The 115,343-nt window shown below is 69.3% G+C and carries 100 protein-coding genes (1 of these 100 running past the window's edge); 66 read left to right on the top strand and 34 right to left on the bottom strand.

Annotated features, from left to right (window positions below):
* Both ACSEEN_RS07035 and ACSEEN_RS07030 read left to right on the top strand, forming a co-directional pair.
* Nucleotides 1-83 carry the 3' portion of a TetR/AcrR family transcriptional regulator gene (locus ACSEEN_RS07035; RefSeq protein ID WP_298444965.1) on the top strand. It extends 493 nt beyond the left edge of the window, so the window shows 83 of its 576 coding nt (coding positions 494-576); the start codon falls outside the window, past its left edge; it ends in the stop codon at nucleotides 81-83.
* A complete protein-coding gene (locus tag ACSEEN_RS07030; RefSeq protein WP_440712753.1) occupies nucleotides 80-1,054 on the top strand; it encodes a DMT family transporter in 975 nt (324 codons plus the stop codon). Before ACSEEN_RS07035 ends, ACSEEN_RS07030 begins: the two co-directional genes overlap by 4 nt.
* Here ACSEEN_RS07030 and ACSEEN_RS07025 read toward each other — a convergent pair.
* The gene (locus ACSEEN_RS07025) at nucleotides 1,015-1,743 is read right to left on the bottom strand and encodes a hypothetical protein (protein WP_247866119.1); all 729 of its coding nucleotides are present in this window, start codon (nucleotides 1,741-1,743) and stop codon (nucleotides 1,015-1,017) included. The two genes, ACSEEN_RS07030 and ACSEEN_RS07025, sit on opposite strands and share 40 nt — an antisense overlap.
* Before the next feature lie 112 nt (nucleotides 1,744-1,855).
* Here ACSEEN_RS07025 and ACSEEN_RS07020 point away from each other — a divergent pair, with 112 nt between their 5' ends.
* The 5 genes from ACSEEN_RS07020 (at nucleotide 1,856) to ACSEEN_RS07000 (ending at nucleotide 8,320) form a co-directional block, all read left to right on the top strand.
* Nucleotides 1,856-2,425 carry a peroxidase-related enzyme gene (locus ACSEEN_RS07020; protein ID WP_247866117.1) on the top strand — a complete coding sequence of 190 codons (570 nt, stop codon included), beginning with the start codon at nucleotides 1,856-1,858 and terminating at the stop codon, nucleotides 2,423-2,425.
* Nucleotides 2,426-2,451: 26 nt separating this feature from the next.
* Nucleotides 2,452-4,323, top strand: a complete 1,872-nt coding sequence (locus ACSEEN_RS07015) for a putative nucleotidyltransferase substrate binding domain-containing protein (RefSeq protein ID WP_371308534.1) — start codon at nucleotides 2,452-2,454, stop codon at nucleotides 4,321-4,323.
* Nucleotides 4,324-4,490: 167 nt separating this feature from the next.
* Complete coding sequence (locus tag ACSEEN_RS07010; protein WP_298444240.1) at nucleotides 4,491-6,362, top strand: APC family permease; 1,872 nt, start codon at nucleotides 4,491-4,493, stop codon at nucleotides 6,360-6,362.
* Between the two features lie 87 nt (nucleotides 6,363-6,449).
* Nucleotides 6,450-7,127 (top strand): FadR/GntR family transcriptional regulator, encoded by a 678-nt coding sequence (locus ACSEEN_RS07005; RefSeq protein WP_298444242.1) that lies wholly within the window; start codon nucleotides 6,450-6,452, stop codon nucleotides 7,125-7,127.
* Complete coding sequence (locus tag ACSEEN_RS07000; RefSeq protein ID WP_440712752.1) at nucleotides 7,124-8,320, top strand: CynX/NimT family MFS transporter; 1,197 nt, start codon at nucleotides 7,124-7,126, stop codon at nucleotides 8,318-8,320. Before ACSEEN_RS07005 ends, ACSEEN_RS07000 begins: the two co-directional genes overlap by 4 nt.
* A gap of 5 nt (nucleotides 8,321-8,325) precedes the next feature.
* Here ACSEEN_RS07000 and ACSEEN_RS06995 read toward each other — a convergent pair whose 3' ends face one another.
* The 8 genes from ACSEEN_RS06995 to ACSEEN_RS06960 form a co-directional block, all read right to left on the bottom strand.
* Entirely contained in the window at nucleotides 8,326-9,060 is a 735-nt protein-coding gene (locus ACSEEN_RS06995; protein WP_440712751.1) for an SDR family NAD(P)-dependent oxidoreductase, read from the bottom strand.
* A complete protein-coding gene (locus ACSEEN_RS06990; protein WP_298444247.1) occupies nucleotides 9,060-9,818 on the bottom strand; it encodes an SDR family NAD(P)-dependent oxidoreductase in 759 nt (252 codons plus the stop codon). The genes ACSEEN_RS06995 and ACSEEN_RS06990 overlap by 1 nt, the downstream gene beginning before the upstream one ends.
* Nucleotides 9,819-9,841: 23 nt before the next feature.
* Nucleotides 9,842-11,218: an NAD-dependent succinate-semialdehyde dehydrogenase gene (locus ACSEEN_RS06985; protein ID WP_440712750.1), complete on the bottom strand. Its 1,377-nt coding sequence runs from the start codon at nucleotides 11,216-11,218 to the stop codon at nucleotides 9,842-9,844.
* Between the two features lie 44 nt (nucleotides 11,219-11,262).
* On the bottom strand, nucleotides 11,263-12,327 hold the full coding sequence (locus ACSEEN_RS06980; protein WP_371308529.1) for a proline racemase family protein: 1,065 nt from the start codon (nucleotides 12,325-12,327) through the stop codon (nucleotides 11,263-11,265).
* 13 nt (nucleotides 12,328-12,340) lie between these two features.
* A complete protein-coding gene (locus ACSEEN_RS06975) occupies nucleotides 12,341-13,237 on the bottom strand; it encodes a dihydrodipicolinate synthase family protein (protein ID WP_440712749.1) in 897 nt (298 codons plus the stop codon).
* A gap of 80 nt (nucleotides 13,238-13,317) precedes the next feature.
* Nucleotides 13,318-14,598: an FAD-dependent oxidoreductase gene (locus ACSEEN_RS06970; protein ID WP_440712748.1), complete on the bottom strand. Its 1,281-nt coding sequence runs from the start codon at nucleotides 14,596-14,598 to the stop codon at nucleotides 13,318-13,320.
* Nucleotides 14,599-14,716: 118 nt separating this feature from the next.
* Nucleotides 14,717-15,418: a GntR family transcriptional regulator gene (locus ACSEEN_RS06965; protein ID WP_440712747.1), complete on the bottom strand. Its 702-nt coding sequence runs from the start codon at nucleotides 15,416-15,418 to the stop codon at nucleotides 14,717-14,719.
* 41 nt (nucleotides 15,419-15,459) lie between these two features.
* Nucleotides 15,460-17,067, bottom strand: a complete 1,608-nt coding sequence (locus ACSEEN_RS06960; protein ID WP_440712746.1) for a PucR family transcriptional regulator — start codon at nucleotides 17,065-17,067, stop codon at nucleotides 15,460-15,462.
* A 118-nt stretch (nucleotides 17,068-17,185) separates the two neighbouring features.
* On the opposite strand from ACSEEN_RS06960, the gene ACSEEN_RS06955 reads away from it, so the two are divergent.
* The 3 genes from ACSEEN_RS06955 to ACSEEN_RS06945 are packed head-to-tail and all read left to right on the top strand — an operon-like array spanning nucleotide 17,186 to nucleotide 20,679.
* Nucleotides 17,186-18,682, top strand: a complete 1,497-nt coding sequence (locus ACSEEN_RS06955; protein WP_440712745.1) for a CoA-acylating methylmalonate-semialdehyde dehydrogenase — start codon at nucleotides 17,186-17,188, stop codon at nucleotides 18,680-18,682.
* Between the two features lie 33 nt (nucleotides 18,683-18,715).
* Nucleotides 18,716-20,074, top strand: a complete 1,359-nt coding sequence (locus ACSEEN_RS06950; protein ID WP_440712744.1) for an aspartate aminotransferase family protein — start codon at nucleotides 18,716-18,718, stop codon at nucleotides 20,072-20,074.
* Nucleotides 20,075-20,079: 5 nt separating this feature from the next.
* Entirely contained in the window at nucleotides 20,080-20,679 is a 600-nt protein-coding gene (locus ACSEEN_RS06945) for a short chain dehydrogenase (RefSeq protein ID WP_298441861.1), read from the top strand.
* Nucleotides 20,680-20,692: 13 nt separating this feature from the next.
* On the opposite strand, the gene eno is transcribed toward ACSEEN_RS06945, so the two are convergent.
* From eno to ACSEEN_RS06925, 4 genes are all read right to left on the bottom strand, one after another.
* Nucleotides 20,693-21,961 (bottom strand): phosphopyruvate hydratase, encoded by a 1,269-nt coding sequence (gene eno, locus ACSEEN_RS06940; protein ID WP_440712743.1) that lies wholly within the window; start codon nucleotides 21,959-21,961, stop codon nucleotides 20,693-20,695.
* Nucleotides 21,952-23,454: a MutS-related protein gene (locus tag ACSEEN_RS06935; protein WP_440712742.1), complete on the bottom strand. Its 1,503-nt coding sequence runs from the start codon at nucleotides 23,452-23,454 to the stop codon at nucleotides 21,952-21,954. Before ACSEEN_RS06935 ends, eno begins: the two co-directional genes overlap by 10 nt.
* On the bottom strand, nucleotides 23,448-25,016 hold the full coding sequence (locus ACSEEN_RS06930; protein WP_440712741.1) for a MutS-related protein: 1,569 nt from the start codon (nucleotides 25,014-25,016) through the stop codon (nucleotides 23,448-23,450). The genes ACSEEN_RS06935 and ACSEEN_RS06930 overlap by 7 nt, the downstream gene beginning before the upstream one ends.
* Nucleotides 25,017-25,147: 131 nt before the next feature.
* Complete coding sequence (locus ACSEEN_RS06925) at nucleotides 25,148-25,960, bottom strand: metallophosphoesterase (RefSeq protein WP_298441849.1); 813 nt, start codon at nucleotides 25,958-25,960, stop codon at nucleotides 25,148-25,150.
* An 87-nt stretch (nucleotides 25,961-26,047) separates the two neighbouring features.
* Here ACSEEN_RS06925 and ACSEEN_RS06920 point away from each other — a divergent pair, with 87 nt between their 5' ends.
* A complete protein-coding gene (locus tag ACSEEN_RS06920; protein WP_440712740.1) occupies nucleotides 26,048-26,905 on the top strand; it encodes an LLM class flavin-dependent oxidoreductase in 858 nt (285 codons plus the stop codon).
* Between the two features lie 86 nt (nucleotides 26,906-26,991).
* Nucleotides 26,992-29,031 carry a hypothetical protein gene (locus ACSEEN_RS06915; RefSeq protein ID WP_440712739.1) on the top strand — a complete coding sequence of 680 codons (2,040 nt, stop codon included), beginning with the start codon at nucleotides 26,992-26,994 and terminating at the stop codon, nucleotides 29,029-29,031.
* A gap of 477 nt (nucleotides 29,032-29,508) precedes the next feature.
* On the opposite strand, the gene ACSEEN_RS06910 is transcribed toward ACSEEN_RS06915, so the two are convergent.
* Complete coding sequence (locus tag ACSEEN_RS06910) at nucleotides 29,509-30,957, bottom strand: purine-cytosine permease family protein (protein ID WP_440712738.1); 1,449 nt, start codon at nucleotides 30,955-30,957, stop codon at nucleotides 29,509-29,511.
* A 177-nt stretch (nucleotides 30,958-31,134) separates the two neighbouring features.
* Between ACSEEN_RS06910 and ACSEEN_RS06905 the strand changes: the two genes are divergently transcribed.
* The 3 genes from ACSEEN_RS06905 (at nucleotide 31,135) to ACSEEN_RS06895 (ending at nucleotide 33,361) form a co-directional block, all read left to right on the top strand.
* The gene (locus ACSEEN_RS06905; protein WP_298441843.1) at nucleotides 31,135-31,569 is read left to right on the top strand and encodes a hypothetical protein; all 435 of its coding nucleotides are present in this window, start codon (nucleotides 31,135-31,137) and stop codon (nucleotides 31,567-31,569) included.
* A 40-nt stretch (nucleotides 31,570-31,609) separates the two neighbouring features.
* Entirely contained in the window at nucleotides 31,610-32,473 is an 864-nt protein-coding gene (locus ACSEEN_RS06900; protein ID WP_440712737.1) for an alpha/beta fold hydrolase, read from the top strand.
* Nucleotides 32,474-32,695: 222 nt separating this feature from the next.
* Entirely contained in the window at nucleotides 32,696-33,361 is a 666-nt protein-coding gene (locus ACSEEN_RS06895; RefSeq protein WP_440712736.1) for an NAD(P)H-binding protein, read from the top strand.
* Between the two features lie 220 nt (nucleotides 33,362-33,581).
* Here ACSEEN_RS06895 and ACSEEN_RS06890 read toward each other — a convergent pair whose 3' ends face one another.
* The gene (locus ACSEEN_RS06890) at nucleotides 33,582-33,920 is read right to left on the bottom strand and encodes an SHOCT domain-containing protein (protein WP_247866095.1); all 339 of its coding nucleotides are present in this window, start codon (nucleotides 33,918-33,920) and stop codon (nucleotides 33,582-33,584) included.
* A gap of 50 nt (nucleotides 33,921-33,970) precedes the next feature.
* The gene (locus tag ACSEEN_RS06885) at nucleotides 33,971-34,396 is read right to left on the bottom strand and encodes a DUF6325 family protein (protein WP_247866093.1); all 426 of its coding nucleotides are present in this window, start codon (nucleotides 34,394-34,396) and stop codon (nucleotides 33,971-33,973) included.
* A gap of 172 nt (nucleotides 34,397-34,568) precedes the next feature.
* Between ACSEEN_RS06885 and ACSEEN_RS06880 the strand changes: the two genes are divergently transcribed.
* Genes ACSEEN_RS06880 through glgX form a run of 4 tightly spaced genes read left to right on the top strand, consistent with a single transcriptional unit; the run spans nucleotide 34,569 to nucleotide 42,740 of the window.
* Nucleotides 34,569-37,007 carry a glycogen/starch/alpha-glucan phosphorylase gene (locus tag ACSEEN_RS06880; protein WP_440712735.1) on the top strand — a complete coding sequence of 813 codons (2,439 nt, stop codon included), beginning with the start codon at nucleotides 34,569-34,571 and terminating at the stop codon, nucleotides 37,005-37,007.
* Nucleotides 36,983-39,202: a 1,4-alpha-glucan branching protein GlgB gene (gene glgB / locus ACSEEN_RS06875; protein ID WP_440712734.1), complete on the top strand. Its 2,220-nt coding sequence runs from the start codon at nucleotides 36,983-36,985 to the stop codon at nucleotides 39,200-39,202. Before ACSEEN_RS06880 ends, glgB begins: the two co-directional genes overlap by 25 nt.
* Entirely contained in the window at nucleotides 39,202-40,644 is a 1,443-nt protein-coding gene (gene glgA / locus ACSEEN_RS06870) for a glycogen synthase GlgA (RefSeq protein WP_440712733.1), read from the top strand. The genes glgB and glgA overlap by 1 nt, the downstream gene beginning before the upstream one ends.
* On the top strand, nucleotides 40,641-42,740 hold the full coding sequence (gene glgX, locus ACSEEN_RS06865) for a glycogen debranching protein GlgX (RefSeq protein ID WP_440712732.1): 2,100 nt from the start codon (nucleotides 40,641-40,643) through the stop codon (nucleotides 42,738-42,740). Before glgA ends, glgX begins: the two co-directional genes overlap by 4 nt.
* Before the next feature lie 703 nt (nucleotides 42,741-43,443).
* On the opposite strand, the gene ACSEEN_RS06860 is transcribed toward glgX, so the two are convergent.
* Nucleotides 43,444-44,658: an oxygenase MpaB family protein gene (locus ACSEEN_RS06860; RefSeq protein ID WP_440712731.1), complete on the bottom strand. Its 1,215-nt coding sequence runs from the start codon at nucleotides 44,656-44,658 to the stop codon at nucleotides 43,444-43,446.
* A 134-nt stretch (nucleotides 44,659-44,792) separates the two neighbouring features.
* Here ACSEEN_RS06860 and ACSEEN_RS06855 point away from each other — a divergent pair, with 134 nt between their 5' ends.
* The 3 genes from ACSEEN_RS06855 to ACSEEN_RS06845 all read left to right on the top strand — a co-directional run bounded on the left by ACSEEN_RS06855 (nucleotide 44,793) and on the right by ACSEEN_RS06845 (nucleotide 46,395).
* Entirely contained in the window at nucleotides 44,793-45,716 is a 924-nt protein-coding gene (locus ACSEEN_RS06855; protein ID WP_440712730.1) for a TIGR03564 family F420-dependent LLM class oxidoreductase, read from the top strand.
* 161 nt (nucleotides 45,717-45,877) lie between these two features.
* Nucleotides 45,878-46,000 carry a type B 50S ribosomal protein L36 gene (ykgO, locus tag ACSEEN_RS06850; protein ID WP_247866080.1) on the top strand — a complete coding sequence of 41 codons (123 nt, stop codon included), beginning with the start codon at nucleotides 45,878-45,880 and terminating at the stop codon, nucleotides 45,998-46,000.
* Between the two features lie 104 nt (nucleotides 46,001-46,104).
* Nucleotides 46,105-46,395 (top strand): hypothetical protein, encoded by a 291-nt coding sequence (locus ACSEEN_RS06845; protein WP_440712729.1) that lies wholly within the window; start codon nucleotides 46,105-46,107, stop codon nucleotides 46,393-46,395.
* 147 nt (nucleotides 46,396-46,542) lie between these two features.
* On the opposite strand, the gene ACSEEN_RS06840 is transcribed toward ACSEEN_RS06845, so the two are convergent.
* Nucleotides 46,543-47,364 carry a sulfurtransferase gene (locus ACSEEN_RS06840; RefSeq protein WP_440712728.1) on the bottom strand — a complete coding sequence of 274 codons (822 nt, stop codon included), beginning with the start codon at nucleotides 47,362-47,364 and terminating at the stop codon, nucleotides 46,543-46,545.
* Between the two features lie 241 nt (nucleotides 47,365-47,605).
* On the opposite strand from ACSEEN_RS06840, the gene ACSEEN_RS06835 reads away from it, so the two are divergent.
* From ACSEEN_RS06835 to ACSEEN_RS06820, 4 genes are read left to right on the top strand one after another with little or no spacing between them, the layout of a single operon-like run.
* The gene (locus tag ACSEEN_RS06835) at nucleotides 47,606-48,592 is read left to right on the top strand and encodes an ABC transporter substrate-binding protein (RefSeq protein WP_440712727.1); all 987 of its coding nucleotides are present in this window, start codon (nucleotides 47,606-47,608) and stop codon (nucleotides 48,590-48,592) included.
* The gene (locus ACSEEN_RS06830) at nucleotides 48,589-49,431 is read left to right on the top strand and encodes an ABC transporter permease (protein WP_440712726.1); all 843 of its coding nucleotides are present in this window, start codon (nucleotides 48,589-48,591) and stop codon (nucleotides 49,429-49,431) included. The genes ACSEEN_RS06835 and ACSEEN_RS06830 overlap by 4 nt, the downstream gene beginning before the upstream one ends.
* Nucleotides 49,428-50,204, top strand: a complete 777-nt coding sequence (locus ACSEEN_RS06825; RefSeq protein WP_440712725.1) for an ABC transporter ATP-binding protein — start codon at nucleotides 49,428-49,430, stop codon at nucleotides 50,202-50,204. Before ACSEEN_RS06830 ends, ACSEEN_RS06825 begins: the two co-directional genes overlap by 4 nt.
* Entirely contained in the window at nucleotides 50,201-51,310 is a 1,110-nt protein-coding gene (locus ACSEEN_RS06820; protein WP_440712724.1) for an LLM class flavin-dependent oxidoreductase, read from the top strand. The genes ACSEEN_RS06825 and ACSEEN_RS06820 overlap by 4 nt, the downstream gene beginning before the upstream one ends.
* Before the next feature lie 141 nt (nucleotides 51,311-51,451).
* On the opposite strand, the gene ACSEEN_RS06815 is transcribed toward ACSEEN_RS06820, so the two are convergent.
* Nucleotides 51,452-52,312: an oxygenase MpaB family protein gene (locus ACSEEN_RS06815; RefSeq protein WP_440712723.1), complete on the bottom strand. Its 861-nt coding sequence runs from the start codon at nucleotides 52,310-52,312 to the stop codon at nucleotides 51,452-51,454.
* An 89-nt stretch (nucleotides 52,313-52,401) separates the two neighbouring features.
* Here ACSEEN_RS06815 and ACSEEN_RS06810 point away from each other — a divergent pair, with 89 nt between their 5' ends.
* Complete coding sequence (locus tag ACSEEN_RS06810; RefSeq protein WP_440712722.1) at nucleotides 52,402-53,001, top strand: TetR/AcrR family transcriptional regulator; 600 nt, start codon at nucleotides 52,402-52,404, stop codon at nucleotides 52,999-53,001.
* Here ACSEEN_RS06810 and ACSEEN_RS06805 read toward each other — a convergent pair.
* Together ACSEEN_RS06805 and ACSEEN_RS06800 are read right to left on the bottom strand one after the other, a co-directional pair.
* A complete protein-coding gene (locus ACSEEN_RS06805) occupies nucleotides 52,990-53,862 on the bottom strand; it encodes an SDR family oxidoreductase (protein ID WP_440712721.1) in 873 nt (290 codons plus the stop codon). The two genes, ACSEEN_RS06810 and ACSEEN_RS06805, sit on opposite strands and share 12 nt — an antisense overlap.
* 164 nt (nucleotides 53,863-54,026) lie before the next feature.
* Nucleotides 54,027-55,154: an amidohydrolase family protein gene (locus ACSEEN_RS06800; protein WP_440712720.1), complete on the bottom strand. Its 1,128-nt coding sequence runs from the start codon at nucleotides 55,152-55,154 to the stop codon at nucleotides 54,027-54,029.
* Between the two features lie 117 nt (nucleotides 55,155-55,271).
* Between ACSEEN_RS06800 and ACSEEN_RS06795 the strand changes: the two genes are divergently transcribed.
* A complete protein-coding gene (locus ACSEEN_RS06795) occupies nucleotides 55,272-56,429 on the top strand; it encodes an FAD-binding oxidoreductase (protein WP_440712719.1) in 1,158 nt (385 codons plus the stop codon).
* A gap of 245 nt (nucleotides 56,430-56,674) precedes the next feature.
* Here ACSEEN_RS06795 and ACSEEN_RS06790 read toward each other — a convergent pair whose 3' ends face one another.
* The 4 genes from ACSEEN_RS06790 to dnaK form a co-directional block, all read right to left on the bottom strand.
* Complete coding sequence (locus ACSEEN_RS06790; protein WP_247866058.1) at nucleotides 56,675-57,073, bottom strand: heat shock protein transcriptional repressor HspR; 399 nt, start codon at nucleotides 57,071-57,073, stop codon at nucleotides 56,675-56,677.
* Nucleotides 57,074-57,079: 6 nt separating this feature from the next.
* A complete protein-coding gene (gene dnaJ, locus ACSEEN_RS06785) occupies nucleotides 57,080-58,294 on the bottom strand; it encodes a molecular chaperone DnaJ (protein ID WP_247866056.1) in 1,215 nt (404 codons plus the stop codon).
* A 153-nt stretch (nucleotides 58,295-58,447) separates the two neighbouring features.
* The gene (gene grpE, locus ACSEEN_RS06780; protein ID WP_440712718.1) at nucleotides 58,448-59,020 is read right to left on the bottom strand and encodes a nucleotide exchange factor GrpE; all 573 of its coding nucleotides are present in this window, start codon (nucleotides 59,018-59,020) and stop codon (nucleotides 58,448-58,450) included.
* Entirely contained in the window at nucleotides 59,017-60,864 is a 1,848-nt protein-coding gene (gene dnaK / locus ACSEEN_RS06775; RefSeq protein ID WP_247866055.1) for a molecular chaperone DnaK, read from the bottom strand. The genes grpE and dnaK overlap by 4 nt, the downstream gene beginning before the upstream one ends.
* A gap of 306 nt (nucleotides 60,865-61,170) precedes the next feature.
* Between dnaK and ACSEEN_RS06770 the strand changes: the two genes are divergently transcribed.
* From ACSEEN_RS06770 to ACSEEN_RS06705, 14 genes are all read left to right on the top strand, one after another.
* Nucleotides 61,171-62,022 (top strand): fumarylacetoacetate hydrolase family protein, encoded by an 852-nt coding sequence (locus ACSEEN_RS06770; protein WP_440712717.1) that lies wholly within the window; start codon nucleotides 61,171-61,173, stop codon nucleotides 62,020-62,022.
* A gap of 10 nt (nucleotides 62,023-62,032) precedes the next feature.
* On the top strand, nucleotides 62,033-63,253 hold the full coding sequence (gene macS / locus ACSEEN_RS06765; protein WP_298445085.1) for a MacS family sensor histidine kinase: 1,221 nt from the start codon (nucleotides 62,033-62,035) through the stop codon (nucleotides 63,251-63,253).
* Nucleotides 63,250-63,897 carry a response regulator gene (locus ACSEEN_RS06760; RefSeq protein ID WP_371308496.1) on the top strand — a complete coding sequence of 216 codons (648 nt, stop codon included), beginning with the start codon at nucleotides 63,250-63,252 and terminating at the stop codon, nucleotides 63,895-63,897. Before macS ends, ACSEEN_RS06760 begins: the two co-directional genes overlap by 4 nt.
* A gap of 112 nt (nucleotides 63,898-64,009) precedes the next feature.
* Nucleotides 64,010-66,034 carry a DUF2339 domain-containing protein gene (locus ACSEEN_RS06755; protein ID WP_440712716.1) on the top strand — a complete coding sequence of 675 codons (2,025 nt, stop codon included), beginning with the start codon at nucleotides 64,010-64,012 and terminating at the stop codon, nucleotides 66,032-66,034.
* A 194-nt stretch (nucleotides 66,035-66,228) separates the two neighbouring features.
* Nucleotides 66,229-66,840, top strand: a complete 612-nt coding sequence (locus ACSEEN_RS06750; protein WP_440712715.1) for an HD domain-containing protein — start codon at nucleotides 66,229-66,231, stop codon at nucleotides 66,838-66,840.
* Between the two features lie 5 nt (nucleotides 66,841-66,845).
* A complete protein-coding gene (locus tag ACSEEN_RS06745) occupies nucleotides 66,846-67,628 on the top strand; it encodes an IclR family transcriptional regulator (protein ID WP_440712714.1) in 783 nt (260 codons plus the stop codon).
* Between the two features lie 124 nt (nucleotides 67,629-67,752).
* A complete protein-coding gene (locus tag ACSEEN_RS06740; RefSeq protein ID WP_440712713.1) occupies nucleotides 67,753-69,006 on the top strand; it encodes a cytochrome P450 in 1,254 nt (417 codons plus the stop codon).
* 5 nt (nucleotides 69,007-69,011) lie between these two features.
* Nucleotides 69,012-70,112, top strand: coding sequence for a PEP/pyruvate-binding domain-containing protein (locus ACSEEN_RS06735; protein WP_440712712.1), 1,101 nt, complete (start codon nucleotides 69,012-69,014; stop codon nucleotides 70,110-70,112).
* Nucleotides 70,109-71,944: a PEP-utilizing enzyme gene (locus tag ACSEEN_RS06730; protein WP_440712711.1), complete on the top strand. Its 1,836-nt coding sequence runs from the start codon at nucleotides 70,109-70,111 to the stop codon at nucleotides 71,942-71,944. Before ACSEEN_RS06735 ends, ACSEEN_RS06730 begins: the two co-directional genes overlap by 4 nt.
* A 1-nt stretch (nucleotide 71,945) precedes the next feature.
* Nucleotides 71,946-72,701 carry an SDR family NAD(P)-dependent oxidoreductase gene (locus ACSEEN_RS06725; protein WP_440712710.1) on the top strand — a complete coding sequence of 252 codons (756 nt, stop codon included), beginning with the start codon at nucleotides 71,946-71,948 and terminating at the stop codon, nucleotides 72,699-72,701.
* Nucleotides 72,702-72,723: 22 nt separating this feature from the next.
* Nucleotides 72,724-73,044, top strand: coding sequence for a 2Fe-2S iron-sulfur cluster-binding protein (locus ACSEEN_RS06720; RefSeq protein WP_440712709.1), 321 nt, complete (start codon nucleotides 72,724-72,726; stop codon nucleotides 73,042-73,044).
* A gap of 2 nt (nucleotides 73,045-73,046) precedes the next feature.
* Nucleotides 73,047-74,327 (top strand): NAD(P)/FAD-dependent oxidoreductase, encoded by a 1,281-nt coding sequence (locus ACSEEN_RS06715; protein ID WP_440712708.1) that lies wholly within the window; start codon nucleotides 73,047-73,049, stop codon nucleotides 74,325-74,327.
* Nucleotides 74,324-74,992, top strand: a complete 669-nt coding sequence (locus ACSEEN_RS06710) for an HD domain-containing protein (RefSeq protein WP_440712707.1) — start codon at nucleotides 74,324-74,326, stop codon at nucleotides 74,990-74,992. Before ACSEEN_RS06715 ends, ACSEEN_RS06710 begins: the two co-directional genes overlap by 4 nt.
* Complete coding sequence (locus ACSEEN_RS06705) at nucleotides 74,989-76,461, top strand: aldehyde dehydrogenase family protein (protein WP_440712706.1); 1,473 nt, start codon at nucleotides 74,989-74,991, stop codon at nucleotides 76,459-76,461. The genes ACSEEN_RS06710 and ACSEEN_RS06705 overlap by 4 nt, the downstream gene beginning before the upstream one ends.
* Nucleotides 76,462-76,478: 17 nt before the next feature.
* Here the strand turns inward: ACSEEN_RS06705 and ACSEEN_RS06700 are convergent, their stop codons facing one another.
* Nucleotides 76,479-77,246, bottom strand: coding sequence for an IclR family transcriptional regulator (locus ACSEEN_RS06700; protein ID WP_440712705.1), 768 nt, complete (start codon nucleotides 77,244-77,246; stop codon nucleotides 76,479-76,481).
* Nucleotides 77,247-77,411: 165 nt separating this feature from the next.
* Between ACSEEN_RS06700 and ACSEEN_RS06695 the strand changes: the two genes are divergently transcribed.
* From ACSEEN_RS06695 to ACSEEN_RS06660, 8 genes are all read left to right on the top strand, one after another.
* Entirely contained in the window at nucleotides 77,412-78,599 is a 1,188-nt protein-coding gene (locus tag ACSEEN_RS06695; RefSeq protein WP_440712704.1) for a lyase family protein, read from the top strand.
* Entirely contained in the window at nucleotides 78,599-79,381 is a 783-nt protein-coding gene (locus ACSEEN_RS06690) for an alpha/beta fold hydrolase (protein WP_440712703.1), read from the top strand. Before ACSEEN_RS06695 ends, ACSEEN_RS06690 begins: the two co-directional genes overlap by 1 nt.
* Nucleotides 79,378-79,773 carry a 4-carboxymuconolactone decarboxylase gene (gene pcaC / locus ACSEEN_RS06685; RefSeq protein WP_440712702.1) on the top strand — a complete coding sequence of 132 codons (396 nt, stop codon included), beginning with the start codon at nucleotides 79,378-79,380 and terminating at the stop codon, nucleotides 79,771-79,773. Before ACSEEN_RS06690 ends, pcaC begins: the two co-directional genes overlap by 4 nt.
* Nucleotides 79,770-80,255, top strand: coding sequence for a CoA-transferase (locus ACSEEN_RS06680; RefSeq protein ID WP_440712701.1), 486 nt, complete (start codon nucleotides 79,770-79,772; stop codon nucleotides 80,253-80,255). Before pcaC ends, ACSEEN_RS06680 begins: the two co-directional genes overlap by 4 nt.
* A gap of 22 nt (nucleotides 80,256-80,277) precedes the next feature.
* Nucleotides 80,278-81,492, top strand: coding sequence for a 4-hydroxybenzoate 3-monooxygenase (locus ACSEEN_RS06675; RefSeq protein WP_440712700.1), 1,215 nt, complete (start codon nucleotides 80,278-80,280; stop codon nucleotides 81,490-81,492).
* A 28-nt stretch (nucleotides 81,493-81,520) separates the two neighbouring features.
* Nucleotides 81,521-82,279 (top strand): protocatechuate 3,4-dioxygenase subunit beta, encoded by a 759-nt coding sequence (pcaH, locus tag ACSEEN_RS06670; RefSeq protein WP_440712699.1) that lies wholly within the window; start codon nucleotides 81,521-81,523, stop codon nucleotides 82,277-82,279.
* A gap of 1 nt (nucleotide 82,280) precedes the next feature.
* Complete coding sequence (gene pcaG / locus ACSEEN_RS06665) at nucleotides 82,281-82,961, top strand: protocatechuate 3,4-dioxygenase subunit alpha (RefSeq protein WP_440712698.1); 681 nt, start codon at nucleotides 82,281-82,283, stop codon at nucleotides 82,959-82,961.
* Between the two features lie 95 nt (nucleotides 82,962-83,056).
* Complete coding sequence (locus ACSEEN_RS06660; protein ID WP_440712697.1) at nucleotides 83,057-83,251, top strand: hypothetical protein; 195 nt, start codon at nucleotides 83,057-83,059, stop codon at nucleotides 83,249-83,251.
* An 81-nt stretch (nucleotides 83,252-83,332) separates the two neighbouring features.
* On the opposite strand, the gene ACSEEN_RS06655 is transcribed toward ACSEEN_RS06660, so the two are convergent.
* A complete protein-coding gene (locus tag ACSEEN_RS06655; RefSeq protein ID WP_440712696.1) occupies nucleotides 83,333-84,220 on the bottom strand; it encodes a LysR family transcriptional regulator in 888 nt (295 codons plus the stop codon).
* Nucleotides 84,221-84,297: 77 nt separating this feature from the next.
* On the opposite strand from ACSEEN_RS06655, the gene ACSEEN_RS06650 reads away from it, so the two are divergent.
* The 3 genes from ACSEEN_RS06650 to ACSEEN_RS06640 are packed head-to-tail and all read left to right on the top strand — an operon-like array spanning nucleotide 84,298 to nucleotide 86,955.
* Nucleotides 84,298-85,521 carry an acetyl-CoA C-acetyltransferase gene (locus tag ACSEEN_RS06650; protein ID WP_440712695.1) on the top strand — a complete coding sequence of 408 codons (1,224 nt, stop codon included), beginning with the start codon at nucleotides 84,298-84,300 and terminating at the stop codon, nucleotides 85,519-85,521.
* A gap of 40 nt (nucleotides 85,522-85,561) precedes the next feature.
* Nucleotides 85,562-86,332, top strand: a complete 771-nt coding sequence (locus ACSEEN_RS06645) for a CoA transferase subunit A (RefSeq protein ID WP_440712694.1) — start codon at nucleotides 85,562-85,564, stop codon at nucleotides 86,330-86,332.
* Nucleotides 86,329-86,955, top strand: coding sequence for a 3-oxoacid CoA-transferase subunit B (locus ACSEEN_RS06640; RefSeq protein WP_440712693.1), 627 nt, complete (start codon nucleotides 86,329-86,331; stop codon nucleotides 86,953-86,955). The genes ACSEEN_RS06645 and ACSEEN_RS06640 overlap by 4 nt, the downstream gene beginning before the upstream one ends.
* A 31-nt stretch (nucleotides 86,956-86,986) precedes the next feature.
* On the opposite strand, the gene ACSEEN_RS06635 is transcribed toward ACSEEN_RS06640, so the two are convergent.
* Both ACSEEN_RS06635 and ACSEEN_RS06630 read right to left on the bottom strand, forming a co-directional pair.
* Nucleotides 86,987-88,114 (bottom strand): NDMA-dependent alcohol dehydrogenase, encoded by a 1,128-nt coding sequence (locus ACSEEN_RS06635; protein WP_298441179.1) that lies wholly within the window; start codon nucleotides 88,112-88,114, stop codon nucleotides 86,987-86,989.
* 176 nt (nucleotides 88,115-88,290) lie between these two features.
* Entirely contained in the window at nucleotides 88,291-88,893 is a 603-nt protein-coding gene (locus ACSEEN_RS06630; RefSeq protein ID WP_440712692.1) for a SanA/YdcF family protein, read from the bottom strand.
* A 186-nt stretch (nucleotides 88,894-89,079) separates the two neighbouring features.
* Between ACSEEN_RS06630 and ACSEEN_RS06625 the strand changes: the two genes are divergently transcribed.
* Entirely contained in the window at nucleotides 89,080-90,480 is a 1,401-nt protein-coding gene (locus tag ACSEEN_RS06625) for a hypothetical protein (protein WP_440712691.1), read from the top strand.
* 17 nt (nucleotides 90,481-90,497) lie between these two features.
* Here ACSEEN_RS06625 and ACSEEN_RS06620 read toward each other — a convergent pair whose 3' ends face one another.
* Nucleotides 90,498-91,856 carry a hypothetical protein gene (locus ACSEEN_RS06620; protein WP_440712690.1) on the bottom strand — a complete coding sequence of 453 codons (1,359 nt, stop codon included), beginning with the start codon at nucleotides 91,854-91,856 and terminating at the stop codon, nucleotides 90,498-90,500.
* 182 nt (nucleotides 91,857-92,038) lie between these two features.
* Nucleotides 92,039-93,757: a hypothetical protein gene (locus tag ACSEEN_RS06615; RefSeq protein ID WP_440712689.1), complete on the bottom strand. Its 1,719-nt coding sequence runs from the start codon at nucleotides 93,755-93,757 to the stop codon at nucleotides 92,039-92,041.
* A 263-nt stretch (nucleotides 93,758-94,020) separates the two neighbouring features.
* On the opposite strand from ACSEEN_RS06615, the gene ACSEEN_RS06610 reads away from it, so the two are divergent.
* The 4 genes from ACSEEN_RS06610 (at nucleotide 94,021) to ACSEEN_RS06595 (ending at nucleotide 101,629) form a co-directional block, all read left to right on the top strand.
* A complete protein-coding gene (locus ACSEEN_RS06610; RefSeq protein ID WP_440712688.1) occupies nucleotides 94,021-95,418 on the top strand; it encodes a WS/DGAT/MGAT family O-acyltransferase in 1,398 nt (465 codons plus the stop codon).
* 100 nt (nucleotides 95,419-95,518) lie between these two features.
* Nucleotides 95,519-96,907, top strand: coding sequence for a WS/DGAT/MGAT family O-acyltransferase (locus ACSEEN_RS06605; protein WP_440712687.1), 1,389 nt, complete (start codon nucleotides 95,519-95,521; stop codon nucleotides 96,905-96,907).
* A 261-nt stretch (nucleotides 96,908-97,168) separates the two neighbouring features.
* Nucleotides 97,169-100,627, top strand: coding sequence for a (Fe-S)-binding protein (locus tag ACSEEN_RS06600; RefSeq protein ID WP_440712686.1), 3,459 nt, complete (start codon nucleotides 97,169-97,171; stop codon nucleotides 100,625-100,627).
* Between the two features lie 342 nt (nucleotides 100,628-100,969).
* Nucleotides 100,970-101,629 carry a DUF1361 domain-containing protein gene (locus tag ACSEEN_RS06595; protein ID WP_440712790.1) on the top strand — a complete coding sequence of 220 codons (660 nt, stop codon included), beginning with the start codon at nucleotides 100,970-100,972 and terminating at the stop codon, nucleotides 101,627-101,629.
* Between the two features lie 66 nt (nucleotides 101,630-101,695).
* On the opposite strand, the gene ACSEEN_RS06590 is transcribed toward ACSEEN_RS06595, so the two are convergent.
* Complete coding sequence (locus tag ACSEEN_RS06590; protein ID WP_298440946.1) at nucleotides 101,696-102,589, bottom strand: exodeoxyribonuclease III; 894 nt, start codon at nucleotides 102,587-102,589, stop codon at nucleotides 101,696-101,698.
* A gap of 64 nt (nucleotides 102,590-102,653) precedes the next feature.
* Here ACSEEN_RS06590 and ACSEEN_RS06585 point away from each other — a divergent pair, with 64 nt between their 5' ends.
* The 7 genes from ACSEEN_RS06585 (at nucleotide 102,654) to ACSEEN_RS06555 (ending at nucleotide 110,925) form a co-directional block, all read left to right on the top strand.
* On the top strand, nucleotides 102,654-103,907 hold the full coding sequence (locus tag ACSEEN_RS06585) for a pyridoxal phosphate-dependent aminotransferase (RefSeq protein ID WP_440712685.1): 1,254 nt from the start codon (nucleotides 102,654-102,656) through the stop codon (nucleotides 103,905-103,907).
* Between the two features lie 104 nt (nucleotides 103,908-104,011).
* Complete coding sequence (locus ACSEEN_RS06580) at nucleotides 104,012-105,784, top strand: SDR family oxidoreductase (RefSeq protein ID WP_440712684.1); 1,773 nt, start codon at nucleotides 104,012-104,014, stop codon at nucleotides 105,782-105,784.
* 35 nt (nucleotides 105,785-105,819) lie between these two features.
* Nucleotides 105,820-106,716, top strand: a complete 897-nt coding sequence (locus tag ACSEEN_RS06575) for a metal-dependent hydrolase (protein WP_298440952.1) — start codon at nucleotides 105,820-105,822, stop codon at nucleotides 106,714-106,716.
* Nucleotides 106,716-107,852, top strand: coding sequence for a PDR/VanB family oxidoreductase (locus ACSEEN_RS06570; protein WP_440712683.1), 1,137 nt, complete (start codon nucleotides 106,716-106,718; stop codon nucleotides 107,850-107,852). Before ACSEEN_RS06575 ends, ACSEEN_RS06570 begins: the two co-directional genes overlap by 1 nt.
* Before the next feature lie 105 nt (nucleotides 107,853-107,957).
* On the top strand, nucleotides 107,958-108,722 hold the full coding sequence (locus tag ACSEEN_RS06565; protein WP_298440955.1) for a MerR family transcriptional regulator: 765 nt from the start codon (nucleotides 107,958-107,960) through the stop codon (nucleotides 108,720-108,722).
* Nucleotides 108,723-108,847: 125 nt separating this feature from the next.
* A complete protein-coding gene (locus ACSEEN_RS06560; RefSeq protein WP_298440957.1) occupies nucleotides 108,848-109,390 on the top strand; it encodes a TetR/AcrR family transcriptional regulator in 543 nt (180 codons plus the stop codon).
* Complete coding sequence (locus ACSEEN_RS06555; protein ID WP_440712682.1) at nucleotides 109,387-110,925, top strand: MFS transporter; 1,539 nt, start codon at nucleotides 109,387-109,389, stop codon at nucleotides 110,923-110,925. The genes ACSEEN_RS06560 and ACSEEN_RS06555 overlap by 4 nt, the downstream gene beginning before the upstream one ends.
* A gap of 12 nt (nucleotides 110,926-110,937) precedes the next feature.
* Here the strand turns inward: ACSEEN_RS06555 and ACSEEN_RS06550 are convergent, their stop codons facing one another.
* Entirely contained in the window at nucleotides 110,938-112,008 is a 1,071-nt protein-coding gene (locus ACSEEN_RS06550; protein WP_298440961.1) for a metallophosphoesterase, read from the bottom strand.
* A 98-nt stretch (nucleotides 112,009-112,106) separates the two neighbouring features.
* The gene (locus ACSEEN_RS06545) at nucleotides 112,107-113,024 is read right to left on the bottom strand and encodes an SMP-30/gluconolactonase/LRE family protein (RefSeq protein ID WP_440712681.1); all 918 of its coding nucleotides are present in this window, start codon (nucleotides 113,022-113,024) and stop codon (nucleotides 112,107-112,109) included.
* Nucleotides 113,025-113,240: 216 nt separating this feature from the next.
* Between ACSEEN_RS06545 and ACSEEN_RS06540 the strand changes: the two genes are divergently transcribed.
* Nucleotides 113,241-114,674, top strand: a complete 1,434-nt coding sequence (locus ACSEEN_RS06540; RefSeq protein ID WP_440712680.1) for a lipase family protein — start codon at nucleotides 113,241-113,243, stop codon at nucleotides 114,672-114,674.
* Nucleotides 114,675-115,343 lie beyond the last annotated feature (669 nt).

The raw sequence follows: 115,343 nt of genomic DNA, 5'->3' as shown, positions 1-115,343 counted from the left end.
TGTCGCGGGCCGGCCTCGAGGGCGATCCGCGGCTGCTGCACCGGGCCCGGGCGATCGCCGAGTCCCTGCTCGACGCCCGGTGAACGGTTCTCGGGCCGCGGCGCTGGCGACCGTCGCCGCGGCGGTCCTCTGGGGCACCACCGGCACCGCCGCGGCGTTCGCCCCCGCACTCGGCCCGCTCCTGATCGGCGCGGTCGCGATGGGCGTCGGCGGCATCCTGCAGGCCGTCGTGAACGCCGGCGCGCTGCGCCGGGAGCGCCGCGCCCTGCACGACCGGCTCTCCGTCACGGCCCTCGGCGCCCTGTGCGTCGTGATCTATCCGCTCGCCTTCTACACGTCGATGCACGTCGGCGGCGTGGCGCTGGGCACCGTGGTCTCGCTCGCCTCGGCCCCGCTGGCGTCGGCGGTGATCGAGCGCGTCGCCGACGCCCGGCCGATCAGCCGCCGATGGGCGGCCTCCTGCGCGCTCGGCGTCGCGGGCTGCGCTCTGCTGTGTGTGTCACGAAGCGCGGGCACCGGCGGGAATGTGGTCGCGGGCGTGCTCCTCGGTCTCGCGGCGGGCGCCGCGTACGCGGGCTATTCGTGGGCGATGCGCCGCCTGATGGCGCACGACATCTCGCGTGGCGCGGCCGCCGGAGCCGTCCTCGGCGGGGGCGGCGTCGTGCTCGCGGCGGGCGCCGTCGCCGGCGGCGCGTCGCTCGCCGCGGCCCCGCCGTCGTCGTGGGCCGTCCTCGCCTACCTGGCCGTGGTCCCGATGTTCGGTGGGTACGTCCTGTTCAGCCGCGGCCTGGCCGGGATCGACGCGACGACGGCCACCACCCTCACGCTCCTCGAACCGGCGGTGGCGACGGTGCTGGCGGTCGGGGTGCTCGGCGAGACCCTCGCCGCATCGGGGTGGACCGGGATGGCCCTGCTCCTGGTCGCGCAGGTGGTCCTGGTCAGCCCGCGCGGCCGTCCCCGGCCGACGCGGCACGACAGACCGACCCGTAACGACAGACCATTACGCCCCGCAACTCAGAACGACAGCAGCCTGCCGTATCCGATCGACCACTGATCGACGCGCAGCGCCACGGTGACCGCGTCCCGGTCGACCGCCAGATCCACGATCCGCACCGCGTCGCCCAGCGCGGTCGGAATCGGGATCGCCGGGACCGCGCGCAGCCGGCGGCGCAGGCCGCTCTCGCCCCAGCCGGCATGGGCCGGATGCAGCTCCACCCGCCCGTTCACCACCTGAAGATCGACGTCCAGCCAACCGTGCCGGGAACGATGACCGGTCGGCCGCAGCCGTGCCCGCTGCCCGCCGAGCGGCTCCACGTCGACCCGCCCGAGGTGCCGCCGCAGCAGCGCCTGCACCTGGTTCCAGTCGGCCTCGATGAGGACGTCGAGCGGCGCGGCGACCAGCGTGGGCGAGAACCCGGGGCGCGTGTGCACGTTGCGCGGCCGCACCTCGACGCGGCGGGCCCGCAGCCCGTCGAACTCGATGTCGTCGCTGGTGATCAGGACATCGTCGATCTGCCCGAACGCCGTGCTGACCGGGTCGAAGGACGCTTCCAGGTCGCTGACCACCACCGCGAGCGGGCTTCCGCCGAGCGTCGTCTCGATCCGCCGCCCGATCAGCGTCGCGCGCAACGCCCCGAACAGCGGCTCGATCGGCAGGCGGATGGCCGTGTCGTATCCGGGGAGATTCGATCCGAGTCCGGCGAGCCACCCCAATGGACTGGTGTACCAGGGTTGACTCGTCACCGCTCTCCGTCGTCCGTCCGTACCGCCGCTTTCACGCTACGCCCCCGGCCGCGCCGCCCCGCACGGCCCGAACGATTGACGCACCGCCCGCCCGGGGGCTAGACCGGTGAACATGACCGACGCACCGATCAGCCGCTTCCCCGTCCCCACGCTCGACGAGCTGCCCGACGACATCCGCACGCGCATCCTCGACGTCCAGGAGAAGTCCGGTTTCATCCCGAACGTCTTCCTGGCCCTCGCGCATCGCCCCGACGAGTTCCGCGCGTTCTTCGCCTACCACGACGCGATCATGGACAAGCCCGGCAACGTCACCAAGGCCGAGCGGGAGATGATCGTCGTCGCCACCTCGGCACCGAACCAGTGCCAGTACTGCGTGGTGGCGCACGGTGCGATCCTGCGGATCCGCGCGAAGAACCCGCTGCTGGCCGACCAGGTCGCCACCAACTACCGCAAGGCCGATCTCACCGACCGCCAGAAGGCGATGCTCGACTTCGCCCTCAAGGTCTCGCAGCAGGCCTACGCGGTGAACGACGACGACTTCGCGATCCTCGCCCGCCACGGACTCGACGAGGAGGACGCCTGGGACATCGCCGCGATCTCGTCGTTCTTCGGCCTCTCCAACCGGATGGCGAACGTGACCTCGATGCGGCCGAACACGGAGTTCTACGGCATGGGCCGCTGACCCCGGCGATCGGCTATACAGAGGGAGTGACCACCGCCCCCGACGACGCCGCCCTCGCCGCCGACCTGGCCACCTTCCCGCCGCTCGACGCGCTCAGCGCCGAACAGCTCGCGCGCGCCGTCGATGCGGCGAGTATCGAGACCTTCGCGGCCGGGGAGGTGGTGCTCGACGCCTTCGCGCAGACGACGTCGGACCTGCTGGCCGTCCTCGACGGCGAGGTCGCGATCTGGAACGACCCCGAGAAGCTGCTGCAGGGGCCCACCGAGCGGGGCTCGCGCGGACGACTCTTCGGATTCTCCGCCTACCTCGCCGGGCAGCCGGTCGGCCCGCGGATCGTCGCGAACACGCCGACCACGCTGGCCCGGATCCCCGCGCCCCTCGTCGAACCCGCCTTCGCCTCCCCGGCCGGGGCACGCTTCCTCGCGCTCGACGGCACCCGGGCGTACCGGATCACCGCCAGCACACCGATGTACCTGCGCGTGGACGACCTCATCGAGTCGCCGCCGCTGCTGGTCGACGCCGCGACGCCGGCGCACGAGGTGGCCCGCGCGATGACCGGCCGGAGCCTGTCGTGCGCGGTGATCAGCGCCGACGACGGCACCTACGGCCTGCTCACCGACACCCTGCTGCGGGCACGTCTGCTCGCCGAGGGCCGCTCGCCCGACACCCCGGCGCACCTCCTGATGGTGCATCCGGCGCCCGCCGTGCGGCCCGACGAGTCGGCCGCCGAGGCACTGCTGGCGATGCTCGACGGCGGGCACGACCACCTGATCGTCACCGATCCCGGCGGCATCCTCCGGGGCGTGGTCGGCACCAGCGATTTCGTCGTCTCGCCGACCACCGCGGGGGTCAGCCTGCACGAGCAGATCCGCCGGGCGCCGACCGCGCAGCAGCTGGTCGACCGCGCCCGGCAGGCACCGGAGATGCTCGCCGACCTCGCCGACCGCGGCATGGACGCCGAGCGGGTGATCGCGGTCTACTCCACCGTGGTCGACGCCGTTGTGCGGCGCGCGATCGCGCTCGTCTTCGCCGGCCGCCCCGACCTGGACACCGACGCCTTCACCTGGCTGTCCCTGGGCAGCAACGGCCGCCGCGAGGCCGTCCCGAGTTCCGACATCGACGCGGCCGTCGCCTTCCGCAACGACATCGACGACGAAGCGGCCGACGTCTACCGCGAGGCCTTCACGGATGTGGAGAAGCTGCTGGTCCGGGCCGGGATCAGGGTCGACGGCCACGGCGCGGTGCCGCATCGCCCGCCGTTCTCGCGCACCAACGCGCAGTGGCGGGCCGCCGCGCGGCGGTGGCTGACCGCGCCGGAGGAGGAGAAGGCCACCATCATGGCCTCGATCCTGGTCGACGGCCGGCCGATCTGGGGCGACCTCGCACTGCCCGAGGTCACCCGGGTCTTCGGCGGCTTCCGCCGCCATCCCCGGACCATGGAACTGCTGCTGGCCGAGTCCCTCTCGCATCGGGCGCGCGGCCGCTCCATCCGCGACGCGCTGGTCGGGAAGGGCGACACCTTCGACATCAAGAAACGCACGCTGCTCCCGATCGTGAACATCGCCCGCTGGGCCGCGCTCGGCGTCGAGTCGACCGAGCTGCGGACCACCCGCCGGCTGGCCGCCGCGGCCGGCTCGGAGATCCTCCGCCGGCACGACTCCACGCGGCTCATCGAGATCTTCGAGAGCCTCGAGCGGATCCGGCTGCGTCATCAGCTCGGGCAGATCGTGCGCGGCGAGACGCCGACCGACGTGATCGACCGGCGCACCCTCAGTCCGATCGAGCGCAGCGTGATCGGCGAGTCGGTCCGGGAGATCACCGCGGTGCAGCGGCGCATGGACCGGGTGTCGTCGTACCTGCCGGTCGAGTCGTGGGCGACCCGTCCCGCGGAGCGCTGACCGACCCCGACCGAGATCCACACATTCGGCGCAATTCGGGCTTACTCCCAGGTTTGTCTGACAATCTTCACGAGGTGGTCTACATTACAGACACGCATCGCCGGGGAGACCCCGATGCGCCGTGACGAGGTGAATGGCGCCTCGTCTTTCCTGTGAAGGAGTGGGAGATGGCGATCGACGTCGAGGTCGAATACGAAGCGGCCGACAAACATCTCAAGCGCACCATCGGACTGTTCAGCCTGATCGGCCTCGCCGTCAGCATCCAGGTCGGCTCCGGCTGGCTACTGGCGACGCTCGCGGCCGTGTCACGCGCCGGGCCCGCGGCCATCGTGGCGTGGGTGCTCGGTGCGGTGTTCTTCGCCGTCATCGGCATCTCGTGGATGGAGCTGGGCACCATGCTCCCGCGCTCCGGCGGCGGCGTCCGGTATCCGCGCATGACGCACGGCGGGTTCCTGTCGTGGATCAACGGCTGGGGCTACCTGATCGCCGTCATCGCGCTGCCGGTGATCGAGACGCAGGCCGTGCTGACCTACGTCGGCGGCCACTGGAAGCATCTCGGTCTGATCAAGCAGTCCGGCGACGGCCCGGTCATGCTGGCCTGGCCGACCGGCATCATCACCGGCTGGGTCGTCCTGCTGATCTTCTTCGCGCTGAACATCTTCGGCGCCAAGCTGCTCACCGAGTCGAACAAGGTGGTCACCATCTGGAAGCTGGTGATCCCGGCGCTGACGGTGATCCTGATGTTCACCGCCTTCGACAGCTCCAACTTCAGCGAGCACGGCGGCTTCGCCCCGATGGGCTGGGGCGCGGTGTTCGGCGCGGTCTCCGGCGGCGGCATCGTGTTCGCCTACGTCGGCATCCGCCAGATCGTCGACTTCGGCGGCGAGGTGATCAACCCGAAGCGGAACATCCCGCTGGCCATGCTGATCGGCGGCCTGCTGATCCCGCTGGTCCTGTACACGCTGCTGCAGACCGCGTTCATCGGGGCCATCGACTGGAGCAAGGCCGAAGTCGCCCGCGGCGACTGGGCCGGGCTGTTCACCTCACCGTGGGCCTCGGAGCCGCTGCTCGCGGCGGTGACCGCGGCCGGCTTCTCCTGGTTCGCCCTGGTTCTGCTGTCCGACGCGGTGCTGTCCCCGGCGGCCTGCGGCTGGGTCTGGGTCGGCCTGGGCGGCCGCACGCTGTACTCGATGTCGGTCAACAACGAGATGCCGCAGAACGTGCAGAAGATGAACCGGTTCGGCGTGCCGTGGCTGGCCCTGACCATCACCACCGCGGTGGGCTTCCTGATGTTCCTGCCGGTGCCGTCCTGGTACACGTTCGTCGGCATGGTCTCGACGGCCCTGGTGCTCAACTATCTGATAGCCGGGCCGTGCATGGCGGTCTTCGCCCGGTGCGCGCCCGAACTGCCGAGGCCGATCAAGGTCCCGGCGAGCACCTTCTGGGGTTGCGCGGGCTACGTCTGCTCGCTGCTGCTGTGCTTCTGGGCCGGCTGGATGACCATGGTGAACGTGATGACCGTGGTGATCATCGGGCTGCCGATCTACGCGTCGTACTCGTCGGTGAAGTCCGGCTTCACCCCGCGCGCGGCGTCCGGCGCCCTGTCGCTGGTCTTCACCGTCGTCTGGGTGGTCGTGGCCGTCCAGTCGGGCTGGCTGTTCGCCGCGAGCTACGACGTCAAGCACTGGAGCGCCGCGGTGTATCTGCCGGTGTTCCTGCTCCTCGTGGTGGCGTTCCTCGCCGCACTGTGGGCCATCAGCAACGCCGAGGGCCGCAAGCTCATCGGCGCCGGCCTCTGGGTGCTCGTCGCCCTGATCGGCGCGCTGTTCCTGTCGTACTTCGGCGACACCGGGCCGCAGCCGATCTTCCGCTACGGCACCGACATCGTGGTGGTCGTGATACTCGGCGTCCTGACCTATCTCTGGGCGGTCCGCGTCGGACACCGCACGTGGGAGATGGATCAGGTGGTCCAGCGGACCCTGCTCGATGCCGAGCTGGAGGAGGCCGCGGCCGCGAGCCAGGCGCAGGCCGTCTCCTGAAATCTTCTCCTCCGCCGTATGCCGTCCTCGGTATGCGGCGGAGGAGAAATTTCTCTGCGCACAAACATGGGATGTTAGGATCTTTAAATGGAGCCGATCACCGTTCCGCCCCGGACCAGCACGCTCGTCGTCGATCGCATGCACCAGTGGATCCGGGAGGGCACGTGGCCGGTGGGTTCGCGGATCCCGGCGGAACCCGAACTGGTCGAGCAACTGGGCGTCGGCCGCAACACGGTGCGCGAGGCGGTGCGGGCGCTGGAGCACGCCGGTCTGCTGGTCCCCCGCCGCGGCGACGGCACCTATGTGCGCAGCCGGAACGTCCTCACCGAGGCGATCGCCCGCTCGGCGGCCGAGTCCGAACTGATGGACCTGCTCTCCACCCGGCGCGCCATCGAATCGGAGGCGGCGGCGCTCGCCGCCCTGCGGGTCGACGACGCCGCCCTGACCGAGCTTCGGGAACTGCGCGGCGGAGCCGTCGCCGCGCTGGCCCGCGACGACCTCGACCGGCACGTCGAGGCCGACATCGCCTTCCACCGCCGGCTGGTGGACCTGTCCGGCAACCGCCTGCTCACCGACCTGTACGACGGGATCATCGAGGTGATCCGGCGCAATCACCCGGCACTGGCCCGCGCCACCGACGGCCACCGCGCCCAGCCGGACGGGCACGACCTGGTGCTGGATGCGCTCGCCGCCGGCGATGCGGCGGCGGCGCGTCTCGCCGTCCACGACTACCTCGACGACGCGGCCTCCGGGATCTCGCGGTGACCGCCCAGCTCACGGTCGACGACCGCCGCGCCGCCCGCCGCGGCACGGCCGCCCTCATCGTCGCGGCCGTGGGTGTACTCCTGGTGGCGGCGAATCTGCGTCCCGCGGTGGTCGCGGTGGCGCCCCTCATCGGCGACATCCAGCACGACACCGGGTTCTCCGGTGCCGTCGCCGGGCTGCTGACCACCCTGCCGCTCATGATCTTCGGACTGGTCGCGCCGGGCGCGCCGTGGCTGGCCGCGCGATTCGGCATCGAACGCACGGTCTTCGCCGCCCTGCTCGTCCTGATCGGCGGCATCCTCCTGCGGTGGGTGCCCGCCGCGGCGCCGCTCTTCGCCGGTACCGTCCTCGCCGCCGCGGCCATCGGCGTCTGCAATGTGGTGCTGCCGGGCCTGGTCAGGCGCGACTTCGCCGGGCACGCCGGGCTGATGACCGGCCTCTACTCGATGACCGTGTCCGGGGGCGCGGCCGCCGCCGCGGCGTTCACGGTGCCGATCGACGACGCCGTCGGCGGTGATTGGCGGCTGACGCTCGCCGTGTGGGCCGTGCCGGTACTGATCGCCGCCGTGGTCTGGACTCCCCAGCTCAGCCGCCTCAGTACCGGGCGATACGTCCGGCCGAAACCCCTGTGGCGCAACAAGATCGCCTGGGCCATCACCCTGCTGATGGGCTCACAGTCGTTCGTCTTCTACACCTTCGCGGCCTGGCTCCCGGCGTACCTGGCCGACCTCGGCTACTCGCGGACCCAGGCCGGCGCGATTCTGGCGGCCGGCCAGTTGGTCGCCGTATTCGGTTCGCTGATCACCCCGATCATCGCCGGGCGCTTCTCCGATCAGCGGGCGATCGGTCTCCTCATCACCTCGCTCAGCGTCGCCGGACTGGCCGGGCTGCTGCTGACCGGCGGCGGCACCGTCTTCTGGTGCATCCTGTTCCTCTCCGGCCCGGCGTCCACCCTCGGTCTGTGTCTGCTGCTGATGGTCCGCCGCAGCAATTCGACGGAGCAGACCAATCAGGTGTCCGGGATGTCGCAGACCGTCGGCTACCTGCTCGCCGCGGCCGGCCCGTTCCTGCTCGGCGCGGTCTACGACCTCACCGGTTCGTGGCATCTGGCCTTCCTGGTGATCGCCCTCGCGCTGGCCAGTCAGGCGTGGGGTGCGGCGGTCGCCGGACGCGACGTCGCGATGACCGACTGACGCGGTCAGCGCACGTAGTCGGCGCCGGTGATGTCGATGGTCGCGCCGGTGGCGTGCCGGGCCCGGCCGGACGCGAGGAAGACGATGGTCTCGGCGACCTCGGCCGGCGGGACCGGCTCGCCCATCGGCAGGGCGGCGGCCGCCTCCTCGTCGAGGCCGTCGGCGGCGAGTTCTGTCGCGACCCAGCTCGGGGCGACGGCGTAGGCGAGGATGTTCTCGCCGGCGAAGCCCCGGGCGATGCCGCGCGAGAGAGCGAGCAGGCCGCCCTTGGCCGCGCCGTAGGCGAGGTGATCGGCGTCGTCGCCGCGGTGCGACGAGCGGCTGGCCAGGTTGACGATGATGCCGCCGCCGCGCGTGCGGAAGTGCTGGATCGCCCGGCGCGAGAGGTCCGCCGCGGCGGTGAGGTTGAGCGCGAGAGCGGTCGCCCACCCGGAGTGCCAGGCGCCGTCGTCGTCGAGCGGCGAGGCGATCCACGCGCCGGCGTTGTTCACCAGCACGTCGATGCCGCCGGCCAGTTCCACCGCCTCGGCCCAGATCCGTTCGGTCTCGGCGGGGTCGGTCAGGTCGCCGCCGACCACCAGTGCGCGCTCGCCGAGTTCATCCGCGAGCCGCCGCGCGGCCGCGGCCTGGGAGCCGTAGTGGATGACGACGGTCGCGCCCTCACGGTGCGCGGCCCGCGCGGTCGCCGCGCCGATCCCCCGCGAGCCGCCGGTGATCAGCAGCGTCGTGCCGGCCAGCATCACGACACGGCCTGCGCACCGGTGATCTCGACGACGGCGCCGCAGATGTACGGCGCCTCGTCGGAAGCGAGGAAGGCCACCAGGGCGGCCACCTCGTCGGGCCTGCCGACCCGTCCGAACGGGACCAGCGCGTCGAGGTCGGCGACGGTGCGGCCGGTCCGGGCCAGTCCCGCCTCGACCATCGGGGTCAGGATCTCGCCCGGGCACACCGCGTTCACCCGCACCTTGTCCGGTGCGTAGTCGCGCGCCAGGTTCTTGGTCAGCGCCACCACGGCCGCCTTGGAGACGTTGTACGCGACATGCGCGGGCGCCGGGTGCAGACCCCACTGGGAGGCGGTGTTGACGATCGCGCCGCCGCCCGCGGCGATCATGTGCGGCAGCGCGGCCCGGCACAAGTGCACCATCGCGTCGACGTTGACCGCGAAACTGGCCGCCCAGTCCTCGGGGGTGATGTCGAGCAGCGCTCCGCGGCGATTGATGCCCGCATTGTTGACGAGCACGTCGAGGCGCCCGTACCGGTCGATCACCGTGTCGACCAGCGCGGACGCCGCCGCCGCGTCGGTGAGGTCGACGGCGAAGGCTTCGGCGCGCTGGTCCCTGGCGAGTAGCCCGCGCGCGGTGGTCCGCGCGGCCTTCTCGTCGACGTCCACCACGATGACGTGCGCACCCTCCGCCGTCAGTCGTTCGCAGATCGCGCGGCCGATACCGCCGCCTCCGCCGGTGACCACGGCGACCCGGCCGTCGAATCGCTCAGTCATCGTCGATGCCTTCCGCTGACCGGTCACTTCGCGACGAAGAAGAATCGCTTGTTGACGAACTCGTCCATCCCCAGCGGTCCCATCTCACGACCGAACCCGGATCGCTTGACCCCGCCGAAGGGCAGTTCGGCGGCCTCCGCGGCGACGATGTTCACGTGCGTCATACCGACCTCGAGCCGGGAGGCGACCGCCACGGCGCGCGCCTCGTCGGCGGCGAACACGCAGCCGCCGAGCCCGAACGCCGTGTCGTTCGCGACCTCGAGCGCCTCCTCGTCGCTCGACACCTTGACGACCACCGCGACCGGCCCGAATATCTCCTCGCCGAAGATCGACGACTCCCGGCTGACGTCGGTGAGGACGGCGGGCGAGAAGTAGGCGCTGTCGTCGTCGGCCAGGACCCCGCCGGCCACCAGCGTGGCGCCTTCGGCGACGGCGCGGCGCACCTGCTCGTCCACCTGCTCGGCCGCGGCGCGTGAGGACAGCGGCCCGTACGACCGCTCCGGCATGTCGAGCGGATCGCCGGGGACGAGTCCGTCGGCCAGCGCGGCGAGCTCGGCGACGAACTCGTCGTAGATGTCGTCCATGACGATCATCCGCTTGTTGCTGTTGCAGACCTGACCGCCGTTGTAGACGCGGAAGTCCCAGCCGTCCTTGGCGACCGCGGCCACGTCGTCGGCGGACAGCACGACCATCGGATCGTTGCCGCCGAGTTCCAGGACGGCCTTCTTGAGGTGGCGGCCGGCCTGCTCGCCGATGATCGCCCCGGCCCGCTCCGATCCGGTCAGGGAGACGCCCTGGACGCGGGGGTCGGCGATGATCGTCGCGATCTGGTCGTGGGTGGCGTACAGGTTGGTGTACGCGCCGGCCGGCACGCCCGCCTCTTCCATGATCGCCTGGATGGCCTGCGACGACCGCGGGCAGATGTCGGCGTGCTTGAGCAGGACGGTGTTGCCTAGGACGAGGTTCGGGGCGGCGAACCGCGCCACCTGGTAGTAGGGGAAGTTCCAGGGCATCACGCCCAGGAGCGGGCCCACCGGGCGACGCTCGATGACGGCCTTTCCCGGAACGGTGCTGGGGATCTCGACGTCGGTGGCCAGGCTCGGCCCGTACACCGCGTAGTAGTCGATGATCGACGCCGCGAACTCGACCTCCTCGACGGCCTCCCCGAGCGACTTGCCCATCTCCTCGGTGATGATCCGCGCGAGGCCGGTCTTCCGTTCGGTGAACAGTTCGGCGACCCGGCGCACGATGCCCGCCCGCTCCTGGATGCTCCGCTGCCGCCATTCGCGGTAGGCGGTGTCCGCGTCGGTGATCGCGCGGTCGATCCGTTCGTCGGAATCCGCGTCGAAGGTCTCGACGACCTGCCCGGTCGCCGGGTTCTGCACTCGATACCGTGCCATTTTCGGGGGACCTCCTGGGTCGTGGTCGAAGCGGGACGCGGCCGTCAGCCGGCCGTGCCCCAGATGTCGCCGACGGTGTAGCCGGCCGGGAAGGGGTCGTCGTCGTCGAGCACGTACTGGTTGAATCCGGTGATCCAGCCGCGCCCGCGGATGCTCGGCAGCACGGCCGGGTGATCGCCGACCTGTGTGGTGCCCCGCAGCGTTCCGGTGAAGGTGGTGCCCAGCAGGCTCTGGTGGACGAAGTCCGCGCCCACCGGCAGCTCGCCGCGGGCGTGTTTGGCGGCCATCCGGCCGCACGTGCCGGTGCCGCACGGCGAACGGTCGAGCACACCGGTCCAGGTCTTCTCATCGTCGAGGTCGACCACTCCGTTGGGCAGCACGACGGTGTTGCGTCCGGTGTACTCGCCGTCGATGTCCGCCGGGCCGTGCAGCATCACCAGCCCGATCCGGTCGATGCCGGGCTGGCTCGGATGCCGCACCGGAACGTCGCGCTGGGCGACGGTCCGCAGCACCGATCCGGCCCGCGCGAGGTCTTTGGCGGCCTCCGGGCGCAACTCGACGCCTAGGTCGGCGGCCCGGGCCTGGACGAAGAACTGTCCGCCGAAGACGATGTCGACCGGGACGGTGCCGTACTCGGGCAGTTCCAGCGGAAGGTCGAGGGCGACCGCGAAGGCCGGCACGTTGTCGAAGGTCACGCCGGTCACCCGGCCGCCGGTGATCTCGGCGCGGGCGTGCACGGTGCCCGCCGCGGTGTCGAAGCTCAGCCGCGTGACCGGCTCGGTCACCTCGATGGCGCCGGTCTCCACCAGTGCGGTCACCGCGCAGATGGTGTTGCTGCCGGACATCGGGGTGAAGCCGCCCTGTTCCAGCACCACCATGCCGAAGGCGCTGCCGGGCTCGATCGGCGGGAGCACCAGCGCCCCGCACAGCCCCGGGTAGCCCCGCGGCTCCCTCAGCAGGAGCTTGCGGAAGTCGTCCAGATGCTCGGTGCAGTACGCGAGCCGCTCGGCCATGGTGTCGCCCTTGACCAGCAGGGAACTGCCGATGATCACCCGGCCGGCTTCGCCGGCGGCGTGCACGTCGATCGCGTGAATCAGCTTGCGGGACACGGCGCTGCGCTCCTCACTCGACGACGTCGACGCCCGCGGCGCGGAGCAGGCCGGCGAATTCGGCGCGGTACTGCGGCGCGAGCGGCCGCACCGGCGGGCGGGCCGGACCGGCGCCGACACCGACCAGTTCCGTCCCGGCCTTGATCCCGGCCGGGTAGTTGTGGGCTTCCAGGAACTCGCAGATCGGGAAGATCGTGGTCCAGAGTTCGCGGCCGCGGGCGAGGTCGCCCTGGACGGCGAGAGTGTCGTACAGCTGGGCGCACAGCCCGGGGATGACGCTCGCGGTGCCCCACACCGATGCCTTGGCACCGAGCGACAGACCGTAGAAGGTCAGCGTGTCCCACCCGTTGATGACGGTGATGTCGTCGGCGTGGTTCTCGAAGACCTGGGTGAGCTTGGTGGCGTCGCCGCCGGTGTCCTTGTAGCAGGTCACGTTGGTGGTGCGGCCGAGCTCGGCGAACTGCTCGGGGGTGAGGTCGACGCCGGTGGCGGCCGGGATGTTGTAGTACATGATCGGGATGTCGACGGCGTCCGAGATCGCGCCGTAGTGGGCGAGCAGTCCGGCCCAGTCCATGTCGCCGTAGAACGGCGGGACCACCATGACCGCGTCGGCGCCGGCGTCGGCGGCGTGCCGGGTCAGGTCGATCGTCTCGGCGGTGCTGAGCGCACCGGTGCCGGCCACCACCGCGCCGCGGCCGCGGGCGGCCTCGATGTAGAGCTCGTTGACGCGCTTGCGCTCGGCGGTGGTCAGCGTGGTGAACTCGCCGGTGCTCCCGCCGGGGACCACACCCGCGCAGCCGCCGGAGAGGATGTGATCGACCTGGGCGGCGACGCCCTTCTCGTCGATCGAGAGATCGTCGTTCATCGGGGTGACGACGGCGGCGAGGACGCCGGTGAACTGCTGGGACACGGGGTTTCCTTATGTCGGTGGGGTGGATGTCGGTCGAGCGGGGTCGGGACCTCGACCGTCATGGGGTCGTCGTGGAGGTCTCAGGCGGCGACGTGTGCGCCGGGTCGTCGGCGCCGGAAGCGGTCCGGGGAGACGGCGGTGAGGACATCGGCCGGCAGACCGCCGGTGCGGCCGGTGACGAGATCGGTGACGATCTCGGCGGTGGCCGGGGCCAGCGTGAGGCCAAGCATCCCGTGGCCGGAGGCGACGCACGCGTTGGCCAGGCCGCCGAAGCGCCCGATGATCGGGAGGCCGTCGGGCGTCATCGGGCGCAGGCCGGCCCACGGCGCGGCCTCCCCGGCAGGGTCGCCCCAGCCGACGAGATTCTCCCGTGCGGCCCGGCGGATCGCCTCGACACGCACCGGGTCGACGTGGTCGTTGAAGCGCCCGAACTCCATGGTGCCCGCGAGCCGGAGCATGCCGTTCAGCGGCGTGACCGCGACGCGGGCGTCCTCCAGGGTGAGCGAGGTGGTCAGCCGCACCGGCGCCGGGCGGTAGTCGATGCTGTACCCCTTGCCCGGGTGGATCGGCAGCGGCACCCCGAGTTGCTTGCTCAGCGGGCCGCTCCACACGCCGGCCGCCAGCACCAGTTCGTCCAGCGCGATCGATTCACCGTGGTTCGTGACGACGGCGGTGACGGTGTGCCCGGACCGCTCGAAACGGGCGACGGCGGTGTTCTCCCGGATGTCGACCCCGAGGGCGCGGCAGCGGGCGGTGAGGCCGCGGGTCAGCGAGTCGGGCTCGATCTGCCGGTCCCGGGTGAAGTAGAGGCCGTAGCGGATCCGTTCGGCGAGCACCGGCTCCACCTCGTCGATCCCGGTCCGGTCGAGCTTGCGGCCGGGCATGCCGAACTCCTCCAGGAGCGGCAACGACGCGCACTGCTCGGCGAAACGGTCGCGGGTCTCGAAGGCCAGCAGGACACCCGCGCTGTGCATCTCGAAGTCGACACCGTCGCGGACGTAGTCGTCGAGCAGGTCGTTGGCGTCGTCGGCGAGTCGCAGGTGCAGTTCCAGGCCGCGGGTGAAGTCGGCCTCGTTGCAGTGCCGGGCCATCGACAGCATGAACTTCACGAAGCCGGGCGCCAGCGACGGCCGGACCGCGAGGGGACTGTCGCGTTTGAGCATCCAGCGGATGCCTTGCAGCAGGACTCCCGGTGCCGGCACCGGCCCGCTCTCCGCGTAGGCCATCTTCGCCGCGTTCCCGTGGCTGGCCGCGGCGCCGAGCCGACCGGCATCCAGCAGCGTCACCTCACAGCCCGCGGCGGCAAGACGATACGCGCTGGTGAGGCCCACGACCCCACCGCCGACGACGACCACCTTCATGGGTCGGCCCCCTCACATCTCACTGATCACGATGAACCGATTGTAAGACAATCAGCAGTGATGCGGGACACTAATGCGCCACGGAAGGTTCTGTCAACGACGCAGCTGCGGACCGGGCTCAGGCGCCCGATTCGCGCTGCTCGATCAGCGCGATCAACTGCTCGGCACTGTCGACGGTGTGCGCGACGAGCGCCGCGTGCACCGTGTCGAGATCGCCGGTCTCGAAAGCCTCCATCAGCTCGCGATGCACCCGCAGAGCACGCTCGGGGTCGTGCCGGGCCGCCTGGTCGTGCGCGAGGCAGATGGTGATGTGCGCTTCGGTCGTCGGCCACAGGCTCATCAGGAAGGTGTTGCCCGCGGCCTCCCAGATACGGCGGTGGAAGGCCACGTGCGACTCGTGCTGGACCATCGGATCCTGATTGACCGCGAGCGGACGGTACTCCTCCCACGCCCGGCGGATGGCCTCCATCTTCGCGCCGGTCTCATCCGCCAGCACCTCGGTCATCGCCTGCATGTCGAGCGCCACCCGGACGTGCGCGACGTCCAGGATCTCCCGGGTGTCGAGCTCGGCGACACGCAGACCGCGGTACGGCTGCTGCACCAGCAGCCCCTCCTGGGCGATCCGGTTCAGCGCCTCACGCACCGTCGGACGACTCACCCGCAGCGCCTCGCTGAGCGACGACTCCGTCAGCCGCCCCCCCGGCCGGATCGTGCCGAGAACGATGCCGCGTTTGATCTCGTTGATCACCGCATCGCGCCGGGTCGGGTTGGCCACCGGCTCCAGGCCCGCGACACCGCGCGGCGTCGACGACGCACTCATCGGTCCCCCCTCTCGCCAGGCCCGGTAGATCGCCTTACAATCTACCCTTCCGCGTTCGACATGCCGGGACGGGCCGCCTCCAGGATCAGCAGCGCCACGTGCAACGACGTCCGCGTCTCGCCGTCGTCGAGGTCCGCGCCGAGCAGTTCCGCGATCCGGGCGAGCTTGGCGTACAGGGCCGAGCGGCTGATGTGCAGGCGCTGCGCCACCGCCGACTTGTTGCCCGCCTCGTCGAGGAACGCCCGCAGCACCTCCACCAGCCCGCCGCCGCGCTCGATGTCATCGAGCCGCAGCGCCCGCACCTGAGATTCGGCGAACCGGACCGCCCGGGGGTCGTCGCGCAGCTGCACCAGCAGCCCGCGGACGCGGATGTCCCCCAGCCCGTACGACGCCTTCTCGCCGCGCGGCATCCGCGCGGCGACCTCCGCGACGTGCGCGGCTCCGGCCAGCCCGGTGATCGCCGGGATCAGCCGCTCCGCGGCGGTACCGACACCGACCACCGTGTGCCGCGCCCCGTGCGCCCGGGCGATGTCCCGGCGCAACGCGCGCGCGAGCGTCTCGGCGGCCTCGACGGGATCGCGGCCGCCCGGCGTCCGCGGTGCCAGCACCATCGCGACCCGGCCCTCGTCGGCGGACGCGAAGACCGCCGTGTGGCCCGCGGACCGCACCGCCCGGTCGATCACCTCGTGGAGCCGGCCCGCTTCACGCTGGGCGTCCACCGGGTCCGGCTGCGCCGCCCAGTCCGCGATCGCCACCACCATCGGCAGGTAGGCGGCGCCGGGCCGGAGCCCGAGCGCCGCCGCCCGCGCCGCCACCCCTTCCTCGTCGCGGGCCCGGCCGGCGAGGACGTCGTCGATCAGTCCGGATTGCGCGTGGCGTTCCAGATCGACCCGGCCCCGCTCGGCCATGCGGTGCATCACCAGCGCCTGGGCCGCCCGCTCCAGCACCGGTCCGGCGCGGGCCACCGGAGGGTCGATCGCGACCAGCCGGGCCCACTGGTCCTCGCCCTGCCCCACCTCGACCGCCACCCAGTTCTCGCGCGGCGCGGCCGGATCGAAGCGGCGGGATCTTCGTTCCCAGTCGCGCAGCAGGTCCGACGGCTCGCCGCCCGACGAGGCGACCGCCTGGTGCAGCAGGTTCTCCAGCACCACCGGGCGGTCGAGCAGCGCGGCCGCGGCCGCGGTGATCTCCGCCGGAGCGGCCCGGCCGAGCGTCAGCCGGGTGAACGTCTCGTGCGTGCGCCTGCCGAATTCGATCTCGTCGTAGTGCTCGGCGACCAGTGCGCGGTGCACCGTCTCGGTCACCTCGACGAATCGGATGAACCTCCGCAGCAGGATCACCGGCGTGCCGACGGCCGCGGCCGCCGCCGCGATGCGCGCGGTCACGTCCGGTCCGGCGTCGAGCACCTCGGCCAGCACCCCGACCGCACCGGCGGCGGTCAGCACGCTCAGGTAGGTCTCCGGGGAACGGCGCAGCGCGTCGCCGGTGGTCAGCACCAGCTCGCCGCCCTCCAACAGACTCGACAGGTCGGCGACGTCGCTGACGTGCAGCCAGCGCACCGACCGGTCGAGCCCGGCACCGCCCAGCACCTCCGGGTCCGCGCGCTGCACCACGTCGAGCCCGACGATCTCGGCGACGGTCATCGGCATGGACAAAGTGTAGTCAAATCACGTGATTCTCCGACACTATGACTGACCGAAGATTGTCAGACAAGACGCAGACTGGATCTCAGCAACCGACCGTCCCCCCGCGTCCCGAGGAGAACCCATGACCCCGACCATCAGCCACTGGCGCGCCGGCGCACCGTTCACCGGCGAGTCGCCGGAGACCGCCCCGGTGACCAATCCGGCCACCGGCGCGGTGACCGGACGGGTGGCGCTGGCCTCGGTCGACGACGCCCGCGCGGTGATCGACGCCGCCGCGGCGGCGCTCCCGGCATGGCGCGACACCTCAATCACCAAGCGCACCGCCGTGCTCTTCGCCTTCCGCGAACTGCTCAACCAGCGCAAGAGCGAGCTGGCCGAGATCATCACGCGCGAGCACGGGAAGGTGCTCTCCGATGCGCTCGGCGAGGTGGGCCGCGGCCAGGAGGTCGTGGAGTTCGCGTGCGGCATCCCCAGCCTGCTCAAGGGCGGCTACACCGAGAACGCCTCGACCGGCGTCGACGTCCACTCGGTGCAGCAGCCCCTCGGCGTGGTGGGCGTCATCAGCCCGTTCAACTTTCCGGCGATGGTGCCGATGTGGTTCTTCCCCATCGCGATCGCCGCCGGGAACACCGTGGTCCTCAAGCCCAGCGAGAAGGACCCGTCGGCCGCGCTGTGGATGGCGCAGCTGTGGAAGGAAGCCGGCCTGCCCGACGGCGTCTTCAACGTCCTGCAGGGCGACAAGACCGCCGTCGACGAACTGCTGACCAACCCGACCGTGAAGGCGATCAGCTTCGTCGGCTCCACCCCGATCGCCCAGTATGTCTACGCCACGGCGACCGCCGCGGGCAAGCGGGTGCAGGCGCTCGGCGGCGCCAAGAACCACGCGATCGTCCTGCCCGACGCCGACCTCGACCTGGCGGCCGACGCGATGGTCAACGCCGGTTTCGGCTCGGCGGGCGAGCGCTGCATGGCCATCTCCGTCTGCGTGGCCGTCGGCGACATCGCCGACGAGCTGGTCGCCAAGATCGCCGAGCGCACCCGCACCCTGAACACCGGCGACGGCACCACCGGCGCCGACATGGGGCCGCTGGTCACCAAGGCCCATCGCGACAAGGTCGCGTCGTACGTCGACGCCGGCGAGGCCGCCGGCGCCACCCTGGTGCTCGACGGCCGCACCCTGGCCCACAGCGGCGACCTGGCCGACGGCTTCTGGCTCGGCCCCACCCTGATCGACCACGTCACGCCGGACATGTCGATCTACACCGACGAGATCTTCGGCCCGGTGCTGTCGGTGGTGCGCGTCCCGTCGTACGACGAAGCGCTGACCCTGATCAACGCCAGCCCGTACGGCAACGGCACGGCGATCTTCACCAACGACGGCGGGGCGGCCCGCCGCTTCGAGGTCGAGGTGGAGGTCGGCATGGTGGGGATCAACGTGCCGATCCCGGTCCCGATGTCGTACTACAGCTTCGGCGGCTGGAAGGCCTCGCTGTTCGGCGACCTCCACGCGCACGGCACCCAGGGCGTCACCTTCTTCACCCGCACCAAGGCCGTCACCACCCGCTGGCTGGATCCTTCGCACGGCGGCCTCAACCTGGGCTTCCCGCAGAACGCCTGACCCGACACGCATCCGATCAGAACGGAACCCGTCATGACCGCAGGACTCACCGCCCCGGACCTCGACCTGGAGGCCGGCCGCCGCGCCTACGACCTCGACCGCAAGCACGTCTTCCACTCGTGGTCGGCGCAGGACAAGCTCACCCCGATGGTGATCACCGCCGCCGAGGGCAGCTACGTCTGGGACGGCGAGGGCAACCGGCTCCTCGACTTCTCCTCACAGCTGGTCAACACCAACATCGGCCACCAGCATCCGAAGGTCACGGCCGCCATCGCCGCGCAGGCGCAGAAGCTCTGCACCGTCGCACCGCAGCACGTCAACGACGCCCGCTCGGAAGCCGCGCGGCTGATCACCGAGCTGGCGCCCGACGGCTTCGAGAAGGTGTTCTTCACCAACGGCGGCGCCGACGCCAACGAGCACGCGGTGCGGATGGCGCGCCTGCACACCGGGCGCCGCAAGGTGCTGACCCGCTACCGGTCGTACCACGGCGGCACCGACACCGCGGTGAACCTCACCGGCGACCCGCGCCGCTGGGCCAACGACTACGGCGACGCCGGCGTGGTGCACTTCTTCGGTCCGTTCCTGTACCGCTCGCGCTTCCACGCGACCACCGAGCAGGAGGAGTGTGCCCGCGCCCTCGATCATCTCGAGGAGACCGTCAAGATGGAGGGCCCCGACCAGATCGCGGCGATCCTGCTGGAGTCGATCCCGGGTACCGCGGGCATCATGATCCCGCCGCCCGGGTACCTGCGGGGCGTCCGCGACCTCTGCGACCGGTACGGCATCGTGCTGATCGCCGACGAGGTGATGGCCGGCTTCGGCCGGGCCGGCCGGTGGTTCGCCTTCGAACTGGGCGACGTGGTGCCCGACCTGATCACCTTCGCCAAGGGCGTGAACTCCGGGTACGTGCCGCTCGGCGGCGTGATCATCAGCGACCCGATCGCCCGCACCTTCGGCGAGCGCGTCTACCCCGGCGGCCTCACCTATTCCGGCCATCCCCTCGCGACGGCCGCCGCGGTCGCCACCATCACCGCGATGCGCGAGGAAGGCATCGTGGAGAACGCCGCCCGCGTGGGCGCCGAGATCATCGGTCCCGCGCTGGCACAGATCGCCGAGCGCCACCCGAGCGTCGGCGAGGTCCGCGGCGCCGGCGTCTTCTGGGCGATCGAACTCGTCCGCGACCGGACGACCCGCGAGCCGCTGGCGCCCTACGGTGGCACCTCGCCGGCCATGGCCGCCGTCCTCGGCGCATGCAAGGCGAACGGGCTGCTGCCCTTCGCCAACTTCAACCGCGTGCACGTCGTCCCGCCGTGCACCGTGAGCGACGACGAGGCCCGCACCGGTCTCGCCATCATCGACGACGCCCTCACCGAGGCGGACAGGAGCCTGTGACCACCATGAAGATCCTCACCATCGGCGCCTCCGGCACCATCGGTTCGGCCGTCGTCGCGGCCCTGGCGGCGCGCGGGCACGACGTCGTCGCCGTCTCCCGGTCCACCGAGCCCTCCGTCGACCTCACCGATCCGTCGTCCATCGAGGCGTTGTTCGACGCCGTCGGCCCGGTCGACGCGGTGGTCTGCGCGGCCGGCGGCAACCCCTTCGTGGCGCTGCCCGACGCGACCCCGGCCGACTTCGCCGCCGGTTTCGGCGACAAACTCGGCGGCCAGATCAACCTGGTCCTGTCCGCCCAGCACCGGATCACCGACGGCGGGTCGATCACCCTGATCACCGGCGTACTGGCCCGCGAGCCCATCGCCACCGGCTCGATCGCGACCGCGATCAACGGTGGCCTGGAGGCCTTCGTCACCGCCGCCGCACTCGAACTCCCGCGCGGGATCCGCATCAACGCGGTCAGTCCCACGGTCATCACCGAGGCCCTCGACGCCTACGGCGACTTCTTCCCGGGGTTCGAGCCGGTCCCGGCCGCGGCCGCCGCGACCGCGTTCGTGAAGTCGGTCGAGGGCATCATGACCGGCCGGGTGTTCCCGGTCGGCTGACCGGCGTGCGGCCTCACCGCAGACCGTAGGTGAGGCCGCAACCGGCATCGCCTGCGGCGATCTGCAACAGCCGGTCGTACTTGGCGACACGTTCACCGCGGGCCGGGGCACCCGCCTTCAGCCGTCCCGTTCCGGTGCCGACGGCGAGGTCGGCGATGAACGCGTCGGGCGTCTCTCCGGACCGGTGCGCCACGAACCGGCGGTACCCGGCGTCGCGGCAGATCCGCATCGCGTGCAGGGTCTCACTGACGGTCCCGATCTGGTTGGGCTTGATCAGCACCGCGTTGGCGATCCCCCGATCGACGGCCAGCGCGATGGTCGACGGGTTCGTGCAGAAGAGATCGTCGCCGGCCAGTTCCACCCGGTCGCCGAGGGCGGCGGTCAGCCGTTCCCAGCCGGCCCAGTCGGTGTCGGCGAGTCCGTCCTCGATGAGCCGGATCGGGAAGCGGCCGACCATCTCGGAGTACCGGGCGATCAGGTCGTCGCTGCTGTGCGGCTCACCGGCGATCGTGTAGGTACCGGCGGCGAAGAATCGGGTCGCGGCCGCATCGACGGCGATCGCGACCCCTTCGAGGCCGGGGTGATACCCGGCGGCCGCGATCGCGTCCACGAGCAGTTCGAGCGCCGCCTCGGGCTGTCTCAGTTCGGGAGCGAACCCGCCTTCGTCGCCGAGCGCGGCGACCAGGCCGCGGCCGTGCAGGAGGGACCGCAGCGCGGCATAGATCTCCGCGCCGGCCCGCACGGCCTCCGCGATCGTCGGCGCACCGACCGGCGCGATCATGCACTCCTGGAAGTCGAGCGCGGTGAGGGCCTGCACCCCGCCGCTCAGGATGTTGAAGTGCGGCACGGGGAAACGCGGGAAGTCGAGCCGACCGACGAACGCCTGCCAGAGGGCGGTACCGGTGGCCGCGGCGAAACCGCGCGCGGCCGCTATCGACACTCCGACCAGGGAGTTCGCACCGAGCCGGGATTTGTCCGGCGTGCCGTCCAGTGCGATCAGCGCGTCGTCGAACGCCGCGAGGGAAATGAAGCTGCGCCCGGCGAGCGCGGCGTCGATCTCCCCGTTGATCGCGGCGACCGCCCGCAGCACACCCTGACCGCCGTACCGCCGGGGATCACCGTCGCGCAGTTCGACGGCCTCGCGGGCGCCGGTCGACGTCCCGGCGGGCACTCCGGCGCGCACCACCGCGCCGCCGGCGATCTCCAGGGACACCGACAGCGTCGGCCGCGCTCGGGAGTCCAGGATCTCCACCGCGCGCACACTCCGGATCGTCAGTGCCATGCCGGCTCCTCGAGACCGGTGCCGAAGATCCGGCGGTACAGGTCGGCGGCGTAGCTGGTGGGCTGCGGGTCCCCCGGACCCAGCCGGAACGTGCGGCCGCCGTCGTCCGTCCGCTCGGGCCGCAGGAACACCGCGTCGTCACGGCGCCGCAGGCTGTGAGCGAGTTCGTACATGTGGGTCACGTACGCGACGTCCACCCCGGCGTCGAGCAGCCCGGTCACCACGCCCTCGGCGACCTGCGACCCCTCGCGCTCGTTGGTCGAGGCGAACGACTCGTTGCACAGCAGCAGTCCACCCGTCCGCAGCCCGGCCACGATGGCCCGCATGCGGGCGAGTTCATCGTCGAACTTTCCGCGGCTCATCGCGGTGTCCTCCTCGCGGGGGAAGTGGGTGCGCAGCACGGTGGCGGCGGAAGCGGAGAAGTCGAGTGCGGCGACCGGGAATCCGGCCTGCATCATGAGCTGAGCCGCGCCGAGTGCCCGCAGGAACGTCGACTTGCCGCCCTGGTTGGCCCCGGTGATCACGACCAGCGGGCGGTCGTCGGCTTCCAGGTCGCTCCCGACCACCGGCCCACCGCCACGCAGCACCAGCCCCGGATCGCACAGACCGCGGGCGTGCCGGACACCGCTGCCGGGCGGCGCCGATCGGGGCAGACAGACCACGCCGCCGGCGGCCCCCAGCGCCCGCCAGATGCGGATGCCGCCCAGATAGCAGGCGAGCTCGGTGCGCAGGGTGGCGACGAAGCGCGCCAGGCCGTCGACGGCGTCGATCAGCACACCCGCGACGTCGCGCAGCCCGTCCCCGCGCAGTTCGGCGACGAATTTGGCGCCCGCGGTGTCGTGCGGCGCGATCGCGAAGGTGGACGCGTGATCGGCGTGGCGGCGCTCGAACAGCCGGCGCCGCTCCTCGCGCCGGGCCCGATAGCCGGCGCCGGCCAGGCCGGGTCCGAGGCCGCAGTCCAGGAGCAGTCCCTGCGGGAACTCCAGATCGTCGAGCAGCCGCTCGGTGTCGCGGAGGTAGCCGTCGTCCAGGAACGGCTCGCAGCGCGTGAAGAATCCGCGGAAGGCGGCGGAGGTGAATCCGCCACGGCGACGCTCGATGATCTCCGCGAGCCGGCGCAGGAACTCGGTGAGATCGTGCAGCACCGCGAGGGACCGGCTGATCGACCGTTCCGGGATGGCCCACCCGTGCCCGCCGAGGACGTGCCTGCGCAGGCCCTCCGCGGTGCTACCGGCCAGTGCGTACAGTTCGGCGACCGCGTCGGCGTTGGCCGCGGCGTCCCGCAACGCGGCCTGCCGATAGTCGATCACCGCCGGGTCGGTCGTCATCTCGAACAGGGCGCGGACCACGGTCTCGTTGACGAAATCGTCGCCCTCCGCGGCCACCGAGACCACCGGCCCCAGCCCCAGGTCCGCGAGGATCGGCCCCGGCGGGCGGGTGTCGCCGGCGCGCGGATCGGTGTCGCGGACCGGGTCGCGCAGGCCGACTAACATGACCGCACCTGCGCGCGGACACCGTCGGCGGAGAGCCCATAGTGTTCGGCGAGCACCTGCGCGTACGCGCGGCCGTCGGCGCTCCGCCGCTCGATCCGGAAGGTGCGGCGGACCGGATCGGCCGGGTCGACCGAGCTGACCAGGCTCACCGTCGCCGGGCTCAGCCGGGACAACTCGTCGACGAAGGTGACGTACACGGTCAGCGCGCCGACGGCGGTCAGCTCCGCGAGCACCACCCGCCCCAGGCCACGCGCGTCGGCGAGCGAGGTGGAACCGAAGGTCTCGTTCAGGATCACCACGCTCGCTGCGGTGACCCGCTTCAGGATCGCCTGCACGCGCAGCAGTTCGTCGCCCAGCTTCCCCGGCCCGCCGGCCGGGATCTCCTCGCGCTCGAAGTGCGTGTAGATCGCATCGGGCAGCTCGAGCCGCGCACACGTGCCGGGGACGGGCACCCCGATCGCCGCGAGATGGTGCAACTGCCCGACCATCCGCGCGAAGGTCGTCTTCCCACCCTGATTGGGTCCGGAGACCACCAGCACTCGTTCCGGCGGCGTCAGCGCCACGTCGTTGGTGACCACCGCGTCGGCCGGTGCCGCGGCCGCCGCCGGATCTGCGTCGTCGATCCGGGCCAACGCCAGCGCCACGTCGTACCCGGCGGTGACGCCGACGCCCTCGCCGGGCTCCGCCGGCGAGGGCAGACAGCAGGGGAATCCGGCCGCGGACAATTCGGCGAGCAGCTCGCGGTAGCGCAGGTAGAAGCGGAATTCTTGATCGACCCGGATCACCGTGTCGTCGACCAGACCGTCCGCCTCTCCGGCGACGTCGGCGAGCAGCGCCATCTCATCATGGAAGAGCGGTGCCACCCGGTCGAGGATCTCCCGCTGCACGTGGTTCAGCGGCCGCAGCGACGCGACGGGCGGCGGCGCGTCGTGCACCACCTGCTCGTCGATGAAGCAGCGCAGCACGTTCCGGACGTCGTCGAGGTACCCGGCGTCGCCGGCGGTACGCCGGACCGTCACGGTGTCGCGTTTGAGGAAGATCCCGTAGCGGAGCCGGCCCCGGACGCGGGAGGCCTCGTCCAGCCGGGACCGGAGTCGCCGCACGCCGGGACCACCGGTGAGGTCGGTCAGGTAGCCACCGAGAGCGCACAGCACCGGCGACCGCAGATCGGCGTCTCGCAGTGCCCCGGCCAGGTCGTCGACGGCCGTCAGATAGACCTCGCAGAGCTGCAGGTTCCGGCCCACACGTTCCCACCGGCTCTCGGCCCGGGCCGCGAGAACGGCGAGGGCACGCACGGCGTCCATGGTCCCGCAGAACCGGTCGATCGCGGTGGTGAGCGACGGGTCGTCGTCCAGGTCCCGGAACACCGCCTGCCGCAGGGCGACGGTCTCCGCGTCGGTGAGTGTCGCGAAGTATCCGGCCTGCGGTCCGGGGTCACCCGGCCGGACCAGGCGGCGCGCGACCGCGTCCAGGTTCAGGTCGCGGAAATAGTCCGGTGCGGCGGTCAGCGGCCGGGGCCAGGTGCTGAAGAGGACGGAGAATTCGGGGGATGGCTCGGTCACGGGGGTTCCCTTCACTGTCGTGAAAGGAACCATCAGCCGTGCGGCGGTTCGGGGAACGCGGCGCGCGGGCTCCGCGGCCCCGGGCAGGATCCATTGCCCGATTCGAGAGTACGCCGACCGGTTCGCCGGTGTCACTCAGCGTCGAGGTAGCCCTCCACCACGAACGACCGCCACGGCTTCACCGCCTCCGGACCGTGCCCCGGGTCGATGCCCACGATCCGGTTCCCGGCGACCCACACCGTCGAGTGCTTCCCGTAGAAGTCCGCGGACATGATCACCGCGCCGGGCGCGGGCACCGAGGCGTCCGAACTCTGCCAGTCGACCAGTCCGGAGTGTCCGTGGATCTGGCTGAACGGCATGATGGCGTCGGCCCAGCCCGGGATCAGTTCGCGGCTCGACTCCGCCCAGATCGGACCTGCGTAGGGGTTGGCGCGGCCGGTCAGCATCAGGCCGGAGGTGAAGAACGCCGCGTCGCCCGAACGAGCCAGCCGGTTCAGCCGGGCCGCCGCCTCGCCCGGCGTGCCGGGCGCGCCGAGGATGGCCGACCAGAACCCCGCCGTCAGGCCCGCGTGCGTCACCAGGAACGACTCGTCGGCCGTGACGATCGCCGCGGCGCCGACCAGCTTCCCCTGCTTCCACCACTTCCGCAGGGCCTTGGCGGCCGCCTTCCCGATCTGGTCCGGCCAGTGGAATTCCGGCGTCCGCAGGTACAGCGCCTCGTGGTTGCCGATCAGCTGGATCCACCGCCCGGGATTGTTGTCCAGGTAGGTGCCGACCAGTTCCACCACGGCGTCCGACTCGGGTCCCCGGTGCACCAGGTCACCCACTTGGACCACCGCGAGATCGTCGGGCAGCCATCCCTCGCGCTCCACGCCGAGGATCCGCAGTTCGGCGCACAGCTCGTCGAGATGTCCCCCGATATCCCCGATGACCGCGATCCGCATGATTGTTCGATGCTAGTTCACCCGGCCGTCGGTCTCGCGCGAATTCGGCGAGGTCACGACGGTTTAATATCCCGGTAATCTCGGCCCATGCGATTCGGAATCTGCCTGCTGTCCGACCTGCCGTGGCGCACCGCGAAGCCCTTGTGGCAGCGTGCCGAGCAGATGGGCTTCGACCACGGCTGGGTGTACGACCACCTGGTCTGGGGCGGTCTCCCCGACGCCCGGTGGTTCTCCGCGATGCCCACGCTCACCGCGATCGCCGGGGTGACTTCACGCATGAAGCTCGGTACCTTCGTCGCCTCTGCCAACTTCCGGCACCCGGCGGTGTTCGCCCGCGAGGTGGCCACCGTCGTCGACATCTCCGACGGCCGGCTGCTGGTCGGACTCGGGGTCGGCGGCAGCCCCGACGACCACATTCTCGGCCAGGAACCGCTCACCGCGGGCCGCCGCGTCGACCGTTTCCAGGAGTTCGCGAGCCTGCTGCGCCGCACCCTCAGCGAGGATCACGTCACGGTCGACGGCGAGTGGTACGCGACCCGGGACATGCGCCTGGTCGGCGGCAGTCTGCTGCCGCGGGTACCGCTCATCCTCGCCGGCAACGGCCCGCGTTCGGTGCGCTACGCGGCGCGTCACGGCGATGGCTGGGTCACCACCGGCGGCGCCGGAGACACGCTCGACGAGTGGCTGCGCCGTGTCTCCCGCAACCGGGACATCTTTCAGGAGGCGCTCGACGACGCCTGCCGCCCCACTCCGGACACCTATCTGAGCCTGAACGCCGCGCCCGGCAACCCGATGGAGAGCATCGGCCGCTTCGACGACCTCGTCGGCCACGCCGCCGCCCTCGGCTTCACCGACGTCGTCGTGCATTGGCCGCGGGAGAGCGAGCCGTACCTCGGCGACGTGACCGTCCTCGAGGCGCTCGCCGCCCGCGGCTTCCTTGAGTAATCGGATTCAACTAACTAGTTGTGCAGAATCACTTCAACTTAGCTCGGACTGCAGCAAAAGCCGGAGACATATGCAACGATGACGCGATGCCATCCGATCCACGCGAACTGGACATCCTGCTCGCAGACTACGAGATGCTGCGCGAAGATGAACGAAGCTTCGTCGCACACCTTGTCCAGGCGTTCGCGATCGCGATCGCGATCGTCGCTCTACTCGGCGGACTTGTGGCCAAAGAGTTTCTTGAAAGCGACAGTGGAGATGTGCTGGCCCGGATTCCCGACGGAGCCCTCATCGCCGCACCTCTGCTTCCCCTTACGCTCTTCGTCTACTTACTCTCACTGGGACCATCAACTATCTTGCGGGCTTACTATGGCCGCCACCTGGAACGACGCATCCGAGAACTTGTGCAGCAGAGTACACCACCAATGCCATCGCTTTTCGAGCTAACCGTCGGAGTGAATAGACTCAGTCGCGGCGCATCAGCAGTACGACTCCTCTTAGGGTTCATGATGGTGCTGGTTCTTATCGTATTTTGCACGATAGCTCTGCTAATGCTGCTCAACGTAGAAAACCTTGCGTTGAAGTTGATGGTAATTCCATTCTACGTCTTCGTAGTAACCGTGCTCGTTTGGGAAACTGTTCGACTCAACACACGAGGTCGAGAACTCTTTGAGAAACAGGTTCAGCAGCTAAGAATAGACTCCGCTGATTCATTAAAGCCCCGAGAAAAACTCGAAGGCCGAGGCATTGTTAGCTATCTCATTCTGCCGCGCCCGGGCGACATCGCCAAGTGGCTATTCTTTCCAGCCGGAGCAGCCATCGCAATCCTCAGCGGAAGTTCCAGCGCGCCCCTATGGCGAATCCTCGTGATGATGGTAATCCTCGAGCTCCTCCTCTACAGTGCGCGCTATCAAATTAACGATATCCGAGGAATTAGTGAGGACATAAAGTCGCCTCAGGCACAGCTGCGCGGCCGCCTGCCTGTCCGAAACTGGCGTGGAGAGGATTCGCAAGAAACAGCGATCTGGTCTTCCTTGGCAGTCGTTGGTTTGCGTGTTTACCTAGCGTTCGCGCTAGCAACCATTTTTGGTGCCGACATGATTCGTTGGACCGCTATCGCCGCAGCCGCAATCTTAATATCGGCGGGACTGTATGAAGGCCTACGCGGAATCGAACGCCTCACATACGTAAGATCCCCGAATGCATTGCAGTTGCATCCGAAGGCGCGCAACGCAGGGTGGGCACTTATCTACTTCGTCGGTGCTGGATACGCGATCCGCATCGTCCTGGGGCTATGTGCGGTACCCTCACCGATCGGCGCCCTGCAGTTTGTCCTTTTCGGCGGATACGCACACTTCCTTGGAATAGTCTTTGTGTCGATGACCTGGGCATTGGAAGGGGTATCATTTCTTTCAAAACGCCCGGTCAGCTCCATCCCGCCGGTCTACTCTCAAACCGTCCTCGAGAAACCTCACTTGCTACTTCTTAGCAGAAGCCTGCCGTGGAGGACAGGTCGCAGATACGCACTCACCCCGATTTCCGCAGCACCTGCAGCCAGCAGTCTTCAGGGATTCATCGACCCGGTACCGCGCGCCGCCAAAATGCTGGAGCCACGGAGATGGAAATGGATGCAACTGTTCAGTGCGTGGAGCTTGTCTGCCGCAGCGGCAGGTGCCTGCGCGGGAGCACTCTTGACCTTTTCCTGGGCGCCAGAGAGCTGGGAACCGTGGCTAATCGGACCCGCCTCCGGCGCAGCGTGCTCGTTGCTCGTGTTTCCTTATTTGATCCGCAGAATCATACCAGCAACCCTAATATCTCTCATCATCTTCGCAGGCATTCAGGTGTCTCTCGCGCTGAGTTACGCTCAGCACTCACTCAACAGACTCGAGTGGACACTCGTTGCATCCGGAATCACTGGCTGGGTAACCCTAACTGCAGTCACAGTAATGTTCTTACCCATGACATACGAGAAAATCGTTACTTTCGTTCCACAAATTGCGGCGGCAGCCCGCACTATAGCCACCCGCGCCTGCGCACTATTAATCGGCCATAGCGCAACCGCCACCATCATCCCCTCTGAACCTGATAAAGAAATGCCGTCCGCAAAAGGATGGCCAAACGGTTAGTGCTGCAGAACAGGAGTACATAAAAGCGAGCCTCCGACAGGTGGCCCTGGCCAAATTGCCATTGTCAGATTACCCAGTCAACGCCATTCCTCAAATCCGTTGATAGCCGCCGGGCGGACAACGGAACTATTAGACATGGCGATCCTGCAGATACTATGTTGAATAGTCGTCCCATGCAGAAGCGGCGCGCGGTTCACAGTCCCGGCGCAGTGTTCGATCGTCCCGGACCGGCGCGACACCATCGATACCGCACGATCAAAACCCTGGATCTTCTCAAGCGCGCACCAGCCACGATAAAGGCCACCGCAAGACTCCGCGGCCCTGGCGGCAGTATCGCCACAACAACCTAGTGATCGACCCGCCCCGGCACCGACCCCACAAACCAACTCAGATGTGCGAGGAATCGCTACCGTTCACACTCTCTATCTGGCATGCGGACATGAAATAACGACACGTGGCAGTAGTGCCACGTGTCGGTCACGCGACCTTGGCGGCCGCCGAGGTGGCGTCCTGCTTGAAGATCTTCTTCATGCCCATCGAGTAGATCACCGCGGACAGATAGAACCCGGCCAGCATGCCGAGCGCCGCGTACGACACACGGTGCGAATCAGCGCCGCCCAGCTTGCCGCCGTCGATGATCTGGATGCCGTAGATCAGGACCGACGCGGCGATCGCGAACACCACCGAGATCACGCCCCACTTGTTGGTCTTGGTCTTCGCGTAGAGGTATGGCGTCGGGTCGTCGTCCTTGCGTCGCAGGAGATAGTCGACGAGCGAGACGTTGAGCCACGGTGCGATCCACACGCCGAGCACCATCACGAAGCCCTGGTAGTTGGCCGGCAGATCCTGCGTCGCCGCCCACCCGAGCAGGAATCCGACCACCGTCATGAGGAGCGGCGCCACCTGGTCGAGAACCTTCTGGCCCGCGTCGTCCTTGCCGCTGCGGAAGACGTGCCTGGACGACTTCAGGGTGATCGCGTTGTTGGTCCACGAACCGATCAGAATCACGATCAGCACCACCACGCCGAATCCGGACGGCAGGTAGCCGGTGAACTGCGCGGTGGGGTTGTCGTTCGCGAGCAGCGACGGGTCGCCCTCGATGACGATGCCGGCGGCCACGCCGATGGACATCACGAACATCGTCGCGCAGAACAGTCCCAGCGCCGAGCAGAGTCCCGCCGTGCGAGGCGAGGCGCTGCCCTTGCTGCGGGCGGCGTAGTCGGTGGCATAGGGGTTCCAGCCGATCGTGTACGCCCACGCGAGGCAGGCGACCACGACGACCGCGACGATGCCGTTGAAGTTCCACGGGCTGCCCTTGTCGTAGGCGAGGTCGACCTTCGCGAACGTCATGATGCCCGCGACGACCAGGATCACCGCCAGCACCGGGAACAGGTACCGCTGGATCGCCCGGTACTTGACCTGGATCTGGGCCAGGGCCAGCTGGACCACGACGGCGATGCCGATGCCACCCACCAGCGGAATCGAGGTGAAGATCGCGTTGATCGCCAGCCCTGCCACCACCGAGTTGACGATGAACCAGCCGAACGAGCTGATCACCGCCATGATCGTGGTCAGGATCAGGTTGCCCATCCGTCCGAACGCGAGCCCACCGAGAGCCAGCTGCGGCACCTTGAGCCGCACCCCGCGCGCGGTCAGAAGGCCGTGGCTGACCGCGCCGAAGGCGACGCCGAAGAAGATTCCGATGAGCGCCTGCAACAGGCTCATGTGCAGGAACAGCACCACGACGATGCCCATGTAGATCGCGCCGAACTCGATGTGCGGCGTCATCAGCCAGGTGGCGAAGTACCACCAGCCCGACCGCCGCTCCGGAGCCTCCGGGATCGGCGCCTCGACCGGATCCCCGATGCTGTAGCCGACCACCCGCACTCCCGCCGGAATCTCGGCGGCCATCGTTGCCTGCGTCACGCGCCACTCCTCACCTCTACGGCCGATCACGGACGACGTCTCGCAACCCCGCGTCCGTGGGTTCGGTGTTGTCGCCTGATTATTTCCCTGTCACCGCGACTCCCGCCCCACTCCGGCGGAAGATTCGCCGGTATGGCACAGAATGCGCATCACCTGGCACGGGATACCGTTGTCGTCGTGACCGAATCCCGTTTGCTGACCGATGTCGCCCGGCGACTCGCCGCCTTCGGTGCACTCACCCGGATGACCGGAACCGACTCGCTGGTAACTCTCGACGACGGCGGCCTCACCCTCGATGACGGCGAGCACTACGTCCGGATCGAACGCACCGACGGTGGCCCCCTGCGCTCTCCGGACGGACCCGTCCCGGCCGGCTGGCGCACCGACGAGACCACCGAGCGCCTCGCCGTCGACTGGATCGAGGACTACCTCGAGGACACCTACCAGGCCCTCGTCATCCGGCGCGACGACATCACCGACCTGATCGCCGACCCGTTCTCGCAACTCCACCTGGAACGACTCGCCCGCCGCTTCCCCGCCGCCGACCTCTCCGCGCTGCGGGAGTTCCTGGGCGCGGTGGCCGCCTGGCTCGGCGCCCCGGCCGTCGGGTAGAACAGAAGAGATATTGTGCATAATCTTCTAAGGAGTCGCCGTGTCGGAGATCAGCCCGATTCCCTTCACCCTCGACGACGGCCACCCCGCGCTCGCCGGTGACCGCTGGATAGACGACGACGCCCCGCGCCGCTCGACACTGCTGCTCCTGCACGGCGGCGGCCAGACCCGGCACTCGTGGGATCGCTCCGCCCGCGCCCTCGCCGCCCGCGGCCACGACGTGTACACGCTCGACCTGCGCGGGCACGGCGACAGCGAGTGGGCCGCCGACGGTGACTACGACCTCGACGCCTTCGCCGGCGACCTGCTGAGGGTCCTCGGCACGCTGCCCACCGCCCCGATCCTGATCGGCGCCTCGCTGGGCGGCATCACCAGCCTCTGCGTCGCCGGTGAGCATCCCGACGCCGCCGCCGGACTGGTCTTGGTCGACGTGGTGGTCGATGTCGAGCCCGAGGGCATCCAGCGGATCCAGAACTTCATGAACACCCACCTGGACGGCTTCGCCACGCTCGACGAGGTGGCCGATGCCATCGCCGAATACACCCCGGAACGCAAGCGATCCCGCAATCTCGATAGTCTACGCAAGAACGTCCGGCAGCGCGCGGACGGCCGCTGGTACTGGCACTGGGATCCGGCGTTCATGCGTGATTCCGACGACGAACCGCGGGCGCACTCGGACCCCGAACGCCTCGGCGCGGCCGCGCGCAACGTGACCGTGCCGACGCTGGTGGTGCGGGGCCGCCAGTCCGACGTCGTCTCCGAGGAGGGCGCCCGGGCCATGCTCGAGCGCATCCCGCACGCCGAACTCGTCGACGTCGGCGGCGCCGGCCACATGGTGGTCGGCGACGACAATCAGGTGTTCGCCACCGCCATCGACGACTTTCTGGAGAGCCGCGGTCTCTAGCGGTGTCACGGTGGACCCGAGGCCGACAGGCCGAAATCCGTCGCGTATTCGCTTGGCGATCCGCCAGGATCCGCGACGTCTGTCGGCCGGCGGCACGATCCGCGACGGATCACGATCGCGAGGTCGTGCGGCGCGCGCTCCCGGCGTGATCACTCGCCACCGACGGGCAGTGCCGGGACTCACGAGTCCAGGCGGAATCCGGCGATCGGTACGGTCGATGCCATGGCGAATATCGTGATCATCGGGGGCCACGGCAAAGTGGCCCTTCTCCTGGCCCCGATCCTGACCGCACGCGGCGACACCGTCACCTCGGTGATCCGCGACCCCGAGCACGCGATCGACGTCTCCCGCACCGGAGCCAATCCGCTGTTGCTCGACATCGAGACCGCCTCCGCGCCGGAACTCGCCGCGGTGCTGACCGCGGCCCAGGCCGACGCCGTGGTGTTCACCGCAGGCGCGGGCGGCGGCGACCCCGCGCGCACCTACGCGGTCGATCGAGACGCGGCCCTGCGGGTGATGGACGCGGCCTCGGCCGCGGGCGTCCGCCGCTTCGTGATGGTGTCGTACCTCGGGGCGGGACCCGACCACGGTGTGCCGCAAGACAACTCGTTCTACCCGTACGCCGAGGCGAAGGCCGCCGCCGACACCGCCCTGCGCGCCTCCGGACTCGACTGGACCATCCTGATGCCCGGCCGCCTCACCCTGGACGAGCCCACCGGCGCCATCGATCCCGCCGCGGTACGCGCCGACGACAATCCCGGCACATCGCGTGCCAACGTCGCGGCGGTCGCCGCCGCGGTTCTCGCCGATCCGTCCACCGTCGGCCGGGACATCCCCTTCACCGACGGCCCCGTCCCCATCGACGACGCCCTCCGCGGAGCGCGCTGACACGGCGGACGGGAATCTCGGAGCCCCTGCCCGTCGAGCCGTCTGGCCCCCGGCCCGCAGGGGCGCGTCGAAACGGCCAGTCCGAAGGCGTTTCGACACGGTCTGCGCCTAGCGGCTTGACCGGCTCAACGGGCTGCTGGCAACCGGCTCCACCGGCTGACCGCGACCGCCTCAACCGCGCGTCGGACCGACACCAGCCCGCAGTCCAGCGCGCCGCCCGCTAAGCGAGCAGCTTCGCCTTCGCGGCGGCGAACTCGTCGTCCGACAGCAGGCCCTTGGTGTGCAGATCGGCCAGCTTCATCAGCTCGGCGGTCAGGTCGGTGCCGCCGGCCGCAGGGGCGGGCGCCGGAGCCGCTGCGGCAGCCGCGGCCTGGGCCTGCTGCTGGGCGGCGTACGCCTCGGCGGCCTGTTGCTGCTGCCACGCGGCCTGCGCCTGCGCGTTCTGCGCCTGTTCGGCGCGGCGGTTCGCGGCGCGGTTGCCCATCGCGTTGGCGGTGCCGGTCACCACGGCCGTGCGGGCCGCGAGTCCGATGAGGCCGGGTCGTCCAGCTCGTCGCATGTCGTGTTCTCCTCGGTGATCAGTGGGTATAGGGGACGGCGTGGCCGGATTCAGTCGGCGAGTGCGGCGATCTCGTTCACCACGACCGACGGGATCCGTTCGGACGCGACCACCTCGCTGCCCTCGGCGGCCAGCCGGGCACCGAGTTCCCGGGCCCACACCAGTTCCAGGGCGACGATCGCGGCGGTGGCACCGGGTTCCAGCGTCTCGGCGAGCACCTCGATGTCCTCGTCGCCGGTCAGCCCGGGAACGGCCAGGTCGAGCGCCGTCGCGCCGAGCGCGTCGAACTCCACCTCGGTCACCTCGACGTCTCCGGCCACCGATTTGGTGACCACCACGAAGTCGAGCACCCGGACCACACCGGCCTCCACCTGGGCGACCAGCGCACCGATCACCTCGGGCGACGGCGCCGGCTGGGCGAGCGAGACCACCATCAGTTCGACGGGGCCGAGAGTGCCGGCGGCGGGATTCGACATGGGTCCTCCTCATCGGTCGATGGCCCCGAGTCTTCCGCACACCACCCCGGTACCGCGCGAACGACGCGCGAGAATCACCCGTAAGAGATGAGGCCGTCACTCACCCCACACGACCGGGCATCCGGCGATACGATCAATCCATCGTGATCGCCCCGCCTGCTGAGGGAGTTTGATGTCCGAGTCCTTGGAAGTGCGCGAGGTCGATCCGGATGATCTGACGCTGCCCGTACCGACGGTCGACGAGTTCCGCCGGTCGCTGCTGCATCATCTGCGATACGGGATGGGCACCGATCCCGCGCACGCGTCGAAGTTCGCCTGGCGGATGGCGCTGAGCTTCGCCCTCCGGGATCGCGCGATGGAACCGTGGTTCACCGCGACCCGGCGGACGTGGGAGGAGCGTCGCAAGCGGGTCTACTACCTGTCGATGGAGTTCCTGATCGGCCGGCTGCTGGAGGACGTCGCGATCAACCTCGGTCTGCGCGACGTCGCCGTCGAGGCGATGGAACAGCTCGGTCTCGACTTCTTCGACATCGCCGAGGACGAACCCGATGCGGCGCTAGGCAACGGCGGTCTCGGGCGCCTGGCCGCGTGCTACCTGGAGTCGATGGCGACTCTGGCGTGCCCCGCCTACGGCTACGGCCTGCAATACGAGCACGGCTTGTTCAAGCAGCGTTTCGCCGACGGCCGCCAGGTCGAGGAACCCGAGGACTGGCTGGTCAGCGACAATCCGTGGTACTTCACCCGGCCGGAGGCCGCCTACCGGGTCGGCTTGCGCGGCGACGTGGTGGAGCAGGACGGGCGGCAGATCTGGACGCCGCGGCTGTCGGTGATCGCCGAGGCGCACGACACCCCCGTGGTCGGCTGGGGCGGGCGGTGGGCCAACACCCTGCGGCTCTGGGCCGCCAAGCCCAGCGCCGATCTGTTCGACCTCGGCCGCTTCAACGCGGGCGACTACGCGGCCGCCGCCGAGCCCGAAGCCTGGGCCCGCACCCTCAGCCGCGTGCTGTACCCGGACGACACCACCGACCGGGGCAAGGAACTGCGGCTCTCCCAGGAGTACTTCCTCACCTCCGCGTCGGTGCAGGACATTCTGCGGCGCTACCTCGAAGACCACGACGATCTGTCCCGGCTGCCGGACTACGCCGCGATCCAGATGAACGACACCCATCCGGCGATCGCCGGCCCCGAGCTGATCCGGCTGCTGGTCGACGAGCACGGTTTCGACTTCGACCGCGCCGTCGACGTCTCCACGCAGGTCCTCGGCTACACCAACCACACGCTGCTCCCCGAGGCCCTCGAGCGCTGGTCCGTCGGGCTGATGCGCAAGGTGCTGCCGCGTCATCTGCAGATCATCGAACGACTCGACTCGCGGGATGCCCAGCTGCACGGTCCCCGCCCGGACGGGGTCGGCCTGATCGGCGACGGCGACGTCAGGATGGGCGAGCTGGCGTTCGTCACGAGCCACCGGGTCAACGGCGTCTCGGCGCTGCACACCGAGCTCGTCCGGGAGAACCTGTTCCCGGCTCTCGACGAGCTGCACGGCGGCCGCATCGTCAACGTCACCAACGGGATCACCCCGCGCCGCTGGCTCAAGCTGGCCAATCCGCCGCTCGCCCAGCTCATCACCGAATCCGTCGGCGCGGGCTGGGAGACCGATCTGGACCGGCTGCGCGAGCTGGATCCGCGCGCCGACGACCCGGAGTTCCGCGAGCGCTACGGCGTCACCAAGCGGCTCGCCAAGGTGCGCCTGGCGAACTGGCTCGCCGAGCATCACGACATCCAGATTCCGGTCGACGCCCTCTACGACGTGCAGATCAAACGGCTGCACGAGTACAAACGGCAACTGCTCAACATTCTCTGGACCATCGCGCACTGGCAGCGGATCAAGGCCGACCCGGATGCCGGCTGGGTGCCGCGGGTCAAGATATTCGGGGGGAAGGCCGCCCCCAGCTACGCCATGGCCAAGGACATCATCGCGCTCATCAACGACGTCGGCGCCGTGGTGAACGACGATCCGCAGACCCGCGACCTGCTGCGCGTGGTGTACCCGGCGAACTACAACGTGTCGATGGCCGAGAAGCTGATCCCCGCGGCCGATCTGTCCGAGCAGATCTCCACCGCCGGAATGGAGGCCTCCGGCACCGGCAACATGAAGTTCGCGCTCAACGGCGCGCTGACCATCGGCACGCTCGACGGCGCGAACGTCGAGATCCGTGAACAGGTCGGCCCCGACAACTTCTTCCTGTTCGGCCTGACCGCCGACGAGGTCGCGGCGCGGCGGAGCGAGCCCGATCACGCGCGGACCGCCATCGAGGCCAGCCAGCCGCTGCGCGACGTCTTGCAGACCATCGCCGAGGGCACCTTCAGCCCGGGCGACACGCACCGCTACGGCGGCATCCTCGACATGCTCTGGAACAGCGACTACTTCCTGGTCGCCTCCGACTTCGACGCGTACGACGCGGCCCAGACCGAGGTCGACGCCGCCTACCGGGACTACCCGAGGTGGCAGACGATGGCCGTCCACAACATCGCTCGCATGGGCTTCTTCAGCTCGGACCGGGCGATCCGGGAGTACATGAGCGAGATATGGACCATCACTCCCGCCCTGTAGTCCCCCTCGGGGAGGACACGCTCGCGCAGATCCTCGGCGACGCCGAGGCGCACCTGCTGGTGCAGGGCCGCCATCGCGATCCGTTCGCGGCCCTCGGGCCCACCGACGACGGCCGGTACGTCGTCGTGCACGTTCCGGGTGCGCGCCGGGTGTGGATCGTCAACGACACCGATGAGGCCGAGGCGACCCGGCACCCGGCCGCCGACGGCGTCTTCGTCGGCCCGTTCCTGCCGTTCTACCGGCTGCGGGTCGAGCGGGCGGACGGCACCCTCGTGGAACGGGAAGACCCGTACCGGTTCTCGCCGGTGCTCGGCGCGATCGACGAGCACCTGATCGGCGAGGGCAATCACCGCAGGCTGTGGCGGGTACTCGGGGCTCACCCGACGGTCCACGACGAGGTCGCCGGAGTGCACTTCGCGGTGTGGGCACCCGAGGCCGAGCAGGCCGCGGTGGTCGGCGACTTCAACGACTGGAACCCCGCCGCCCACCCGATGCGCCGGCGCGGTGCGACCGGGGTGTGGGAACTGTTCGTGCCCGGGATCGGTGAGGGCGAGGTGTACAAGTACCACCTCATCGGGCCGGGTGGCCGGGCCCTGCCGATGAAGGCCGATCCGGTCGGCTTCGGCGCCGAGCTTCCGCCGCGCACCGGTTCGGTCGTCCGGCGCCTCGGCACGCACCGCTGGCACGACCGCGCGTGGCTGTCGGACCGCAGCCGCCGCAACGCGGTCGACGCGCCGATCAGCATCTACGAGGTGCATCTCGGTTCGTGGCGGCGCGACGACGAGGGCGACCCGCCGTCGTACCCGGAACTGGCCACCGAGCTGATCGACTACGTCGCCGAGCTGGGCTTCACGCACATCGAGGTGCTGCCGATCTCCGAGCATCCGTTCGACGGATCGTGGGGCTATCAGCCGATCGGGCTCTTCGCGCCCACCATCCGGTACGGCACCGGCGCCGAGTTCGCGGCCCTGGTCGACGCCGCGCACGCCCGCGGGATCGGGGTGCTGGCCGACTGGGTGCCCGGGCACTTCCCCACCGATCAGCACGGCCTGGGCCGGCTGGACGGCACCGCCCTGTACGAGCACGCCAATCCCCAGGAGGGGTTCCATCCCGACTGGAACACGCTGATCTTCAACTACGGCCGGCCGGAGGTGGCGAACTACCTCATCGCGAACGCGCTGTACTGGCTCGACGAATATCACCTCGACGGGCTGCGCGTGGATGCCGTCGCCTCGATGCTCTACCGCGACTACTCGCGCGGCCCCGGCGAGTGGGTGCCCAACAAGGACGGCGGCCGGGAGAACTACGAGGCGATCGCCTTCCTGCGGAAGGCCAACGCCGCCGCCTACGCCGAGCATCCGGGCGTCATGATGGTCGCCGAGGAGTCCACCACCTTCCCGCGGGTCACCGGGCGCGTCGACGACGGCGGCCTGGGTTTCGGCTTCAAATGGAACCTGGGCTGGATGAACGATTCGCTGACCTATTTCGGCAAGGACCCCGTCCACCGCCGCTACCACCACGACAACCTCACCTTCGGCATCACGTACGCGTTCACCGAGAACTTCGTCCTGCCGATCAGCCACGACGAGGTGGTCCACGGCAAGGGCTCGATGTACGGCCGCATGCCGGGCAGCCACGCCGACAAGCTCGGCAACCTCAAGGCGTTCTACGGCTACATGTGGGGGTATCCGGGCAAGAAGCTGCTGTTCATGGGTCAGGAGTTCGGTCAGCCCGCCGAATGGAATCACGACGCCCAGCTGGACTGGGCGGTGCTCGCCGACCCCGGGCACGCCGGGGTACGCGACGTGGTGCGCGACCTCAACCGTCTCTACCGCGAGCAACCGGCCCTGCACCGGTACGACTCCGACCCCCGCGGATTCCAGTGGCTGCTGGTGGATGCGGTCGACGAGCAGGTCTTCGCGTGGTTGCGGCGGGGCGCCGACGGCGACCCGCATGTCGTGGTCGTGCTCAACCTCACGCCGGTGCAGCGGACCGGTTTCCGGCTGGGATTCCCGGTGCCCGGCCGGTGGATCGAGGCGCTCAACACCGATTCGGCCCTGTACGCCGGGGGCGACCGCGGCAACACCGGTGCGATCGAGACGGAACCCGTTCCGGCCCAGCGGGAGGCGCAGTCGGCACTGTTGACGCTACCGCCGCTGTCGGCCCTGTACTTCGTCGAGGAGAGGACGGTGTGATGACCCCGCGCAGTCTCCTCGCGGTCGCCTCCGAGTGCGTCCCGCTGGTCAAGACCGGTGGGCTGGCCGATGTCGTCGGCTCACTGCCGAGTGCGCTGGCACCCCTGGGCTGGCGCACCCGCACCCTGTTGCCCGCCTACCGCGGACTGCTCGGGCAGTTCGACGACCTCACCCCGGTGTGGGAGCACGGCGAGTTGTTCGGCGGATACGGCGCGGTGCTGGCCGGTCGTCTCGCCGGTCTCGACCTGCTGATGCTCGACGCCCCGCACCTGTTCGACCGCGCCGGCGGACCCTACGGCATCGACGGCCACGACCACCCCGACAATCACCTGCGATTCGCGGCGCTGTCGTGGGTGGGTGCACGGATGGCGATCGACGGCACCGCGGAGGGCTGGCGGCCCGATGTGGTGCACGCGCACGACTGGCAGGCCGGTCTCGTCCCGTCGTACCTCCGGTACGCCGGGTGCCACGTGCCCTCGGTGATGACCATCCACAACATCGCCTTCCAGGGGGTCTTCGGCGCCGATCAGCTCGACGCGGTGCGGCTGCCGACATGGGATTTCCATCCGGAGGCGCTGGAGTATCACGGTCTGGTGAGCGCGCTGAAGGCCGGCATGGTGCACGCGCAGAAGGTGACCACCGTCAGCGCCACCTACGCCGAGCAGCTGACCACGCCCGAGTTCGGTTTCGGGCTGTGCGGGGTGGCCGCCGCCCGCGCCCGGCGCGGGGACATGCTCGGCATCGTCAACGGCATCGACGTCGACGTGTGGGATCCGGCCCATGACCCGCACATCGTCGGATACTCGGCCGACGACCTCGCGGGGAAGGCGGCGAACCGGACCGCGCTGGCCGAGGCCTTCGGCATCGCCGAGCCGTCCGGTCCACTGGCCGTCGTCGTCACCCGGTTGACCCATCAGAAGGGGATCGACCTGCTGATCGACGCGGTGCCCGACTTCGTCGAGGCCGGCGGCGCCGTCGTGGTGCTCGGATCGGGTGACCCGGCGTACGAGTTCGGCCTGGTCCAGCTGGCCGACCGGTACCCGCACGCGGTCGGGGTGCGGATCGGGTACGACGAACCGCTGAGCCACCGGATGTTCGGCGGCGGCGACCTGGTCGTGGTGCCGTCCCGGTTCGAGCCGTGCGGGCTGACCCAGCTCTACGGTCTGCGGTACGGCGCGGTGCCGCTCGTCGCGGAGACCGGCGGTCTCCGGGACACGGTGACCGACGCGTCGGTGGAGAACCGGAGTGCCGGGACCGCCACCGGATTCACCTTCGGCGACGTCAGCTCCGTCGGTGTGGCCGATGCCTTCGCCCGGGCGGTCGCGCTGTACGACGACCCGGCGGCCTTCGGGCGGATCCGCGCGCAAGGGATGGCGACTCCCGTCGACTGGGCGTCGTCGGCCCGGCAGTACGCGCAGCTGTTCGACAGCCTGCTCGCGTGACGCGGCCGTCGCCGAGGGTGTCCGCGGGCCGGCCGTGGCCGCTGGGGGTGACCGTCGACGGCGACGGCGTCAACGTCGCGGTGTCGTCCGAGACCGCCGAGCGCATCGACTTCTGTCTGTTCGCCGCGGACGGGACCGAGGACGCCGTCCCGCTGCCGTTCCGGGACGGGAACGTCCATCACGCGCACGTGCGCGGGGTCGGCGCCGGGGCGCGGTACGGTCTGCGCGCGCACGGCCCGCAGCGCCCCGCCGACGGTCTGCGGTTCAATCCGGCCAAACTCCTGATCGACCCGTATGCGCGCGCTCTGGACGGCCCGATCCACTGGCATCCGCTGATGTCCGGGTTCTCCGGCGACGACGATCTGTCCGTCGACTCCCGCGACAGCGCACCGGTGGTGCCCAAGGGCGTGGTCGTGGGGCGCACCGACGGCGAACCGGGGCCCGATCCGGCGGCCAACCGGCCCGGGCACGCCGCCGCCGATCTGGTGATCTACGAAGCGCACGTCAAGGGCATCAGTGCCGCCCACCCGGAGGTGCCGCCGGAGGTGCGCGGCACCTACGAGGGCATGGCACATCCGGCCGTGCTCGATCATCTGACCGCGCTGGGCGTGAACGCCGTCGAGCTGCTGCCGGTGCAGGCCTTCTTCGACGACCGGCGGCTGGTCGAGATGGGTCTGACGAACTACTGGGGCTACCAGCCGATCGGCTGGTTCGCCCCGGAGCCGCGGTACGCGCGCGCCGACGCCGTCGCCGAGTTCCGCGGGCTGGTCCACGCCCTGCACGAGCGCGGCATCGCGGTGATCTGCGACGTCGTCTACAACCATTCCGGGGAGGGCGACGAATTCGGTCCGACGATCTCGCAGCGCGGACTGGACAACCGCGTCTACTACCGGCTGCACGACGGCGGCCGGCACTACAACGACGACACCGGAACCGGTAACACCCTCGCCGTCGACCGGCTCCCGATGCTGCGGCTGGTGCTGGACGGTCTGCGCTACTGGGTCACCGAGTTCGGCGTCGACGGCTTCCGTTTCGACCTCGGCACGACGCTCGGCCGCGGCCGCTCGGGTTTCCGTCGCGACGGGCGCTTCTTCACGGCCCTGCGCCAGGATCCGGTGCTCGCGGGCGTCATCCTGATCGCCGAACCGTGGGACATCGGTCCGGGCGGCTATCAGCTGGGGCACTTCCCGCCACCGCTACACGAGTGGAACGACGAGTTCCGCGACGGCGTCCGGCGGATCTGGCGCGGCGAGGAGACGCTGGGTGAGGCCGGTGTCGGGGCGTTGCTGCTGGGTTCGGCGCATCGCTTCGACCATGCGGGCCGGCCGGCATCGACGTCGGTCAACTTCCTGACCGCGCACGACGGTTTCACCCTCGCCGACCTGGTGTCGTACGCGGTCAAGCACAACGAGGCCAACCTCGAGGACGGCCGGGACGGCCACAACGACAACCACTCGGACAATCTCGGCGTGGAGGGCCCGACCGACGATCCGGCGATCACGCGGGCCCGCGCCCGGCGCATACGCGGGATGCTGGCCACCCTGCTGGTGTCGCAGGGCATCCCGATGCTGCTGGCCGGGGACGAGATCGGTAACGGCCAGGGCGGCAACAACAACGCCTACGCCCAGGACAATCCGATCGGCTGGCTCGACTGGTCCGCGCCCGACACCGAGTTGTTCGAGGTGGTGCGCCGGCTCATCGCGCTGCGCCGGGAACTTCCGGTGCTGCGTCAGCGCACGTTCCTGCACGGCCGCGAGCGGGCCGACGGGCACCGCGACGCCGTCTGGTCGCTGGCCGACGGCCGCGAACCGTCGCCGGACGACTGGCACCATCTCGACCAGCGGTCGATCGCCCTGACCCTGCGCGGCGCGGCCGGCGATCCGGTCGGCGAACTGCTCGACGATCTCGTGTGCGTGATCGTCAACGTCGGCCCGGACATCGAGTTCGCGCTGCCCTGCGCGGACGGCCGCGGCTGGCGCGCCGAACTCGACACCGCCCGCCCGTACGGCCCCGCCGCCGTCGGCGCGCACTACCCGGTGGCCGAACAGTCCGTCGTCGTGCTCCGCTCCGCCGACGGACCGCCCACCGCCGGCTGACCCCGCCGCCACCCACCGCCGACTGAAACACCGGCGGACCGCCCAACGTCGGCCGAGCCACCAGCAGACCACCCACCGCCCAGCTGAGCCACCGGCCGACCGCCCACACCCGCAGACCATCCACCGCCGACTGAGCCACCCGCGGACCGCGCACCGCCGACTAAGTCACCGGCAGACCACCCACCGCCGGCTGAGCCCTTCGACTCCGCTCAGGAACCACCATCGACGAGCCCGCCAGGGCGAGACGATGAGTCGAAGCCACCCTTTCTCGAGCCCCCCCGACCGCACCGCCGGCTCGCCCCCGCTTCTACGACCCCGTAGCAGCGAGCCGACACAGAAGCAGCGTTCGCGAGCGCTGCCTCTGCACGCGAACGCTGCCACGCCCACCGGCCGGCAGCGGGAAGCCACAATCCGCACTCCACCCGCCGACAGCTGAATCACCGACGGACCGCCCACCGCCGACCGAGCCACCAGCAGACCACCCACCGCCCGACTGAGCCACCGGCCGACCGCCCAACGCCGGCTAAGTCACCGGCGGACCGCCCACCGCCGACCGAGCCACCAGCCGACCGCCCAGCCACCAGCCGACCATCCACCGCCGGCTGAGCCATCGACGAGCCCGCCAGGGCGAGACGATGAGTCGAAGCCACCCCTCTGGCGGCTCGGCAACGCCGCCGACCCCCATCCCGAGCGATCGATCCCCCTAGCGGCGCAGCTTCTTACCGGCGTCGAACCGCTCCTCGCGCTGCCCGAGATGCCAGGCGTGCCACCGCCGCCAGCGGCGGACCGAAGCGGTCTGCCACCACCGGTCGACACCCGGCGAGACGCGCCGCGCGAGTTCGACCGCGGCGATCAGCGGGGCCCGGCCGAGCAGCAGTGCCAGACCGGGGAGACCGCTCGGCAGCCGGTACTTACGCCGGTTCCACGGCAGCATGAACAGCCGCGTGTAGCCGGCCTGCAAGTGCAGGTGATACCGGGCGCGCAGCCGGGCGAGCCCGCGCACCTGCGGACCCGGCTCGAACGACGGCACGAAGCCCTCGACCAGCTCCGGGCCGAGCGGGCCGGAGTCGTACTTGCGGGTCGCGTCGAAGTAGTAGAGGAGCCGCAGGCCGTCGCCGACGGTCTCCGGATACATCTCGTCGACGCGGCAACCGACCAGGTGACCGAGATACCTGTTGAAGTGGAGCACGGCCCGGATCTCCGCGGGACTCGTCAGGAAGCCCAGCGCGTACAGCCCCAGCGCCGGTCCGACGCTGCCACCGAGCAGGGTCAGCATCATCTCGCTCTGGCTGATCGGCAGACCGTGCGCGGCGGCATCCCACTCGGGATGCTCGGCGACGCGCGCCCGCACCGACACGTGCATCACGCGGACCTTGAGCGAGACCTCGCGGGCCCGTGACCCGGGGGTCAGCACCGCACCAGGCCGGCACACCTCCAGCCACCAGCGGCTCGTCTCCAGATAGCGGTGCAGCGCGCTGGCCCCGGCGTAGCCGCCGGACAGCGACAGCGGCACCGCGAGGGAACCCTCGGTGTAGGTGTCCATGGTGCCCGCGTTGCCGACGGCGCCGAGGCTGTAGCCCCACCGGCGCCAGACCGCCGCCCCCTGCTCGATCAACTCGGGGTCCACCCAGTCGGGGATGGTCTCGAACTCGGCGAACAGCGCGCGCATCGATTCCGGGGCATCCGGCACGGCATCGATGCCGACGCGCAGCGCCTCGTCGAGCAGTTCCCGCGATCGGTCGGCCCCCAACTCGCCGAGATAGGTCTCGGCGACGAATCGCTCGGCCACCGGATCGCCCGCGGTGTGTCCGGCCAGGTACCGCGCGGTGACCTCCGGCGGTGGCAGCAGGCCGATTCCGGTGAGCCGCCGCACCCTGTCGTGCCACCGCTGATGGGCCGGACCGACGACGAGCTCCATGACGCACCCCTGATCTCCGCCGCCGCGGGAATGAAACGTTTCAACGATTATGTCCCATCTCGCAGCGGCGCGCCCCGAGGTCGGCGGTGTCCCGAGTAGGGTCGGGCCTCGAGAGCGCGTTCGGAGGAGCCCCCATGCAGATCAGCATCGTCTGGAACATCAACGCCAAGCACGTCGCGATCGACCGCGCGATCGAGACGTTGCGCGCACTGCACAACGAGGGCTTCCGGCGCGTGTGGTCCACGCAGATGCCGAACGAGCCCGACCTGCTGACCGTGATCGCGGTGGCCGGTCACGAGGTGCCGGAGATCGAGTTCGGCACCGCCGTGCTGCCGATGCAGAACCAGCACCCGATGAATCTCGCGCAGCGAGTGCTCACCACCAACACCATCATCGGCGGCCGGCTGAGCTTGGGCCTCGGCCTCTCGCACAAGGTGGTCACCGAGGGCATGTGGGGAATCCCGTACTCACGGCCGGTGAAGCGGACCAACGAGATCCTGGACGGCCTGCTACCGCTGCTGAACGGCGAGAAGGCCGGCGCCGCAGGCGAACTCGTGACCACCCGAGGCGCCCTGAGCCTGGTCGACGCACCCGCGCCGGACGTCTATCTCGCCGCACTGGGCCCCAAGATGCTCGAAGTCGCGGGCCGTCGCACCCGCGGCACCATCACCTGGATGACCGGTCCGGCGACCCTGCGCGACCACATCGTCCCGTCGCTGCACGCCGCCGCCGAGCAGGCCGGGCGCCGCACCGACGACGTCCGGACCGTGGCCATGCTGCCGATCGCCGTCACCGACGACGCCGACACCGCCAAGGGCTACGCGGCCGAGCAGTTCGCCCTCTACAACTCGCTCCCCTCCTACCGCGCAATGCTCGACCGCGAGGGCTACGAGCATTCCTCGGACGCGGCGATCATCGGCGACGAGGCGACGGTCACCGCGCGCATCGATCAGATCCGCGCCGCCGGGGTCGACGAGTTCGTCGGCATCCAGTTCCACCGCGACGGCGACGTCCGGGCCCGCACCCGCGAACTGCTTCGCTCGCTCGACAACTCCTGATCGCCCGCCTGCCTGGGGGCCGCGCCTACGACGCGGCTCCGGCGGCGAACCCTATCGCCTTCGGGCCCGTCGCCTCCTTCACGACGGTCGAGGGCCGACTTGCCGTCGACGCAACCGCCGACCTACTCTTTATTGGTAACTGTTTCCAATAAGGAGAACTCGTGAAGGTCCGCAACTCCCTCAAGTCCATGAAGAACCAGCCCGGCTCGCAGATCGTCCGGCGGCGCGGCCGGATCTTCGTCATCAACAAGCAGAACCCGCGCTTCAAGGCGCGCCAGGGCTGATCGCGGCCGCACGCGGGGTTGACGGATCCGGTTCGGCGCAATACATTCATAAATGCGCATACATTAATGCGACACCAGAACTCTCGCCCCCGGAGGTATCAGTCATGACCCACGCCACCCACGACGGCCACGCCCACACGCACGGAGACGGCTGCGGCCACGTCGCCGTCCCGCACGGCGATCACACCGACTACGTGCACGACGGCCACCTGCACCGCGAGCACGACGGGCACGTCGACGAGTGCGAGGCCACCGAGCACGTCGTCCATGACGGCCACGACCACGAGCACGGCGAGGGCTGCGGCCACGTCGCCGTTCCGCACGGCGATCACGTCGACTACGTCCACGACGGTCACCGCCACGCCGCCCACGACGGTCACTACGACGACCACTGACCCTCACCGGTCGAGACGACCCGCCCTACGGAGTCCCCGACTCCCCGGGCGGGTTTCGTCGTTCACCGGACGGTCGACGCCCGCCACGGTCGAGGTCTCGACTCCGCTCGACCGGCCTCTGCGTCGAGACCACCCGCTCTGAACGACTCACCCGGCCTCGACCGGCCGGCTCTCATCGTTCGACCACTGCGAGTACGACCCCGGGTACAGCGCGGCCCCGTGCCCGGCGATCTCCAGCGCCGCGATCTGATGCGCGGCGGTGACCCCCGATCCGCAGTACACGACCACGTCGCGGCCGTCGGCCCCGAGCGAGGCGAACCGTTCGCGCAACGCCTCCGCCGTCCGGAACGTACCGTCGTCGGCCAGATTCTCCCCGGTCGGTGCGCTCACCGCGCCGGGGATGTGTCCCGGCCGCGGATCGACCGGCTCCACCTCGCCGCGGTATCGCTCCCCGGCGCGGGCGTCGAGCAGCAGCGCGCCGGTCGCGGCGACGTCGTCGATCCCGACGGTCGGCATGCCGCCGCCGGTGAGGGTCACCGACCCGGTGCGGGGCACGGTGTCGCCGGAGGAGAGCCGGATGCCGGCGGCGCGCCACGCCCCGAGAGCCCCGTCGAGGATCCGGACGTCGTCGATCCCGCCCCAGCGCAGCAGCCACCAGGCGCGCGCCGCGGACATGCCGCCGCAGTCGTCGTAGACCACCACCGGTACGCCGTCGTCGATGCCCCAGCGCCGTGCGGCGGCCTCCAGGTCGGCGAGCGCGGGCAGCGGATGCCTGCCGCGGGCGGCGCTCGGCGGCGCGGCGAGTTCGGTGTTCAGGTCGACGTAGATCGCGCCGGGCACGTGGCCGTCGCGGTAGTGGTCGTAGCCGCGGTCGTCGCCGAGCTGCCACCGCACGTCCAGCACCACCGGCGGCCGGTCGGAGAGCATCGCTTCGACCAGTTCCTCGGCCCCGATCAGCACCTGACCCATTCCACTCCGCCTCTCCTCGATCTCCACGCAGCGCTGGCCCCGACTCTAATTCGGCCCACCGAGACGCCAACGTTGAACCCGCCGCGAGTCCAATCGGCACCTCTCTGAACTGCGGATACGACACCCTTGACGACGCCTCTTCGAGCACCGGTTGACTCCGGAAAACGCCGATCACAGACTCGTTTCACCGCCACGAGGGCGGCGAAATCACGGATGAGGAGTGGTGACGTTGTCACGCAGAATGTTCAGTCGGCTCGGTGTCTCGCTGGCGGCGGTCGCCGTGGTCACGGCGGCTGTGACCGGCTGCTCCTCCGGCGGCACAAGCGACTCGGCCGGTTCCGGCGACGTGACCCTCGTGGTCGGTGACCAGGTCAAGACGACGCAGTCCCTCCTCGAATCGGCGGGCGAGTTGAAGAACCTGCCGTACAAGATCAAGTGGGCCTCGTTCGAGGCCGGACCGCCGCTCCTCGAGGCCGCCGCGGCGGGCAAGGTCGACGTCGGCGGTACCGGCGACGTGCCCGCCGTGTTCGCGCAGTCGGCGAACTCGCCCCTGAAGATCATCACGGTCCTGTCCGCGAGCACCGCCAACGACTTCCTGCTGGTACCGCAGAACTCGCCGATCAAGTCCATCGACGACCTCAAAGGCAAGAAGGTCGCGTACACCAAGGGATCGAGTTCCAACGGCCTGGTGCTGGCCCTGCTGCACAAGGCGGGCCTGAAGCCGTCGGACATCACGTCCACCTATCTGACCCCGAACGAGGGGCTGGCCGCGTTCAACTCCGGGCAGATCGACGCCTGGGCGGTGTGGAATCCGTACGCGACCATCGGACAGCAGCAGAGCAAGGCCCGCGTCCTGGCCGACGGTACCGGTCTCACCACGCAGCAGGGCTACTACTTGGCCTCGAACGCCGCGCTCGGCGACTCGGCGAAGAACAAGGCCCTGAAGGACTTCGTCGGCCGGGTGGCGCGCGCCCAGAAGTGGGCGGCGACCCACAAGGACCAATGGGTGCCGATCTTCAGCAAGCTGACGACGCTGCCCGAACCGGTGGCCGCCGCCACCTTCGACACGTCCGCCAACGACGTGGTACCGATCGACGCCGCGCGGATCGCGAAGCAGCAGCAGCTGATCGACCTCTTCGCCGGCGCCGGGGTGATCCCCAACCAGCCCGTCGCCGCCGAGTACTTCGATGATCGGTTCAACTCCGTCGTCACCGGGAGCCAGTCGTGACCAGCGTGCTGGGCCGGCCGGCGCTGGACGTCGCCCCGGCACCGACGGCCCGGGCCCTGCCCCGGATCCGGCCGCGCCTGCCGAAAGTCGGCTACACCGGACTGCTGCGACTGGTCTCGCCGGTGGTACTGCTGGCGCTCTGGCAACTGCTGTCGGTCACCGGGGTCCTGCCCGCCGACAAGCTCGCACCCCCGTCGCAGGTCTTCGCCGCGGCGCGCGAGACATGGGCCGACGGAACCCTGACCGCGGCCATGCCGGTATCGCTGGAACGCGTCGCCTACGGCGTGCTCCTCGGTGTGTCGCTCGCGCTGGTGCTCGGCCTCCTGGTCGGCTTCTTCCGGGTCGCCGACCTCGCGATCGATCCGCCGCTGCAGATGCTGCGGACCATCCCGTTCCTCGGCCTCATCCCCCTGTTCGTCGTCTGGTTCGGGATCGGTGAGGAACCCAAGATCTTCCTCATCGCACTCGGCGTGATGTTTCCGCTCTATCTCAACCTGGTGGCCGGCATTCAGGGCGTGGACCCGAAACTGATCGAGGCGGGCCGGTCGCTGGGCCTGGGCCGCTGGAGCCTGGCCCGGACGGTGATCCTGCCGGGTTCGGTGCCGAGCGCATTGACCGGCCTCCGGCTGTCGCTCTCGGTCGCCTGGCTGTCCCTGATCGTCGCCGAACAGATCAACGCCGACGCCGGACTGGGCTACATGGTGATGAACGCGCGCACCTACCTGCGCAACGACATCATCGTCCTGGGCCTGGTGATCTACGCACTGCTCGGCCTGACCACCGATGCGCTGGTGCGTGGCCTGGAGTCGTACCTGCTGCGCTGGCGGGTGGCCCGATGAGTTCCTTCCGGCAAGCTCAACTGACGGCCGAACAGGCCCACAGCTCGACGGTGGTGCACGCGCGCAGTGTCTCCCGGTCGTTCGGCGACATCGAGGTGCTGCACAGCATCGATCTCGACCTGCGCCGCGGCGAGATCGTCGCCCTGGTCGGACGCTCCGGCTCGGGCAAGTCGACCCTCCTGCGGATCGTCGCCGGCCTCGATACCGGGCACGGCGGCACCGTCGAGGTCGACGGTTCACGTGCCGTCGCCTTCCAGGAGCCGCGCCTGCTGCCCTGGCGGACGGTCCGCGCCAACGTCTCGCTGAACCTGCGCCGGCCGGGGATCTCGCGCCGGAACCTCGATGCGCTGGCCGTAGCCGCACTCGGCGAGGTCGGCCTCGCCCACCGCGTCGACGCCTGGCCGCTGACCCTCTCCGGCGGAGAAGCGCAGCGCGCCTCCCTCGCCCGGGCGCTCGTCCGCGAGCCCGACCTGCTGCTACTCGACGAGCCGTTCGGCGCCCTCGATGCCCTCACCCGGCTGGAGGCGCACGCGCTCCTGACCCGGTTGTGGGCCGAGCACGGCTTCGCCGCCCTCCTGGTGACACACGACGTCGAAGAGGCCGTCGTCCTCGCCGACCGGATCCTCGTCCTGGACGACGGCCACCTCGCCCACCAGCTCACCGTCGACCTCCCCCGGCCCCGCGAACGCGACGACCCACACCTGGTCGAACTGCGCGAGCAGGTCCTCGGATACCTCGGTGTCGACACCAAGAAGAACCTGGAGATCTCATGACCGCACCGCACTTCCACTGGTTCCTGCCCACCGCCGGCGACAGCCGCGACGTCACCAGTCAGGCCAATGTCCCCGGCGCCGCGCTCGGCAATCGGGATGCCGACCTGAACTACCTGACCCTGCTCGCGAAGACCGCCGACACCCTCGGCTACGAGTCCGTACTGACGCCGACCGGCACGTGGTGCCAGGACTCGTGGATCGTCGCCTCGGCCCTGATCAACCAGACGCAGCACCTGAAGTTCCTGGTCGCCTTCCGCCCCGGCCTCATCACACCGACCCTCGCCGCCCAGCAGGCCGCCGCATTCCAGGAACTCTCCGGCGGGCGTCTCGCCCTCAACATCGTGACCGGCGGCGACGCCATCGAGCAGGCCCGCTTCGGCGACCACCTGAGCAAGGACGAGCGCTATGCCCGGACCGCCGAGTTCACCACCATCGTGCGCGGGGCCTGGTCGGGTACGCCGTTCGACTTCACCGGCGACTACTACGACGTGCGCGGCGCCGTCGTCGCCGATCCGCCGACTACGACGCCGGAGATCTTCTTCGGCGGTGCCAGCGAGGCCGCCCGCGAGACGGCGGCCCGTACCGTCGACACCTATTTGACGTGGACCGAGCCGCCCGCCGCGGTCGCCGAACTGGTCGCCGATGTGCGACGGCGCGCCGCCGCCCACGGCCGCGAGCTCACCTTCGGCATCCGTGCCCACGTGATCACCCGCGACACGCACGACGAGGCCTGGGCGGTGGCGCGCGGGCTCGTCGACCGAATGGACCCGAATGTCATCGAGTTCGCTCGTGCCGCGATGAACCGCGCCGAATCCGAGGGCCAGCGCCGTCAGGCGGCGCTCTCGGCCCACCCCGACAACCTGGAGGTCTACCCCGGGCTGTGGGCCGGATACGGCCTGGTCCGCGGCGGCGCGGGCACCGCTCTCGTCGGCAGTCACGCCGAGGTGGCCGACCTGATTCAGCAGTATCGCGACATCGGGATCGACCACTTCGTGCTGTCCGGCAACCCGCACATCGAGGAGGCGTACTGGTTCGCCGAGGGCGTCAAACCGCTGTTCGACCGGCCCGCCGCGGCGGCCCGGTCCGACGTGGCCGCCGCCGGCTAGCCGCGACGCCGGACCGGGGCCGATCACAGCGACTGACGGTGCGCGTTCCGCACTCCGGCCGGATCTGCGCAGCATCAGGCATCCGGAGTCGGCGCCGGGCCGCCTGGTCGACGGCCGGAGAAAGCAGCGGAATCTGCGGCGCTACGCGGAGTGCGGGACCGGGCAGCCCGTGGGGAAGGTGCCCAGTTCGGCGACCACCACGGCATCCGGGGAGTAGCTCTTCATCCGGCGGTTGTGCTGGAAGTCCTTGGCGCGCAGGCGCGGCGGCAGCATGCGCACCACCGCGGCGCGGGCCCGCATCGCCCCGCGCGACGCGGCGCGCACGGCGGCGGACGGCTCGTCGTACTCGAAGGCTTCGAGGAGCGGCTTGTCCATCAGTGCGCGGGAGAACAGCCGGACCGCGGGCCGCACCGGCCGGGGGTAGAAGGTCGCGAGCAGGTTCAGCGTCAGGTCGGCCACCCGCCGGCCGCCGGCGTCGTAGGCGAAGTGCTCGGCCTCGTAGGCGTCCAGGAGATCGGCGAACTCGTCGTAGGTCTCCGGGATGTCCTTGATGTTCATGTGCCGCCCGAGCTTGCGGTAGTAGTGCACGCTCGCGGTCACCTCGTCGTACGTCAGCCGGCGCCACCCGTAGTCGTCGATCCAGCGCTTCGGTACGACGACGAAGGTCGCGAGCACGTAGAGCATGTCGTCGTTCGAGATGTCGTACGAGCGGTGCATCTGGTTGATCCGGCGCAGCGCGGTCTTCCCCTCGGCGGAGTCGAAGCCGCGCGCCAGCGGGCATTCGAGGAGGAGCGCGGTGTCGTCGTACCGCTTCTGCGTGTCGTCGAAACCACGCGACTCCGACAGCAGGCCCCCGACACTGGGCACCGCGTAGGTGCGGAACAGCGCGAAGCTGAGCGCCTGCGTGAAATCCCAGGGGAAGTCGTACATCGAGAGGTTGCGGTAGATCTCCTCGAAGTCGGTGCGCGGATCGAGGCCGCGATTCCGGTCCCAGCGAAACATCGTGGCTGCCTTTCGTCGTCGTCCAACCGAGCATAAGTCAACTTATGGCCGACGGGCAAGGCGTCACGACCATGAGAGAATCGTCAGTCATGACCACCCAGTCAACGAGCCCCGCGGCGTCCCCGCTGCGCGAGCGGTTCCTCGAAGCCGGGATGACGGTTCTGGCCCGCGAGGGCTACGCGGGCTTCAAACAGGCCGTGGTCTGCGCCGAGACCGGCCTGACCACCGGCGCGTTCTACCACTCCTTCCGCAACTGGCGGGAGTTCGGCACCGCCCTCATCGAGTACTGGCGCAGCGAGTCCACCGATCGCCTCGTCGCCTGGCTCGACACCGACGTCTCCCCCCTCGCCCGGACCGACGCGCTGGTCGATGTCGCGCTCAACCTGCCGCACGCCGCGGAGGCCGCGATCCGGACCTGGGCCGCCGGGGAGGTCGAGGTGCGCCGGGCCGTCGACGACGTCGACGCGGTGCGCACGGAGGCCATCGTCCGCTACACCCTCGAGCTCGGCGTCGACGAACGGCACGCCCGCCACCTCGCCCGGACCGCCATGCTGCTGCTGATCGGGCACCAGACCGCCGGGAGCGCCGTCGCCGACCTGGAGTGGAGCATGCGCCACCTGCTGGCGACGGACCCGCAGGTGCAGGCCGGTCTCGCCCGGCTCCGGGAATTGGACGGGTCAGACCTCTGAGTAGTCGGCCACCTGGCCGCGAGCCGGCGCCTTCGCCATCAGCCACAGCATCCGCGGCAGTTCCCACAGCGGCAGGCGCGACGGCCAGTCGTGTGGGCGCAGCAGCGCCTCGGTGCCGCCGTCGACGGTGACCACCGAACCGACCATGAAGTCGGCGGCCGGCGACAGCATCAGCGCCGCCCACTCGGCAAGCTGCTCCGGCGTCCCGTACTGGCGCGCCGGCACCGGGAACGACCGCACCTGCTTACCCGTCGGACTCTCCAGCTGCGAGCGGAGGAGCGGCGTCAGCACCGGCCCGGGCGCCAGCACGTTCAACCGGATCCCGGCGCCCGCCCAGTCCGCGCCGACCGCCCGCGTCCGGCACCACCGGCTCACCGCCAGCTTCGACGCCGCATAGGCGACGGGCGCGGAGATGCCGCGCCGCGCCGCGATGACGCGGGCGGCCGCGGCCGTCTCCCCGCGGACCAGCAGCCGGACGGCACGACGCGGCACCAGCGGGGTCGACGTGGTCGAGTTGGAACCGAACACGACCACCTTGGCCTTGTCCGGGCACGCGGCGAGCGCCGGCCGCAGACCGTCGAGCAACTCGGTGACCCCCAGGACGTTCACCTCGACGATGGTCCGCTCCGCACCGCGTTTGGGGCCGAGCCCGGCCGCCAGCACCGCGCCGTCGAGAACACCGCCGCAGCGGTCGAGGACGTCGTCGATCGCCCGCCGCCGCCCGGCCGGAGTGGACAGATCGGCGGCCACCTCGGCGCCGGCCAGATCGACGCCGATCACGTCGTGACCGTCGTCGCGCAGCCGCCCGGCGACGCCGGCTCCCATGCCCGACGCCGCACCCGTCACCACATACGTTCCCACCGACAGCCCTCCGACGATTCGACTCCGCATCCGGCCTTGTCATAGTCCACGGCCGCCACGCGCACAGCCGATTCCGTGTTCACCGGCCCGATGGGTCGAAGACTAGCGGGGATCGTCGCCGCGGTCCTCCGGTTCCGGACCGGGCGATCCACTCCGGCCGCGGATCACTGATCCGTGATGCGGTACACGCGGCGCGCGTTGTCGTTGAAGAGGTGCGAGAGCAGATAGTCGCCGCGGTCGCCGAGAACGTCGAGCAGGGCGCCGACCACCACGCCGATGGTCGCGTTGTGGGTGTCCAGCGGGGCGTTGGAACCGAAGATCACCCGTTCGGGGCCGAACCGGTCCACCACGTGCAGCACCAGCGGACCGATCATGTCGGCGAGAATGTGCTGGCCGCCGATGTTGCCCGACCGCTCCTGCCCGTAGCCGAACAGGCCGCTGGCCACCGCGCTGATCTTGACGTGGACGTTGGGCCGCGCGGCGAGCATCGCCATCCGCTCGCGCCACAGTCCGAGGATGTCGGCGCGGGCCGCGGCCGTCGTCCCCACCGACGACCCGAACGGCCCGAAGACGCCGACCGGGCAGCCGAGGTGCTCGACGACGATGGTCGCCTTCGGATACTCCGACGCCAGACTCGCCAGCTCGCCGAGTTGGTGCGAGTAGCAGAGCGACTCGAAGACCAGCCCGCGGTCGGCCAGCGGCCCGAAAGCATCCCGGAAGTTCTTGGAGCGCAACGGATCCGATTCCGCCGTCCAGTCGTGGACGAGCGGGTCGTGATGACGTCCCCACCGCAGCCGGAAACCGCGGATCAGGCCGTCGACGTCGGCGTCGAGCGCGTCGGCCACGCCGAGCCCGGGGATCCGGTCGTCGGCCGGGACCAGCAGTCCGCCGAGTTCGGGGAGGCCGTTGCCGTACGGGAGCCGGCGCAGGAAGTCGAGGTCGCGGGTGACGGCCCCGGGCACCTCCTCCGGCGACAGGCGGCGGCGCCACTGCGAGTCGACCGGGATCACCGTGGTCACCGGCACCCCGGCGACGGTGTCCAGTGCGGCCAGATCCTTCGCGTACTCGCGGAGCCGGTAGGAGGCACTGAGCCGGCCCGGACCCGCGATCCCGCTCAGGCTGTGCTCGTCGGTGAACCGGGAGGCGACCCGGATGAGCGGACGCGGCAGCGCTTTCAGGACCGGGACGCTCGCTCGGCCGAGCCGCTGCAGACTCCACGGCGGTGTCCGCGGGTCGAAGAAGTGCGCATGCGCATCGACGATGCCCGGAACCCGCCCCGCCAACGTCGACACGATTCTCAGCCTCCCACACCGGGCGGCGGAAAGCGCGCCGGTATCGGGCGGAATCGGTCACAGGACTACTCTCGTGGGGTCGAGCCCGTCCCCGCCGCAGCGAAAGGAAGACCCGCCGTGAGCCAGCCGCAGCCGCCCGTCCTGCACCGCCTCCGCGCGCTGATCGCCGCGGATCCGGACGGTTTCGCGGGCCGCGTGCTGTCCCGCCTGTTCGGTTCGGCCCCGGCGGTCCGCGACCTGTTCCCGCCGCATCTGCGGCACCTGCGAGAGGCGTTCATCGACGTCCTCGATCACGTGCTGGAGGCACTGCCGGCCGCGAGCGGCCACGACGAGCTCATCGAACTGCTGGCCCAGCTCGGACGCGATCACCGCAAATACGGCGTGACCGACGAGCACTACGACCTGATGCTCCGCGCCCTGATCACCGAGTCGGCCGCCCTGTTCGGCGCCGACTGGACCGAAGACGTCGCCGACACCGTGAGCCAGGCGATGATGCTCACCACCGGGGTGATGCGCGGCGCCGCGCACAGCGTCGAGGGACCGGCCACCTGGCGCGCGCGGGTGGTCCAGAAGTTCACCATCACCCGGGAACGCGCCGTCGTGCGCCTGGTCGCCGTCGATCCGGTGCCGCCGGTACACGCCGGCCAGTACCTGGAGACCAAGATCCCGCAGTGGCCGTATCTGTGGCGTGATCTCTCACCGGCGACGCCGCCGAACGATGCCGGTGAACTGGAGTTCCACGTGCGGGCCGTGCCGGGCGGGCAGGTGAGCACGTCGATCGTGAAGGAGACCGCGCCCGGCGACGTCTGGACCTTCGCCCAGGCGCACGGCACGCTCGCCGTCGAGGGCGACGACCCCGTCCTGATGGTCGCCGGCGGCACCGGACTGGCCCCGCTGCGCGCCCTGCTCCTGGCGATGGCGCAGCGCACCGACTCCCCGCCGACGCACCTGTTCTACGGCGCCCGCTACCCGGGCGAGCTGTACGACCTCGCCGTTCTCCGCGAACTCGCCACCACCAATCCGTGGCTCAAGATCACCGCGGTGATCGAGAATCCGGCCGATCCGTGGTGGATCGACGGTGCCCCCGACCCGCGTCAATGGGGTTTCGAGGTGGTCTACGGCCGTGTCGGCGACGTGGCCGCTCGCTACGGCGACTGGACCGGCCGCCAGGTTCTCATCGCGGGCCCCGCCGACATGATCACCTCCACCAAACTGAAGCTCCGCTTGGCCGGCGTCCCCCACGACGCCATGCGCCACGACCCCGTCCACGCCTGACCCGCGGCACTCGACGACGGAGCCGCGGCACCGGTGCACCCACGCGGCAGTCGCCGCCGCGCCTGTGACCGACTGCCGCGGATCTGTCCGGGCCACACCGGCGACGACGCGCGCGGGAAGCGCGCGAGGGAACCGCGGTCACGCTCGGTGCGTCCAATCGTCATGTGGATGTTCGACGATCACGCTGGTCGCCGCCGACTCGGACGTCGCCCGGTGCCGTGGCTGCGGGGCCGACTGCCGCGGTTCTACTCCGACCGGCGCCGGCGCGGCTGCCAGACCACCACGGAGTTGGACCGTTCGACGTGGACCACCTCGCCGCGCGAGCCGCGGGAAGCCTGGGCCCGCGCGGAGAGTTCGGCCACCCGGCGCTGCAATTCCTCCAACTCGTCGCTCAGCTCGATGATCCGCTTGATTCCGGCCAGGTTGACGCCCTCGTCCTGCGACAGCCGCTGGATCTCGCGGAGCCGTTCGACGTCGCTCGGCGAGTACCGCCGCCCGCCGCCGGTGGTCCGCTGCGGCGTCACCAGACCGAGCCGGTCGTAGGTGCGCAGCGTCTGCGCGTGCATGCCGGCCAGCTCCGCGGCCACCGAGATCAGGTAGGTCGCGGTGTCACTCGACGCCACGTCGCCTCTCTCGTCCCGCATCGGCGATCACCGCCCCCAGCCGGCCCGGGGATCGAATCCGCTCTCCTTCTCCGCCGCCGCGTACGCCTTGATGGCGTCGGTGGCAGCCTCGTCGAGAGTGGGCGGCACCGCGACCTTGACGGTCACCAGCAGATCGCCGGCCCCGCCGGACCGCTTCGGCACACCGCGGCCCTTGAGTCGCAGCGTGCGGCCGTCGGCGGTGTTCGGCGGGATCTTGACGCCCACCGAGCCGTCGAGCGTCGGCACCGAGACCGTGGTCCCCAGCACCAGCTCCGAAAAGCTCACCGGCAGCTGGAGTTTCAGGTCGTTGCCGCTGCGCGTGAACAGCCGGTCCGGCGTCACGTGCACGGTCACGTACAGGTCGCCCGACGGCGCCCCACGACGGCCGGCCTCGCCCTGGCCGGTCAGCCGGATCCGCTGACCGTCCTCGACGCCCTTCGGGATGCGGACGTTGATGGTCCGCGGCCGGATCTGCACCCCGGTGCCCGAGCAGTCGGGGCAGGGCTCGTCGATCTTGGTGCCGGTGCCCTGGCATTCCGGATCGGGCTCGGCGAAGCCGAAGTGCCCCTGATCGCGGTGGATGAACCCGGAGCCGTTGCACGACGTGCACGTCTTCGGGCTGGTCCCCGCCTTGGCGCCGCTGCCGTGGCACGACGTGCACGGCGACGGGCTGGTGACCTTGAGCGTCACCGTGTTGCCCTTCACCGCGTCGCGGAAGGCCAGCGTGGTCTCGGTCTCCAGGTCGTTGCCGCGGCGCGGACGCTGCGGCTGCTGCTGAGCACCGCGCGGGCGGCCGCCGCCACCACCGAAGATGTTCCCGAAGATGTCACCCATCCCGCCGGCCCCGGCACCGCCCCCGGCGCCGCCGCCGAACAGGTCGCTCAGGTCGCCGATGTCGAAGCCACCGGTCGTGGTGTAGCCACCGCCGCCGCCGAATCCGCCGCCGCCTCCGAAGGCGTCACCGCCACGGAACCGGCCGCTGGCCATCAGCGCGCGGGCCTCGTCGTATTCTTTGCGCTTCTCCGCATCGGACAGCACACTGTTGGCCTCGGAGACCTTCTTGAAACGGTCCTCCGCAGCGGTATCGCCGGGATTCCGGTCCGGATGCAGCTGTGCTGCGAGCTTCCGATAGGCCTTCTTGATGTCCGCGGCCGATGCGTCCGAAGCGACGCCCAGGTCGGCGTAGAAGTCTCGGTCGAGCCATTCGCGTTGCACCGCCATACCGGCGTCACCTCCTTGTCTTGAAAAGTCTTGTTGATCTTCGTACCTCGCCCGGCGCCATCGCGTCTGTCACCCGGGCGGAAAAGTCTTGTGTCGCCGCGACCGCGGCGGGACCGGGACGACGCCGACGTCGTTCCCGGTCCCGCCCGGCTGCTATGCGTTCTCCGGTGTCCCGGCGGCGCCCGCCGCCGGATCCGGATCGGTGACGGTGACCATCGCGTGACGGATCACCTTGTCCCCCAGTCGATAACCGGGCCGGAACACCTGCCCGATCACCGGGTCCACCCCGCTGCCGTCGTTCTGGATCGCCTCGTGCAATTCCGGATCGAACCGGTCGCCCGGGGCACCGAACTTCGCCACCTTCTCGCCGCCCAGCACATCGCCCAGCTTGTCGGCGAAGGCCTTCAGCGGGCCGTCTGACAGGTGACCGTGCTCGCGGGCCCGATCGAAGTCGTCGAGCAGCGGCAGCAGCTTCTCGACGATCGACTGCTTGCCGAGCGCCACCTTCTGCTGTGCCTCCTCGGCGCTGCGCCGGCGGAAGTTGACGAACTGCGCCCGCTCCCGCTGCAACGCCTCGGTCAGTTCGGCGACCCGCTCATCGATGCCGGCCGCCTCCTCGGCGGGAGCCTGCGCGGCTCCCGCCTCGGCGGCGTTCTCGGTCACGACCTCGGCGTCCACGACGTCCTCGGGCCCCGGCGCGCCGCCCTCGGCGCCCGGCGCCGTCACTTGTCGTCCGCGGGGTCGTCCACGACCTCGGCGTCGACGACGTCGTCGTCGGAGCTGCCGCCCGCGGCGTTACCGGAGTCGGCGGCCGAGGTCTCGGCCTGAGCGTTGGCGTAGATCGCCTCGCCCATCTTCTGCGACTTCTCCGACAGCTTCTCGATCGCGCTGCGGATCGCGGCGGTGTCGGTGCCCTTCAGCGCCTCGTTGGCCTCGTCGACCGCACCCTTGACGTCGGCGACGACGTCGGCCGGGATCTTATCCTCGTTGTCCTTCAGCACCTTCTCGGTCTGATGGACCAGGGACTCGGCCTGGTTGCGGGTCTCCGCCTCCTCGCGGCGCTTGCGGTCCTCCTCGGCGTGCAGTTCGGCGTCCTTGACCATGCGGTCGATCTCTTCCTTCGAGAGACCCGAGCCGTCCTGGATCCGGATGCTGTTCTCCTTGCCGGTGCCCTTGTCCTTCGCGGTGACGTGCACGATGCCGTTGGCGTCGATGTCGAAGGTCACCTCGATCTGCGGGACACCCTGCGGGGCCGGTGCGATACCGCCCAGCTCGAAGCTGCCGAGCAGCTTGTTGTGGGCCGCGATGTCGCGCTCACCCTGGTACACCTGGATCTGCACCGACGGCTGGTTGTCCTCGGCCGTGGTGTAGGTCTCCGAGCGCTTGGTCGGGATGGTGGTGTTGCGCTCGATCAGCTTGTGCATCACGCCGCCCTTGGTCTCGATGCCGAGGGACAACGGGGTCACGTCGAGCAGCAGCACGTCCTTGACCTCGCCGCGCAGCACGCCGGCCTGCAGGGCGGCGCCGACGGCGACGACCTCGTCCGGGTTGACGCCCTTGTTGGGCTCGCGACCGTTGGTCAGTTCCTTGACCAGCTCGGACACGGCGGGCATGCGGGTGGAGCCGCCGACCAGAACCACCTGGTCGATGTCGTCGACGCGGATGCCCGCGTCCTTGATGACGGCCTCGAAGGGCTTGCGGCAGCGGTCGAGCAGGTCCTGCGTGATCTTCTGGAACTCGGCGCGGCTGAGCGTCTCGTCCAGGAACAGCGGGTTCTTGTCCGCGTCGACCGTGATGTACGGCAGGTTGATGGTGGTGCTCTGCGACGCCGACAGCTCGATCTTGGCCTTCTCGGCGGCCTCACGCAGACGCTGCATGGCCATCTTGTCCTTGGTCAGGTCGATGCCGCTGGACGCCTTGAACTTGTCGACGAGCCACTGAACGATGCGCTCGTCCCAGTCGTCGCCGCCGAGCACGTTGTCGCCGGAGGTGGCGCGCACCTCGACCACACCGTCGCCGATCTCCAGCAGGGAGACGTCGAAGGTGCCGCCGCCGAGGTCGAAGACCAGGATGGTCTGTTCCTTGGAGGCCTTGTCCAGGCCGTAGGCCAGAGCGGCCGCGGTGGGCTCGTTGACGATACGCAGGACCTCGAGGCCGGCGATCTGGCCGGCTTCCTTGGTGGCCTGACGCTGCGAGTCGTTGAAGTAGGCGGGCACGGTGATGACGGCCTCGGTGACGTCCTCGCCTAGGTAGGCTTCGGCGTCGCGCTTCAGCTTCATCAGCGTGCGGGCGCTGATCTCCTGCGCGGTGTACTTCTTGCCGTCGATCTCGATGGTCCAGTTCGGGTCGCCCATGTGGCGCTTGACCGAGCGGATGGTGCGGTCGACGTTGGTGACGGCCTGGTTCTTGGCGGGCTGACCCACCAGGACCTCACCGTTGCGGGCGAAGGCGACGACGGACGGGGTGGTCCGCGATCCCTCCGCGTTCGTGATGACGACGGGCTCGCCACCCTCCAGCACCGCGAGCGCGGAGTTGGTGGTGCCGAGATCGATTCCGACAGCACGTGACATGTGTGTTCCTCCCTGTTGTACGGCTAGGTGAGCCGGGTTTGTCCGGTAGGGCCGCAATGGCTCCTGATGTCTTGGTCAGAAACCTCAGCGTCTCGCACTCAACACTTAGACCGGTGACGGTGATCCGTCAAGCCTTCTTGAGCGCTGTTCACTCAGGTTCCTCGATGGGTACAACCGGTCCGCGGGCCGATCTCTTCCCGAACTTGAGCCTGTTACGTGCATATATGTGGTGATCCTGCTCACAATGGGCGCCGGTGCGATGATGGAGTGAGCGCGCACCGGCGCGAGCGACTTCGAGGGGACACCATGCACCTGGCCACGATCCGTACCGACACCACCACCCGCGCGGTCAAGCGCGTCGACAGCGGCACGTCGCCGGTGCTCGTCGACCTGGGGTACGTCGATCTGGGTGCGCTGCTGGCCGATCCGGACGGTCTCACCAAGGCCGCCGCCACCGACTCCGGCACCACCTACGACGCCGCCACCGCCGATTTCGCGCCGCCGGTGATCAACCCCGACAAGGTGATCTGCGTGTCGCACAACTACGGCGAGCACTACCGGGTCCTCGGGCTGAACATCCCCGAATCACCGCGCCTGTCGACCAAGTTCTCCACCGCGCTGATCGGCGCGAACGACGAGATCGTCAAGCCGGCGGACGCCCACGCCCTCGACTGCGCCGTCGAGCTCGCCATCGTCATCGGACGGACCGTGCGGCACGCCTCCGACGACGAGGCGGCCGCCGCCATCGCCGGCTTCACCGTCATGAACGACGTCACCGACCGCGATCTCGAGTTCCAGGCCGAGGAATGGGGACTCGGCAACATCTGGGACCGCTCCACTCCGATCGGCCCGTACCTGGTGACCCCGGACGACCTGCCCGGCGGCATCGCACCGACCCTCGCGCTCACGACCACGATCGACGGCCGGCCGGTCCAGTCCGGCAGCACCGCCGACCTGCACTTCGACCCGGTGCACGTGGTCCGTCGCGCCTCGCGGTTCATGGAACTGCGCCCGGGCGACATCGTCGCCACCGGCAGCCCGTCGTCGCCGGCGCACGACCACGGCCCCGAGGCGCATCTGCAGGCCGGCCAGCGGATCGTCGTGAGCATCGACGGCATCGGCGAGTGCCGCAACACCGTCGTCGCCGCTGACGCCTGACCCACCGCCCATGTCCCCCGTCGCGGCGGTGACCGCTCTGGACCGGCTGTTCCCGGAGAGCTGGCGCCGGCTCGACGACGACGACCCGGTCGGCCCGCTCTGGCGCGGTGCCCAGATATTCCGGCTGCTCGGCTTCTTCTACGCGCTCGGCTTCCTGATCGCCGTCGACCACGACCTCGAGCATCCCGGGATCGCCTGGCTCTTCTTCGTACTCCTGACCGCCGCGAACGCGGTCTTCGCCACCGGGTACCTCGTCGGTTTCGGCCGCCGCTGGTGGTGTGCCGCGGCCGAACTCGCCTGCTTCATCGCGGCGATGCTCTCCACCGAGTACGTCGCGAGTTCCGCCTGGATCGCGTCGAACCAGACGTGGCCGACCACCCTTTGGTGTTCCAGCGCGCTGCTCTCGGCGGCTCTGCTCGGCGGCGCCTGGACGGGGGCCGCGGCCGGGGTCGCGATCGGGCTGGCGAATTTCCTGGTCAAGGGGCAGGTCTTCTTCAACTTCGGACGCAACGCGACCTTCCTGCTGCTGGTCGTGGCCGGTATGGCGGTAGGACTGGCCGCCTCCCGCGCCCGGGTGACGCACGCGAAGCTGACCGCCGCGGTGCACGCCGCGGCACAGGCCGCCGAACGGGAACGACTCGCCCGGCACGTGCACGACGGCGTCTTGCAGGCGCTCGCCCTGATCGCCCGGCGCGGCCGTGAGATCGGCGGACCCACCACCGAACTGGCCGAACTCGCGGCCGGCCAGGAACGGCAACTGCGACGGCTGATCGCCGAGGTCCACCCGCAGGCCTCCCCCTCGCGCAGCCGTCCGACGACCGCCGAGATCGTCGACCTCGGCGTGCCCCTCCGCGCCCTCGCCACCGACACCGTCTCGGTCAGCACCCCGGCGGCACCGGTCGTCCTGCACGAGGAGATCGCGCGCGAGGTCCTGGCCGCGGTCACCAACGTTCTCGACAACACCGCCCGGCACGCCGGGCCCGGCGCCCACAGCTTCGTCCTTCTGGAAGACCTCGACGACGAGGTGGTCCTGAGCCTGCGCGACGACGGCCGCGGGATCGCGCCGGGCCGCCTGAACCAGGCCGCCGCCGAGGGCCGGATGGGCATCAGCCGGTCGATCATCGGACGCATCGAAGCGCTCGGCGGCAGCGTGGCGCTGGAATCGGCGCCCGGTGCGGGCACAGAATGGGAACTGACCATCCCGCTACGCCAGGAGGGCGACCGACGATGAGCGATCCCGCACCGATCCGCGTGATGGTGGTCGATGACCACCCGATGTGGCGCGACGGCGTCGCCCGGGACCTGACCGACGAGGGCTTCGACGTCGTCGCCGCGGCCGACGGCGTGCAGCGGGCCACCGAGATGGCGCGCGCCTATCAGCCCGATGTGGTGCTGATGGACATGCAACTCCCCGACGGCAACGGCGCCCAGGCCACCGTCGCGGTGCTGGCGGTCTCCCCGAATTCGCGCATCCTGGTGCTGTCGGCCTCGGAGGAGCGCGACGACGTCCTGGAGGCGGTCAAGTCCGGTGCCGGCGGATACCTGGTCAAGAGCGCGCAGCGCTCCGAGCTGGTCGCCGCCGTCCGGGCGACCGCCGCCGGGCAGACCGTCTTCACCCCCGGCCTGGCCGGCCTGGTGCTCGGCGAATACCGGCGGCTCGCGAAGGACCCGGCCGACGACGCACCCGCCCTCACCGAGCGCGAGACCGAGGTGCTCCGCTACGTCGCCAAGGGCCTCAGCTCCCGGCAGATCGCCGAGCGCCTGTACCTGAGCCCGCGGACCGTCGAGAACCACGTCGGCGCCACCCTCCGCAAACTCCACCTCCGCAACCGGGTGGAGCTGGCCCGCTACGCGATGGACAACGGGCTGTCGTAGCGGCAACACGGACGCCGAATCCGTCCGGCCGTACAGCCGCCGACTCCGGGAATCGCCCATCTAGGTAGTTCTGCGCATCCGGGTGCCCGCATCCCGGCGGACACTGGAAATCATGAGCTCAGCACCGGATCCGATCGAGGTCGCCGCGCGCATCGACGACGACCTGCACGCCATCTCCGCCCGCCTGTCGAAGGTCACCGGCGACGTCGCCGAACTCCGCGAGGCCCTGGCCGGACTCGCCACGCGGCCCGCGACGGCCCCGGAACCCGAACAACAGGAACCCGAACAACAGGTAGAACCGGAACCGCGGGCCGCGACCGAGCCGCAGGCCGAACCTCGGCCCACTCTGCAGTATGCGACCGCCATCGCGCCGCCGCCCGGTACGCCGATCGCAGCGCCGCCCATCCCGACTCCGCCGGTTCCGCCTCCGTACGCCGGACCCCACCCGGCCGCGCCCTTCCCTCCGTATCCGGGCGCTCCGTCTCCGGTGCAGCCGTACGGCCCCGCCTGGCCCGCACCCCCGATGCGCGCACCCCGCGACACCGGCAGCGTGATCGGCCGGATCCTGGCCGTCGCCGGCGTCGCGATCACCCTGATCGGCGTGGTTCTGCTGCTGGTGCTGGCCGCGGAAGCCGGGCTGCTCCGGCCGGAGGTCCGGGTCGCCGGCGGCGCCGTCCTGGCCGTCGCCCTCGCCGGCGCCGGCCTCTGGATCGGTCGCCGTCCGGCCCGCCGTTCGGCCGCATCTGCACTGGTCGCCACCGGCGTCGTGACCGCGCTCTTCTGTGTCCTGGCGGCCGCGAACATCTATCACTGGCTACCGATGATCGCGGCGCTCGTGCTGTCCGGGACCGTCGTCGCCGGCAGCCTCGCCGTCGCCGCGGCCTGGAAGGACCAGTGGCTCGGCGTCACCGCGGGGGTGGCGCTGATCCTGTTCTCCCCGTTCCTCACGCACGGCTTCACCATGACCCTCGCGGTCTTCCTGCTGGTCTACGCCGCGGCATCGCTGGCCGTCCAGATCGGCCGCAACTGGTGTGTGTTGTTCGCCGTCACCACGGTCGCGGCCACGCTGCCGCTCGTCGGGCTCGCGGTGCAGCTCCACGGAGGGACGCCCACCCAGTTCGCGATCGTGGCCTGTCTGACCGCGGCCCTCGGTGTGGTGTCGGCCTGCCTGTTGGTACGGACCAGTTCGATCCCCCTGCTCGTCGCGCTCATCGGTCTCCTTCCGGTTCTGCCCCTGTTGATCAGCGGATACCGGCTCGACGGAACCACCGCCGGGATCATCCTCGGCGTCGCCGCCGCGGTGTTGCTCGCGCTCGCGCTGGGCGGCACCGCCCTGCCGGGCGCCGACCGCGCGGTCCGGATCGTGTGGCTGGCCGGCGGCGTGGTGACCGGGGTGATCGCCGTGGCCGCCGCTTTCGGCGCCGACGGTTTCACGCTCGCACTGCTCGGGACGGCCGCGGTCCTGGCCGTGTCGGATCGCTATGCCGGCGATCTCGCACTGCCGGTGCGGATCACGTCGACCGTCGTCCTCGCCGCTGGACTGGTGGCGATCGCCGTGCCGGGCGCAACGGCGATGTTCGTCCGGGACGGGCTGGGCACCACCGACCGGATCGTCCTCGTCATCGGTTCGCTGCTCGCGCTGATCGCGCTCGGCATGGTCACCTGGTCGTGGCTGCCGTCGGCGAAGAGCGCGTCGACCGTGCTCATCGTCATCGCCGGGCTGACCTCCCTGGTCCTGGTCAACGTGTTCTGCGTGGCGGTCGGCACGGCCGCCACCGGCGGCAGCCTGAACGGCTACCGTGCCGGCCAGATGTGCGCGACGATCGGCTTCGTCGCCGCCGGTGCCGTGGCGCTGACCTGGACACGGCGCCTCCGCAACGGCGATCGCACCCTGGCCCTGACCGCCGGACTGCTCGTGATCGGGGTCGCGGTCGCCAAGCTCTTCCTCTTCGACCTCGCGGCGCTGGGCGGGTTCTTCCGGGTGCTGGTGTTCATCGTGGTCGGCCTGGTGCTCCTGGGCCTGGGTGTCGTCTACGCGCAGAGCCTGCCCGAGGACGATCCGGCGGCCGACTGCCCGACCGGACCGATCCCGGTAGTCCTGATACCCGGCCCGCCCGGCTCCGTCGGCCGGGGCTGATCCACCTGCCGGAGTCCGGTCGACGGACAAGCTCGCTGAACTGTCGACCACGGAGCAGCGATTTTCACTGAACGGAAGCACGCTTTGCTTGCTCCGTGCAGCGGGCGTCTACTGGATCTGTGCTTCCTTCCTTAGAACCGACCGGAAACGACTTGGGCCGAGATGTCTCCCGGCACATCCCCGCGTGGGATCAAGTGGTCGGTGTCATCGACGTCGCGGAGTCAGATGCCGCGGTCTGGCGGCTCGCGGCCCCGCACCTGAAGGTTCGCGACAACGACGTGCACACCCTCTACGCTTACGGGCTCGCCCGCTATCTGCTCAGCCGCTATTCGGAGGCTGATCCGCAGATCGTGCTGCCGGCGATCCTGCTGCACGACACCGGCTGGTCGCAGGTTCCGCCAGACGACGTGCTGGCGGCCATCGCACCCGACCGACCACGTCCGGAGTTGGTTCTCCTACACGAGCGAGAGGGCGCGGTGCTCGCCGAGAAAGCGCTGCGTGAGCTCGGCTACGAGGATGCGCGGATCACGGAAATCATCACGATCATCGACGGCCACGACTCGCGGCGAGAAGCACTGTCGCTCAACGACGCCCTAGTCAAAGACGCCGACCGGCTGTGGCGGCTCACTCCGCACGGCATCGACTCGGTGATGAACTGGTTCGGGCTGACCCGCGAGCAGGCGCACCGACTGATCGCAAGCCGGGTGCACGGTCACCTCTACACCGAACGTGGACGGGACCTCGCCTTGGCGCTGGCTGCCCTGGCCTCGATCGACTGCTCGCCAGAGCGGATCGAACTCGGGTAGGCCCGGTGCGCCCAGAGGCCGACGCGGGCCGCTCCGTCACGTCCAAGGTGCTCGCCATTCTGGGAGCCTTCGAGGACGGCCCCCATTCGCAGCCGCTGACTCAGCTCGCCGACGCTGCGGGCATTCCGTTGTCCACAGCACATCGCTTGGTGGGCGAGCTGGTCGAGTGGGGGGCGCTGGAGAAGGGACCCGACGCGCGCTACACCGTCGGTCTCCGCCTGTGGGAGGTAGCCCAGCAGGGTGGCCGTCAGTTGCGAGATGCGGCGCGCCCCTACCTTCAGGACCTGTTTCTTCTGACCAACGAGACAACGCATCTGGCGATCCGTGAAGGTCACGAAGCTCTGTACATCGACCGCGTGTACAGCTCGAAACGCGTGCCGCGAGCCTCTCGGGTGGGCGGCCGACTCCCGCTGCACGCCACCGCGGTCGGAAAGGTGCTGCTCGCGTACGAGGAGCCCTGGTTGCAACATGCCTATCTCGAACGCGATCTGGAGACGCCGACCACCCGGACGCACGTCAATCCGCGATGGCTGCAGCGCGAGCTCGCGCAAGTGCGCGAGCAGGGTTATGCGATCACCGTCGAGGAAGTACGGGCCGGATCATGTTCGATCGCGGTTCCGGTGTTCGCCGCTTCGGGGGCCGCACCCGCGTCCATCGGCCTGGTGATGCTGGCCGGCCAAGCCGATCAGATGTCTCGCTATCTGCCGGTGCTGAATGGGATCGCCGACCGGATCTCGCCGGCAGTCAGTCGGCTCCCGCAGGCGGCCACCCGTCCCCGCCAGCGCTGATCAGCCGGTCCCGGAAAAGTGACTTCCGCTGAACGGAAGCTTCTGATTGTGAGCGCTCTCTCACTGGCCGCAGACTGAGGCGGACGACACGAGATATGTCGCAGTCATAGCCACAAGGAGCGTCATGCCGACATCCACCGATCAGCACCAGGGCACTTGCCCGGCCCATCACGGCTTCGAGCCGTTTGACCAGAACGACCCGTTCCCCTCCTACTCGGAACTGCGCCGCGAAGAGCCCGTGATGTACGACGAGCGTATCGACTACTGGGTCGTCACGCGCTACGACGACATCAAGGCGGTCTTCGACGACTGGGAGCGCTTCTCCAGCGCCAACGCTCAGGCCCCCGTCCGCGAGCGCGGCCCGCAGGCCGAGCAGATCCTCAAGGACGGCGGCTTCACCGCGTACTCGGGTCTCTCAGCACGGGTTCCGCCAGAGCACACCCGCATACGGGGCATCGTCGCCAAGGGATTCACACCGCGCCGGTACAAGGCGATGGAGCCGTCGATCCGGGCGAACGTGGAGCTCTACATCGAGCGGATGCTCGCCCATCCGGAGCCCGTCGGCGACGTCCTGACCGATCTGGCCAACGACATCCCCACCATCACCATCCTCACTCTTATCGGCGCCGACGCCGAACGCCAGATCGCCGATTACAAGCGCTGGTCGGCCTCCCGAGCCGCGATGACCTGGTCGGACCTGAACGACGAGGAACAGATCCCACACGCGCACAACCTCGTCGAGTTCTGGCAGGAATGCCTGCGGCTGGTCGAGGAGGCGCACCACTCCGAAAAGGACTCGCTGGTCGGCGACCTGGTCCGGGCACAGGAATCGGGTGATCCGATCAGCGATCACGAGATCGCTTCGGTTTGCTACAGCCTCCTGTTCGCCGGCCACGAGACCACCACCACGTTGATCTCCAACTCGGTGCGGCTGCTGCTGGAGGACCGCGAACGCTGGCAGAGTCTCGTGGACGACCCGAAGGTGATTCCGAATGCCATCGAGGAAATCCTTCGGATGAGCCCGTCCATCGTGGCCTGGCGCCGCAAGGCGATGGTCGAGGCACAGGTCGGCGACGTCACCGTGCCGGAGGGCGCGAATCTTCTCCTCGTCATGGGCTCGGCCAACCGCGACTCCGCCCACTTCGACGATCCCGACCGGTTCGAAGCGCGTCGGACCAACGCCCGTGAGCACCTGGCCTTCGGCTACGGCATCCACTACTGCCTCGGAAACAAGCTGGCCAAGCTGCAGGCGAAGATCCTCCTCGAGGAACTCACCGCACGCTGCCCGAGCCTCCGGCTCACCGGCGACCCCATCGAATTCGCCAGCAACATCTCCTTCAGGGTGCCGACTTCGGTCCCAGTGACCTGGGAAAGGTGACCATCATGTCCGCACACGACTCCGTCAGAGAGAACCGCTACATCCGGTTCTTCGATACCACTCTGGAGCCATCGATCGAGCTGCTCGGCGGCAAATGTGCGTCGCTGACGACGATGACGACCGCCGGCATGCCGGTGCCGCCCGGATTCACGGTCACCACCAAGGCCTACACCGATTTCCTCGAAGAGACCGGGCTCCACGCCCGCATCTCGGAGGCGATCGCCAGGCTCGATCCGCACGATATGGCGACCATCGAAGAGAAGTCCGCGAAGATCCGGGACGCCATCTGCTCGCACGCCGCGCCGGACCACATCCGCGATGCCTTCCGGAACGCCTATGAGGAGTTCCAGAGCGCCTTCGCCACCGAGGTTCCGGTCGCGGTCCGGTCGTCGGCCACCGCCGAGGACCTGCCCACCGCCAGTTTCGCCGGCCAGCAGGACACGTATCTCTGGGTCAGCGGCGTCGACGCCGTGATTGCGAAGCTGCGCAGTTGCTGGGCGTCGCTGTATACGAGCCGGGCGATCCTCTACCGGATCAAGCACAACATTCCCGATGAGGGACTGGCCATCGCCGTAGCGATCCAGAAGATGGTGAACGCCAGAGCCTCCGGTGTGGCGATCACCATGAACCCGACCACCGGAGACCGTTCCAAGATCACCATCGACGCCTCGTGGGGCGTCGGGGAGATGGTCGTTTCCGGCCAGGTGACCCCCGACAATCTGCTGGTGGACAAGGTCATGCTCACCGTGCTCTCGCACACCATCGGCGACAAGCACGCCGAGCTGATCCCCGACGGAACCAACGGTGAGCTCACCGAACGCGAGGTGGAGCCCGAACGGCGGGAACGGCTGTGCCTCACACCGGAGGAGATCACCCAGATCGCCGCGATGGCCAAGCGGGCAGAGAAGCACTACCAGTGCCCACAGGACATCGAATGGGCACTCGACGCCGATCTGCCCGACGGACAGAACCTACTCCTCCTGCAATCGCGGCCCGAAACGGTGCATTCCAGCAAGACACCGGCAACCGCCTCGAGTCCATCCGCTTCCACCGGCTTCTCCTTGGCCGGTCTCACCGCAAATCTCACGAACAGGACCCAGAAATGAGCGCACCAAGTCAGCCGCGCGCGGCGATGAAGTCTTTCCCCAAGCCTTCCGAACTCCCGGTCCCGGAAGGGGCAGAAGGTTGGGAAGATCTCTATCCCTACAACCTGGTCTTTCAGAACTACAGTGGCGACGACGACAAATTCTGGTTCTGCGACTCCCAGCACTGGCCCACGGTCTTCAAGCCCTTCGAAACGGTCGGCGGCGAATTCGCGGTCAAGTGCCTGGGCCAGTACAACACCCGACATCTACTGATCCCCACGGCCAACGGCATCGAGTTCAAGATCCACCTCGGGTACCTGTACATGAGCCCGGTCCCGGTCCCCGAGGATCAGGTACCCGCGCGGGTGCCTGAGTTCGAACGCCGCGTCGGCCACTACTTCCAGAACTGGGAATCGCTGCTGGCGGCGTGGCATGTGAAGGTCCGCGGGACCATCGACGAGATGGCCGGTCTCACCTTCGAGCCACTGCCGGAGGCGGTGCCCTTCGATGACATCGTCTCCGGTAAGGCCAAGGACGGATCGGAGGTCCTGCTGGAGAACTTCGACCGGTTGATCGCCCTCTGTTACCAGAACTGGCAGTATCATTTCGAATTCCTCAATCTGGGCTACCTCGCCTACCTGGACTTCTTCACGTTCTGCAAAGAGGTGTTCCCCTCGATCGCCGAGCAGTCGATCGCGAAGATGGTGCAGGGCGTCGATATGGAGTTGTTCCGGCCCGACGACGAACTCAAAGCGCTAGCAGCTCTCGCCGCCAAGCTCGATCTCGGCACCGCATTCGCCGACACCGATGACGTGGACGGCACACTGACTCGGATCGGCGACCTGCCCGGCGGGCAGGAATGGCTCGCCGCCTACCGGAAGGCACAGGACCCCTGGTTCAACTTCACCGTCGGCAACGGCTTCTACGGTCACGACAAGTACTGGCTCGACCACCAGGAGATCCCGCTCAGCTACATCAAGGATTATCTGCGCCGGCTGCAAGACGGCCAGGAGATTCTGCGGCCCGTCGATGAGCTGATCGCCGAGAAGGACCGGATCGTCAGCGAGTACCGCGAACTGCTCGACGGAGATCAGCTGGCGACTTTCGATGCCAAACACGCCCTGGCATCCACCGCCTACCCGTACGTGGAGAACCACAACTTCTACATCGAACACTGGACGATGGGTGTGTTCTGGCGCAAGGTGCGCGAGCTGGGCAAGGTCTTCGCCGAAGCGGGGTTCTGGGACGATCCCGAGGACATCCTGTATCTCACCCGCGGCGAGGTCCGCGAGGCACTCTTCGATCTGGTCACCGGGTGGGGCGTCGGAGTCACGGCGACCGGCCCGTACTACTGGCCGACGGAGATCGAACGACGGCGCAAGATCATCGACGCACTGTCGCAGGCACGCCCCCAGGCTGCGCTGAACACGCCACCGGAGGAGATCACCGAGCCGTTCACGATGATGCTCTGGGGCATCACCACCGAACAGGTTCAGCAGTGGCTCGACGACCGAGAGGACTCCGACGACAGCGCGATCACGGGTATGGCGGCATCCCCCGGGGTGGTCGAGGGCCCGGCCCGGGTGGTGCACAGCGCCGACCAACTCAGCGAGGTGCAGGAAGGCGAGATCCTCGTCGCCACCATCACCGCGCCGTCATGGGGTCCGATCTTCGGCAAGATCCGTGCGACCGTCACCGATATCGGCGGGATGATGAGCCACGCCGCGATCGTCTGTCGCGAGTACGGACTTCCGGCAGTGACCGGAACAGGGAACGGGTCCACATCCATTCGCACCGGTCAGCGGCTGCGAGTGAACGGAGACACCGGCCGCGTCGAGATTCTGGACGACTGAGATGAGTCGAGCGCAACAGCGCACGGTAGTGATCACCGGTGCCGCCGGCGGCCTCGGCCGGGCCTTCGCGCTGGGCTTCGCGGGCCGCGGCTACCGAGTGGCGGTCGCGGACCTGGATGAGGCGGGCACAGCCGAGACGGCTCGGCTGGTCGAGCAGGCCGGCGCGCCGGCCTGGTCAGGCCGTGTGGACGTGACCTCTGAACAGTCGGCCGCCGAACTGGCCGAGGCCGTCGCCGATTTCGGCGACGGACGATGCCAGGCGGTGATCAACAACGCGGCGATCTACGCGAGCCTGACCAGAAGTCCACTCGAGGAGATCTCACCGACCGAATGGGACCAGGTGATGGCGGTCAACCTCAAAGGTCCGTGGCTGGTCACCAAGGCACTGAGTCCGTATCTGGAAGACGACGCCGCCGCGATCATCAACATCGCCTCGGCCACGGTCTACTCCGGCTCGGAACAGTGGGCGCATTATGTGGCTTCCAAGGGCGGCGTGATCGCACTGACTCGCGTGATCGCCAAGGAACTTGGCCGGCGCGGTATCACTGCGAACACGATCGCACCGGGATTCACCCTCACCGAAGCCAGCTACGGCCTCATCGACAACGCCGAAGACTACGGCGTGAGCCGCGGGGCGCTGCGTCGGCCAGGCCAGCCCGGCGACATCGTCGGAACGGCGCTGTTCCTGGCCGGTTCTGACAGCAGGTACCTCACCGGTCAGACCCTCGTGGTCGACGGTGGCCGCCAATTCATCTGAGCACGAGCTAAAGGAGCCCACGATGCCCAAGATCACTTTCACCGACTCCAGCGGGCATGCGACCGCCGTCGATGCGACGGTCGGGGATTCGGTCATGGAGACCGCCGTCCGCAACGGTGTCCCGGAGATCGTCGCCGAATGCGGCGGATCCCTGTCCTGCGCCACCTGCCATGTCATCGTCGACGCTACCGATTTCGCCGGACTTCCCGAGATGTCGGAGATGGAAGACGAGATGCTCTACGGCACCAGCGAAGACCGGGTCGAGACCTCCCGGCTGTGCTGTCAGATCAAAGTGACCGAGGACATGGACCTGCATGTCACCACGCCAGAGACACAGGTGTAGCGATGTCCGACGAGCCCTCCGGCGCTGCTGGAATCCTCATCATCGGGTCGTCGCAGGCCGGCGTGCAACTGGCGATCTCGCTACGCGCACTTGGCATCACCGAACCGATCACTCTGCTCGGCGACGAGAACCACCGACCGTACCAGCGTCCGGCCCTGTCCAAGGAGTTCCTGCAGGGTGAGATCAGCAAGGAATCGCTGATCTATCGCACCCGGGAGTACTGGGACCAGCATCAGATCACCGTGGTGCCCAATGAGCGGATCATCCGGATCCGGAAGGATCCCGACGGCTCGGGGGTGGCCCATGCGCTCTCGGGTGCGGAGTTTCCCTTCGACAGACTCGCACTGACCCTCGGCGCCCGGCCGCGGCGACTGCTGGTTCGCGGTGTCGACCTTCCCGGGGTCCTCTACCTGCGCAACGCCGACGACGCACTCGAGCTCAAGGCCCGCGTCCCGGATGTTCGGAACGTCGTGGTGATCGGTGGCGGCTTCATCGGCATCGAGGCGGCTGCGAGCCTGAACAAGATGGGGCGCACGGTGACGCTCGTCGAGGCGGCGCCCCGGTTGGTGGCCCGAGCTGTCGGCGAGGACACCAGCGCGCACCTCCTCGAGCATCATCGCCGGGCCGGTATCACCATCGCACTCGATGCACAGGTCGAGGAGATCCTCGGTGACGGAGATCGGGTGGCCGGCGTCCGGCTGACCGATGGGAGGCAGTATCCCGCAGACCTGGTGCTGATCGGGGTCGGCGTGATCCCGAATACCGAACTCGCCGAGTCGATCGGTCTGGAGTGTGACAACGGCATTCGCGTGGGCCGATTCTCGGTCGCCTCGGACGGGCACACCGTCGCGGTCGGCGACGTCGCCAATCTGCCGAATCCGATTCCCGGGGCACCCGCGGGGGACCGCGTCCGGTTCGAGAGTGTCAACAACGCGGTCGAGCAGGCCAAGATCGCCGCCTACGCGCTGGCCGGTCAGCCGGAAAGCTACGTCGGAACACCCTGGTTCTGGTCCAACCAGGCGGACCTGAAACTGCAGATCGCCGGGCTGTCGACCGGGCATGACCAGACGGTGCTGCGCGTCGACCCGGCCAAGGGACGCTTCACCGTCCTGTATTACCGAACCGGACGAATCATCGCCGCTGACTGCATCAACGCACCGCTGGACTTCATGGCGGTCAAGGCCGCACTGTCCAAGAACGCGTCGATCCCGGCCGATGAGGCCACGGACCCGGCCACCACTCTCAAATCCATCACCCGACTTCCCGAAGAGATTCCGTCGTGATCAACGAATTGCCTCCCAGCCCGATCGTTCCAACCGGACCGGTCGACGTCAGTCCCATCTCGCTCACGCCGCCGTCCGGTGCAACGCTCGATCCCGTCTGGGCAGCGGTGATTCCGGAGACCAGGGTGCGGAGCAACGACATCCACCTACCGATCTCGCTGGCCTATGCCGAACGACTCTGCCGCGCCTACCCGCAGGCGAACGCCGAGCTCGTGCGGGTCGCGATTCTGCTGCACGACACCGGCTGGGGCCGGGTGGACGAGGAGCGCATCCTCAGTGAGGGCTTCGCCGGCGACTGGCGCAAAGCCGCCATTCGCTTCGAGCACGAAAAGCAGGGCTGCATCATCGCTCAGGAGGTTCTGCCGCCTCTCGGTTACCCGGAGGACTTCGTGGATGCCGTCTGCGACATCATCGACGGCCACGACACACGCAAGGAAGCGCACTCGCTCGAGGACGCACTGGTACGAGACGCCGACCGACTCTGGCGCTTCGACCACGCCGGCATCGCACTGGCCTCAGGCTGGTTCCAGTTGACACCGGCCCGCTACACGGACCGGCTGGCCGCCGAGATCGTCCCCGAGCTGATCACCGAGGCCGCGATCAGCATCGGCACCACCCATCTGAATCAATCCGTCGCGCTGCTCAAGACCGGAGTGCTGCGATGACCGGGCGCCGAGACGCAATCCTGAACGCACTCCCCTGGACCGAGGTCGACGATCACTTCATCGACGGGGCCTGGCGCACGTCGGTAGGAACCGCGGACATTCCGCTGATCGATCCGGCCACCGGCGAGCAGTGGGGGCGAGTTCCCGACGCGGTGGGCGCCGATGTCGACGCCGCGGTCGAGGCCGCCCGCCGGGCCTTCGACGCCGGACCGTGGCGATCGACCTCGCCTTCCGAGCGGGCGGAGTTGATGCTGGTGATGGCGGATGAGATCGAGAAGCGTGCCGAAGTCCTCTCCTGGACCAACACCCTGGAGAACGGTTCCCCGATCGCCGAGACCCGCGGAGCCGCAGCCAATGCGGCCGGGATTCTGCGCTATTTCGCCGGGCTGGCCGACTACCTGGAGAAGCCCGACGTCCGGCCGTTCCCTGCGGGTGGCGCCGCCTCGACGGTGCAGCGCGATCCGGTCGGCGTCTGTGTGCTGATCGCACCGTGGAACTTCCCGATCAATCTGGTGATGATCAAACTCGCCCCGGCCCTGTTGGCCGGTTGCACCACTGTCATCAAGCCGGCTTCGCCGACCCCACTGTCGATCAGGTTCATCGTCGAAGCGGCGGTGGCCGCCGGTATCCCGCCCGGGGTCGTCAACCTGATCACCGGCTCCGGCCGGGCGGGTTCGGCGCTCGTGGAGCATCCTCTCGTCGATAAGGTCGCCTTCACCGGCTCCACTGCCGTGGGCCGGAAGATCGCGGCGGTCTGTGGTGAATTGTTGCGCCCGGTGACTCTCGAACTCGGCGGCAAGTCGTCGGCGATCGTGCTGCCGGACGCAGACCTGTCGGCAATGGGAGCGGGCCTGGTGCGCACCTGCCTGCGCAATACCGGGCAAACCTGCTACATCGCCACCCGGATCCTAGCGCCCGCCGAGCGCTACGCGGACGTCGTCGAGCTGGTGGCCGCGACGATCCGCGCGGCCAAGCAGGGCGATCCGTTGGAGGACGACACCGTCTTCGGTCCGGTCGCCACGCAGTCGCAGTTCGACTCGGTGACGGCGATGATCGAGTCCGGCAAGCGAGAGGGCGCCCAGGTGGTGACCGGCGGCCGTGCCGGACCTGGACCCGGGTTCTTCATCGAACCGACCGTCTTCGCCGAGGTGAGCCCGGATATGCAGATCGCGCGCGAAGAGATCTTCGGTCCGGTGATCACGATTCTGCCGTACCGGACGGTCGACGAAGCCGTGGACATCGCCAACTCCACCGCCTACGGACTAGGCGGGGTGGTCTTCTCCACCGACGCAGAGGCCGCATTCGAGGTCGCCGAGCGAATGGACACCGGATCTGTGGGGATAAACTTCTTCGCCTCCAATCACAGCGCGCCGTTCGCGGGCCGCCACGACTCAGGTCTGGGTGTGGAATACGGAATCGAAGGGCTATCGGCGTACACCGTTTACAAGTCGATCCATCAGCGGGACTGACCGGCCGTCCGACACGGTCAGAGCAGCCCGCGGCCGATGCCGCGGGCTGCGACCCGAAGCGCGGCGAGCAGTTGGGCGCGGTGCCGCCGTAGATTCGGCACCACGATGCCCAATGCCGCCGCCGTGGTCGGCGGACGCCCGCCGCCCTGCGTTGCGCCGGAGACGATCGGGACCGCCACCGAACACGCGCCCAGCGTCATCTCCTCGACAGTCGTCGCGTAGCCGTCTTTCCTGATCTCTTCGAGTTGCGTACGCAGGTGGGCCGGCGAGGTGATGGTGTACGGAGTATGCGGCGTCAATGAAGACATCACGTGCTCGACCACACTGTCCGGCGCCGAGGCCAGGAGCACCTTGCCGACCCCGGTGGCGTGCAGCGGTAACCTGCTGCCCACGTTGCTGACCACCGGCACCGAGGCATGCCCGGACAGCCGCTCGAGGTACAGAACCCTGTCGTTCTCCCGAATCGCCAGCATCACTGTCGCTTTGGTGGCGGCGTGAATATCAGACAGGAACGGTGCGGCGATATCCCGCAGGCCGGTCTGCGGAGCCAGTAACCCGACGTCCCACATGCGTCGGCCGACCACATAGCGGCCGTTGCCTCGTCTCACCAGCGCGCCCGACACGACGAGCTCCTTGAGCATGCGGTGCGCCGTCGCGGCGGGCAGACCGGACCGGCAGGCGATCTCGGTCAGCGACAGGCTGCGATGCTGCTCGTCGAACGTATAGAGAATCCGCATCGTCCTGGCGATGACGGACTCCCCGGGCACCGCGGTGTTGCCGGCCATCGTGCACCTCGCCTTCCACGTCACTTGGACGGACCCGCGACCGAATGACCAAGATCGCTTCCACTCAGCGGAAGCCTAGCATCGACGTGAGAGCAGTCACGTTCCTACATTGAGTGGCATGAAATCACAGCTCGTTCACGCCGCCGAATCGTTGAGGCGGTCGTCATGAGTGACCTGTTGCGGCCCGGACACGGCCGAGTCGAGGCTCTGCTCAGCGACGACACGCTGATAGCGGTCATGGTCGAGGCGGAACTGGCGTGGCTGCGGGCGCTGGCATCCATCGGCCGTGCCGACACCGATCGAGTCGCCGAGATCGAGACGGTGCTACGCACCCGGATGATCGCCCCGGAGGCGCTGGCTGCCGGCACGGAGGACTACGGCAATCCAGCGGCTGAACTCGTGGCGGTCCTGCGTGCCGGACTGCCCGCGGCGGATGCCGCACTTCTGCACCGCGGCCTCACCAGCCAAGACATCATCGACACCGCCCTGATTCTGCTGTCCCGAGGGGTCTTCGTCCGGCTGCGTACCGATCTGGATCTTGCAATTGACGTGCTGATCCGGCTCGCGGGAGAGCACCGTGCCACAGTGATGGCCGGGCGAACCCTGACCCAGTTCGCCGTACCGATCACGTTCGGCCTGAAAGCCGCGCAGTGGCTCAGCTCACTGGTCGATGCGGCGGCCTCGGTCGACCGCGTCCGCAGTGCTCTGCCCGTGCAGTGCGGCGGCGCGAGCGGAACGCTGGCCCGGTCGGGGGCCTCGCCCGTGTCTTCGGCCGAAGCTTTCGCCGCAGAACTCGGACTGGGCTGGCCCGGGCTGCCCTGGCACACCAATCGGGCACCGATCACCCGGATCGGCGACGCGCTGGTCGGCTGCGCGGACGCGATGGGCACGATCGCATCCGACGTGCTGCTGCTGTCCCGTCCCGAGATCGGTGAACTCAGCGAGGGCGGCCCGCGACGAGGTGGCTCGTCGACCATGCCCCACAAGCGCAATCCGGTGCTCAGTGTGCTCATCCGCGCCGCCGCGCTACAGGCGCCACTTCTCGGCGCGCAGTTGCACAGCGCTGCCGGCCAGGCCGTCGACGAGCGTCCCGACGGTGCCTGGCACAGCGAATGGCCCGCGCTGCGGAACCTGCTCTCGGTGACTCTGACCGCCTCGGGACAGCTGGTCGAAGTGCTCGGCGGACTCAACGTTCATGCGGAGGTGATGGAGAGCCGAGTGGCTGCCGCGGCGAGTGATCTGCTTGCCGAGTCACGCGGCGAGGTGACGACTCCGACCGACTATCTGGGCGCTACTCCGGACTTCATCGACGCTGCCATCGCCGCCGCCCGGACCTTGCGCGGAGGTCACTGATGGCCGCCCCCGTACTGACTTTCACCCCGCTCAACGGACCGGCCGAAACATCCGCGCCCACGCTGATGGTCGGGCCCTCGCTGGGGACCTCTGTCGCCGCCCTGTGGTCTCCGGTCGCCGAACTGCTCGACGGCTCGGTGCACGTGCTCGGGTGGGATCTGCCCGGACACGGCAACAGCCCGTCGGCGACCGAGCCGTTCTCGATCGAGGATCTCGCCGAAACGGTCGGCGACCGGGTATCGCATACGGGTGAGAGCGCAGCCTATGCCGGAGTGTCAGTAGGTGGCGCCGTCGGCCTGGCGCTCGCGGCCGCCGCGGCACCCGTCGAACCGATCGTCGTGATCGCGTCCGCGCCTGTCATCGGTACACCCGAGGGCTGGGCCGAGCGGGCGCGGCTGGTGCGGGCCGAGGGCACCGCAAGCCTGGTGGCGGCGAGTTCACAGCGCTGGTTCGCTGCCGGATTCACTCGCGCCCACCCCGATCGCGCGGACCGCTTGCTCGGTTCTCTGTACGAGACCGATGCGGAGTCGTACGCCCTGGTCTGCGAGGCGCTGGGCGCCTTCGACCTGAGCGACAGACTGGCCGGAAACCGGCGTCCCTTGCTGCTGACCCCGGGCGAGGTCGACCCGGTGGTGACCGTCGACGAGGTCCGCCGGTTCGCCGCGGCGATCGGTGGATCCCGGGTCGAGGTACTCACCGGTTGCGCTCATCTGCCCACCGCCGAGGATCCGCGGCAGACCGCTGCGGCGATCACCGGCTTCTTGCAAGAAGGAGGCTCATGACCATGAGCGACACCGATCCGGACTATCAGCGGGGCATGCAGGTGCGCAGGGCCGTGCTCGGCAACGCGCACGTCGACCGCGCCGAACAGAACAAGACGGCGTTCACCGCCGACTTCCAGAGCTTGATCACGCGCTACGCCTGGGGGGAGGTGTGGACGCGGACCGTCATCGATCGCCGTACGCGCAGCGTCGCGACGCTCACTGCGCTGATCGCACTGGGGCACTGGGAAGAACTGCCGATGCACGTGCGCGCGGCCAGGAGCAACGGGCTGGCTGTCGAGGAGATCGGTGAGGTGATCCTGAATGCGGCGATCTACTGCGGTGTTCCGGCCGCAAACCACGCCTTCGCGATCGCTCAGCGTGTTCTCACCGAGGACGGTGAACTCGGATGAGCCGCGCTGGACAGGTGGACGTCTACGACGGGATTCGCCTGCAGTTCGGCAGGACCGGCAGAACCCTGACCGGCGTCCGGCCCGACGAATTGACGGTCATCGGCAACAGTGACCGCGGTCCGGCTGCACCGATTCAGGCTCGTCGAGTCCAGAGGGTCACCTGTTCCTTCCCCCGCCAGCAAGACTCCCGGCAGTTCGACGCGGCCTTTCACGCCGGTGAAACCGAGGTGGAGATTGTGCCGCGGGGCAATCTCGCCGGGCGGATCCCGGGCGACGGTGCAGGCCTCGGGGTGTTCTTCACCGGTTTCGGCACGCTGCTCGCCCCAGGGCAAGAAGACCCGGCGGATCGACGGCGTCGACGTCCTCGATCTGACCGCTGGCCGCGTCGAGGCGACTGCTCTGTCCGGCAGCGGCTTCGAGAGCTCGCGGCCCCACTCGACGTCCCACCGATCGACCACACCGCCGGTCATCGAACTCCCTGAACTTCCAGTGAAAGGCAACCCCATGGCCGTCCAGAAACCAGCCACCAGTGAACGAACTCAAGTCGCCATCGTCGGCGGCGGTCCGGCAGGCCTGATGCTCTCGCATCTGCTCGCCCTCGACGGGATCGATTCGATCGTGATCGACAACCGGACCCGGCACGAGATCGAGACGACCGACCGGGCCGGGATCCTCGAAAGTGACAGTGTCGACCTGCTCACCAGCTCCGGGGTGTCGGACCGAGTGCTGCGCGACGGCTACGAACACGAGGGGGTGGATCTGCGTTTCAACGGCGAAAGCCACCGCATCGACTTCCAGCGACTGACCGGTGCATCTGTGTGGCTGTACCCGCAGACCGATGTCTTCATCGATCTCGCCGATGCGCGAGAACGTGATGGCGGCGACGTCCGGTTCGGCGTCCGGGATGCCACCGTGGACGGTCTCCTCACCGACTCACCTACCGTGCGGTTCATCGACGCCGAAGGCCTCCACCGCGAGGTCAGCGCCTCGATCCTGGTGGGCGCCGACGGCTCCCGTTCGATGACTCGGCACCAGATCCCGGACCGGCGCCAGTTCTACCGCGAGTACCCGTTCGCCTGGTTCGGCTTCTTCGTCGACGCGCCACCGTCAGCGCCCGAACTCGTCTACACGCGTTCGGAACACGGGTTCGCGCTCATCAGCCAGCGCACGGACGCCTTGCAGCGCATGTACTTCCAATGCTCGCCGGGCGACGATGTCAACGACTGGTCTGACGAACGGATCTGGGAGGAACTTGCCCGCCGGGTCGCCGGACCGGACGGCTTCACCCTCAAGGAAGGGCCGATCCACGGTAAGACGGTGCTGCCCTTCCGGTCCTTCGTCTGCGAGCCCATGCGCTACGGCAGTCTCCTGCTTGCCGGCGATGCCGCCCACACCGTGCCGCCGACGGGGGCCAAGGGGCTCAATCTGGCGCTGGCCGATGTGAAAGTGCTTGCCGAGACTCTGCATCGGGTGATCCTTGACCGCGACCGTGCAGCCCTGGACTCCTACAGCGATCGTGCACTCAAGCGCGTCTGGAAGTCGCAGCAGTTCTCCTACTGGATGACCACCATGCTGCACCGACTGGACGGTGCCTCCGAATTCGATGTCAAGCGCCAGCTCGGCGAGCTGGACTCGGTCGTCAGCTCCGAGGCCGGCTCCAGGTTCCTGGCCGAGGCGTACACCGGCTGGCCCACCGTCGCCGCTGCCCTGTCCGCATGACTTCCCCCATGAGAAAGCAGTATCTGAAATGAGCAATGAGAAGCTGCTGGTTCCGCCGGCATCGATCCGCGCGCCGTTCGTACAGCGCGACCCTGCGTTGCACCCGCCGGCCCTGACCCCCGACTACCGAACCAGTGTTCTGCGTTCCCCTCGCCGGAACCTGATCTCGAACAAGCCGACCGTCTCCGAGATCACCGGGCCGGTGTTCGATCCATCCGAGCTCGGTGAGCGTGACAACGATCTGATCCTGAACTACGCGCGGGACGGTCTGCCGATCGGGGAGCGGATCATCGTGCACGGCTATGTTCTCGACGAGTTCGGCCGGCCCGTTCCCGGTGCACTGGTGGAGGTCTGGCAGGCCAATGCCGGCGGCCGGTACCGGCACAAGAAGGATCAGTACATCGCACCGATCGACCCGAACTTCGGTGGATGCGGGCGGGTCATCACCGATGCCGACGGCTACTACCACTTCCGGACCATCAAGCCCGGCCCATACCCCTGGCGCAATCGCATCAACGAGTGGCGGCCCGCGCACATCCATTTCTCGATCAGCGGTCACGGGTGGGCGCAGCGGCTGATCACGCAGATGTACTTCCAGGGCGATCCACTGATCAACCGTTGCCCGATCGCCCGCACCATTCCGACTCGGGAACAGACCCAGAGTCTGATCGCACTGGAAGATCCGTCGCACGACGCCGTGCTGGATGCACGCACCTTCCGATTCGATCTGACGGTGCGCGGTCGCCGAGCCACCTTCTTCGAAGAGACGATTCCAGGAGCGAACTGACATGACCACCACACCGTCATTCGATTTCGAACCGGTTCGGCTCGAACCCGCATACCGGGTTCGCCGTGAGTCGCCGTCCCAGACCGGCGGACCGTATGTGCACATCGGGCTGGCCCCGCAGCAGGCGGGGTTCGACATCTACGAGAACAACTTCGGCAATGTACTCGTCAGCGAGGAGACCCTCGGGGACCGGATCGTGATCGAGGGCCGCGTGTTCGACGGCACCGGAACGCCACTGCGTGACGCACTGCTCGAGATCTGGCAGGCCAATGCGATCGGCAAGTACGCTCATCCGGCCGATACACAAGACAAGCTGGTGGATCCGGCGTTTCGCGGTTGGGGTCGCACCGGTGCGGACTTCGACGACGGGTGGTTCCGGTTCGAGACCGTCAAACCGGGGCGCCTTCCCGGCGTCGGCGGTCAGCAAGCTCCGCATGTCCTGATGATCGTATTCGCGCGCGGCATCAACATCGGTCTGCACACCCGCATCTACTTCGACGACGAACCGGAGGCGAACGCCGCCGACCCGGTCCTCAACGGGATCGAGTGGGAGGTGCGTCGCAAGACGCTGATCGCCGAACGCACTGAGAACTCCGGCGACGGTGTCACCGTCTACCGCTTCGACGTCCGGTTGCAGGACACTCCGGACGGAGGGTACGAGACCGTCTTCTTCGACGTCTGACTTCCCTGGGTTCTGCCACACTGATACGCGAGGCCGCGGCCGCCGAACTGCCGGGCATCTTCCAGCGCGTTTATCTCACCCCGAAGCACACGATCGTGAAACCGGCCGGCATCGAATCGGCAGAAACCACTGCAGCACCCGCGCTGGGCGGGTTCTTCCGGGTGCTGGTGTTCATCGTGGTCGGCCTGGTGCTCCTGGGCCTGGGTGTCGTCTACGCGCAGAGCCTGCCCGAGGACGATCCGGCGGCCGACTGCCCGACCGGGCCGATCCCGGTGCTGCACGGCCGCTGACGGGCAACCCGCGTGACTGTCGGATCTGTTGGTCGGCGACCAACAGATCCGACCGTTTCGTGCGCGTGTGCTTCGGGCCGGTCAGTCACCCACCGCGGTCCGCAGCAGACCCAGCACCCGGTCGATCAACGGGGAGTGCGCGGAGGTCAGATACGCGGCGGCCAGATCCAGTTGCCCGCCACCGTGGCCCAGGCGCAGGTAGCGAACCCCGGCGATGTCGAGCGCGGCCGTCGGTTCCGGGACCAGTGCCACACCCAGTCCCGCCGCCACGAAGGTCACCAGGGTCGAGGTCTCGGCCACCTCGTGCCGGATAAAGGGCGTGAAGCCCGCCGCCACACACAGCGAGACGGCGAGCTCGTTCAGCACCGATCGACCCTGTCCGGCATGCACCACGAAGTCGTCTTCGGCCAGCTCGGCGAGGTCCACACTCCCACGTTCAGCCAGCCGATGTCCTTCCGGCACGGCGACGATCAACGGTTCGGCCCGGAGCACCTCGACGGTCAGGTCCGCGGCGTCGGCGGGCGGGCGCAGCACCGCGAAGTGGAGGGCACCCGAGCGCAGGCCGTCGACCAGCGCGGGCACCAGCATCTCGCCGCGCAGGTCGACGTCGACGCCGGGCAGTTCCTCCCGGAGGCTGCGCACCAGCCGGGGCAGCAACGAATAGGTGGCCGAGCCGACACAGCCGATGGTCAGGTGACCGCTGGCGCCGTCGGCGATACGTCGCGCGTGCCGGCCGGCGGCGTCGACACCGTCCAGGATCTCGATCACCCGCCGCAGGTAGTCCTCACCGGCCGGGGTCAGTTCGACGCGGCGGGTGGACCGCACCAGCAGGGCCACGCCGAGTTCGTCTTCCAACTGCCGGATCTGCTGGGACAGCGGCGGCTGCGCGATGTGCAGACGCCGGGCCGCGCGGCCGAAGTGCAGTTCCTCGGCGACCGCGCGGAAGTAGCGGAGATGCCGCAGCTCCACTATTCATACTCCTGACATCTCAATAGACCTTGTTTCTGTACTTCTCAATATATCTGGGTCCTCCTACCGTGGAAACCATGACCAGCGCCTCCGACATCGTCATCTGCGCCCCGCTGCGCACCCCGGTGGGCCGGATGGGCGGTACCCTGGCCTCCCTCGATGCCGGGCAGCTCGCCACCGCGACCCTCCGCGCACTCGTCGAGCGCACCGGCCTCACCGAGGGCGACGTGGACGACGTGATCCTCGGCCAGGGATCACCCAACGGTGAGGCTCCGGCGATCGGCCGGTACGCCGCCCTCGACGCCGGCCTGGGCATCGGCGTCCCCGGCATGCAGGTGGATCGCCGCTGCGGCTCCGGTCTCCAGGCCGTGCTCACCGGCGCCGCGGCGGTCTCGACCGGCGGCGCCGGCCTGGTGATCGCCGGCGGAGTGGAATCGATGTCGAACGTCGAGCACTACGCGCTCGGCCTGCGCACCGGTGTGAAGCAGGGCGGGGTGGAGCTGATGGACCGCCTGGACCGGGCCCGCGCCACGGCCGGCGGGACCTCGCACCCGGTACCGGGCGGGATGATCGAGACCGCCGAGAACCTCCGCGCCCGCCACGGACTGACCCGCGAGGCGCAGGACGCGCTCGCCGTCGCCTCACATCAGCGCGCCGTGGCCGCCCACGAAGAGGGCCGCTTCGCCGACGAGCTGGTGGCGGTCACCATCCCGGGGCGGCGCGGCAAGCCCGACGTCGTCGTCGACCGGGACGAGCACCCGCGCGCCGACGTGAGTCTCGAATCGCTCGGGCGGCTGCGCGCGGTCCGCGGGCGGGTCGACCCCGCCTCGACGGTCACCGCCGGCAACGCCTCCGGCCAGAACGACGGCGCGGCGATGATGGTCGTGACCACCCGCGGCCACGCCGAGGCGAAGGGGCTCGAACCGCTGCTGGCCCTGCGATCGTGGGCGGTGGCCGGCTGCGCGCCGGAGACGATGGGCCTCGGCCCGGTGCCGGCGAGCGCCGCCGCGCTGGATCGGGCCGGTCTCACCCTGCACGACATGGACCTGATCGAACTCAACGAGGCGTTCGCCGCGCAGGTGCTCGCGGTCCTCGCCGAATGGGGCATCAACGCCGACGACGAACGCCTCAACCCCAACGGCTCCGGCATCTCGCTCGGTCACCCGGTCGGTGCGACCGGCGCGCGGATCCTCGCGACCGCAGCCTACGAGGCCCGCCGCCGAGGCGCCCGGTATGTGCTGGAGACCATGTGCATCGGCGGAGGCCAGGGCCTCGCCGCGGTCTTCGAGGCGGTCCGGTGAGCACCGCGACCGTCACCCGCATCGAACATCTGGAGCAGCGATGAGTATCGACAAAGTCGTCGGCTCGGCGGCCGAGGCCGTCGCCGACATCCCCGACGGCGCGAGCCTCGCCGTCGGCGGTTTCGGCCTGGCCGGCATTCCCTGGTTTCTGATCGAGGCGCTGCTGGAACAGGGGGCGGGCGATCTGGAGATCGTTTCGAACAACTGCGGCGTCGACGGCGCGGGTCTCGGCCTGCTGCTGGAAGCGCACCGAATCCGCAAGGTGATCGCCTCGTACATCGGCGAGAACAAGGAGTTCGGCCGCCAGTTCCTGTCCGGCGAGGTGACCGTCGAACTCACCCCGCAGGGCACCCTCGCCGAGCGCATGCGCTCGGGCGGCAGCGGGATCGGCGCGTTCTTCACCCCGACCGGGGTCGGCACACTCGTCGCCGAGGGCGGGCTGCCGTGGCGCTACCACCCGGACGGGACGATCGCCGAAGCCTCCCCGCCGAAGGAGGTGCGCAGCTTCGGCGGCACCGACATGGTGCTGGAGGAGTCGATCGTCACCGACTTCGCACTGGTGCGGGCGGCGGTCGTCGACCGCGCCGGGAACTGCCGCTTCCACGCCGCCGCCCGGAACTTCAACCCGCCGGCCGCCATGGCGGGGCGGATCACCGTCGTCGAGGCCGAGCGGGTGGTCGAGGTGGGCGAACTGGCCCCCGACGACATCCACCTGCCCGGGATCTTCGTGCAGCGGATCGTCGCACTGACCCCCGAGCAGGCCGCCCGCAAGTCGATCGAGCAGCGCACCGTCCGCGAGAGGAAATCATGAGCTGGTCACGCAGCGAGATGGCCGCCCGGGCCGCCCGCGAACTGTCCGACGGCGACTACGTCAACCTCGGGATCGGCTTGCCCACACTGATCCCCGACTACGTGCCGGAGGACTCGACGGTGGTCCTGCACGCCGAGAACGGAATCCTGGGCGTGGGTCCTTTCCCGTACGACGACGAGGTGGACCCTGACCTGATCAACGCGGGCAAGCAGACCGTCTCGGTGCTGCCGGGCGCGTCGTTCTTCGATTCGGCGACCAGCTTCTCGATGATCCGCGGCGGCCACGTCGACGTCGCCGTACTGGGCGCCATGCAGGTCTCGCCGGCCGGTGATCTGGCGAACTGGATGGTCCCCGGCGCGATGGTCAAGGGGATCGGCGGCGCGATGGACCTGGTCAACGGTGCGGGCCGGGTCATCACGCTGATGGAGCACGTGACCCGCAAGGGCGACGCCAAGCTGGTCGCCGAGTGCTCGCTGCCGCTGACCGGGCTGGGGGTGGTGAGCCGGGTGATCTCCGACCTCGGGGTCTTCGACTGCGCCGGCGACCACTTCGCCGTCGTCGAACTGGCACCCGGGGTGACGCTCGACGACGTTCGGGAGGCCACCGCCGCACCGGTGCGCTGATGAGCGCCCGGCGCGGCGGCCCCGTGACGGCCTACCAGTCGGCCTCGTCGTACACGATCATGCCGCGGATGTTGTTGCCCTCGAGCATGTCGTCGTAGGCTTTGTTGATGTCTTCGAGACGGTAGGTCTGCGTCACCAGGTCGGCGAGGTTGAGCTGACCGGCGCGGTACTCGTTGAGCAGCTTGGGCACCTGGGTGCGCGGGCCGGCACCGCCGAAGATCGCGCCCTGCACGCGCTTCTGCAGCAGGGTGAGTTCGAACAGGTTGAGCTTGACGTCCATCGCCTGGAAGTCGCCCATGCCGACGACCACCACCTGGCCGCCCTTCGCGGTCATCGCCAGCGCCGGGGCGATGTACTCGCCCTTGATCTCACCGACGGTGATGATCACGGTGTTGGCCATCGTGCCCCAGGTCATCTCGCCGACCGCGGGCAGCGCCTCCTCCATGCTCGCGAAGGTGTGCGTGGCGCCCAGCTTCTCGGCCATGTCGCGCTTGAACTTCACCGGGTCGACGGCGACCACGTAGCGCGCACCGGCGGCCTTGGCGCCCTGAACCGAGTTGATGCCGACGCCGCCGATACCGACCACGACGACGGTGTCGCCGACCTTGGTTCCACCGATCTCGGTGGCACTGCCCCAGCCGGTGGCGACACCGCAGCCCAGCAGCGCGGCCTCGCGCAGCGGGATGTCGTCCTCGATCTTCACCAGCGAGGCCTCGTTGACGGTGATGTACGGCGAGAAGGTGCCGAGCAGGCACATCTGGGTGAACGTCTCGCCCGCGGCGTTGGTGATGCGGTGCGTCTTGTCCGAGATCGACAGCCCGGTGAGCAGGCCGGCGCCCTCGTCACAGATGTTCTGCTGGCCGCGCGAACAGGGGCCGCAGACGCCGCACGCCGGGATGAACGCGGTCACGACATGGTCGCCCTCGGCGAACCGCGTCACCCCCGGGCCCACCTTGGTCACGACCCCCGCGCCCTCGTGGCCGCCGACCACCGGCATCGGCGCCGGGCTCTGGCCGGTACGCAGGTGATGGTCGGAGTGGCAGAGGCCGGAGCTGGCCAGCTTCACCTGGACCTCGCCGGCCACCGGGTCGCCGAGTTCCACCTCCTCGATCTGCCACTCCTGATTCACGCCGCGCAGGACCGCCGCTTTCGTCTTCATCGTGTGGTTCCTCGTCCTTCTCGATCGATCGGATGTCTCTCACCTTCGATCCTCGCCGCGCAACCGCGATCGCGTGCTGTTTCGGCGATCTTCCCGCCGACGTCCACGACGGCCGCGCAGGACCTCCGATGGTCGAGGCCTCGACTCCGCTCGACCAACGTCGAAACCGTCGCTCCTCAACCGGTCAGCGAATCCACGACGGCCCGCGGCCGCGATCCGAGAGCCTCCCGCACGTAGTTGCGCACCAACGACAGTCGCGTACATCCGCGGCACGGCGCGATCACCCCGGTCACGTCGATCCCAGCGGCCCGGCACAGTCCGACGGCCCGTGCGATGTGGAAGTTCTGCGTCACGATCAGCGCGCGGCGCACCCCGAACTCACCGGCCGCCCGGCGGCAGGTCGCCGCGGTGTTCAGGCCGAGCGGGTCGTCGACGATGTCCGACGCCCGGACCCCGTGCGCTTCGAGGTAGTCGCGCATCACGCGGACCTCGTTGCCGGCATCGTCGGCGTCGTTTCCGGAGTTGACGATCCGGTCGACGCGACCCTCCCGGTACAGGGCCAGCGCCACGTCGAGCCGATTGCGCAGGTAGATGCCGGGTTCGCCGGCGCCGGCCTTCGCACCGAGGACGATCACCGTCTCGGGTCCACCCGGCGGGACCTCGCCGGCGTCGACCACCCGGCCGCGCGAGACGATCACCGCCCACGCCGAACTTCCGATCACGACGGCTTCGACCACGATCACCAGCCAGAGGGCCAGGAGGCCGAGTCGTTTCCGCACCCGCCCACGGTAGCCGCCCGCCCCGGCCACCCGATCACCCACACAAGCTGTGTGACCTATAAGTGTGACACCAGAAATTAGGACACGGACGAGTTTCAGAATTCCCAACTCGCCAGTAACCGCACGACCTAGTGTCCCTTTTTCAGGGGGGTTGCGACCGAAATCACACTTGTGGAGGACCACCTCATGACTCTCACCACCACCCGGCCGAACCGGCGGCGACGGTTCGCGACCACGCTCGCCTCGGCCGGCGCAGCCGCGGCCTTGATCGCCGGTCCCGCGTTGTCGCCCGGCGCGGCCGAGGCCGCCGAACCGGGCAGCGGCCCGATCGGATCGGCCGGCTGCTTCGCCGGTGACCGGACCGTCGTCGACGACGGCGGCGTGCTGGCCGACTGCAGCGATTCCGAACCGTCACCGCTCGCCGCCCTCGGCGACGCGCTGCTCGGTCTCGTGGCACCCAACCTCGGATTGAGCCTGAGCGACCTGAACGGTGCCGGGGTCATCTTCCTCGGCGACTCCAAGATCAACGGCACCGGCCTGGCCGGCGCGGTGAGCCTCATGGCCACCTCCCGCGCGACGGCGGACGACTACCTCAGCGGCGCGCTGTCGTTCGGCTTCGGCGAAGGCTCGGCGGCGACCAGTCATGCCCACTTCGGCAGCCTGTCCACGGCGCTCGCGTTCGGCGGCGAAGCGGTGGCCCACTCGCTGCCCGCCGGAGTAGCACTCGCGGCCACGGTCGGCGCCGAAGACGTGACGGCGACGGCGACCGCGCTCGGCGGAATCGCGGCCGCACTGAACGTCTCCGACGACGGCCAGCAGACCTTCGGTCCCGCCAGCAACCAGGCCGTCTGCACCGCGCTGTACGCCACCGCCTCCGTCACCCAGGGCGGCGACAACGTCAACTCCTGCACCGGGGTGCTCTTCATCTTCCAGAAGTCGCAGGTCGGCGACGGCCCCGTCGTGTACGCGATCAAGAACCCGCTCGATCTGAAGCTGACCGGCATACTGCCGCCGGAGACCGTGTCCATCTTCTCGATGCTCACGTCCGGGATGGGCATGCCCGACGCACTCAGCGACATCCTCGGACTCAAGATCATCCCCGCGTTCGGCAGCGATCTGATCCGCATCGAGATGGGCGCCGACGGCCCGAAGATCGGCACCGGCATCAGCGACTGGCTCGGCGGTCTCGCCGGCCAGGCCGGTGACGCGCTGGGGGCGACTCGGTCCGCAGCGGCGACGACGATCGCCGACCGGCAGGTTCCGGCCGGCACCGAGGCCTTGTCGTCCACCGTGCTCGACGACGCCCAGGCGCGCCCGGCCGCACCGTCTTCGGACCCGGCTCCGGTCGAAGACGCCCCGGTCGAGGAGGCCCCGGCCGCCGACGCCCCCGTCGTGGACACCCCGGCTGCCGACTCCTCCGCTGACGACGCCGCGGCTGATACCGCGGCGGCAGGGACCCCGGCCGACATCACTCCGACGGCGGGCACGTCGACGACGGGCGATGCGTCCGGTGACACGGCGACAGACAGCCCGGCCGAGACCCCGGCCGACACCGGAACCCCGACCGGCGGCCTCGACCTCGGATAGTCCCGGGCGGCCGGAGGTCAGTCGACGGAGTCGAGCGAACCGGTGGTGACCACACCCGAGTCGCCGTCCACGGGCGCCGGCCCGTCGACCGGATCGGTAGTGGTCCCGGAGCCGTCGACCGGATCGGTGGCGGCTCCTGAGCCGTCGACCGGATCGGTGACGGCTCCGGACCTGCCGGCCGGATCGGCGGCGGACCCGGACCCGCCCGCCGAGGCGGCGACGGCCGCGGGGTCTCCTCCGAGGTCGTCGAGCTGCGCGACCTGATCGTCCTCGGAGGGCACCAGGGTGCTCGCCCGATCGATCGCGGACGGGATCGACCGGGTGAGCGCCTGCGTGCTGTCGATGATCGTGGCCGGATCCGGCGCGGCGGGCTGTGACGGCTGCGGCCGGAGCAGCCCACCGAGCCATTGCGGCACGTCGGACTCGAGACGGAACCAGCCACCGTCCTTCACGACGACACGGATCAGATCGCTGCGGAACTCGGGAACGATCGAGAGATCCGCGAGCCCGGCCACCCCCTGGACTCCGAGTCGGTCGAGGAGGCTCACCACCTCGTCACTGAGGACACCGTCGAGCGGCGCCGCCAGGCCCACGTCGAGCGGATTCTTGATCGCGAAGTCGGTGAGGCCGTCGTTTCTGTCGTACTGCTGGAACAGGAAGAGGATCGAGGTGCACGATCCCTTCCCGGTGGTCGCGGTGGCGTACACCGCGGAGCAGATCGGGTGGTCGGCGCCCGATGACGCCAGCGCCATGCCGCCCACCGCGGTCGCCGAGACGTCGCTGCCGTCCGTCGTGAGCGCCATGGCGAGTCCGCCGAGCCAGCCGCTCGCCGTCGCGTCTCCGCCGAACAGGCCGACGGCCAGCGCCGCCCCGAGCAGGGAGTCCGCGGTTCCGGTGCTGCGCATGCCACCGGCGGCGATCGCCGCGCTGAACGGGTCGCGGGCGTGGGCGCTGGCGGTCCCGGCGCTGGCCGGGAGGAGGCCCCCGGCGACGGCCGTGTTGAAACCCAGGCCCTTGATCTCGGCGCTGCTCCCCGGGCCGAGCGCCGCGACACCGTTCAGCGACGACAGGTCGAGGTCGGCGATGAACAGTCCGAGCACCCCGTCGGCGACCCGCGCCACGATGGACGGCGACGATCCCCGGCAGTCGGCGTACGGGCCGTGGATGCGGGGGATCGTCGTTCTGCTCGCGTCGTGGAATTCCGGGTCACCGGCCATGCATCCCGCCGAGACGGCCGTGACGGTATCCACCAATGCATGGGCGGGCGGCGCGGTCACCGTGGTTCCCGCGGCGACGGCGGCACTCGCACAGAGCACCGACGCACCGACCGCCACCCGCCTCGCCCGTACTGACATCGCCGATCGCATCGTCCCCATCGAAACCCTCCCCTGTTCAGATACCTCCGACGCGCCCACCGTAGGCGCCACCGGCGCACCTACCGGCCGGTTCCCGAGATTCCGGACCGATCGGCGCCGCCGTCTCGCACCCGAAGAACCGTCCCCGAACAGCGCTCGGCCCGCTCGCCTGGCAGGCGAGCGGGCCGAAGCGAGCCGTTGATCTAGTTGTCGAGGCCCCCGGCACCCGCGTCGGCTCCGCCACCGGAACCGGTGTCGGCCCCGGCCCCGGCTCCGTCGCCGGCTCCGGTCCCACCGCCGAGCTCCGTGTTCGACGTCGTGTCGGTGTCGGTGTCGGTGCTGTTGTCAGTGGTAGTGCTGTTGTCGGTGCCGGTGACCGTGAGGGCCGCCGGCGGGTCCACCGGCGGTACCACGATCTGCGGAGGGTCGTTCGGCGGCGTGACCTCCGGTGTCACCGAAGGCGTCGGCGCGTCGTTGACGACCAGCGGATACGTCTGGGTCACGTCTTCATCCGGCACGGCGGCCTTGTTCAGGACATCGCCGCCGCCGGTCGTGGAGTCGTCTGCCGAGAACGCAGTGATTCCAGCCAAGCCGGTCGAGTCCGCAGCAAGCGAGGTCGGGTTGGCGGCAAGCGAACTGGCCGACCCGATCAGCCCGCCGAGCGCGTCGAGAATCTGCAGGAACGGCCCCTGCGTGATCGTCGGCAGGTCGCCATTCAGTAGACCGCTCGTGCTCCAGGCACCGACGGTGAAGAGGTCGAGCGCGTTGAATTCCGAGAAACCAAGGCTCGGAATCAGATTCGCCAGACCGGTCGGGGTCGTGAAATCGAACGACGGCAGACTCAAGTAGTTCACGAATGTCGGCGACTGAACGCCGAGGAGACTCCCAGTGCCGTGCGTTTGAGCGGTGCCCGCGAACAACCCGAGGGAAGCCCCCAGCCAATCGATCGTGATCGGTGCCCCGCCCGCGACCGCAGCGAACCCATAGCTACTCGTCAGCGCCAGATTCTCCGGGCCATTGAGGCTCAGGCGAGCGAAGTCATCGAGCAGATAGATCGGCTGGCCGGTCAGCGCGTTGGCGACCACTGGGAGAAGCTGATCCGGGTCGGTGAGATAAGTCAGCAACGACAGCGGGTTGGTCAGCCCGAGCTGAAGCTCACCGGTCGGCTTGTTGTAGCGGCCGTCGATCAGCGCCGCGATGTCGACACAGGTCCCGGCGGTCCCGGAGTTCGCGTAGGCGAATCCGCCGAGGCAGAAGACCGTGTCGCCTGGCAGACTCGCCCTCGTCACTGCTCCACCGGTGACCTCCTCGACGAGGTCGCCGAGGGTGGGAAGGTCCACACCGATCCCGCCGAGAATGCCACCGAGAATCCCGCCCAGCCCCGGAATCTGTCCGATGATGTCGTCGACCGAGAGATTCCAGATGTCATCGAAGATCTGCGTGACACCGTCGGTGGCGAGCGCGACACCGAGGACGGAGATCGCGGTGGCGCTCGTCCCGGTCCCGATAGGCACGGCAATGGCCGTTCCCGGCAGTATTGCGATCGCCAGTTCATGACCTGGCTCAAGACCGACCAGACTCAGGATCTTGGTAACAACCTCGCTTATTTGCTCTGAACTCGCACCCGGAATGATGTCTGCCACCAGCGCAGAAATCTGATCGATGAGGTACTGCGGCCCGACGGCCACGCCCCCGAGGTAGCTGCCACTGGTGATTCCCAGCGCGTCGACCAGCTGGTCCTGCAGCTGAGTCACCTGCGTGTGGATTCCGGCGAGCGCACTGGTCACAGCCGGGATCGACGCGTGAGCCTGAGGCGGGGGCGTCACCGTGCCCGCGAGCAGTGCCGCCGATGCGCCGACCGAGGCGATCGCGAGTGCCTTGCGGCGGTTGCCCGGCGCGCTGAGTGACAGTGGAGTGGCCATGTGCATGCGTCCTTTGCAGCTGGTGTCCGATTCCCGGCGAAGCTGAGACTACGCTGAACGTGTCATGAGTCACATATAATCGGGAAAACTCCCGTTCCAGACTCGGATCCCCTCCGTCGGCCGACGCTCGCGGCCGCTTCGCGGCGACCGCCGACGGGGTGTGGACCACCACCGAAATCCCTGCGATGTGGCGCGTGCCACAATGTGGCGAGAAGGCGGCGCGTGGTACACTGCCGGAACGGCGCGCAAACGGAGGGGCACCTGTGGAGTACATGCCGGTGACGCAGTCGATGTTCCTCATCGCCGAGACGCGCGACCAGCCGATGCACGTCGGCGGCCTGCAACTCTTCATCCCCCGCGACGGGCAGAGCCCGGCGGAGCTGGCCGAGGAGGTGCACGCGAGGTTCATCGCGGTCACCGGTGTGCAGCCGCTCTTCCGCAAACGACCCGCCAGCCCGGCCGCCGTCATGGGCCTGACCGCCTGGCAGCACGACGACGAGATCGACTTCGATTATCACGTCCGCCGGATCGTGCTGCCCCGGCCGGGCGAGATCAAGAACCTCCTGCGGTACGTGTCCCTCAACCACGGCGCGCTCCTCGACCGGAACCGGCCGATGTGGGAGGTGCACATCATCGAGGGCCTCAGCGACGGCCGCATCGCCCTCTACACCAAGATCCACCACTCGCTGGCCGACGGCGTCACCGCGTTGCGCATCCTGCAGCGCAGCCTCACCACCGATCCGGACGATCGCAGCGGGACGTCGTTCTGGGACCCCGCGCTTCTCAGGCGCCGCCGCCCCCGGAAGCCGAAGACCCCGTCGGGGCTGCTGAGCAAGGTCACCGGCACGATCGGCTCGGCGGTCGGGCTCGCCGACGACCTGATCGGCCTCGGCCCGGCCGCCGCGAAGGTCGCGATCGCCGGCGTGTTCGACAAGGACTTCGTCGCCCCGATGCAGATGGCCCCGGTCACCGCGCTCAATGTGACGATCGGCTCGGCACGGCGCTTCGCCGCGCAGGACTGGCCCACCGACCGGCTGCGCGACGTCGCGCGCCGGCACGGGGTCACCTTCAACGACGTCCTGATCGCGATGTGCGCCGGTGCGCTGCGCCGCTACCTGCACGACCACCACGAACTCCCGGATTCCACCCTCACCGCGTGCCTGCCGGTCTCCCTGCACGGCGAGGGCGACGGCGACGGCAACGCGATCACCGCCATCATCGTCCGGATGGCCACCGACATCGACGACCCCGCCGAGCGGTTGCGGGAGATCCGCGCCTCGTCGTCGTCCGCCAAGAACATCGTGCGCGGCCTCAAACCGATCCAGTCGCTCGCGCTCGGTGCCGCGAACGCCTGGCCGCTGGCCTTCGCGACGGTGCCCGGCTTCGTCAAGTACACGCCGCACGGCTTCAACCTGATGATCTCCAGCGTGCCGGGGCCCGACATGCCGCTCTACTGGAACGGCGCCCGTCTCGACGGCTGCTACCCGGTGTCGATCCCGATGGACGGCCTGGCGATGAACATCACCATCACGACGGTCGGCGGCAAGGCCAGCTTCGGCATCATCGGCGCGCGCGCTCAGCTGCCCAGCCTTCAGCGCATCCTCGACCACCTCGACACCGCCCTGCTCGAGCTGGAAGACATCGCACCGATCGGCGCCTGACCAGGCACATCGTCGACAATCCTGAGACGCCTGACGTCGTGGCGTCTCAGTGGCTACTTGCCAGTAAGATTCCCCTACCCGAACAACCCGAGGGAGCGTCATGCAATACATGCCGGTGACCGAGTCGATGTTCCTCATCGCCGAGACACGCGACCAACCGATGCACGTGGGCGGGCTCCAGCTGTTCATTCCGCGCGACGGGCAGACGGCGGCCGAACTGGCCGACGAGATCCACGAGCGCTTCGAGGCCGCCACCGAGTTCCAGGACGCGTTTCTCCGCCGGCCGGCCGGCAGCGTCGCCGGCTATCTGGCGTGGCAGCACGCCGACGAGATCGACTTCGACTACCACGTCCGGCGCATCGCGCTGCCCCGGCCCGGCGAGATCAAAGACCTGCTGCGCTATGTCTCGCTCAACCACGGCACGCTGCTCGACCGCTCCAAGCCGATGTGGGAACTCCACATCATCGAGGGCCTGAAGGACGGCCGGCTCGCCCTCTACACCAAGGTCCACCACTCGACGGTCGACGGCGTCACCGCACTGCGGATGCTGCAACGTTGCCTCAACACCGATCCCGAGGACCGCTCGGGCACGGCGTTCTGGGACGCCCACCTCCGGCGTCGCCGCAGGAAGCGGGCACCGAAGCCGGAGAAGAGCCTGTTCGGCAAGGTCACCGACACCGTCGGCACGGTGGTGCGCACCGCCGACGACATCGTCGGCCTGGCGCCCGCGGCGGCCAAGGTCGCCGTCTCCGGCATGCGGAACAAGGACTTCGTCCCGCCGATGAAGGCCGCGCCCAAGACGATGCTGAACGTCCCGATCGGCGCCGCCCGTCGCTTCGCCGCGCAGGACTGGCCCACCGAACGCATCCGCGCCGCCGCCCGCCGGCACGGCGTCACGGTGAACGACGTCATCCTGGCCATGTGCTCGGGCGCCCTGCGCGCGTACCTGTCCGATCACGACGCCCTGCCCGACGAATCGCTCACCGCGATGGTCCCGGTCTCCCTGCACGACGCCGAGTCCGAGGGGAACAACGTCACCGCGATCCTGGCCCGGCTCGCCACCGACCTGCCGGCCCCGGCCGATCGGCTCCGCGAGATCCGCGCGTCCACCGCGTCGGCCAAGAACGTGGTCCGCGGGTTGCGCCCGCTGCAACAGCTGGCCCTCGGCGCGGCCAACCTCTGGCCGCTGGCGTTCTCCCCAATGCCCGGCGGACTCGATCTGTCCCCGCAGATGTTCAACGTGGTGATCTCCAACGTCCCCGGAACCGACGAGCAGCTGTACTGGAACGGTGCTCGGCTCGACGGCTGCTACCCCGCGTCGATCCCGGTCGAGGGGCAGGCGATGAACATCACGATCACCTCGGTCAGCGGCAAGACCGCCTTCGGGATCACCGGCGCCCGCGCCCAGTTGCCGAGCCTGCAGCGCATGCTCGACCACCTGGAGACCGCGCTCGGCGAACTCGAAGTGATCGACCCGATCGACGACTGATCCGGCCGGTCCGCGTCGTGTCTGGGGGCCCGGAGATCGATGACCCGCACCACAGTGCGCACGCGCGGGCTGGCTTGCTTTATTACTCACGAGTAATGTCCCGGGAGGACCCGTCTCACCTGCCAAGTTAGGTAAACCTTGGCGGCGCTGAGCACGGTCGAACCTCTACGGTATTACCGAATACATGTCGGGTTTCGCGCCATCCTCCGGGCTGTCGGCGCGCGACCGCGGTAACGACCTCAAGAAAGGCCGGTACATCCCATGACGACCACGACGGTTGTGATCGGATCCATCGCGGCGATCATCAGCCTCTTCTGCTGGGCGATCTTCCTCAGCGGCGTCGGCAAGATGGTGCTCGCGATCGCCCAGGGCGAGAAGGTCGAGCGAACACGCTTCGCCTACCTGGGCTCCCGATTCTGGACGATGCTGAAAGAGTTCGTCGGTCACACCCGGATGGTGAAGTTCCGGACCGTCGGCTGGGCCCACTGGCTCGTCATGTTCGGCTTCCTGATCGGCGCCATCTTCTGGTTCGAGGCGTACGGGCAGATCTTCGATCCGCACTTCCACTGGCCGGTCATCGGTGCGTGGGACATCTACATCTTCGCCGACGAGGTCCTCGGCCTGGGCACCGTCATCGGTATCACCACCCTGATCATCATCCGTCAGCTGAACCACCCGCGCGTCCCCAAGCGGCTGTCCCGGTTCGGCGGCTCGGACTTCAAGGCGGCCTACTTCGTCGAACTCGTCGTCCTCATCGAGGGCCTCGGCATGATCTTCGTGAAGACCTTCAAGATCGCGACGGGCATGGAGAACCCACCGATCTGGACGTCGTTCTTCACCCACTACTTCGCCGAGCTGTTCGGCCACCCCTCGCACTACTGGGTCACCGCGGCGGCCGTCATCAAGCTCATGAGCGGCATGATCTGGCTCGCCGTCGTCGGCTACAACATCGACTGGGGCGTCGCCTGGCACCGCTTCGCCGCGTTCCCCAACATCTTCTTCAAGCGGGAGAGCGACGGCACCCCCGCGCTCGGCGCGATCAAGCCGATGATGAGCAACGGCAAGGTCCTGGAGATGGAGACCGCCGATCCGGACGTCGACTCGTTCGGCGCGGGCAAGATCGACGACTTCTCGTGGAAGGACCTGCTCGACTTCACCACCTGCACCGAGTGCGGCCGCTGCCAGAGCCAGTGCCCGGCGTGGAACACCGGTAAGCCCCTGTCGCCGAAGCTGATGATCATGTCGCTCCGCGACCAGGCGCTCGGCGGCGCCCCGTACCTGATCGCCGGCGGCAAGAAGGACATGGAGGGCAACGAGGTCGGGCTGGTCGACGCCGAGGGCAACCCCGACGAGGCCCGGCTCGCCAAGATCCCCGAGGCCGCCCGCACCATGGCCGAGCGCAAGCTGGTCGGCGAGTCCGAGGGCACCACCGGCGCGATCATCGACGCCGAAGCCCTGTGGAGCTGCACCACCTGCGGTGCCTGCGTGGAACAGTGCCCAGTCGACATCGAGCACATCGACCACTTCATCGACATGCGGCGCTACCAGGTGCTGATCGAGTCGGACTTCCCGACCGAACTGGCCGGCCTGTTCAAGAACCTGGAGAACAAGGGCAACCCCTGGGGCCAGCCGCAGGCCCAGCGCACCGCCTGGATCGACGAACTCGACTTCCACGTGCCGGTCTACGGCCAGGACGTCGAGTCGTTCGAGGGCTACGAGTACCTGTTCTGGGTCGGCTGTGCCGGCGCCTACGAGGACCGCGCCAAGAAGACCACCAAGGCCGTCGCCGAGCTGCTGAACATCGCCGCCGTCGACTTCATGGTCCTGGGTCAGGGCGAGACCTGTACCGGCGACTCCGCCCGGCGCGCGGGCAACGAGTTCCTGTTCCAGATGCTGGCGCAGCAGAACATCGAGACCTTCAACGAGCTCTTCGGCACCGCCCCGCAGCAGCGCCGCAAGATCGTCGTGACGTGTGCCCACTGCTTCAACGCGATCTACAACGAGTACCCGCAGGTGGCGTCGCTGAACGGCGAGGCCAGCGCGGGTCAGTACGAGGTGGTCCACCACACCCAGCTGCTCAACCGCCTGGTGCGGGAGAAGCGCCTGGTTCCGGTGGCGCCGGTCGGCGGCCGCGAGGTCACCTACCACGACCCCTGCTACCTGGGTCGCCACAACACCATCTACGACGCGCCGCGTGAACTGATGGAGGCCTCCGGCTCCACCCTCACCGAGATGCCGCGCCATGGCTCACGCTCCATGTGCTGTGGTGCCGGCGGCGCGCGCATGTGGATGGAGGAGCAGATCGGCAAGCGGATCAATATCGACCGCGTCGACGAAGCCCTCGACACCCTCTCCGGCACCCCGGACGGCGAAGACACCAAGCTGATCGCCACCGGCTGCCCGTTCTGCCGCGTGATGCTGACCGACGGCGTCACCGCCCAGACCTCGGGCACCGAGCTCGAAGAGAAGGTCGAGGTGGTCGACGTCGCCCAGATGATCCTGGAGGGCGTCAAGCGCGGCCGGCCCGAGGGCGTGACCCGCGGCGACAAGCACCACGGCCCCAAGTGGGTCGCCAAGCCGGAACCGGAGCCCGAACCCGAGCCGGAGCCCGCACCGGTCAAGGCCGCGCCCGCGGTCAAGGCCGCGGCACCCGCGGCGGCGGCACCGGCGGCCGGTGGTCTGGCCAAGCCGGGCGGACTCAAGAAGCCCGGCGGCTTGAAGAAGCCGGGTGCCGCGGAAGCCGCCGCACCGGCCGCACCCGCCGAGGGCGGTCTGGCCAAGCCGGGCGGACTCAAGAAGCCCGGTGGCCTGAAGAAGCCCGGTGCCGCGGCCCCGGCCGCACAAGCCGCGGCACCCGCCGAGGGCGGCCTCGCCAAGCCGGGCGGTCTGAAGAAGCCCGGTGGCCTGAAGAAGCCTGGCGGGCTCAAGAAGCCCGGTGCGGCAGAGGCTCCCGTCGCGGAGGCAGCGGCCACGGAGGCTCCGGCCGCCGAGACCGCGCCGAACGGTCTCAAGAAGCCGGGAGGTCTGAAGAAGCCGGGTGGCTTGAAGAAGCCCGGCGGGCTCCAGAAGCCCGGCGCCGCTGAGGCCGCCGAAGCCGCGACGACCGAGCCGGCTCCGGCCGACACCGCGGTGGCGGCCGAGGCGACCACCTCGGCGACCGAGGGCAACGCCAAGGGCTTCGGTATGGCCGGCGGGCTCAAAAAGCCGGGTGTCAAGAAGCCCGGCGCCGGGAGCGCAGCGAGCGGGCCGAATGGCACCGGCGCTCCCAAGCCCGCCGCTGCCACGGCGACTCCGGCCGATGTCGACGCCGAGATCGCCGAGGAGATCGAAGCCGTCGATCCGGGCGCCGCCGCAATGGCGGAGTCGGCGCAGGAGCAGGCCGCGGAGACCGCGGCCGCGACCACCGAGGCGACGCAGGGCAAGGCCAAGGGCTTCGGCATGGCCGGTGGCCTCAAGAAGCCCGGCGGCGGGTTGAAGAAGCCCGCTCCGGCCGCCGAGGCACCCGCGGCGGAGCCGATCGAGGACGTGACCCTCGACGATGCCCCGGTCACCGAGGACACCGCCGAGTCCGTGGACGCCGAGTCCGACGCGCAGGTCGCTGACGCGGCGATCGCCGCCGAGACCGAGGTCGCGGCGGCCGGTGCCGCCACCACCGCGGGCACCGAGGGCAAGGCCAAGGGCTTCGGCATGGCCGCGGGCAAGAAGCGCCCCGGCAAGTAGCCCGGCGCAGGTAGCAGCGACAGACGGCCCGGACTCCGAGTGGAGTCCGGGCCGTCGCGCATCCGGGCTTTCGTCAAACATCCTCGCCTCGACGTCGTTGTCGCTCAGAGTGGGCAGACCAGGCGTCGCAGCTCCCCCGGGGATGACCGGCCAACGGCGCTGTCGCAACATCAACGCTGGCGGTGCATCATCGAGTTCTGCCCCGCCACAGACGGGGGAAGCCGTATCTCAGGCACCTCGCCTACCGTGGTCGCCATGACCTCCGCCGAGTACCCGACCGACGAGTTCCCCGGCCCTGGCACCTCACCCGTGCGGTCCCACCCAGTCGGTCCGGCGATCCGCCTGACCGATCCCCGGTTCTTCGTCCTGATCGCCGCGCTGGCCGGCACGTCGGCGCTCACCGCGGTCCTCGGCGTCACCGATCCGGCCGCGCCCCTGAGCTATCCGAGCCGGTTCCTGATCTGGAATCTGTTTCTCGCGTGGATCCCACTGGCCTTCGCCCTCGCGTTCGCGGTCGTGCGCCGCCGGATCTGGCTGCTGCCGCTCGGTCTCCTGTGGCTCGCGTTCCTGCCCAACGCGCCGTATCTGATCACCGACCTGGTGCACCTCCGCGAGGGTTACGACCTGTGGCGCCACGTGCTGCAGTACGGGGTGGCCGCCTGGACCGGGATCATGCTCGGCGTGGTGTCGATGCGGCTCGTGCATCGGCGGATCGCCGCCGGGTTCGGCCGCATCGCCGGCTGGGCGGTGATAGCCGCGAGCGTCGCGCTGTGCGCGGTCGGTGTGGTGATCGGCCGCTTCCAGCGCTGGAACTCCTGGGATCTGATCGATCGCCCCGACGCGGTGGTGACCGGGACTCTCGACTGGGTGCGCGATCCCCTCTCGTCCGTCGAATCCACCGGTGTCGCCGCGGCGATCGCCGCCTTCCTCGCCCTGGCCTATCTGACGGTGTGGTCGTACGAGGCGATCGCCGCCCCACCGCGAACGGGCAGATCGGCCTGACCCGTACGGGTCAGACCGACGCCGTACACGGCACGGCGGCGCACATGCGGGTCGGTACGATCCGGCTCAAGCCTCGGCGTATCGCACGACCAGCGGCGCGTGATCGGAGAGCCGCCGGTCGGCCGCGGGCTCCTTATCGACCCGCACCGACCGCGCACGGCGCGCCAGACCCGGCGTCGCGAGCTGGTGGTCGATCCGCCATCCGACATCCTTGGTGAAGCTCTCGCCCGCCCAGCTCCACCAGGTGAGCGGGCCCGGCCGGTCGCCGTGGAGGCGGCGCACCACGTCGATCAGCCGCCGCGGCCCGATGATCGAGCCGAACCATTCCCGCTCCTCGGGCAGAAAGCCCTCCATCTTGCGCGCCGGCCGCCAGTTGGTCACGTCGTGCTCGCGGTGGGCGATGTTCAGATCCCCCACCAGCAGGAACTCCCGGCCGGACCGCAGCGCCGCCCGGCGGTTCCGGTCCAGCTCCCGCGCGAAGGCCGCGAGGAACCGCATCTTGCGCGCATGCTTGGCACCGCCGTCCGGCTTCTCGCGCATCGATCCCGGCTTCTGCAGGTCCGCGGGCAGACCGCCCTTGGGCAGATACAGCGAGGCGACGGTCAGCGGCCGGTCGGCCAGGTCCACCTCGAGGTAACGGCCCTCGGCGGCGAACTCGCCCAGTCCCCGCGCCACCGGCGGCGTCACGTCCCAGCTGCGCACGGCCGCCGGCGCCACCCGGGTCAGCACAGCCACCCCGTTGCGGCCCGGGATCGATCCGACGTCGTACGCCGCGTGATAGCCGGGGAATTCGCCGACATCGGCGGCGCCGCACCGCAACTCCTGGATCGCGACCACCTCGGGTCCGCGTTGCGCCAGCCAGTCGCCGAACCCCCGGCGGCGCGCCGCCCGGATCCCGTTCACATTGAACGACGCGACCTCGAACCCACCGTCGTCGCCCGGTCCGCGCAGCTGCACCATGACCATCACCCTGCCGGACCCGTCGCAGGGAATCCATTTGCCCCCGGCTGTCAGAATGGAACCCGTGAGCCGACCGCATGTATCCCACCAGAACCTGAACCTGCGCACCCTCGAGCAGTCCGACAAGCTCAAGAACGTGTGCTACGAGATCCGGGGACCGGTGCACGAGCACGCGGCGCGCATGGAGGCCGAGGGCCACCGCATCCTGAAGCTCAACATCGGCAACCCCGCCCTGTTCGGCTTCGAGGCCCCCGACGTGATCATGCGCGACATGATCCACGCCCTGCCCTTCTCGCAGGGCTACTCCGACTCGCTCGGCGTGCTCCCGGCCCGCCGCGCCATCGTCACGCGCTACGAGCTGATCAGCGAGTTCCCCTACTTCGACGTCGACGACGTACTGCTCGGCAACGGGGTCTCCGAGCTGATCACCATGACCATGCAGGCGCTGCTGAACGACGGCGACGAGGTGCTGATCCCCTCGCCCGACTACCCGCTGTGGACGGCGATGACCGCGCTCTCCGGCGGCACGCCCGTGCACTACAAGTGCGACGAGGCCGCCGACTGGAATCCCGACCTCGCCGACATCGAGGCCAAGATCACCGACCGCACCAAGGCGATCGTCGTGATCAACCCGAACAACCCGACCGGCGCCGTCTACTCGCGCGAGGTGCTGGCCGGGATCGTCGAGATCGCCCGCAGGCACTCGCTGCTGATCCTGGCCGACGAGATCTACGACAAGATCCTGTACGACGACGCCGTGCACACCTCGATCGCCTCGCTGGCCCCCGACATGCTGGTGCTCACCTTCAACGGCCTGTCCAAGGCCTACCGGGTGTGCGGCTACCGCGCCGGCTGGGTCGTCATCACCGGTCCGAAGGACCACGCGAAGGGCTTCATCGAGGGCCTGCACACCCTGGCGTCGACCCGGCTGTGCAGCAACGTACCCGGCCAGCACGCCATTCAGGTGGCGCTCGGCGGCTACCAGTCGATCGACGCGCTGTGCGCCCCGGGCGGCCGGCTGTACGAGCAGCGCACCGTCACGGTCGACAAGCTCAACCAGATCCCCGGCGTCAGCTGCGTCACGCCGAAGGGCGCGCTCTACGCGTTCCCCAAGCTCGATCCGAACGTGCACGAGATCCACGACGACGAGAAGTTCGTCCAGGACCTGTTGCTCCAGGAGAAGATCCTGGTGGTCCAGGGCAGCGGCTTCAATCTCGACGACACCGCGCACTTCCGGATCGTCACACTGCCGTGGGCGCAGGACCTGTCCGAGGCCATCGACCGGATCGGCAACTTCCTCTCGTCGTACCGGCAGTAGCGGGTCGGCGCCCGGCCTCCTCCCGGGTGCTAACTTTTGCTACCACTTATCTGTGACGAGTGGTAACGTCCAGTGAAACCGGCCTTCCAGAGGAGAATGCACCCATGGTTTCCTGGCACCGCTCCACCGTGTCGAACGACGAGGTCGAGATCGCGGTCTTCGAGCTCGACTCCCCCGGCTCCGGCAAGGCCGGCCGGCCGACGGTGATCCTGGTCCACGGCTGGCCCGACACCCATCACCTGTGGGATCGCGTCGCGCCCCTGCTCGGCGACGACCTCCGCGTCATCGCGTACGACACCCGCGGATACGGCGAGAGCACCCGACCCGAGCACGTCGAGGCCTACGCGCTCACGCACCTCGCCGACGACCTGTTCGACGTGATCGACGCCGTCAGCCCCGGTCGGCCGGTCCACCTGCTGGCGCACGACTGGGGCAGCGTGCAGACCTGGGAGGCGGTGACCCGGCCCGGCGCGCAGCAGCGCATCAAGAGCTTCACCTCGGTGTCCGGCCCCAACCTGGACTACCTCGGCGAGTGGGCGCGCGCCAATCTGGCGCATCCGACGCCCGGCAACCTCGCCCGCGCCCTGTCGCAGGTCGCGTCGTCGGCGTACACCGGCTTCTTCCAGTTGCCGGTACTGCCGCAGCTGTTTTTCTCGGCCGTCGGCTCGGAGAAACTGTGGACCGAGTTCCTGCACGTCATCGAGGGCACCCCGCGCGAGAACGTGTCACTCGGCGACACCCTGAAGCAGGACATGGTGTCCGGCCTGCGTTTCTACAGCGCCAACATCCGGCAGAAGCTGGCCCACCCGGATCCGCGGCCCACCGATGTACCGGTGCTCGAAGTGGTCAACGACCGCGACATCGCGCTGCGCCCGGCGATCTACCAGTACACGCACACGCACGCGAGCAAGCTCTGGCGCAAGGACAGCCCCACCGGCCACTGGCTGCCGTACACCAAGCCCGGGTACGTCGCCGCGACCGCGCGCGAGTTCATCGACCTGATCGAGAACGGCACGTCGAGCGCCCCGAACACCATCGACCGGGCGCGCCGGCTCGGCCCGCCGCAGCGGCTCGGCGGCAAACTGGCCGTGATCACCGGCGCGGGCAGCGGCATCGGCCGGGAGACCGCGTACGCGCTCGCCGAGCTCGGGTGCGAGGTGGTGCTCGCCGACATCAACGTCGACGGCGCCGAGGAGACCGCCACCGAGTGCAAGGCCAAGGGCGTCCTGACCAGCGTGTACCCGCTCGACGTGTCGAGCACCGAGGCCGTCGACGAGTTCGCCGAGGCGGTGCGCGCGGCCCACGGCGTACCCGACATCGTCGTCAACAACGCGGGTATCGCACTGGCCGGTTCCGCGCTGGCGGCGTCCGACGCACAGGTCGACCGCATCCTGGCGATCAATCTGCGCGGCGTGATCTCGGGCAGCCGCGCCTTCGGCCGCCAGATGGTCGAGCGCGGCGTCGGCGGCCACATCGTGAACCTCTCGTCGGCATCCGCGTTCACCCCGCAGCGCGACATGGCGCTCTACTCGGCCACCAAGGCCGGCGTGCTGATGTTCTGCGAGTCGCTGCGCGCCGAGCTGGCCGAACACCGCATCGGCGTCACCGCGATCTGCCCCGGCATCGTGCACACCAACATCACCGCCGCCACCGAGATCGCCGGGGTCGACGACGAGGCGGGCAACCGCAAGCGGATCGACGACTTCTACGCGCGCCGCGGCTTCACCCCGGACAAGGTGGCACGCGACATCGTGAAGGCCATCCTCGCCAACAAGGCCGTCGTTCCGGTGACCCCGGAGGCCAAGTTCGGCTACCGCTCCTACCGGTTCTTCCCGTGGGCGTCGCGTATCGCCGCCCGGGCCAAGCTCGCGAAGTAGCCGTTCCCCCGTTCCGACCAAGGCAGGAGTCAACGATGACCCGGCACCCGAACCAGTCCACTCCGGAAACCGATCCGGGCAAGGTGGAGCTGCACGCCCGCAACGTCCGCTTCGACCTCTCGGCGGCCCCGCTGCACTGGATCCCCGGCCATCCGGTCGCGTCCAACTTCATCACCGTGCTGAATCTCCTTCTCCCCGAAGGCGAGCGCTGGTTCGTGCAGACCTTCAACGAGGCGCTGCCGATGATCAACGACGAGGCCCTCGCCGCCGACATGCGCGGATTCATCGGGCAGGAGGCGATGCACGCCGAGGCGCACGACAAGGCCGTCGTGGAGTGGCTGAACCGCCACGGCATCGAGACCAAGGCGTACACCGACCAGATGGAGTGGATCTTCCGGCGCGCCCTCGGCCCGCGCGACGGCGGCACCCCGGAACAGCGGCAGAAGCACCTGATCGAGCGGCTGTGGCTGATCGCCGCGATCGAGCACTACACCGCGATCCTCGGCGACTTCGCCCTGAACTGTTCGTGGGCGGAGGCCGGCGCCGACCCGAACATGACCGATCTGTTCACCTGGCACGGCGCCGAAGAGGTGGAGCACCGCGCCGTCGCGCACGACGCCGCGGCGTATTTCGCGGACAGCATGGTCCACCGGGCGCGGGCGATGGCCCTGGCACTGCCGTTCCTGGCCCTGCTCCTGGTGCGCGGCTTCCGCTTCATCATGAACTCGGACGACTCGGTGAACATCGGCATGATCGGCAAGTTCACCGGGTACTGGCGCGGTGGGCGGGCGAACGTGCTGCCGAAGATCCGGCATCTCCTGCTGGCCACCTTCACCTACTTCCGGCCGACCTTCCAGCCCACCGACATCGGTGACACCGCGCAGGCCGTGGCCTATCTCGCCTCATCCCCGGGTGCCCGGCAGGCGGTCTGATGAACCACATCTTCCACGAGCACACGACGAGCTTCACCACCGAGCCGCCGCACCTGTACGGCCGGTGGCGGCGTGATCCCCTGCTTCGGGTGACCACCGGGCTGCGCAAGACCTGGTTCCCGTTCTGGGGGGCGCTCGAACGGCTGCGCCCGCTGCCCGCCGACGACGGCCTGCGCACGCTGGAGATCGTCGGGCGCGAGGTGGTGGCCCAGGACGAGAACGTCATCGCGCTGACCTTCGCGGCCGCGGACCGGTCGGTGCTCCCCGAGTGGCATCCCGGCGCCCATCTCGACCTGCATCTGCCCTCGGGCCGGATGCGCTCGTATTCGCTGTGCGGGGATCCCGGAGACCGTCGTACCTACCGCATCGCCGTGCGCCGCATCCCCGAGGGCGGCGGCGGGTCGATCGAGGTGCACGACACCCTGTCCGTCGGCGACACCGTCACGATCCGCGGCCCGCGCAACGCCTTTCCCGTCGCGCTGCCCGGATTCGGTTCCGCGGCACCGCGATTGCGGTTCATCGCCGCCGGCATCGGGATCACCCCGATCCTGCCGATGCTCGCGATGGCCGACCGCTTCGGCGTCGAGTGGTCGATGATCTACTCCGGCCGCAGCGCCGACTCCATCCCCTTCATCGACGAGCTGGCCCGCTACGGCGACAAGGTGACCGTCCGCACCGACGACGTCGACGGCCTGCCGTCGATGGACGAGCTGGTCGGGCCGACCACGCGGCGCCCGCACGGCGAGACCGACCTCGCGATCTACTGCTGCGGCCCGGTCGTGATGCTGGAGGCGCTGCGCACCCATCTCGTCGGACGCGGCGACATCGAACTGCACTACGAGCGTTTCTCGCCGCCGCCGATCGTCGACGGCACCGAGTTCGAGGTGGTGCTCAACTCGACCGGGGAACGTCTCACCGTCCCCGCCGATCAGTCGGTGCTGACCGTCATACGCGCGGTCCGCCCGGATGCGCCCTACTCGTGTCAGCAGGGTTTCTGCGGCGCCTGCAAGATGCACTCCACGGCCGGCGAGGTGGACCACCGCGACGGCCTGCTCACCGAACCCGAACGCGAGGCCGGGTACTTCCTGCCCTGCGTCTCCCGCTGCCACTCCCCGGAACTGTCCGTCGACGCCTGACTTCCACGACGGCCGAGCGAAATCCCACGACGGTCGAGCGAAATCCCACGACGGTCGAGCGAAGTCGAGACCACCCCGCTCGACGCCTCTGCCACAATCGACGTCATGACCGAATACCGGATCGAGGACTTGGCGCGGGCCGCGGGCACCACCGTCCGCAATGTGCGGGGCTATCAGGACCGTGGCCTCATCCCGCGCCCCATCCGGCGCGGCCGGGTCGCCATCTACACCGACCAGCACCTCGCGCGCTTGCGGGTGATCGCCGACCTGCTCGGCCGCGGCTTCACGATGGCGCACATCAACGACTTCATCTCCGGACTGCAACGGGGCGACGACCTGGTCGAAGTCCTCGGACTGAAGGACCTCCTCGCCGAGCCGATTCAGCGCACGCCCACCCAGCGGATGACGGCGGCGCAGCTGCACGAGCAACTCGGCACCGACGACCCGGACGTGGTGCAGCGACTGATCGATTTCGGTCTGGTCAACAAGCTCGACGGGGACGAGTACCTGGCCACCGACACCGACACCCTCGACGCCTACCGCTCGCTGATGGCGATCGGCATCCCGCTGACCTACATCCTCGATCTGCAGCGCCGGCTCGAGGACGACCTTCAGGTCGCCGCCCGCACCCTCATCACGGCGGGCCGCGCGGCCATCACCGAGGGCCGTTTCGACGGCTGGATCCCGGAGAGCGACGAAGAGGAGGACTGGGCGATGACCTTCGTCCGCCAGCTCCGCCTCACCGGCCGTATCGCGGCGCACAACACCCTGAACCGCGCGCTCGATCGGGAACTCGGCCGCCAGCTCGACGATTACCTCGCCATCGCCAAGGCGCGCCGCCACAGCGAGCGCGCCGCGGACACCGCGTAACTCCACCCGCCCGCCGATAGGGGTCGTGGCCACATCCGGAACAGTGTCGTTGACGTGCTCCATTGCGCCTGTACAAATGTACATGTACTTTTGTACAGGTCCCCCGCAGGACAGGAGATGCCATCGTGTCGACCCCCAAACGCGATCCGAACGGCCGCCGCGAGCAAATCGTCGGCGCCGCAGCCGACCTGCTGAGAGACGGCGGCGCCAAGCTGACCCACCGACTGGTCGCCCAGAAGGCCGGCGTCCCGCTGGGATCCACCACCTACTACTTCGCCTCCCTCGACGACCTGACCGCCGCGGCGCTGGAACTCCTCGCGGCCGGCGTCGACGCCGATCTCGCCGAGACGACCGACCTGCTCGCGGCGAGTGACCGGTCGCCGGAGACCGTCGCCCGTCTCTTCCACGACTATCTGACCGATACCGACCGCGTCCGCACCGAGGTCGCGCTCTACATCGGCGCCCTCGCACGACCCGAACTGGTCGCCCTGAGCCGTCGCTGGTTCGACGGCCTGGTGACCCTCCTGAGCACCTTGACCGACCCGACGACCGCGCGCCTGCTGGCGGTCTTCGTCGACGGCGCCTGCATGCATGCCGCCCTGCACGACGAGCCCCTCGATCTCGCCCTCCTCGAACACCTCACCCGCACCTTGATGGAGCCGAAGTGAACGTCCTCGACGCCCCCGCGATCAAGCCGGACGGCACCCTGCGCGACGAACTGCCGCCGTGGCGGCGCTGGGCGTCGCTCACCGTCCTGTCTCTCGCGCTGCTGACCGTCGTGATGGACCTGACGGTCCTCAACGTCGCACTGCCGTCGATCAGCGCGGAACTGCATCCGTCGGCCACCGGCCAACTGTGGATGGTCGACGCGTACTCGCTGATCCTGGCCGGTTCGCTGATCACGATGAGCGGTCTCGCCGACCGCTGGGGCCGCAGGCGAATGCTGATGATCGGCTTCGCCCTCTTCGGCCTGGCCTCACTGCTCGTGCTGTGGGCCGACTCCACCGCCGCAGTGATCGCCCTCCGCGCCCTCCTGGGCCTGGGCGGCGCGATGATCATGCCGACCACGCTGTCGATGCTGCGCGTCAGCTTCACCGACAACCGCGAGCGGACTCTCGCCCTCGGAGTCTGGGCCGCGGTCTCGGCCGCCGGTGCCGCAGTGGGTCCGATCATCGGCGGCCTTCTGCTGGAACACTTCTCGTGGCACGCGGCGTTCCTGGTGAACGTCCCGCCGATGGTCATCGCGCTGATCGCGGCGGCGGTCCTGCTGCCCGAATCCCGGGTCGCGGTGACCGGACGGTGGGACGCGCTCTCATCGCTGCTGTCGATCGCCGGCGTGGCCGCACTGGTCTGGTCCATCAAGGAGTTCGGCAAGCACTTCGTCACCGACGGTCTGGCGAACGCCCCCGCGTGGATCGTGCTCATCGCGTCGATCGGGCTGCTTACCGCCTTCGTCCTGCGCTGCCTGCATCGGCCCGATCCACTCCTGGACGTACGGCTCTTCACGCGCCGCCAGCTGACCGCGGGCATCCTGGCGGCCCTGTTCTCGATGGTCGCGATGGGCGGAGGCCTGCTCCTCCTGGCGCAGTGGCTCCAGTTGGTCGAGGGATTCTCCCCACTGGCGGCCGGCTACCGCCTCCTTCCGTTCGCGGCGGGCGCGATCGTCACCTCGCTGTTCGCCCGATGGCTCACCGACATGCTCGGCGCGCGCGTCGTGATGACACTTGCCCTCCTGCTCCCCGCAGCCGGCTTCGCCCTCCTCTACCTCGCACCGGCGCCGCTGGGCCTCGGGTGGGTGGCTGCGGCGATGGGACTGCAGGGCGCGGGCGCAGGCGCCCTGGCGATCGGCTCGGCGATGATCATGTCCGGCAGCCCACAGGACAAGGCGGGAAACGCCGCCGCGCTGGAGGAGACCGCCTACGACCTCGGCAACGTCTTCGGTGTGGCCGTGCTGGGCACGATCTCGGCGGTGATCTTCGCCGGCCGCCTCCATTCGCCGATCCCGGGAGCCGACAACTCCCTCGCCGAGGCGCTGGAGATCGCCGAGCAGCGCCACCTGCCCGAGCTCGCCGAGGCAGCGCGGTCCACGTTCACCGAGTCGCTGGTTCAGGTCGGCCTGGTCGGCGCGATCCTGCTCACCGTCGCGGCACTCGTCGTGTTCGCGCTGACCCCGCGCGGGCTGGACCTCGACATCCAGCACTGACCGGCGAGCGAGTCAGCGGCGATAGACCGTCGTGAACGCCTTCCGCGCGTCGGCGCGACCGGCCGCCACCTGATAGGCGGTCAGCGTCACCGCGGCCGGTTCCACATCGAGCGTCATGAATCCACGGTCCGTGTAGTTCTCGTACCTCGCGCGGAACCGCCGGGACGACGACGCGTGCACGGTCTTGGCGGCGGCGCCCGCGATGATCTGGCGGGTGCCCTTGAGTCCGGGCACCGCGTCGAGCACCTGCTGGCTGTGGTCGTGCCCGGAGAACAGGAAGTGCGCGCGGCCCGCGACATGCCGTTCGAGGAAGTCCTTGAGCCACTGGCCGTTGAGCGGCGCGGGCAGGCCGTCGAAGGCGCCGGCCGGACCGTGGGGACCATTGTTGGCGTACGGGTGATGCGTGCAGACGATGGTCCACGGCGCCGTCGACGCGCGGAGTCCGCGATCGAGCCAGCGCGCCTGCTCCGTCATGTACCGGCCGCCGGGCTCCCACTCCGGTGACAGGATCGGCGGAATGTACGCGGCGAGCGGGTTGACGTCGAGCACGAAGATCTCGGCCACGCCGAGGTCCACCGAGTAGTACCGCGACGGCATGTACCAGCGCCGGGACCGGCGATGATAGGCCACCTCGGCGTCGCCACGCCGCAGCCAGCCGCCGTCACCGGGGAAGACCGCCGAGTTGTCGTGGTTGCCGAGCGCCATCAGCCACGGAAAGTCGAGACTCGCGTTCGGCTTCTCGAACTTGGTGTGGAACTGGACGTCGTCCGGACCGTTCGGGCCGCTCTCGTAGATGTTGTCGCCCAGCCCCAACGCGATGTCGAAGGGTTTACGCGCGTGGATCTCCCGCGCCGCCCGGGTGACGGCGAACTGCGGCGCCTCGCCGGTGCCCGCGTCGCCGGTGACGAGGACATGGAGGCGATCGGCGCCTTTCGGCAACGTGAAGTGCGTGGCGGCCGAGGCGGTTCCGCTCCCGATCCGGCCACCTCCGAGCGTCGCGGCAGCACCCGCGACGGCGGCACCCGCAAGAAGGGAACGTCGTTTCAGGCCGGAATCGACCGGCCGGGGACTGTTGTCGGTCACGCCGGAATGGTGGCATACGAGCGTGAACGCGACGCCGCCGCGCGGTGGCCGGGAAGTGTCCCGCCCGTCGCGCCCGCGCATCGGAATCGAACGGCGCGCTAACGAATACGAAGGGAGAGAACATCTCCCGACTCGGTGCCTGCGGTGAGCCGGTGCGGGTCAGCCGGATCGACGGCGACGGAGGTGACCGGCTGCCCGACGTCGTAGGTGCACCGCACCCCGGTCGTGGGGTTCACCGCGACCAGCCGGCCGGTGGCGCTCGCGACGGCTAGGCGCCCATCGGGCAGCAAGGCGAGATCGTCGAGCGTCCCGGGCAGCGGCGCGGTGAGGTCGAGAACCTTGGCGGCCGCCGGGTCGCCGATCGGCACGACCACCACGCGCCCGGTGGCGCTGGTGGTGGTCGTGACGTAGAGCAGGCTGCCGACCGCCGTGATGCCGTTGGTGCCGTAGGACAGTGCGAGCGGACCGGGCGCCATCGCCTTCGGCGCACGCGCCGTCCAGCCCCGATCGATGGACCCGTTCGGACGGACCCGGAACAGACCGGCGCCGCTGTCGGCGACGTACAGCGCCCTGTCGGGCCCGAAAGTCAGACCGTTCGGCATGGTGAATCCGCGGGCGAAGACGTGCGCCTTCGGCGCCGCCTGCCGGGGGTCGAAACGGACCACCGTCCCGCGCCGGGGCCCGCCGGGGATTTCATTGAGCGGGCTGGTGCCGCTGTTGACGTACATCAGCCCGTCGGGCCCCTGCGCGATGCCACCCGGCTCGCTCACCGCGACCGATCCGGTCTTCCGGCCGGACGGCGAGTAGCGGTCGACCGTCCCCCGCAGGACTCTGGTCACCCACAGGTCGCCCTGCGCGTCGTACGCGAGATTCTCCGACCAGTCGGCGACCGGCGTCCGCGCGGGAACGGCGACCGATGTCGTCAGCCGTCCGCACGACGAATCGGCTCCCGCCGCGGCCACCGGCGCGATCGCGCCCGCCACTCCGGCAGCGGCCGCGGCGACGAGGGACAACACGGAAGTTCGCAGACTATGCACGCGCACGACGCTACTCGCGACCGCTCGCGGGCGGAATCGTCGCGCGGTCCGGAAATCGCCTGCCCGATTGGTGCACGACACCAAACCCGGCACCTTGACGTCCAAATCACATCAGCCACATCAGTCTCAAACTGTCGTCGAATCGAGACCGTCCGACGCGCGTCACCGACGTCATCCGACGATAGCGTTGACACAATGCGCCGCCCCGTCCTCCGCAGCCTCGCCTGCGCCGCCACCGCGACGATCCTGCTGGCCGCCTCGGCCTCACCGAGTTCCGCCGATCCCACCGGCCCCGCGGGTCCGGCGAACACCGCCCAGGCCACCCCGCCGAATCTTCGACCCCTCCCGGGCCAGGTGATCGACGGCGTCGACCGGATCGTGCCGCCGGCCACGATCCCGACGCTGAAGACCATCCCGCAGCGCGCACAGGCGCCCGGCTACAGCCACGCGACGCTCGAACTGCGTAATGCCGTCCTGCCGTCACCGGTCGGCGATCCGATGTTCGACCGGTGGCCCGCCGGGCTGGACAAGCGCAAGCCGGGCGACGTGCTGGCGACCCGCGATGTGTCGGGCACCGCGGGATTCCTGGTGACCGTCCCCATCGCCCGCGCGACGATGCTGAAGTACCGCTCCACGGACGTCCAGGGCCAGCCGATCTTCGGCACGGCCACCGTCATCGAGCCGCGGGAGGCGTGGCACGGGCCCGGCGACCGGCCGATCCTGGTGAACAACGTCCCGATCAACGGTCTCGGCGTCAAGTGCACCGCCGGCTACACCCTGGCCCACGGCCTCTCCGACAAGACCAACCAGACCGACCTGTTCCCGCCGACCACGCAGTGGGCGCTGTCCCGTGGCTACACCGTGATCGTGCCCGACCACGAAGGACCGCGCGAGGCCTACGCCGAGCCGACCATGGCCGGCCACATCGTGCTCGACGCCATCCGGGCCGCCGCGAAGTACGCGCCCGCGAAGTACGCGGCCAGCCGGGTCGCGGTGACCGGCTATTCCGGCGGCGCGATCGCCACCGACGGCACCGCGAAGGTGCTCGCCGACTACGCGCCGGATCTGGTCCCGCGGATGGTCGGGGCGGCCCTCGGCGGCGTGCCCGCCGACTTCCGGATGCTCGCCGGCGCGATGAACGAGAACGTGGCGACGGGCGTGATGCTCGCGGCCACCCTCGGCGTCGCCCGGGAACGGCCGGAGATCCTGGACATGGCCAACAACCTCGGCGCGCAGCTGGCCACGTCGACGTTCAAGGATTCGTGCGGCTCCAGCTACGGCCTCGCCGCTCCGTTCCAGCTTCCGGCGCAGCTGTTGTCGAGCGACCCCGATCCGTTCAACTCCGCGGTGGCCGAGCACATCTACCGGGTGACCCAGATGGCCGACAAGAAGTCGGCCGTACCGCTGTACATCTATCACGGCGCGCAGGAGATCTGGATCCCGGTGCAGGGCGCCCGGAACCTCTACGCCGAGCAGTGCCGGCTCGGCGCGAACGCGACCTACCGGGAGGTGCTCGGCGAGCACCTGTCGGCGGCGCTGATCGGCTATCCGGGTGTCCTCGACTGGCTCGACGCCCGCCTCCGTGGCGTCCCCGCGACCAGCGAGTGCCCGAAGCCGAAGGCCTCCTGACCCCCACGCCGCACGACGGCCCGCCACACCGGTCTGCCGACTACTCGCCACATCGCCCGGCATTCATCACGCCGTCCCCACCGCGCGCGCCACACCAAGCTGACACCTGAACACATCGCATGACGGCCCTCTCCACCAGCCCGGCGCCCGCTCGTCACCCGACCCGCAACTCACCACGTCGGCCGCCACAGCGCCCCCACCAGGCTGACGTCTACCCACGCCTCACGACGGCCCGAGCCGCCAGCCGCCGTCCGTCACACCGACCGGCCATTCACCACGCCGGCTGAACCAGACGGGCCCTCGGGCCCGGCTGAGTCGAAGCCAAGCTCCTGGCGAGCGCTCAGCCGATGACGATCGGGGGCAGACCGGGAATCGGGTTCGGAATGGTGCGGCGGTTGTCCGGCCGCGGACGGGGCCGGGGCTTCGGACCGGTCGGGGCGACCGTAGTAGTGCCCCATAAGGTGGTGTAACTCGGTGGCCGAGATCGTCTCCGACTTCGTGTCGGGACGGACGTAGAGCGGCCACCGTGTGATCCTTCGAGTCAACCGTCTAAAGAATCCTCGAACGGAGTCATCACGATGACCGCACCTCATATTGTCGACCCTGCAGGCCTGCTTGGCCAAGCCCTCGCCGACGCGTCACCGGATCTGATGCGCGAGCTGCTGCAAA

The sequence above is a fragment of the Gordonia marina genome (assembly GCF_052036135.1).
Taxonomy (GTDB): domain Bacteria; phylum Actinomycetota; class Actinomycetes; order Mycobacteriales; family Mycobacteriaceae; genus Gordonia.
This window is presented reverse-complemented; position numbering and strand designations above follow the sequence as displayed.

Excerpts from the sequence above, each read along its gene's own strand:
- ACSEEN_RS07020 (WP_247866117.1), top strand. The coding sequence starts at position 1,856 with ATGACCGACGCACCGATCAGCCGCTTCCCCGTCCCCACGCTCGACGAG.
- ACSEEN_RS07010 (WP_298444240.1), top strand. The coding sequence starts at position 4,491 with ATGGCGATCGACGTCGAGGTCGAATACGAAGCGGCCGACAAACATCTC.
- ACSEEN_RS07005 (WP_298444242.1), top strand. The coding sequence starts at position 6,450 with ATGGAGCCGATCACCGTTCCGCCCCGGACCAGCACGCTCGTCGTCGAT.
- ACSEEN_RS06995 (WP_440712751.1), bottom strand. The coding sequence starts at position 9,060 with ATGCTGGCCGGCACGACGCTGCTGATCACCGGCGGCTCGCGGGGGATC.
- ACSEEN_RS06990 (WP_298444247.1), bottom strand. The coding sequence starts at position 9,818 with ATGACTGAGCGATTCGACGGCCGGGTCGCCGTGGTCACCGGCGGAGGC.
- ACSEEN_RS06985 (WP_440712750.1), bottom strand. The coding sequence starts at position 11,218 with ATGGCACGGTATCGAGTGCAGAACCCGGCGACCGGGCAGGTCGTCGAG.
- ACSEEN_RS06970 (WP_440712748.1), bottom strand. The coding sequence starts at position 14,598 with ATGAAGGTGGTCGTCGTCGGCGGTGGGGTCGTGGGCCTCACCAGCGCG.
- ACSEEN_RS06965 (WP_440712747.1), bottom strand. The coding sequence starts at position 15,418 with ATGAGTGCGTCGTCGACGCCGCGCGGTGTCGCGGGCCTGGAGCCGGTG.
- ACSEEN_RS06960 (WP_440712746.1), bottom strand. The coding sequence starts at position 17,067 with ATGCCGATGACCGTCGCCGAGATCGTCGGGCTCGACGTGGTGCAGCGC.
- ACSEEN_RS06955 (WP_440712745.1), top strand. The coding sequence starts at position 17,186 with ATGACCCCGACCATCAGCCACTGGCGCGCCGGCGCACCGTTCACCGGC.
- ACSEEN_RS06950 (WP_440712744.1), top strand. The coding sequence starts at position 18,716 with ATGACCGCAGGACTCACCGCCCCGGACCTCGACCTGGAGGCCGGCCGC.
- ACSEEN_RS06945 (WP_298441861.1), top strand. The coding sequence starts at position 20,080 with ATGAAGATCCTCACCATCGGCGCCTCCGGCACCATCGGTTCGGCCGTC.
- eno (WP_440712743.1), bottom strand. The coding sequence starts at position 21,961 with ATGGCACTGACGATCCGGAGTGTGCGCGCGGTGGAGATCCTGGACTCC.
- ACSEEN_RS06935 (WP_440712742.1), bottom strand. The coding sequence starts at position 23,454 with ATGTTAGTCGGCCTGCGCGACCCGGTCCGCGACACCGATCCGCGCGCC.
- ACSEEN_RS06925 (WP_298441849.1), bottom strand. The coding sequence starts at position 25,960 with ATGCGGATCGCGGTCATCGGGGATATCGGGGGACATCTCGACGAGCTG.
- ACSEEN_RS06920 (WP_440712740.1), top strand. The coding sequence starts at position 26,048 with ATGCGATTCGGAATCTGCCTGCTGTCCGACCTGCCGTGGCGCACCGCG.
- ACSEEN_RS06915 (WP_440712739.1), top strand. The coding sequence starts at position 26,992 with ATGCCATCCGATCCACGCGAACTGGACATCCTGCTCGCAGACTACGAG.
- ACSEEN_RS06895 (WP_440712736.1), top strand. The coding sequence starts at position 32,696 with ATGGCGAATATCGTGATCATCGGGGGCCACGGCAAAGTGGCCCTTCTC.
- ACSEEN_RS06890 (WP_247866095.1), bottom strand. The coding sequence starts at position 33,920 with ATGCGACGAGCTGGACGACCCGGCCTCATCGGACTCGCGGCCCGCACG.
- ACSEEN_RS06885 (WP_247866093.1), bottom strand. The coding sequence starts at position 34,396 with ATGTCGAATCCCGCCGCCGGCACTCTCGGCCCCGTCGAACTGATGGTG.
- ACSEEN_RS06880 (WP_440712735.1), top strand. The coding sequence starts at position 34,569 with ATGTCCGAGTCCTTGGAAGTGCGCGAGGTCGATCCGGATGATCTGACG.
- glgB (WP_440712734.1), top strand. The coding sequence starts at position 36,983 with ATGGACCATCACTCCCGCCCTGTAGTCCCCCTCGGGGAGGACACGCTC.
- glgA (WP_440712733.1), top strand. The coding sequence starts at position 39,202 with ATGACCCCGCGCAGTCTCCTCGCGGTCGCCTCCGAGTGCGTCCCGCTG.
- ACSEEN_RS06860 (WP_440712731.1), bottom strand. The coding sequence starts at position 44,658 with ATGGAGCTCGTCGTCGGTCCGGCCCATCAGCGGTGGCACGACAGGGTG.
- ACSEEN_RS06855 (WP_440712730.1), top strand. The coding sequence starts at position 44,793 with ATGCAGATCAGCATCGTCTGGAACATCAACGCCAAGCACGTCGCGATC.
- ACSEEN_RS06845 (WP_440712729.1), top strand. The coding sequence starts at position 46,105 with ATGACCCACGCCACCCACGACGGCCACGCCCACACGCACGGAGACGGC.
- ACSEEN_RS06840 (WP_440712728.1), bottom strand. The coding sequence starts at position 47,364 with ATGGGTCAGGTGCTGATCGGGGCCGAGGAACTGGTCGAAGCGATGCTC.
- ACSEEN_RS06835 (WP_440712727.1), top strand. The coding sequence starts at position 47,606 with ATGTTCAGTCGGCTCGGTGTCTCGCTGGCGGCGGTCGCCGTGGTCACG.
- ACSEEN_RS06825 (WP_440712725.1), top strand. The coding sequence starts at position 49,428 with ATGAGTTCCTTCCGGCAAGCTCAACTGACGGCCGAACAGGCCCACAGC.
- ACSEEN_RS06820 (WP_440712724.1), top strand. The coding sequence starts at position 50,201 with ATGACCGCACCGCACTTCCACTGGTTCCTGCCCACCGCCGGCGACAGC.
- ACSEEN_RS06815 (WP_440712723.1), bottom strand. The coding sequence starts at position 52,312 with ATGTTTCGCTGGGACCGGAATCGCGGCCTCGATCCGCGCACCGACTTC.
- ACSEEN_RS06810 (WP_440712722.1), top strand. The coding sequence starts at position 52,402 with ATGACCACCCAGTCAACGAGCCCCGCGGCGTCCCCGCTGCGCGAGCGG.
- ACSEEN_RS06790 (WP_247866058.1), bottom strand. The coding sequence starts at position 57,073 with ATGCGGGACGAGAGAGGCGACGTGGCGTCGAGTGACACCGCGACCTAC.
- dnaJ (WP_247866056.1), bottom strand. The coding sequence starts at position 58,294 with ATGGCGGTGCAACGCGAATGGCTCGACCGAGACTTCTACGCCGACCTG.
- dnaK (WP_247866055.1), bottom strand. The coding sequence starts at position 60,864 with ATGTCACGTGCTGTCGGAATCGATCTCGGCACCACCAACTCCGCGCTC.
- ACSEEN_RS06770 (WP_440712717.1), top strand. The coding sequence starts at position 61,171 with ATGCACCTGGCCACGATCCGTACCGACACCACCACCCGCGCGGTCAAG.
- macS (WP_298445085.1), top strand. The coding sequence starts at position 62,033 with ATGTCCCCCGTCGCGGCGGTGACCGCTCTGGACCGGCTGTTCCCGGAG.
- ACSEEN_RS06760 (WP_371308496.1), top strand. The coding sequence starts at position 63,250 with ATGAGCGATCCCGCACCGATCCGCGTGATGGTGGTCGATGACCACCCG.
- ACSEEN_RS06755 (WP_440712716.1), top strand. The coding sequence starts at position 64,010 with ATGAGCTCAGCACCGGATCCGATCGAGGTCGCCGCGCGCATCGACGAC.
- ACSEEN_RS06740 (WP_440712713.1), top strand. The coding sequence starts at position 67,753 with ATGCCGACATCCACCGATCAGCACCAGGGCACTTGCCCGGCCCATCAC.
- ACSEEN_RS06735 (WP_440712712.1), top strand. The coding sequence starts at position 69,012 with ATGTCCGCACACGACTCCGTCAGAGAGAACCGCTACATCCGGTTCTTC.
- ACSEEN_RS06730 (WP_440712711.1), top strand. The coding sequence starts at position 70,109 with ATGAGCGCACCAAGTCAGCCGCGCGCGGCGATGAAGTCTTTCCCCAAG.
- ACSEEN_RS06725 (WP_440712710.1), top strand. The coding sequence starts at position 71,946 with ATGAGTCGAGCGCAACAGCGCACGGTAGTGATCACCGGTGCCGCCGGC.
- ACSEEN_RS06720 (WP_440712709.1), top strand. The coding sequence starts at position 72,724 with ATGCCCAAGATCACTTTCACCGACTCCAGCGGGCATGCGACCGCCGTC.
- ACSEEN_RS06715 (WP_440712708.1), top strand. The coding sequence starts at position 73,047 with ATGTCCGACGAGCCCTCCGGCGCTGCTGGAATCCTCATCATCGGGTCG.
- ACSEEN_RS06705 (WP_440712706.1), top strand. The coding sequence starts at position 74,989 with ATGACCGGGCGCCGAGACGCAATCCTGAACGCACTCCCCTGGACCGAG.
- ACSEEN_RS06700 (WP_440712705.1), bottom strand. The coding sequence starts at position 77,246 with ATGGCCGGCAACACCGCGGTGCCCGGGGAGTCCGTCATCGCCAGGACG.
- ACSEEN_RS06695 (WP_440712704.1), top strand. The coding sequence starts at position 77,412 with ATGAGTGACCTGTTGCGGCCCGGACACGGCCGAGTCGAGGCTCTGCTC.
- ACSEEN_RS06690 (WP_440712703.1), top strand. The coding sequence starts at position 78,599 with ATGGCCGCCCCCGTACTGACTTTCACCCCGCTCAACGGACCGGCCGAA.
- pcaC (WP_440712702.1), top strand. The coding sequence starts at position 79,378 with ATGACCATGAGCGACACCGATCCGGACTATCAGCGGGGCATGCAGGTG.
- ACSEEN_RS06680 (WP_440712701.1), top strand. The coding sequence starts at position 79,770 with ATGAGCCGCGCTGGACAGGTGGACGTCTACGACGGGATTCGCCTGCAG.
- ACSEEN_RS06675 (WP_440712700.1), top strand. The coding sequence starts at position 80,278 with ATGGCCGTCCAGAAACCAGCCACCAGTGAACGAACTCAAGTCGCCATC.
- pcaH (WP_440712699.1), top strand. The coding sequence starts at position 81,521 with ATGAGCAATGAGAAGCTGCTGGTTCCGCCGGCATCGATCCGCGCGCCG.
- pcaG (WP_440712698.1), top strand. The coding sequence starts at position 82,281 with ATGACCACCACACCGTCATTCGATTTCGAACCGGTTCGGCTCGAACCC.
- ACSEEN_RS06650 (WP_440712695.1), top strand. The coding sequence starts at position 84,298 with ATGACCAGCGCCTCCGACATCGTCATCTGCGCCCCGCTGCGCACCCCG.
- ACSEEN_RS06645 (WP_440712694.1), top strand. The coding sequence starts at position 85,562 with ATGAGTATCGACAAAGTCGTCGGCTCGGCGGCCGAGGCCGTCGCCGAC.
- ACSEEN_RS06640 (WP_440712693.1), top strand. The coding sequence starts at position 86,329 with ATGAGCTGGTCACGCAGCGAGATGGCCGCCCGGGCCGCCCGCGAACTG.
- ACSEEN_RS06635 (WP_298441179.1), bottom strand. The coding sequence starts at position 88,114 with ATGAAGACGAAAGCGGCGGTCCTGCGCGGCGTGAATCAGGAGTGGCAG.
- ACSEEN_RS06625 (WP_440712691.1), top strand. The coding sequence starts at position 89,080 with ATGACTCTCACCACCACCCGGCCGAACCGGCGGCGACGGTTCGCGACC.
- ACSEEN_RS06620 (WP_440712690.1), bottom strand. The coding sequence starts at position 91,856 with ATGGGGACGATGCGATCGGCGATGTCAGTACGGGCGAGGCGGGTGGCG.
- ACSEEN_RS06615 (WP_440712689.1), bottom strand. The coding sequence starts at position 93,757 with ATGGCCACTCCACTGTCACTCAGCGCGCCGGGCAACCGCCGCAAGGCA.
- ACSEEN_RS06605 (WP_440712687.1), top strand. The coding sequence starts at position 95,519 with ATGCAATACATGCCGGTGACCGAGTCGATGTTCCTCATCGCCGAGACA.
- ACSEEN_RS06600 (WP_440712686.1), top strand. The coding sequence starts at position 97,169 with ATGACGACCACGACGGTTGTGATCGGATCCATCGCGGCGATCATCAGC.
- ACSEEN_RS06590 (WP_298440946.1), bottom strand. The coding sequence starts at position 102,589 with ATGGTGCAGCTGCGCGGACCGGGCGACGACGGTGGGTTCGAGGTCGCG.
- ACSEEN_RS06580 (WP_440712684.1), top strand. The coding sequence starts at position 104,012 with ATGGTTTCCTGGCACCGCTCCACCGTGTCGAACGACGAGGTCGAGATC.
- ACSEEN_RS06575 (WP_298440952.1), top strand. The coding sequence starts at position 105,820 with ATGACCCGGCACCCGAACCAGTCCACTCCGGAAACCGATCCGGGCAAG.
- ACSEEN_RS06570 (WP_440712683.1), top strand. The coding sequence starts at position 106,716 with ATGAACCACATCTTCCACGAGCACACGACGAGCTTCACCACCGAGCCG.
- ACSEEN_RS06565 (WP_298440955.1), top strand. The coding sequence starts at position 107,958 with ATGACCGAATACCGGATCGAGGACTTGGCGCGGGCCGCGGGCACCACC.
- ACSEEN_RS06540 (WP_440712680.1), top strand. The coding sequence starts at position 113,241 with ATGCGCCGCCCCGTCCTCCGCAGCCTCGCCTGCGCCGCCACCGCGACG.